The sequence below is a fragment of the Vibrio agarilyticus genome, assembly GCF_012641465.1.
Taxonomy (GTDB): Bacteria; Pseudomonadota; Gammaproteobacteria; order Enterobacterales; family Vibrionaceae; genus Vibrio; species Vibrio agarilyticus.
Genome location: NZ_JABAIK010000005.1, coordinates 1 through 115,343 on the forward strand (window position 1 = coordinate 1; position 115,343 = coordinate 115,343).

Annotated in this window: 98 protein-coding genes and 2 riboswitches (1 of these 100 running past the window's edge); of the genes, 55 read left to right on the top strand and 43 right to left on the bottom strand. The window is 43.9% G+C overall.

What is annotated here, in order from left to right:
• Positions 1–1,139 precede the first annotated feature (1,139 nt).
• Positions 1,140–1,655, top strand: a complete 516-nt coding sequence (locus tag HGP28_RS06070; RefSeq protein WP_168835569.1) for a hypothetical protein — start codon at positions 1,140–1,142, stop codon at positions 1,653–1,655.
• A 63-nt stretch (positions 1,656–1,718) separates the two neighbouring features.
• On the opposite strand, the gene HGP28_RS06075 is transcribed toward HGP28_RS06070, so the two are convergent.
• A complete protein-coding gene (locus tag HGP28_RS06075; protein ID WP_168835570.1) occupies positions 1,719–2,639 on the bottom strand; it encodes a LysR family transcriptional regulator in 921 nt (306 codons plus the stop codon).
• A gap of 146 nt (positions 2,640–2,785) precedes the next feature.
• On the opposite strand from HGP28_RS06075, the gene HGP28_RS06080 reads away from it, so the two are divergent.
• Together HGP28_RS06080 and HGP28_RS06085 are read left to right on the top strand one after the other, a co-directional pair.
• Positions 2,786–3,028 (top strand): DUF2798 domain-containing protein, encoded by a 243-nt coding sequence (locus tag HGP28_RS06080; RefSeq protein ID WP_168835571.1) that lies wholly within the window; start codon positions 2,786–2,788, stop codon positions 3,026–3,028.
• A 39-nt stretch (positions 3,029–3,067) separates the two neighbouring features.
• On the top strand, positions 3,068–3,619 hold the full coding sequence (locus HGP28_RS06085; RefSeq protein WP_168835572.1) for a carboxymuconolactone decarboxylase family protein: 552 nt from the start codon (positions 3,068–3,070) through the stop codon (positions 3,617–3,619).
• 335 nt (positions 3,620–3,954) lie between these two features.
• Here HGP28_RS06085 and HGP28_RS06090 read toward each other — a convergent pair whose 3' ends face one another.
• Both HGP28_RS06090 and HGP28_RS06095 read right to left on the bottom strand, forming a co-directional pair.
• Positions 3,955–5,430, bottom strand: a complete 1,476-nt coding sequence (locus tag HGP28_RS06090; protein WP_168835573.1) for a carboxypeptidase M32 — start codon at positions 5,428–5,430, stop codon at positions 3,955–3,957.
• Positions 5,423–7,192: a recombinase family protein gene (locus HGP28_RS06095; RefSeq protein ID WP_168835574.1), complete on the bottom strand. Its 1,770-nt coding sequence runs from the start codon at positions 7,190–7,192 to the stop codon at positions 5,423–5,425. Before HGP28_RS06095 ends, HGP28_RS06090 begins: the two co-directional genes overlap by 8 nt.
• 363 nt (positions 7,193–7,555) lie before the next feature.
• On the opposite strand from HGP28_RS06095, the gene HGP28_RS06100 reads away from it, so the two are divergent.
• Complete coding sequence (locus HGP28_RS06100) at positions 7,556–8,185, top strand: LysE family translocator (RefSeq protein WP_168835575.1); 630 nt, start codon at positions 7,556–7,558, stop codon at positions 8,183–8,185.
• A 91-nt stretch (positions 8,186–8,276) separates the two neighbouring features.
• Here HGP28_RS06100 and HGP28_RS06105 read toward each other — a convergent pair whose 3' ends face one another.
• Positions 8,277–9,653, bottom strand: a complete 1,377-nt coding sequence (locus HGP28_RS06105; RefSeq protein ID WP_168835576.1) for an alanine/glycine:cation symporter family protein — start codon at positions 9,651–9,653, stop codon at positions 8,277–8,279.
• Positions 9,654–9,776: 123 nt separating this feature from the next.
• Positions 9,777–9,877: riboswitch (glycine riboswitch) on the bottom strand.
• A 3-nt stretch (positions 9,878–9,880) separates the two neighbouring features.
• Positions 9,881–9,963, bottom strand: a riboswitch (glycine riboswitch).
• A 390-nt stretch (positions 9,964–10,353) separates the two neighbouring features.
• On the opposite strand from HGP28_RS06105, the gene HGP28_RS06110 reads away from it, so the two are divergent.
• A complete protein-coding gene (locus HGP28_RS06110) occupies positions 10,354–11,532 on the top strand; it encodes an acyltransferase family protein (RefSeq protein WP_168835577.1) in 1,179 nt (392 codons plus the stop codon).
• Positions 11,533–11,815: 283 nt separating this feature from the next.
• On the opposite strand, the gene HGP28_RS06115 is transcribed toward HGP28_RS06110, so the two are convergent.
• From HGP28_RS06115 to HGP28_RS06190, 16 genes are all read right to left on the bottom strand, one after another.
• Positions 11,816–12,328: an arsenate reductase/protein-tyrosine-phosphatase family protein gene (locus HGP28_RS06115; RefSeq protein ID WP_168835578.1), complete on the bottom strand. Its 513-nt coding sequence runs from the start codon at positions 12,326–12,328 to the stop codon at positions 11,816–11,818.
• 219 nt (positions 12,329–12,547) lie between these two features.
• Positions 12,548–13,981 (bottom strand): O-antigen ligase family protein, encoded by a 1,434-nt coding sequence (locus HGP28_RS06120; protein WP_168835579.1) that lies wholly within the window; start codon positions 13,979–13,981, stop codon positions 12,548–12,550.
• A 24-nt stretch (positions 13,982–14,005) separates the two neighbouring features.
• The gene (locus HGP28_RS06125) at positions 14,006–14,476 is read right to left on the bottom strand and encodes a hypothetical protein (RefSeq protein WP_168835580.1); all 471 of its coding nucleotides are present in this window, start codon (positions 14,474–14,476) and stop codon (positions 14,006–14,008) included.
• Positions 14,477–14,617: 141 nt separating this feature from the next.
• Positions 14,618–15,283 (bottom strand): hypothetical protein, encoded by a 666-nt coding sequence (locus HGP28_RS06130; RefSeq protein ID WP_168835581.1) that lies wholly within the window; start codon positions 15,281–15,283, stop codon positions 14,618–14,620.
• Complete coding sequence (locus HGP28_RS06135; RefSeq protein WP_168835582.1) at positions 15,280–16,395, bottom strand: glycoside hydrolase family 5 protein; 1,116 nt, start codon at positions 16,393–16,395, stop codon at positions 15,280–15,282. The genes HGP28_RS06130 and HGP28_RS06135 overlap by 4 nt, the downstream gene beginning before the upstream one ends.
• Positions 16,396–16,418: 23 nt before the next feature.
• Positions 16,419–17,843, bottom strand: a complete 1,425-nt coding sequence (locus tag HGP28_RS06140; RefSeq protein WP_168835583.1) for a phosphomannomutase — start codon at positions 17,841–17,843, stop codon at positions 16,419–16,421.
• A gap of 12 nt (positions 17,844–17,855) precedes the next feature.
• A complete protein-coding gene (locus HGP28_RS06145; RefSeq protein ID WP_168835584.1) occupies positions 17,856–19,289 on the bottom strand; it encodes a mannose-1-phosphate guanylyltransferase/mannose-6-phosphate isomerase in 1,434 nt (477 codons plus the stop codon).
• Between the two features lie 46 nt (positions 19,290–19,335).
• Positions 19,336–20,367 (bottom strand): acyltransferase family protein, encoded by a 1,032-nt coding sequence (locus HGP28_RS06150; protein WP_168835585.1) that lies wholly within the window; start codon positions 20,365–20,367, stop codon positions 19,336–19,338.
• Positions 20,368–20,376: 9 nt separating this feature from the next.
• A complete protein-coding gene (locus tag HGP28_RS06155; RefSeq protein ID WP_168835586.1) occupies positions 20,377–21,576 on the bottom strand; it encodes a hypothetical protein in 1,200 nt (399 codons plus the stop codon).
• A 59-nt stretch (positions 21,577–21,635) separates the two neighbouring features.
• Entirely contained in the window at positions 21,636–22,352 is a 717-nt protein-coding gene (locus HGP28_RS06160; RefSeq protein ID WP_168835587.1) for a WecB/TagA/CpsF family glycosyltransferase, read from the bottom strand.
• Positions 22,353–22,425: 73 nt separating this feature from the next.
• Positions 22,426–23,526: a glycosyltransferase family 4 protein gene (locus HGP28_RS06165; RefSeq protein ID WP_168835588.1), complete on the bottom strand. Its 1,101-nt coding sequence runs from the start codon at positions 23,524–23,526 to the stop codon at positions 22,426–22,428.
• A complete protein-coding gene (locus HGP28_RS06170) occupies positions 23,523–24,725 on the bottom strand; it encodes a glycosyltransferase family protein (RefSeq protein ID WP_168835589.1) in 1,203 nt (400 codons plus the stop codon). Before HGP28_RS06170 ends, HGP28_RS06165 begins: the two co-directional genes overlap by 4 nt.
• Positions 24,722–26,143 carry an oligosaccharide flippase family protein gene (locus HGP28_RS06175; RefSeq protein ID WP_168835590.1) on the bottom strand — a complete coding sequence of 474 codons (1,422 nt, stop codon included), beginning with the start codon at positions 26,141–26,143 and terminating at the stop codon, positions 24,722–24,724. Before HGP28_RS06175 ends, HGP28_RS06170 begins: the two co-directional genes overlap by 4 nt.
• Positions 26,121–28,346 (bottom strand): GumC family protein, encoded by a 2,226-nt coding sequence (locus HGP28_RS06180; protein WP_168835591.1) that lies wholly within the window; start codon positions 28,344–28,346, stop codon positions 26,121–26,123. Before HGP28_RS06180 ends, HGP28_RS06175 begins: the two co-directional genes overlap by 23 nt.
• 36 nt (positions 28,347–28,382) lie before the next feature.
• Positions 28,383–28,928, bottom strand: coding sequence for a polysaccharide biosynthesis/export family protein (locus HGP28_RS06185; protein WP_168835592.1), 546 nt, complete (start codon positions 28,926–28,928; stop codon positions 28,383–28,385).
• A 15-nt stretch (positions 28,929–28,943) separates the two neighbouring features.
• Positions 28,944–30,344: an undecaprenyl-phosphate glucose phosphotransferase gene (locus tag HGP28_RS06190; protein WP_168835593.1), complete on the bottom strand. Its 1,401-nt coding sequence runs from the start codon at positions 30,342–30,344 to the stop codon at positions 28,944–28,946.
• Between the two features lie 774 nt (positions 30,345–31,118).
• Here HGP28_RS06190 and HGP28_RS06195 point away from each other — a divergent pair.
• The 4 genes from HGP28_RS06195 to HGP28_RS06210 all read left to right on the top strand — a co-directional run bounded on the left by HGP28_RS06195 (position 31,119) and on the right by HGP28_RS06210 (position 34,104).
• Positions 31,119–32,660, top strand: coding sequence for a hypothetical protein (locus HGP28_RS06195; protein ID WP_168835594.1), 1,542 nt, complete (start codon positions 31,119–31,121; stop codon positions 32,658–32,660).
• A gap of 96 nt (positions 32,661–32,756) precedes the next feature.
• Entirely contained in the window at positions 32,757–32,915 is a 159-nt protein-coding gene (locus HGP28_RS06200; RefSeq protein WP_168835595.1) for a hypothetical protein, read from the top strand.
• Positions 32,916–32,952: 37 nt separating this feature from the next.
• Entirely contained in the window at positions 32,953–33,687 is a 735-nt protein-coding gene (locus HGP28_RS06205) for a chromosome partitioning protein ParA (RefSeq protein ID WP_168835596.1), read from the top strand.
• Positions 33,688–33,693: 6 nt separating this feature from the next.
• Complete coding sequence (locus HGP28_RS06210; RefSeq protein WP_246225598.1) at positions 33,694–34,104, top strand: NUDIX hydrolase; 411 nt, start codon at positions 33,694–33,696, stop codon at positions 34,102–34,104.
• A 53-nt stretch (positions 34,105–34,157) separates the two neighbouring features.
• On the opposite strand, the gene HGP28_RS06215 is transcribed toward HGP28_RS06210, so the two are convergent.
• Positions 34,158–35,705 carry a bifunctional GNAT family N-acetyltransferase/carbon-nitrogen hydrolase family protein gene (locus HGP28_RS06215; RefSeq protein ID WP_168835597.1) on the bottom strand — a complete coding sequence of 516 codons (1,548 nt, stop codon included), beginning with the start codon at positions 35,703–35,705 and terminating at the stop codon, positions 34,158–34,160.
• 200 nt (positions 35,706–35,905) lie between these two features.
• Positions 35,906–36,796: a LysR family transcriptional regulator gene (locus HGP28_RS06220; RefSeq protein WP_168835598.1), complete on the bottom strand. Its 891-nt coding sequence runs from the start codon at positions 36,794–36,796 to the stop codon at positions 35,906–35,908.
• A gap of 201 nt (positions 36,797–36,997) precedes the next feature.
• On the opposite strand from HGP28_RS06220, the gene HGP28_RS06225 reads away from it, so the two are divergent.
• From HGP28_RS06225 to HGP28_RS06275, 11 genes are all read left to right on the top strand, one after another.
• Positions 36,998–37,486: a copper chaperone PCu(A)C gene (locus HGP28_RS06225; protein WP_168835599.1), complete on the top strand. Its 489-nt coding sequence runs from the start codon at positions 36,998–37,000 to the stop codon at positions 37,484–37,486.
• Entirely contained in the window at positions 37,483–38,097 is a 615-nt protein-coding gene (locus HGP28_RS06230; RefSeq protein WP_168835600.1) for a cytochrome c3 family protein, read from the top strand. Before HGP28_RS06225 ends, HGP28_RS06230 begins: the two co-directional genes overlap by 4 nt.
• Positions 38,094–39,779: an Lcl domain-containing protein gene (locus HGP28_RS06235; RefSeq protein WP_168835601.1), complete on the top strand. Its 1,686-nt coding sequence runs from the start codon at positions 38,094–38,096 to the stop codon at positions 39,777–39,779. The genes HGP28_RS06230 and HGP28_RS06235 overlap by 4 nt, the downstream gene beginning before the upstream one ends.
• A 99-nt stretch (positions 39,780–39,878) precedes the next feature.
• Positions 39,879–41,045 carry a YncE family protein gene (locus tag HGP28_RS06240; RefSeq protein WP_246225600.1) on the top strand — a complete coding sequence of 389 codons (1,167 nt, stop codon included), beginning with the start codon at positions 39,879–39,881 and terminating at the stop codon, positions 41,043–41,045.
• Between the two features lie 146 nt (positions 41,046–41,191).
• Positions 41,192–41,842, top strand: a complete 651-nt coding sequence (locus tag HGP28_RS06245; protein ID WP_246225602.1) for an SCO family protein — start codon at positions 41,192–41,194, stop codon at positions 41,840–41,842.
• Positions 41,839–42,498, top strand: a complete 660-nt coding sequence (locus HGP28_RS06250; RefSeq protein ID WP_168835602.1) for a TlpA family protein disulfide reductase — start codon at positions 41,839–41,841, stop codon at positions 42,496–42,498. The genes HGP28_RS06245 and HGP28_RS06250 overlap by 4 nt, the downstream gene beginning before the upstream one ends.
• Positions 42,488–42,865, top strand: coding sequence for a c-type cytochrome (locus tag HGP28_RS06255; RefSeq protein WP_168835603.1), 378 nt, complete (start codon positions 42,488–42,490; stop codon positions 42,863–42,865). The genes HGP28_RS06250 and HGP28_RS06255 overlap by 11 nt, the downstream gene beginning before the upstream one ends.
• A gap of 22 nt (positions 42,866–42,887) precedes the next feature.
• The gene (locus HGP28_RS06260) at positions 42,888–44,024 is read left to right on the top strand and encodes an OprD family porin (protein WP_168835604.1); all 1,137 of its coding nucleotides are present in this window, start codon (positions 42,888–42,890) and stop codon (positions 44,022–44,024) included.
• Positions 44,025–44,375: 351 nt separating this feature from the next.
• On the top strand, positions 44,376–45,368 hold the full coding sequence (locus HGP28_RS06265; protein ID WP_168835605.1) for a permease: 993 nt from the start codon (positions 44,376–44,378) through the stop codon (positions 45,366–45,368).
• Positions 45,369–45,391: 23 nt separating this feature from the next.
• Positions 45,392–45,643: a thioredoxin family protein gene (locus HGP28_RS06270; protein WP_168835606.1), complete on the top strand. Its 252-nt coding sequence runs from the start codon at positions 45,392–45,394 to the stop codon at positions 45,641–45,643.
• A gap of 253 nt (positions 45,644–45,896) precedes the next feature.
• Positions 45,897–46,412 carry an RNA polymerase sigma factor gene (locus tag HGP28_RS06275; RefSeq protein WP_211091907.1) on the top strand — a complete coding sequence of 172 codons (516 nt, stop codon included), beginning with the start codon at positions 45,897–45,899 and terminating at the stop codon, positions 46,410–46,412.
• Between the two features lie 120 nt (positions 46,413–46,532).
• Here HGP28_RS06275 and HGP28_RS06280 read toward each other — a convergent pair whose 3' ends face one another.
• The 3 genes from HGP28_RS06280 to HGP28_RS06290 form a co-directional block, all read right to left on the bottom strand.
• On the bottom strand, positions 46,533–46,763 hold the full coding sequence (locus tag HGP28_RS06280; RefSeq protein ID WP_168835608.1) for a PAS factor family protein: 231 nt from the start codon (positions 46,761–46,763) through the stop codon (positions 46,533–46,535).
• Positions 46,764–47,368: 605 nt separating this feature from the next.
• A complete protein-coding gene (gene manA / locus HGP28_RS06285) occupies positions 47,369–48,559 on the bottom strand; it encodes a mannose-6-phosphate isomerase, class I (protein ID WP_168835609.1) in 1,191 nt (396 codons plus the stop codon).
• Positions 48,560–48,822: 263 nt separating this feature from the next.
• Positions 48,823–49,527, bottom strand: coding sequence for a GntR family transcriptional regulator (locus tag HGP28_RS06290; protein WP_343033822.1), 705 nt, complete (start codon positions 49,525–49,527; stop codon positions 48,823–48,825).
• A gap of 358 nt (positions 49,528–49,885) precedes the next feature.
• Here HGP28_RS06290 and HGP28_RS06295 point away from each other — a divergent pair, with 358 nt between their 5' ends.
• The 15 genes from HGP28_RS06295 to HGP28_RS06365 all read left to right on the top strand — a co-directional run bounded on the left by HGP28_RS06295 (position 49,886) and on the right by HGP28_RS06365 (position 68,138).
• The gene (locus HGP28_RS06295) at positions 49,886–50,188 is read left to right on the top strand and encodes a PTS sugar transporter subunit IIB (RefSeq protein WP_168835611.1); all 303 of its coding nucleotides are present in this window, start codon (positions 49,886–49,888) and stop codon (positions 50,186–50,188) included.
• A 102-nt stretch (positions 50,189–50,290) separates the two neighbouring features.
• A complete protein-coding gene (locus tag HGP28_RS06300) occupies positions 50,291–51,625 on the top strand; it encodes a PTS sugar transporter subunit IIC (RefSeq protein WP_168835612.1) in 1,335 nt (444 codons plus the stop codon).
• Between the two features lie 122 nt (positions 51,626–51,747).
• The gene (locus HGP28_RS06305) at positions 51,748–52,110 is read left to right on the top strand and encodes a PTS lactose/cellobiose transporter subunit IIA (RefSeq protein ID WP_246225604.1); all 363 of its coding nucleotides are present in this window, start codon (positions 51,748–51,750) and stop codon (positions 52,108–52,110) included.
• Between the two features lie 43 nt (positions 52,111–52,153).
• On the top strand, positions 52,154–52,774 hold the full coding sequence (locus HGP28_RS06310; RefSeq protein ID WP_168835613.1) for a polysaccharide deacetylase family protein: 621 nt from the start codon (positions 52,154–52,156) through the stop codon (positions 52,772–52,774).
• Positions 52,775–52,793: 19 nt separating this feature from the next.
• Positions 52,794–53,702 carry an ROK family protein gene (locus tag HGP28_RS06315; RefSeq protein ID WP_168835614.1) on the top strand — a complete coding sequence of 303 codons (909 nt, stop codon included), beginning with the start codon at positions 52,794–52,796 and terminating at the stop codon, positions 53,700–53,702.
• Between the two features lie 140 nt (positions 53,703–53,842).
• On the top strand, positions 53,843–54,742 hold the full coding sequence (locus tag HGP28_RS06320) for an ROK family protein (RefSeq protein ID WP_168835615.1): 900 nt from the start codon (positions 53,843–53,845) through the stop codon (positions 54,740–54,742).
• Between the two features lies 1 nt (position 54,743).
• Entirely contained in the window at positions 54,744–56,141 is a 1,398-nt protein-coding gene (locus HGP28_RS06325; protein WP_168835616.1) for a glycoside hydrolase family 1 protein, read from the top strand.
• A gap of 383 nt (positions 56,142–56,524) precedes the next feature.
• A complete protein-coding gene (locus HGP28_RS06330) occupies positions 56,525–57,805 on the top strand; it encodes a carbohydrate porin (protein ID WP_168835617.1) in 1,281 nt (426 codons plus the stop codon).
• 98 nt (positions 57,806–57,903) lie between these two features.
• Entirely contained in the window at positions 57,904–59,070 is a 1,167-nt protein-coding gene (locus tag HGP28_RS06335) for a glycoside hydrolase family 26 protein (RefSeq protein WP_168835618.1), read from the top strand.
• A 235-nt stretch (positions 59,071–59,305) separates the two neighbouring features.
• Positions 59,306–60,928 (top strand): cellulase family glycosylhydrolase, encoded by a 1,623-nt coding sequence (locus HGP28_RS06340; protein WP_168835619.1) that lies wholly within the window; start codon positions 59,306–59,308, stop codon positions 60,926–60,928.
• A gap of 11 nt (positions 60,929–60,939) precedes the next feature.
• On the top strand, positions 60,940–62,691 hold the full coding sequence (locus HGP28_RS06345) for a cellulase family glycosylhydrolase (protein WP_168835620.1): 1,752 nt from the start codon (positions 60,940–60,942) through the stop codon (positions 62,689–62,691).
• Positions 62,692–63,000: 309 nt separating this feature from the next.
• Complete coding sequence (locus tag HGP28_RS06350) at positions 63,001–64,974, top strand: methyl-accepting chemotaxis protein (protein WP_168835621.1); 1,974 nt, start codon at positions 63,001–63,003, stop codon at positions 64,972–64,974.
• 14 nt (positions 64,975–64,988) lie between these two features.
• On the top strand, positions 64,989–66,254 hold the full coding sequence (locus HGP28_RS06355; protein ID WP_168835622.1) for an ABC transporter substrate-binding protein: 1,266 nt from the start codon (positions 64,989–64,991) through the stop codon (positions 66,252–66,254).
• Positions 66,255–66,656: 402 nt separating this feature from the next.
• A complete protein-coding gene (locus HGP28_RS06360) occupies positions 66,657–67,826 on the top strand; it encodes a cellulase family glycosylhydrolase (protein ID WP_246225606.1) in 1,170 nt (389 codons plus the stop codon).
• 90 nt (positions 67,827–67,916) lie between these two features.
• Positions 67,917–68,138 carry a VF530 family protein gene (locus HGP28_RS06365; protein WP_168835623.1) on the top strand — a complete coding sequence of 74 codons (222 nt, stop codon included), beginning with the start codon at positions 67,917–67,919 and terminating at the stop codon, positions 68,136–68,138.
• 46 nt (positions 68,139–68,184) lie between these two features.
• On the opposite strand, the gene HGP28_RS06370 is transcribed toward HGP28_RS06365, so the two are convergent.
• Positions 68,185–69,000 carry a Cof-type HAD-IIB family hydrolase gene (locus HGP28_RS06370; protein WP_168835624.1) on the bottom strand — a complete coding sequence of 272 codons (816 nt, stop codon included), beginning with the start codon at positions 68,998–69,000 and terminating at the stop codon, positions 68,185–68,187.
• A 291-nt stretch (positions 69,001–69,291) separates the two neighbouring features.
• On the opposite strand from HGP28_RS06370, the gene queE reads away from it, so the two are divergent.
• Both queE and queC read left to right on the top strand, forming a co-directional pair.
• Entirely contained in the window at positions 69,292–69,945 is a 654-nt protein-coding gene (gene queE / locus HGP28_RS06375; protein WP_246225622.1) for a 7-carboxy-7-deazaguanine synthase QueE, read from the top strand.
• Positions 69,946–69,971: 26 nt separating this feature from the next.
• The gene (queC, locus tag HGP28_RS06380; RefSeq protein WP_168835772.1) at positions 69,972–70,676 is read left to right on the top strand and encodes a 7-cyano-7-deazaguanine synthase QueC; all 705 of its coding nucleotides are present in this window, start codon (positions 69,972–69,974) and stop codon (positions 70,674–70,676) included.
• 78 nt (positions 70,677–70,754) lie between these two features.
• Here queC and HGP28_RS06385 read toward each other — a convergent pair whose 3' ends face one another.
• Positions 70,755–71,105 carry a DUF2750 domain-containing protein gene (locus HGP28_RS06385; RefSeq protein ID WP_168835626.1) on the bottom strand — a complete coding sequence of 117 codons (351 nt, stop codon included), beginning with the start codon at positions 71,103–71,105 and terminating at the stop codon, positions 70,755–70,757.
• Between the two features lie 106 nt (positions 71,106–71,211).
• Positions 71,212–72,405, bottom strand: a complete 1,194-nt coding sequence (locus HGP28_RS06390) for a class I SAM-dependent methyltransferase (RefSeq protein WP_168835627.1) — start codon at positions 72,403–72,405, stop codon at positions 71,212–71,214.
• Between the two features lie 117 nt (positions 72,406–72,522).
• On the opposite strand from HGP28_RS06390, the gene yccX reads away from it, so the two are divergent.
• Entirely contained in the window at positions 72,523–72,798 is a 276-nt protein-coding gene (yccX, locus tag HGP28_RS06395; RefSeq protein WP_168835773.1) for an acylphosphatase, read from the top strand.
• 5 nt (positions 72,799–72,803) lie between these two features.
• Here yccX and HGP28_RS06400 read toward each other — a convergent pair whose 3' ends face one another.
• The 6 genes from HGP28_RS06400 to HGP28_RS06425 all read right to left on the bottom strand — a co-directional run bounded on the left by HGP28_RS06400 (position 72,804) and on the right by HGP28_RS06425 (position 78,477).
• Positions 72,804–73,133, bottom strand: coding sequence for a TusE/DsrC/DsvC family sulfur relay protein (locus tag HGP28_RS06400; protein WP_168835628.1), 330 nt, complete (start codon positions 73,131–73,133; stop codon positions 72,804–72,806).
• Between the two features lie 187 nt (positions 73,134–73,320).
• Positions 73,321–73,989 carry a Bax inhibitor-1/YccA family protein gene (locus HGP28_RS06405; RefSeq protein ID WP_168835629.1) on the bottom strand — a complete coding sequence of 223 codons (669 nt, stop codon included), beginning with the start codon at positions 73,987–73,989 and terminating at the stop codon, positions 73,321–73,323.
• A gap of 312 nt (positions 73,990–74,301) precedes the next feature.
• Positions 74,302–75,051: an amino acid ABC transporter ATP-binding protein gene (locus HGP28_RS06410; RefSeq protein WP_168835630.1), complete on the bottom strand. Its 750-nt coding sequence runs from the start codon at positions 75,049–75,051 to the stop codon at positions 74,302–74,304.
• A gap of 22 nt (positions 75,052–75,073) precedes the next feature.
• On the bottom strand, positions 75,074–76,171 hold the full coding sequence (locus HGP28_RS06415; RefSeq protein ID WP_168835631.1) for an amino acid ABC transporter permease: 1,098 nt from the start codon (positions 76,169–76,171) through the stop codon (positions 75,074–75,076).
• A 2-nt stretch (positions 76,172–76,173) separates the two neighbouring features.
• Positions 76,174–77,373 carry an amino acid ABC transporter permease gene (locus tag HGP28_RS06420; protein WP_439333841.1) on the bottom strand — a complete coding sequence of 400 codons (1,200 nt, stop codon included), beginning with the start codon at positions 77,371–77,373 and terminating at the stop codon, positions 76,174–76,176.
• Positions 77,374–77,448: 75 nt separating this feature from the next.
• Positions 77,449–78,477 carry an amino acid ABC transporter substrate-binding protein gene (locus HGP28_RS06425; RefSeq protein ID WP_168835632.1) on the bottom strand — a complete coding sequence of 343 codons (1,029 nt, stop codon included), beginning with the start codon at positions 78,475–78,477 and terminating at the stop codon, positions 77,449–77,451.
• Between the two features lie 582 nt (positions 78,478–79,059).
• Here HGP28_RS06425 and HGP28_RS06430 point away from each other — a divergent pair.
• Entirely contained in the window at positions 79,060–79,980 is a 921-nt protein-coding gene (locus tag HGP28_RS06430) for a precorrin-2 dehydrogenase/sirohydrochlorin ferrochelatase family protein (RefSeq protein ID WP_168835633.1), read from the top strand.
• Positions 79,981–80,090: 110 nt separating this feature from the next.
• Here the strand turns inward: HGP28_RS06430 and HGP28_RS06435 are convergent, their stop codons facing one another.
• Positions 80,091–80,573 carry a YajQ family cyclic di-GMP-binding protein gene (locus tag HGP28_RS06435; protein ID WP_168835634.1) on the bottom strand — a complete coding sequence of 161 codons (483 nt, stop codon included), beginning with the start codon at positions 80,571–80,573 and terminating at the stop codon, positions 80,091–80,093.
• A gap of 213 nt (positions 80,574–80,786) precedes the next feature.
• Positions 80,787–81,836, bottom strand: coding sequence for a 3-deoxy-7-phosphoheptulonate synthase (locus HGP28_RS06440; RefSeq protein WP_168835635.1), 1,050 nt, complete (start codon positions 81,834–81,836; stop codon positions 80,787–80,789).
• A 334-nt stretch (positions 81,837–82,170) separates the two neighbouring features.
• Here HGP28_RS06440 and HGP28_RS06445 point away from each other — a divergent pair, with 334 nt between their 5' ends.
• The gene (locus HGP28_RS06445) at positions 82,171–82,647 is read left to right on the top strand and encodes a PaaI family thioesterase (protein ID WP_168835636.1); all 477 of its coding nucleotides are present in this window, start codon (positions 82,171–82,173) and stop codon (positions 82,645–82,647) included.
• A gap of 2 nt (positions 82,648–82,649) precedes the next feature.
• Here the strand turns inward: HGP28_RS06445 and HGP28_RS06450 are convergent, their stop codons facing one another.
• Positions 82,650–84,011: a hypothetical protein gene (locus HGP28_RS06450; protein WP_168835637.1), complete on the bottom strand. Its 1,362-nt coding sequence runs from the start codon at positions 84,009–84,011 to the stop codon at positions 82,650–82,652.
• Between the two features lie 210 nt (positions 84,012–84,221).
• Between HGP28_RS06450 and HGP28_RS06455 the strand changes: the two genes are divergently transcribed.
• The gene (locus HGP28_RS06455; RefSeq protein WP_168835638.1) at positions 84,222–85,058 is read left to right on the top strand and encodes a CvfB family protein; all 837 of its coding nucleotides are present in this window, start codon (positions 84,222–84,224) and stop codon (positions 85,056–85,058) included.
• Positions 85,059–85,337: 279 nt separating this feature from the next.
• Here HGP28_RS06455 and rsmF read toward each other — a convergent pair whose 3' ends face one another.
• The 4 genes from rsmF to HGP28_RS06475 form a co-directional block, all read right to left on the bottom strand.
• Positions 85,338–86,789, bottom strand: a complete 1,452-nt coding sequence (gene rsmF, locus HGP28_RS06460; protein ID WP_168835639.1) for a 16S rRNA (cytosine(1407)-C(5))-methyltransferase RsmF — start codon at positions 86,787–86,789, stop codon at positions 85,338–85,340.
• Between the two features lie 190 nt (positions 86,790–86,979).
• Positions 86,980–89,631 carry an MlaD family protein gene (locus tag HGP28_RS06465; RefSeq protein ID WP_168835640.1) on the bottom strand — a complete coding sequence of 884 codons (2,652 nt, stop codon included), beginning with the start codon at positions 89,629–89,631 and terminating at the stop codon, positions 86,980–86,982.
• Complete coding sequence (locus HGP28_RS06470; RefSeq protein WP_211091908.1) at positions 89,621–90,877, bottom strand: PqiA/YebS family transporter subunit; 1,257 nt, start codon at positions 90,875–90,877, stop codon at positions 89,621–89,623. Before HGP28_RS06470 ends, HGP28_RS06465 begins: the two co-directional genes overlap by 11 nt.
• 44 nt (positions 90,878–90,921) lie before the next feature.
• Positions 90,922–92,718 (bottom strand): ABC transporter ATP-binding protein, encoded by a 1,797-nt coding sequence (locus HGP28_RS06475; RefSeq protein ID WP_168835642.1) that lies wholly within the window; start codon positions 92,716–92,718, stop codon positions 90,922–90,924.
• 206 nt (positions 92,719–92,924) lie between these two features.
• On the opposite strand from HGP28_RS06475, the gene HGP28_RS06480 reads away from it, so the two are divergent.
• From HGP28_RS06480 to rmf, 14 genes are all read left to right on the top strand, one after another.
• The gene (locus tag HGP28_RS06480; protein WP_168835643.1) at positions 92,925–93,413 is read left to right on the top strand and encodes a free L-methionine (R)-S-oxide reductase MsrC; all 489 of its coding nucleotides are present in this window, start codon (positions 92,925–92,927) and stop codon (positions 93,411–93,413) included.
• A 101-nt stretch (positions 93,414–93,514) separates the two neighbouring features.
• Positions 93,515–94,132 (top strand): RNA chaperone ProQ, encoded by a 618-nt coding sequence (gene proQ, locus HGP28_RS06485; protein WP_168835644.1) that lies wholly within the window; start codon positions 93,515–93,517, stop codon positions 94,130–94,132.
• A 17-nt stretch (positions 94,133–94,149) separates the two neighbouring features.
• Positions 94,150–96,153, top strand: a complete 2,004-nt coding sequence (gene prc, locus HGP28_RS06490) for a carboxy terminal-processing peptidase (RefSeq protein ID WP_168835645.1) — start codon at positions 94,150–94,152, stop codon at positions 96,151–96,153.
• Positions 96,154–96,399: 246 nt separating this feature from the next.
• Positions 96,400–97,077, top strand: a complete 678-nt coding sequence (locus HGP28_RS06495) for a hypothetical protein (protein WP_168835646.1) — start codon at positions 96,400–96,402, stop codon at positions 97,075–97,077.
• Positions 97,078–97,210: 133 nt separating this feature from the next.
• On the top strand, positions 97,211–99,823 hold the full coding sequence (gene pepN / locus HGP28_RS06500) for an aminopeptidase N (protein WP_168835647.1): 2,613 nt from the start codon (positions 97,211–97,213) through the stop codon (positions 99,821–99,823).
• A gap of 96 nt (positions 99,824–99,919) precedes the next feature.
• Complete coding sequence (locus HGP28_RS06505; RefSeq protein WP_168835648.1) at positions 99,920–100,138, top strand: DUF2835 domain-containing protein; 219 nt, start codon at positions 99,920–99,922, stop codon at positions 100,136–100,138.
• A gap of 68 nt (positions 100,139–100,206) precedes the next feature.
• Positions 100,207–105,045 carry an NAD-glutamate dehydrogenase gene (locus HGP28_RS06510; protein ID WP_168835649.1) on the top strand — a complete coding sequence of 1,613 codons (4,839 nt, stop codon included), beginning with the start codon at positions 100,207–100,209 and terminating at the stop codon, positions 105,043–105,045.
• Positions 105,046–105,090: 45 nt separating this feature from the next.
• Positions 105,091–106,101 carry a quinone-dependent dihydroorotate dehydrogenase gene (pyrD, locus tag HGP28_RS06515; protein WP_168835650.1) on the top strand — a complete coding sequence of 337 codons (1,011 nt, stop codon included), beginning with the start codon at positions 105,091–105,093 and terminating at the stop codon, positions 106,099–106,101.
• A gap of 230 nt (positions 106,102–106,331) precedes the next feature.
• Complete coding sequence (locus tag HGP28_RS06520; protein WP_168835651.1) at positions 106,332–106,880, top strand: cell division protein ZapC; 549 nt, start codon at positions 106,332–106,334, stop codon at positions 106,878–106,880.
• Between the two features lie 571 nt (positions 106,881–107,451).
• Positions 107,452–109,575, top strand: coding sequence for a bifunctional 23S rRNA (guanine(2069)-N(7))-methyltransferase RlmK/23S rRNA (guanine(2445)-N(2))-methyltransferase RlmL (rlmKL, locus tag HGP28_RS06525; protein ID WP_168835652.1), 2,124 nt, complete (start codon positions 107,452–107,454; stop codon positions 109,573–109,575).
• A 120-nt stretch (positions 109,576–109,695) separates the two neighbouring features.
• Positions 109,696–109,944: a glutaredoxin family protein gene (locus HGP28_RS06530; protein WP_343033825.1), complete on the top strand. Its 249-nt coding sequence runs from the start codon at positions 109,696–109,698 to the stop codon at positions 109,942–109,944.
• Entirely contained in the window at positions 109,922–111,844 is a 1,923-nt protein-coding gene (locus tag HGP28_RS06535; protein ID WP_168835653.1) for an ABC transporter ATP-binding protein, read from the top strand. Before HGP28_RS06530 ends, HGP28_RS06535 begins: the two co-directional genes overlap by 23 nt.
• 3 nt (positions 111,845–111,847) lie before the next feature.
• Positions 111,848–113,638 carry a DUF3466 family protein gene (locus tag HGP28_RS06540; RefSeq protein ID WP_168835654.1) on the top strand — a complete coding sequence of 597 codons (1,791 nt, stop codon included), beginning with the start codon at positions 111,848–111,850 and terminating at the stop codon, positions 113,636–113,638.
• A 174-nt stretch (positions 113,639–113,812) separates the two neighbouring features.
• The gene (gene rmf / locus HGP28_RS06545; protein ID WP_168835655.1) at positions 113,813–113,998 is read left to right on the top strand and encodes a ribosome modulation factor; all 186 of its coding nucleotides are present in this window, start codon (positions 113,813–113,815) and stop codon (positions 113,996–113,998) included.
• Between the two features lie 107 nt (positions 113,999–114,105).
• Here rmf and fabA read toward each other — a convergent pair whose 3' ends face one another.
• Together fabA and HGP28_RS06555 are read right to left on the bottom strand one after the other, a co-directional pair.
• Complete coding sequence (gene fabA, locus HGP28_RS06550) at positions 114,106–114,624, bottom strand: bifunctional 3-hydroxydecanoyl-ACP dehydratase/trans-2-decenoyl-ACP isomerase (RefSeq protein WP_168835656.1); 519 nt, start codon at positions 114,622–114,624, stop codon at positions 114,106–114,108.
• 72 nt (positions 114,625–114,696) lie between these two features.
• Positions 114,697–115,343, bottom strand: partial view of a S16 family serine protease gene (locus HGP28_RS06555; RefSeq protein WP_168835657.1) — the end only. The gene runs 997 nt beyond the window's last position; only the last 647 of its 1,644 coding nucleotides appear in the window; its start codon lies beyond the right edge, outside the window — the gene reads right to left on this strand; it ends in the stop codon at positions 114,697–114,699.

Here is a 115,343-nt window from a genome sequence, read left to right on the forward strand (position 1 = left end):
TGGCTTTGAGTACGTATTTTTTCACTATTTAGGTGCGCCTGAAATAAACTCGTAATGCGTAGCATGTAGATGTTTTTTTGGTGCTTCTAAATACGGGCCTGCTTAAATGTTAAAGTTTAGAAATAAGAATCTTCGATTTATTAATTATAATTGTTATTCTTTATTTATATTTTGAGTGTTACAAAGTGTCTTTGCAATGAGTTTTTTTGCGAAGTTAAACTCTAGAAAAATGGATGTTAAATATATTTCATCTTGTCATTTGAATATTTTCTCAAAAAAATGAATAAAATAGAATGAGTAAATTTATTTGATTTATTTTGGTGTTCCTAGAAATGCCAATTCTTCTCCCACGAATGCAAGTTTCTCTCACACGAACGCAAGTTTCCCTCCCAATAGTGCAAGTTGTCGCAATTGGTTAATACTTTTAACCCAAATTACCTACTCTCTCCAGTATTCATAATTAGTGAATAGAAATGCACTTTCTTGATGATTGGTCGCAATAGGTGAGTGCGAATATATAATGTGAAATTAATTTTTGTCAGGTATGAATTCTGGGGGAAAATCAATGAAACTATCGCAAGCGGTGAGAGTGAATTTGGAAATGGTCGCAAAGTGGTAGTGCGATCATTCTCGATTGATACAGACCTATCTTGCGAGGTTTTAAAAATAATTTAGATGGCCGTCATTGGTTTTTTGATTTTGGCACGGCTCCGCCGTAAGGGGAGGCGAGTTTGTCTTTTCGGGTTTGCGCTTGTTCCTTTTATGCAATCACTCATTAGAGATGCAGGGCTCTGAGGGAACCCGTCATAAATCCGCCAGTATATAGACATTTTTAAGAGCTGCTATGCTAAATCCATGGTCGGTGTTAACGCAAGGTTTGGATGGTGTTTCGATTAAATCTTTATCTGAACAGATAGTTACTTCACTGAGCGACTATCCGAAAACTAACATGATTTACATTTTTCTAGTTTCATTGATTGCTCTAACAAGGTTTTGCCCCAAAGCGTTCTAGGAAGTAAATCTATACAACCCAATCTTTCATATTTGCATGAATAAAAATTAAACTTGTCTATTTTTGAACTTTAGAGTGTTTCGTAGGATTGCACCATCAACTTGCTAATACATAATGAAGGTTTGAAATGACCACATCACAACTAATTCTTGAGTTATCTCTTATAGGTACGATGCTACTCATTACGAGTGTTTTTTTGGTTCGTAGTTATGACAAAACTGATAGCGTAGGCACAAAAATTCAAAAGATACTAACGGGTCTTCTTGGTGCCTTTATGGTAATGGCGGGAACAGTAAAATTCTTTGACCCGTTCACGACGATGTTTGCAAAACAAATTACACTGAGCGAACTACCTTTCCCAACTTTGTCTCGCTGGGTGGGGCAATTAGGTGAGATTTTTGCAGGTCTACTGCTGCTTGTAGTGATGATTGGTAATAAAGTTCTACCTGCTCCGATTAAATATAAAGCGATGCAGTTATCAACGCTATTAACGACAGCAATTATGATTGTGGCTGTGCATGTTCACCTGCTGCCGAGTGTGCCAGCGGAGGTATTGCCACTTCAGTCTAAACCGCCTGTAATGACACTGATTATTCTTGGTTTAGCGTGGTTGAATACATTCCTATATTTTCGTAAAAAGTAATCGCTAACAATACAAGCGCCAGATTAGTTCGTCTAGTCTGGCGTTTTTTCTTTCTGGTGACGATTAATCTCGTTCTGAGTTTATCGAAGCTAAAAACTCTGCCGATTGACCAAACCGTTCAAAAATCATGTCTCTAAATGCAACCACTCTGGTCGCTATCAGCTTTCTGTCTGCCCATACCAAGAATGCTTTACCGGTTGGGTATTCAACGTCTGGCAATATCTCTACTAACTCTTTTCTTGCGGCATGCTTTTTAAAGGCTGCTCTTGGCATCATGCAGATCCCAGCACCTGCCAATGTTGCATCAATATTTAAACGCAGACTGCTGATTGAGTAACGAGGCTGATAGGGAATGCGGATCGCCTTGCCATCTTCTTTTAGCTCCCAATATGGCAAGTTATTACCTGAGAGGAGCTGATGGTTAATCAACTCTTCTGCATGTTTTGGTTGACCATGCTTTTCAATATAGCTGGGTGATGCCGCTAGCATTAATGGTGATTCAAACAACTGACGCTGTATTAAATGATTGGCATGAGGTGGAGTCGTCACAATCGCAAGGTCAATCTGCTCATCAAAGAAACGGTCTGTGCCTGCGCTAAATTGAATGGTTACGGAGACCTCTAGGTGAAGTTGCATAAACTCAATTGCCATTTTTTGCAGGAAATGATCCGCAAATGGCTCAGGACAAGAGACTCGGATTTCACCCGTTAAAACTGGCTGGCTATTTGAAAGCTGAGTCCATTCATCATTCAGCCGCATAAATAGGGCAGCGAAGCGCTGGTAATATTCGTCACCTGCTGTCGTGAGCAGGAACTTTTTTGCATTCCGGTGTACCAGTTTTTCACCCAGTTTATCCTCAAGACTTGCCACCGCCCTTGATAATGTTGGGGCTGAAACGTGCGTTTTAAGGCTCGCTGCGGCAAAGCCACCGCACTCGACAGATTGGCAAAACAGATAGAGATTGGAGATGTCTTTTGCTTTCATAATAGAACGCTCTTGAGGATTCAATTTTGAGTTAATCATTCAAATATGAAAGATTCAAGTTCAATGTTGTCTGTTTTTGATTGCGATGGTCGAAGCTAATATAGCCTCATCAGTTAGCAAATCGCTGTTAAGCATAAGAGAGCACCATGAAAAAATTGCCACGTAAGTTCCAATACCCATTAATGGTTTCTATGGTTTTACCCACCATGCTTCTTAGCATGCCAGCCATTATGGTTGCTAAAACTCTGCCAGAGAACGGCGCATTCTTTGATGCATGGTTAAACGCAGTTTCACAAATGGTGCCATCGGCACTGTTAGTTTTAGCCATTGTAGCGCCAACTGTTCGTCTGTTCGTAACCAAAGTGCTGCTAGAGCCAGAAGTAAAATAACTCAGTAAAGTTAACAAGTTAAAGAATAGGAAAGAGAAAATGAATGAATTTAAACTACACACTGTTGAGTCTGTACCTGAGAAAAGCAAAGCAATTCTTGACGGCGCACAAAAGCAAATGGGTATGATTCCTGGTCTTTACGCGGTAATGGCTGAGTCTCCTCAACTCCTAACGGCGTACACGCAACTGCATCAGCAATTCACCAATACATCATTTGATGCTGAAGAGCTAACTGTGGTTTGGCAAACCATCAACGTTGAACACGAGTGTCACTACTGCGTTCCAGCACATACTGGTATTGCGCACTCAATGAAGGTTGACCCTGCATTGACAGAAGCACTGCGTAACGATGAAGCGATGCCAACACCTAAGCTACAAGCACTAAAAGATTTTACTCTTGCTGTTGTTCGTAAGCGTGGCAATGTATCAGAATCAGACTTAGCGGCATTTTTTGCGGCGGGTTACGCTCAGCAACAGGTTCTAGAAGTGATCCTTGGCCTTTCGCAAAAAGTGATCAGCAACTACGTAAACCACGTTGCTCACACGCCAGTAGACAAAGTATTTGAGAAGTTTGCTTGGTCGAAGGACTAGTTGTTTTACCTCCAAAAGCTTATCGGCATAAGCTGTACTAATACTGCAAGCACCAAGCGATTTTATCGCGCCTTAATGGGCAAGCGACTTTGTCACTGCCGCACTGTGGGTGAGTAAAATCGCTTATGGGCCGCTACATATTAACATTGATACTGGCCCGCTTCGCGGTAGTGTGACCAGTTGCTTTCACTATTGTCGAGAGAATCAAAGAACTCGTTAGCTTCGATAGTATCGACTTCGTCGATGCGTTCACAACGATGCTTAACGAGCTCAAGTTGTTATTTTTCAGTCATATTTTTATCTAAGCAGCCAAGCGGGCTGCTGTTTGGTCACAATCATAAGTAGCGATTGCGAAGATGATCTTTAAAATGTGCGGGATTTAGAGTTTCGCCTGTCGCTTGTTTGACTAATTCATCAGTCGTTAGCAAACTGCCTTTGCTCCAAATATTGTCTGACAACCAACTGAAGATCGGCGTCAAGTCACCGCTAACAATAACGCTATCAACATCGATGTTTTTCCTCATCGCCGCCATAAATTGCGCAGCATACATTGCTCCAAGTGTGTAGGAAGGGAAGTAACCAAATGCACCATCAGTCCAATGTATGTCTTGCATACAGCCATTCTTGAAATTACCTTCGGTAGAAAGCCCCATGTACTGCTGCATTTTTTGGTTCCAAAGTTCCGGTACATCGGTGTATTTAATTTTTCCGTTGATAAGGTCACGTTCGATTTCATAACGCAAGATAACGTGAGCAGGGTAGGTTAGCTCGTCTGCATCAACACGGATAAAGTCTTTTTTCACACGAGTGTAAAGCTTTTGGAAGTTGTCTTGAGAGAATTGCTGTGAATTGGAACTGCCAAAGTGCTGTTCTGCAAGGCGAGCTAAATGCGCGATAAATGGATTGCTTCGGCCAATCTGCATCTCGAAAAATAGCGATTGAGATTCATGAATCCCCATTGAGCGGGCTTCGCCAGCGGGTAGTCCAGCTAAAGACTTAGGTAGTCCTTGCTCATAGCGAGCGTGGCCCGTTTCATGAACAATTCCCATCAGACTTTGTATAAATTCAGATTCATCGTAGCGGGTAGTGATTCGTACATCTGAAGGGACACCACCACAAAATGGGTGAACACTTTCGTCCAATCGACCATGTTCAAAGTCGAACTGTAGGAGTTTCATTACGTCTAGGCCAAGTGCCTTTTGTTTTTCTCTTGGGTAATGACCTTGAGGTAGGGTGACTAATTCAAAAGCTTGCTTCTCTATCACTTGGTCAATGAGTAAAGGTAGCCAAGATTTTACATCATTGAATACTAGCTCAAGTGATTCTGATGTGGTGCCTGGTTCATATAGATCAAGCATTGCGTCATAGGGGCTCGTATTTTTAGCTTGGGCTCGTATCTGAGCCTCCTCTTGAGACAATTTAACGACTTCAGCCCAGTTTTTTTCAAACCCAGCCCAGTCATTATCGCCACGCTGTGTACGCCACGCGTGCTCGCACTTAGTTCCAGCTATCGATTTTGCTCTCACTAAGTCTTCAGGTAATACAGTAGCTTGACTCCATTGACGTTTCATTTCTCTAACAGAAGCAGAGTTTATTGTATCGTTGGCTTCTACTTCTGAAAACAACTCCTCAAGAGCGGGAGAAGTCATTTTTTGATGGATGAGCGTAGAGAGCTCTGCGATAGCGTTTGAACGAGCTTCGGCACCACCTGACGGCATTACTGAAGCATTGTCCCATGAAAGCATGGAGTAGGCATGTTGCAGATTTGAAATGCTTTGAAAGTGGTGGGTTAGTTTATCAAAACTACTCATTATTCTTGTCCTTATTCGTTGCTTTTTCTTTTAGGAAGTTCTCTATGAACCTGTTGTTATCAGCTCTCTGTTTTTGTTGTTGTGCTTCTTCTGCAAGTATATTGAAGTCTGCAAACTCTGATGTTTCGTTAGTGGTTGAATCAAGCTGATGTCCATTTTCTTCTCGTGTATCACCACGATTTTTTGAAGATAATTGTAAGGAAATGGTATGTATGGTTTTGTCTTTTCTGCTTAGTCGTAAAGTAATAACTTTTTCTGAACTCAGATGCGTTAAGCAAATATCGATCATCGAAGCGTCGGCTTTTGAATTGAAATATATTTCTATCGATTTATATGTTTTTGAAATAAGGTCTCTAAAGTATGATATTTCTTCTTGAGCAAGTTCTTCGACTTTTATCTCTTTTGGTAGTGAGGTAGTTTCTATTGAGCTAGAAATTAAAAACTTTTCATTTAATAATTCAGAGCTTGATTTCCATTCTTTAGATATAGGGTTGTTAGCTTCGAGTGCTCTTTTCTTTGTTTCTAGTTTCTTTAGATTAATCTTTATTTCTTTTTGTTTTTTGCTTGCGTTATTGGCTCTTTCTCTAGCAATGGGCATTAGTTCATCATTTCCTTCCGCTAAAAGAAATGCACTATTGATCACATTGTCTAGTCTTGAAATTTCAACCTTGCAAAACTCAATTTGGTCATCTTCATCAAACTTATCCTCTTCAATATTCGTGTTTAGACTATAATTTAGCACCGCATTTTCAATTGGAGATAATAGTGCTGAACCAAACGTGTTCTTCCCATCTGCTTCAGTGATGCATTTTTTACATCTAATCGAAAATGTATTATACCGAGTCCGCGTTTTGACTAAGGCACCTTTGCAGTTACCACACTTGGTAATACCTCCGAGGGCTGTAATCAAAGTCAGATTAAAAGGTATTCCGCCACGACCAAATGCTTTTCTGCGAGAAAGAGCTAATTTTAGTTGTGCATAAGTATCAAGATCTAGCGTGGCAGGGAAATAACCTTCAATTACTTGATTTTTAATATGATAATCACCCATCAAGCTTTTGTGGGAAAGTAGAGCAGATACGTGAGAACTTTGCCAAAAAATATTTTCCTTTGACCCTTTTCGTTTTTCTGCATTGAGAGTTTTGGCAATTATTCGGTAACCTTGACCTTGTAGATATAACTCGACACACCTAAGAATTGTTTTGTGATACTCCGGATCAATTATGTAACATTCACCATTCCACGTGTAAAAATTTGGAACTTGATTAAACTGCTTTTTTATCCCACTTTTTACTTCGCTGATGCGTGTGTCATATGATTCTGTGATTTTTTCACTTTTTGCATCAGATTCTTCTTGTGAGCGTACTGGGGAAATGGTCGTGATAAGCTTACTAGATAGAGTGTCAAAGGCTCCGTCTCGTGTGATTACTGTAATATCATGATCTTTAAGTTTGAGTACAGCGGTCATACCAGCGGTAAAGTCACGAGATAGACGATCTATATTCTCGACTAAAAATATACTACCTTCGTGCTTCCCTTGATCTACTTCAGCCAAAAATTTACCAAGGTTCCCGGTTTTAATGTTGGTTTTATCTTTCTTACCAAAACCGCTAATGCCAGAGTCGTCAATTAGAACAATGTCGGACTCGTTATACCCGAGAGATTCTGCTTTTTCTGTGATGAACTTTTTTTGTCTGTTGATGCCAGAGCGACCTTTCTTAGCTTGCTCTTCTGTACTAACTCGTATGTACCCAAAAATCATTTTTCATCCATGCTCAATTGTTAACCTTCATAAGGTTAAAGTAGATGTACCTATGATGGCAACTGTTCCCAACCACAGATCGCCGCGAGATGAGAAAAGTGACTGATTTGATGAGTGTGTTCGAGTAATTTTTGGTAGGCATTCATTCCATTGTTCTCACAAACGTATTATTTGCTGAGTATATACCGTCGTGGTTTTAGGTGTATGGGTTTCATTCTAAGATGCGGTGCTTTTTATGAGGAATCTCGCCGAGTTAACGTCTTAAAGTGACTGACAGAATGCCAAAGAGTTGCTGCGTAGCGATTGTTTATTTTTGCGTTTCGAGGTATTCAATAGTTTTGGTTCTCATTTTTAAGTAAGTCAATGGAATTGGTTAATTTTGAAGCGTTTATTGTTGCCATCACGATTTTAACGCTGACGCCAGGGCTGGATACCGCGCTTGTGCTCCGCAATACCAGCCGAGGTGGGTTTCAAGACGGCTGTATTACGAGCTTGGGTATTTGTTGTGGGCTATTTGTGCACGCGACGCTTTCCGCAATTGGTGTCTCTGCGGTTTTGGCGCAATCGCCATCGTTATTTCAAGCGGTGAAAAGTGTCGGTGCGCTCTATTTGATTTGGCTTGGTATTACCAGCGTGCGTTCAATACTACGCGGTGCACAGGGCATAGAAGTGGGCAGGCAAGAGGCGAGAACGTTAAATCGAATTTGTTCTTTGCGTGAAGGCTTTTTGTCTAACGTGCTCAACCCCAAAACGGCGGTGTTTTATTTTGCCTTTTTGCCCCAATTTATTCATCCGCAAGGCTCGCCAATTATTCAATCCCTTGTGCTAGCGCTTGTACATTTTATTATCGCAATGATATGGCAGTGTGGGCTTGCTGGAATGCTTAATGGTGCGAAAAAATTACTCAACAGCCGCGGTTTTATTACCGGAATGGAAGGAACAACGGCGGTGATACTGATCCTTCTCGGCGGCAAATTGCTGTTGGCGCCTTAAGTGCGGGTCGTAAATATTTTTCTGATAATTTTTGCGTTATCAACAAAAACGCCCGCATCGTATAGCGGGCGTTTGCATTTCACTTGAGTGATTAAGCGTTAACGGCGTTGTGTTCTTCGTCTTTTTTCATTGAGGCGAAGTAGATGCGCGTTTCGTCAATCACCACCTGACGTAGGGCAACAAGACCAATTAGGTTTGGTACTGCCATTAGACCATTTACAATGTCAGCTAAAATCCAAATCATATCGAGCTTTAAGAACGCGCCAGATGCGACAAGGCAAACAAAGATAATCTTATAAGGCAAGACAGCTTTGGTGCCCATCAGATAGACAACGCAGCGTTCACCATAGTAATTCCAACCAAGAATAGTGGTAAAAGCAAAGAAGATAAGTCCGATAGAGACAAGCATTGGGCCGAAGGTATCTGCGTTTAGGCCAAGTGCAAACGCATGAGTCGTCATAGCTGCACCAGCTAAATCACCTTGCCATACGCCGGTAAGAATCAGCGCAAGTCCAGTCATGGTACAAATGATGATGGTATCAATAAATGTACCCGTCATTGAAATCAAACCTTGGCGTACGCACGAGTCTGTTTTTGCTGCCGCCGCCGCCATTGGCGCGCTACCAAGACCTGACTCATTAGAGAATACGCCGCGAGCAATACCAGATTGGATCGCAAGCATAATGCTCGCACCAAGGAAGCCACCCGTTGCCGCGGTTGAACTGAACGCAGACACAAGTACTAATTCGACAGCGCCAAGCAGCTTGTCTCCGTTCATGATGATAACGCTTAGGCAAGCTAGCACATAAAATAGCGCCATTGTTGGTACGATTTTGCCGGCGACATTGGCAATGGATTTGATGCCGCCAAGGGTCACACCTGCTACCAGCAAAGTGAGCACAACCGCAGACAGCTCGCGGTCAAAGCCAAATGAAATTTCAGTCGCATCTAGGATGGCGTTGACTTGCGGAAAAGTACCGATACCAAAACACGCTACACCTAACGCAAAAACCGCAAACAAGATGGCTAAAAATTTTGAGCCAACGCCATGTTCGAGATAGAACATTGGGCCGCCGATCATCTGGCCTTTATCGTCCACTTTACGATATTTAACCGCAAGCAAACACTCGGCGTATTTGGTTGCCATGCCGAAAAGGGCAGCTAGCCACATCCAAAACAGCGCACCTGGGCCGCCAAGTTTAATTGCGGTTGCCACACCAACGATATTACCCGTACCTATAGTGGCAGAAAGAGCGGTGCAAAGGGCGGCAAAGCTTGAAACGTCACCGTGCAAATTGTCTGATTTCTCTTTGGAGAAGATCATCTTGAAAGCGGTTGGTAAATAACGGAACTGAAGTAAGCCGAGGCGAAATGTGAAATAGATACCCGTACCCACTAAAAGAATGAGTAGTGGTGGTCCCCAAACAAAACTGTTGGCTGCGGTAAGAAAGTTGTGAAGGTCTTGCATGAAATTCCCCTTAATGAATACATAAGTACTAAGGAGAAGAGGGAAAGGGCTGAAACTGTGCAAAAAAGAGCAAACATTGAGACGTAAAAAGAAACGGCCCAATACAACATGTCGCTTTCCACTCCTCTGTCCTTTTGCCTGAGAGATTCGACCAATAAATTCTTATAAAAGAATTAGATAGATCTTGCTCCTTCGGCGGCCAATTGCTTGGCTCTCTCCAGAGGCTCCTCCAGCGTCAGTCCACTTTGCCTGAAATTATTAAATCTTCGGCGGGCATGCTCTTGGCATGCCTCTCTCCTGTGCGCTTTCATCGGAACAAGCTTTAAAACAAGGTGTTGCATTTGTTCTAAACGCTTGGTTATCAGTAACTGGATTACTAATGACGGGAAATTTACCAGAAATTTGGGGCAAATCAATAGGAATTTAAGTAAATCATTATTTGCAATAATCGATGATGAATAGAGCCTTCAACAGACAATTGATATGCAACTCAGCTTGAATTTGAACAAACGATGGTCTTTTATGGTTAGGGCGCAGGCTATGTATTGATAATCAAGTTATCTTGGTAATGTTGCACACTTTAACGTCACGTGGGTATATGCCTTCGATTATGAAAACTAGCCACTAAAGCATTCAGTTAAAACGCGGTAAATATATTCATTACCGCGAATCACGTTATTGGGACCGAAGGATAGATTAAATGGAAAAGGAAGTGGATGAATCTAAATCAATTTCTGTGACAAATAAGGATGATATTTCAGGTGGGAAGAATGATTTTTATGATGGTCTCAATGCTGATAAAGCATCATTATTTTTGAGAAAAGGCGAACAATTCAGTTTTAGACTTAATAATTTTGACTTATTACGGCTATTTGCCGCTTTTCAAGTGCTAATGGGGCATTCGTTAGATTACTTTGGTTTTTCTCGAATTCCATTATCGGTTTATTTACCCGGCGTGCCGATATTTTTTGTTATTAGTGGGTTTCTTATATCGGCCTCTTGGGAACGGAGTCCTTCTTTAAGTCAGTATATTAAAAATCGAGTGTTGAGAATCTATCCAGCTCTTTGGTTTTGCTTGTTTCTGTCTCTGTTTGTCGCGTCTCTAACATACACTTTTGAGGTGTTTAACGTTGAGTTTTTTACGTGGCTAGTTGCGCAATTGACGATCGGGCAGTTTTACAATCCAGAATTTTTCAAAGGTTACGGCGCTGGTGGGTTAAACGGGAGCTTGTGGACAATCCCTATTGAATTGCAGTTTTACCTACTGATACCCATTATTTATGTCATTATGAGGAAGTGTAATTGGAGTAACATTATTTTATTTTCGTTTGTTATTTTGTTTTCAGTGATAAATTACCTTAGATATTACTTCCAACCAGTGCTTGGCGATATCCTCATCTTCAAACTTTTTTCAGTGACAATCATACCTTATCTTAATATGTTTCTATTTGGCGTGGTTTTGCAGAAAAATATGTGGTTTGTAGAGCGGTTTTTAGCAAATAAAGTGTTGCACTGGTTAATGGTATATTTGGTAATTGTTTTTGCTACGGGGTACTTTGGCATCACTAACCAAGGCAACGCGATAAATCCAATTTCGGCCTTCTTCTTATCACTGCTAGTGATTTCCGCCGCTTATAGCTATGTGAATAAATTTGGTAATGTGTTAAAAGGAAATGACATTTCTTACGGAATTTATATCTATCATATGATTGCAATAAATTTTCTATTAAGCATCAATATGTTCACTCCCGCAACCAACGTCGTTATTACTATTTTAAGCGTGACAGTTGTAGCGATTCTATCGTGGAAATATTTGGAACAGCCAATGTTGTCACTGAAATCTGACAAGATGAAATGGTTTAAGTCCAGTAGAGTGTAGATTTTTAGCTGCACGCTGCGTTGTTTGCCTTAGCCTCGGTCCAGAACCTAGGCTCTGGCGCTTGCATCTTGACCTTGTTTGGGTATCAGCGCGGTTGAGAACACTAAAACGCGCCTTCAATACCTGTCCTACTTAAAGTTGCAGCGGTGTTGGCTGGCTCTTGCAAACCTCATCACATAGTTCGTTTATGTTCACGAAGTGCTCAGAGGCTTTGTTCGTTTGCCGCCTAGCTGCATCTCCACGTTGTTTGGGGTAACGGAAGGCGCACTCTTTTGAACAGGATTTATCTATGTTCAGAAGCTTTGATTGGATGCCGTTGACCTGAATCTTTAGGTTGTTTGGATAAAGCGCGTAATTTTATTTCCCAGCTCTCTATCGCTTTTTCTAACTGTAAAAAACAGGCGTTAAAGCTGGCCAAATTACTGTGTAGTGGGTCTTGTATGGTGCTCACTCCAATCCATTGGCCAATCAGAAACGCTTTGCCAGCACAGCCTGGAAAGCGCACTGCAATTTGGTCAAGTTGAGATTGTGTCATAACAAGAATGAGATCGTGCTCTTCAGCCATCGAAGACGTCAACTGTTTTGCACGGTGTAAAGAGAGGTCATACCCGAATTTTTTGCTAATTTGCTGCGCATTATCGGCTGCATCTTGCCCATCTAAATCATTATTTAGCACGTCAAGGCCTGCAGACGAAATTGAGTTGAATGGTAATTTCGCTTTAAGAAGCGCTTCGGCCATTGGAGAGCGGCAAATATTTCCCGTACAGACTACAACGATTTTATTGAATTTTATCATTTTAATTGACCCCATGTTAAACGCAGAATGCGTTCAAATGTTTGATGAGCAGATGCAAACGCTTCGGCTTTTATACCCTTTTCAGTTGAAGTTATAGGGTTGTTAGCTGGCTGTCACAAACCTCAAACCTCATCACATAGTGCAGCTATGCTTTGAGGCTTTATTAATTTGCCGGCTACCTGCACCTCCGATTTGTTTGGGTAGAGGCACGCAAGCGACTTAGAGTGACTTTGCAGGTGTTGCTGGCTCGTGTGGCAAGATCAACTCTGGCTCGACGGTTTTGGCGGGAACAACCGCAGTCGCATTGGCTAAGAAAAGGACAAATATAAAGGTGATCGCATTGGCCATGGGCTGAAGCCCAAAATCGGTCCCGATGTGGATTAACATACCGATAATCGCCATAAGGGCGCCAAGCGCAATTCCTTTCATTGTTCGGCTATGGCGCCTGTGTAGAGTTACTGCACATTTTGCTAGGCTATAGAGTACTACTGAGCCAAGTAACACAGTGGCAGGCAGGCCAGCTTCTGCAGCAAACTGTATATATTCACTGTGGGCGAAATCATAGAATCCGAGGTAACTTTGCTCATAGCCGGGAAAGACAGTATAAAAGCTTGCCATGCCAGTTCCGGTAAATGGAAAATTTTGAATAATGCCAAGTGACCATGAGTAAACCTGATCGCGCGATTCTGCAAGCCAAGAGGTTTCGGCAATCCGTTGCTGCACTTCACCTAAGCCAAATAGTGCGCCAATGATGACCAAATCAATGGCGATGATACTGACAATAAGCGCGGTCAATGCTCTGGGCCGTCTTTGATACAGACATAAAGCTAAAACACCACCAATTGTGGTCGCGCAAAAAAAGGCAGCGTTGCCCATTCGAGAATGGCTCATTACTAGCGCAATGGTCATGAATATTAAACACAATCGAATGAACATCTTCGGGCTTAGTATACTGGTGAGCAACCTGTCAATGCGCACCGCCCAAGTACCAGATTCTGAGGTATGCAGCTGCGTGATCACAAGTCCGATACCAATACATATGGTCATTAGAAGGTAATTGGCGTAGTGGTTTTGATAAATAAAAGAGCCAGTAGCAACATCACCAACTGGCACATTAAAGACTGTGCTGGTTTCCAATTTTAGCAAAATAGTGAACGCGCCATAGAGCGCTTGAAATGTCCCACTGATCACTAGAGCGACGCAGGCGTATTTCAACCTTCTAGAGGTTGATACCACGACAATGGTATTAAATAGAAATAAACAGTACGCGATACCTTTGGCGAGTGCAGCCAGTGTCATCTGTCTATCTAGTGAAATATACCCATATTGCGAATCGACTAATGTATAGATCTCCGCACTGTCAGGAGATATCCATTCAAGCCATTGAAGAGGTATTGGTACAATTTGTAATGCGACCCATACCTGAAAAAAAACCAAGCCCCAGATGAGCGCTTTGTATTGGGAAAAACGCTTGGTTGGCAAGTGGTTTCGGTAGAGGATGATGGTGATAACTGCTTGTAAAGATATCCATATTTGGGCTATACCCCATGCGAACTCTCGATTGCTTCCTAACGGTATTGGTAACCAGATGAGTAATGCAATCAAAGAGTAAAACAACCAATTATCGTATTTCTTAAGATAAGCGCTTTGCATAGGGCACCTGAGTGTTTGAACGAATCAATTTGGTGAGATGGAACTCAAGCCTGTTCCACCATTTCCGCCAACGGCCAACCGCGTTGGTGCTGGCGTTTGCCTGTTACTGCTTGTCTCGGAGAGTTTTGTCAACTGTGTGGGATCAATGCCAGCTAGCATCGCGGCTTTAGCAATCAGACTTTGGTCGAGGTAGTTTTGCTGACCCAATGCAGAGAGATCAACGGCGCGATGCGGACAAGCGCGAAAGGCAGATTGAAATGCCATTGCGGTATTAGGCGTTTGATTCGTGAACATTTTGTTAGTGAGCATAGCCTCGAGCAGCTCAAGTGTATTGTCACAGTTGTTGCGAAAAATAGAATAATAAGACTGGGGGTCGGCGTTATTATTCAACTGCTGCAGTAAACTGTTTTTCTCTTCATCGGTCATTGCGTAGCTGAAGGAAGAGATCATTGTTGACGTGATCAGTATCAGTTGAGTGATGAAATGTTTGCTCATAAAAACATCCTTTTCAATTATCGAAGAACCATCATGGTTGTCTGCGTGGGAAACTGTCTTTGTTAGCTCTTGGCCGAAATAGCCATGCAGGCTCAGTCATGCTGAAAGTGTAGCAGTTGATAAGATGAAACAGGGTGCTTATTAATAGCATTCGGGAATCCAAATGTTATAAAACTGGGTTGTCGAACAAATGCGATGAATTTGTGTGCTTTTTGCAATCAAACCGCGAAGTTCATCGTGAGTGTAATACGCTTTAAGCAAGCCACCCAGCTGTTCGAGCGTTGTGGCTCTTTCATCAAATGAGAGCGTTTTCCATCGTTCAAGTTGCCTTTCAACATAGGTAAAATTGACAGAGGGCTCAAATGGCCCAAATCGCGCTCCAAGTGATAGGACTTGTTCCGAAGTTCCTAACTCGCTCGGGCTCCCTTGGAGTGTTTGATGCAACTCAAAATAAGTGCTAGGCCAAGTCGGCCGTAAACGGATGCTCTCTTCTAAAAGTAGCGTACGATAATTTTTTGTATTCAGATTTGGGTTAAAAAACTCCGCCCATTCGAGATTTTTAACCGATAAATTAATATTATGCGGGGATGTCAGCCAATGAGGCTCAAGCTCATTAATATTAACACTAGGTGGTGTTGTTTGTGTGTTGGACAGTGAAGCACGATAAAACGCTTCGTATTCGTAAAGGTTTTTTTCTAACGCGTGATTGATGAGTGAACGTTCCATTTGGATCACAGAAAAGCTGGTGAGCAGAAGTGCCGTGCCTGCCACTAATATCGCCAGGGTGATCGCTGAGTTGATTTTCATTGTTGATCTCCTTGGATAGAACTCGGTGATTTTGCTTGTTGCATGTAGTGTTCTAATAATCGCATTTGCGGTCTGTCTTTTCCGTTAGATGGCTGTAGCGAAAAGGGGTATGACCCCCACCATGGGCCTGCAGACCACCAAGTCCAACCTAACCAAACGGCCTGATTCGCATTAATATGATCCAACATTTTTGCTAAGGCTTGACGGCATTCAGGAGTATCAGCCGCACCAAACTCTCCCAAAAACGCTTTTTTATTGTGGGTCTTTAGCCAATCGGTAAATCGTTGCAATCGTTCGGCTTCGACGCACGTTGTGGATGTGCCGGATGAATTTGCGTCGAGGTACTGATGAACTTCAATAATGTAATGATCGAGAGGATCTTCAATTGACAATAATACCTCTGCATTTGGTGTGCCGTACCAGCTACCAAACCACGAAGATGCGCCCGAGAATCCATTGCCTGGAACGAGGATAAGATTGTTTGCACCCGTAGCTCGTATTGCCGCTATGGCAGCGTTAGCGTCTTCGAGCCAAAGTTCTGAGGACATTCCAGAGGGCTCATTCATTAGGCCAAAGAGCACGTTTGGGTTGTTTTTATAGTGGCGTGCAAGCTTCGTCCAAAGATCCGCAAAGGCTGAAATTGGCAGGTCTTTCTCACCAATTACGTTGCCGTAATATCTCGCGAAATTGTGGGGGTCGAGGATAACGAGCGCGCCCTTAGCGGTGATGTGCCGTACAAGTCGGTCGATGTGCTGCAATTGTTGCTGGTTTAACTCATCAAAAGTCTCGTGTTGAATGCGCTCCCAGCGGAACGGGAGACGAAAAATCGTCATCCCTTTTCCCATGAAGTAATCAACGTCTTGAACATCAGGGTAGGTATAGTCGAAGTCATATCGACCGGGTAGTGCTTGAGTATTGAATTCTGCACCAGACAGATTGACGCCAAAATAAGGAGGCTCAAATGCGCCTTTTTGAGGCAGTTGAGTTTCACTGTGAGTCGCACACCCAAATAGCGCCATGACCAATAAAAATAATAAGGACCAAAGGCTGCGATGCCATCTCGCCAATAATCTCGTGAGGGTGATCTTAGCTGGAAACCGTGACGGGACCATAGTGTTTGCCTTTCTATAATTATCTACTGGTGTTCGGCAGCGAGCATTGCTATCGCCTTATTGACTAGGGCTTGTGCTTTGTTAGAGGTGTTGGCCTCAGCGTAGCAGCGTAGCTCAGGTGCATTTCCTGACGGGCGCAGATGAATAATGGCGCCATCTGAAAGTGACAACCGTAAACCATCGGTCATGTCTTTTGCTTTAACGGATACCCCCTCAATACCTAAACGTTCAATGAGACTTTCGGGCTGATTCTCACCGTTAGCAATAAGCTGACGACTTTTTTCAACCGCGTAATTTGTCAGCCTATCACTGTGGGTAAATCGTTTTGGCAGTGTATTGACAAGGTTGGAGATCGAGGTGTTACGAGCTGCATACAACAGCATTAACGCAGGTAATACGGCATCGCGGGTTGGTAGCGCTTTGAGACTGTTGCCATTCACTAATGTATCGCTAGCAAGCAGAAAACCACCATTGGCTTCAAAGCCGGCAACGACGAGATTGGATGATTTGAGTTGCTCAAACTCGGCAATAACATAAGGCGAGCCAATTTTGGTTAAAATGACACGATGAATGGATGGCGACTGATAGATTATTGAGTTGCAATTGACCGGGACTGAAAGAGCATCGACGTTAAGTGCTTGCGCGCAAAGTAAACCGAGAATATCACCGCGTAACCACTCGCCATTTTCGTCAGCGACGAGTGGTCTGTCGCCATCTCCGTCAGTCGAGAAAATCATATCAAGCTGGTGTTTCTGTGACCATGTTTTGGCTTTGATGCGGTCGGTATCTGCCACCGCTTCGGTATCAATAGGAACAAAGGTATCAGAACGCTCTAGCGAGATGGTTTCTGCTCCAAAAGCTCGAAATAAAAGGTGATATATTTCCCTCCCAGCGCTTGAGTGCTCATAAATACCAATGCGTTTTCCTGCTAGAAAATCACTTTCAAACAAAGGGACATAGCGTTCGAGGTAATGGTTGAGCGCATAGGAGTCAATCGTTAAATCGGGTAATTCATGTAACGGCGGATAGCGATGTTGCGCTGCCAAAATACGAGCTTCATCCTCTTTTGTGATTTCACCATCGGCGCGGTAAAACTTGAGACCATTGCGATCAAAAGGGATATGACTGCCTGTTACCATAATGGCCGGAATATGGCGCGTCATTGCTGCGCGTGCGAGGGCAGGGGTGGGAACAACGCCGTAATAATGAACGTCGATACCTTGCTGGCATAGGGCTGCGGCGCACGCCTGAGCCATTGAATAGCTGCTGGGACGGTTATCTATTGCAAGCGCAACTTGAGTAACGCTACGTTCTTGCTGCAAAGCGTCTATGAAGGCGTGAGTAAAGGCCGCACATACATTTGGCGTAAAGGCCGTTACTAAGCCTCGTGCACCGCTGGTTCCAAATGAGACACTAGATTGTTCAATCACTGTTCCTGAAACTAACATAATGTGCTCCTTTTAATCCAATGCAGGGGGATTGTCGATACGGCCGTATCTGTCTTCATAGCGGACAATATCGTCCTCACTGAGGTAGCTACCGGTTTGGACTTCAATCATTTCAAGTGGGATTTTTCCAGGGTTTTCAAGTGCGTGAATCGTACCAAGCGGAATGTAGGTCGATTCATCTTCGGTAATTAAGCTGGTTTCATCGCCTTTGGTGACGAGCGCGGTTCCTGACACGACGATCCAGTGCTCAGAGCGATGATGATGCATTTGAATTGATAGCTTTTCACCGGGTTTGACGGTGATACGCTTGACGTTGTCACGAGAACCGCTATCTATCGTGTCGTATTTACCCCAAGGGCGATAAACTTCGCGGTGATGCACGTGCTCAGAGCGTCCCATTTTTTTAAGGTCATTAACCACCATTTTCACGTCTTGAATTTGGTCTTTGTCAGCGACCAAAATGGCGTCTTTGGTCTCAACCACCACTAAGTTATTGACGCCGACAGTTGCAACCAATTTATTTTCGGCATGCAGGTAATTTTCAGTTGAATTGATAGCGAGCACATCGCCGGTTGTGACGTTCTCTTGTGCATCTTTGTGTGAAACCTCCCAGAGCGCAGACCAAGAGCCAATGTCATTCCAATCTGCATCTAATGGAACGACGGTGGCTAATGAGGTTTTTTCCATGATGGCATAATCGATGGAGTTGGAAGGGCAGCGTGAGAAAGCCTCTTTATCGAGTCGAATAAACTCCATGTCAGAAGTCGATGTATTGAGGGATTGTTGACATGCAGAAAGCATCTCTGGCGCAAGACGTTCGAGTTCTGCGATGAAAGCGGATGCCCGAAAGAGAAACATACCGCTATTCCAATAGTAATCGCCGGAATCAACGTAACACTGCGCTAAATCGGAGTTTGGCTTTTCGACAAATTTATTTACTGCATAATTGTCACTGAATTCTTCAGCAGGCTCACCGCGTTGAATGTACCCATATCCTGTTTCTGCTTTGGTGGGAACAATGCCAAAGGTGACTAATTTTCCTTGCATTGCACTGGATTCTCCCAGCGATACCGCACGGTGAAATGCGAGGTGATTATCGATAAGCTGATCTGCGGGCATGACCAGAAGCAGCGGATCGTGTTCTTGTTGAATAGCTTCTAGTGCTGCTAGCGTAATTGCAGGTGCGGTATTTTTGGGCATGGGCTCAAGTATGATTCCTGCGTGTTGAAAACCACCTGCACGCATCTGTTCAGCAACAATAAATCGATGTTCTTCGTTACAAATCAGTAGGGGCGCGCCGTGCTCTAGTCCCTGTAAACGCGCTAGCGTATTTTGCAGCATGCTGTGAGTGCCGTTCACATTGAGGAACTGCTTGGGATAAAGCTCGCGTGATAGCGGCCACAAACGACTGCCCGTACCGCCGGCTAATATTACTGGAATGAGCATAATGGACCTCCATTACTGTACTTTGTTGTTAAACGAAGATGGCGTATTAGGGCTGCGCCTGTTTGGTTTCGATTTGTCGTGAGAACAGACGACTTATCGGAGCACTATACAAATACTTCACGCCAAAAAATTGGCAGACAGATTTAAACGCCATGGGAATTAAGATTCCCATCGCTGTACCGATCAAAATGTGAACATAGACTTGTTCTACTCCCAGCTTAAATAAAGCGACTCTAGCGCCACTGCCAGTGAGAATGTGGATTAAATAGATCTCCATTGAGGCAATGCCAATGAGATATATTGCAGTAAAGCGCAAGGCATCGAATAATTGTGCCAATTTAATAACAAAGGCGATTGAAATAATACCTACGGTCAGTTTGAACCAGAGAGCGCTTGTATATGACCATTCACTTAAAAGGACATATTGAACAAGTAGAAAGAGTGACAGCGCGAAAGTGAAAGGTAATTTCAACGGAGTCATAACTTTATTATTAGTCACTTGGACGTATAAAATGCCAAGAGTGAAGTAGATGAAGTGGTTTGAAAACTGGTGATAAAGGTATTCAAAATTAGGAGAGACGCTAGGAATATTCTGTAAAAAAAACAATCCAAATGAGAATGCGGAGAGAACCAATGCGCCGCGTTTTCCTGAAAGATAAAATATCAATGATGATAGGGCGAAAATGATAAACAGGACATGTAAAAACCAGAATTGAGCCCGAGGAGACCAAAGAGATAGAACTCGCAGCATTGAAACGTCACCATTGGTGTAGGCTGAGAGCAGCACTTCAATGCTGCCTTGAAGTAACGACCAAACCACATAAGGGTAGACGAGGATGTCAATTTTGGTAAATGTTAACCCTTTAGCACCTCGTTTATTAAAGGATTGGGTGAAAAACATGCCAGAAATAAAGAAAAATAATGGCATGTGAAAGCTATAAATGACGGTGTCGACTTCTTTAAAATAGGGAATATCGAGGCCTGCAGAGTCTAAACCTCGAATGACATGACCAAGCACAACCAAAATGATGCCAATACCTTTAACATAATCAACCCATACGGTTTTATCAGTAGTCATGCAAACCTCCTATAAGTCACTCTCAACAGGGTGCGTCACTTTTTCTTCTGATTTAACAAGACCAAAAGCCATCCATAATATGGGCGCTGTTTTCATAGAGTATATTGCATTACCGCCTATCACCCAGTTCAACGAGATATAAATGACCACCAATGATGAAAGGAGTAAGGCTTTTCTTGACGTTGGTTTCAGATAGGCGTGAAAGAATACAATGAAGCCCAAAGCGGAAAAAATCGTACTTGAAGCAATCAAATACCCAAAACCACTATCCCAGAGAAAATTCAGTTTGTTCCAGCCAAAACCGAGATAATCTAATAACGTCAGTTCAAAAAAGTGACTCATCCCTAAACTGGTTCTGCCCACAAAATTATCACCTGAATAGACGAAGTCATTCATAAACGCGACGAAAGATGCGGTTGAAAAGACCATGATGAGCGTGGTCTTTTTGATGAAACTGAGGATCATCGGCGAGACAGCTGATAATTGATAAAAAATCAAACAAATAACCGCGATTGTGCTTGATGTTCTACTGTTTGTAGTAGTGACGCCAAGTACGATAAGCGCGATATAGAGTACCTTTCGATTGGTTTTTAGCTCCTGCCAAAATACAGTGGTATAGATAGATATAACGGCAAGATAATTGGCAAATGAGACCTGTTCTAGAAAGATGGAAGAAGTCCGGTGTGAGTTGAAAAAACCAAAATTAAATCGACCTTCTATAGCCAGCGCATTGCCAAAAAGCCCTTTATCATTAAACTCTTGAACTTCTAGTCCTCGCGTTGCCTCATAGTATTTCGCTGGAGAAAAGAGCCCCACATACGTTTCGACTGAGCTCATTTCAATCACTAATACAGCAAGTACAATTGCCGAAATAACATATATAAGTTGATGGAATACCTGCTTATTTATTCTGAAACCGACCATGGTAAACACAATCACGATGAGAAAGTTTCTGATCATGTTCATTGCTACTAGGCTAGACGCAATATAGATAAGCACCGCTGAAATAAGGACGGTAGCACCAAAGGCGATGATTAACTCATCGTCTTTTTTTATACCATTAACCACAATAATGCAGATGCAAGCAAACGACAGTGCAAGTTCAGCAAGAACAACGTGGCCCTCGTTGATAATGCCAATATGGGAGTATATAAAGGCAAAAATTGCGTTGTAAGTGACGCCCAAGAACGCAATAGCAGCGATAATCAAATGCTGATATTGGTGAAACAGTGATGGCTTTACATTGACGACGTGCTGCAAAATATCACCTATTCGCTTATGAAAATCATACGTTTAAAAAACAGCGGAATTCCAATAACGTACCGTCGAAACAGCCTTTTGGGCTCTTTAATCAAACGGTACGCCCACTCTAAGCCAAATTGTCTTATGATATTTGGCGCGCGCTGAAACCGGCCCGCTTGGAAATCTAAAATTGCGCCACCACAAATAATCAGCACGGGTGCATTACTCAGTGTTTTGAGTTGTGCCGCTAGATGTTCCTGCTTGGGCATTCCCATTGCTAATAGAACAACATTAAGGGACTTGGGTTGGAGTGAGTTTTTGTATTTCTCAAGGTAATACGAACTTTGATGAAAACCATTCTCAACACAGGATATGTAGGGATCTAAACCCAGTGCATTTAACCCTTTTGATAGCCAAGGCTCCTGCGTGCCAAAGGCGATCACGTTTAAAGGTTTGGTTTTGCATTTTTTGAGTAATGTTGGAATAAAGTCAGTGCCGTTGAGGTTATCTCCCGGTTCCATTTTTAGATGAGACATGGCTATTTTGATACCAATGCCATCTCTAAGAAGCACATCTAACTCATTGAAATTATTTTTGATATCGTCGTTATCGTGACACAAATTTGCCCCATGATGGTTAAGAAAGCCAATGGTGATAGGACGCTGCGTTTCAACTAAGGAGTCGATCAGTGCATTGCCAGCGTCTTGATGAACCGAGACTTTTTGAAAGAGTTGTCTATCCATAATGTGCTCTCTTACTCATTGGTTTTCTTACGGACTTGCAACAAAGCAAGTTTGTGGGCTTGATCTCATCCAATTACGCCAATACATCCTCGTACACCTGAGTGAATTGCTGCGAAACGAACGGCCAACTGTATCTTTGTGCCTCAGCAATAGACGTGCGTTTTAGTTCGAGAATATCGTCGCGTTGATTAAATTGTTCTAACCAGTGCAGTGCTGAGCCGGACTTTTCAAAATCGACGATCCAACCACAACCAGTCGATTGGTGGATTTTCTGAAAACTTTCAATATTCGACATGATAGGAATAAGACCGCCAGCCATACCCTCAATAATGGTCATCCCAAAGCCCTCATATTCAGAGGCGCTTACGATAAATGAGCTATTGGCAACCAGTTCACTGAGCTCGTTTTCGGTCGCTTCGAGTTTAAAATGGATATTGCTGGTGAGCAGGTGTTGATTGACTAAGCTCGCAAGCATTTTCAGGTTGTTATCCCAATCTTTGCCAGCAATGACAAGATGGAACTGAGGGTCGTGTTGAACGATTTCAACAAACCATTTGATTAACGTATCGATTCGTTTGTTATCAGAAAAACGTCCAATAAAAAGCATTTGCTTAGTGAAATGTTGTGGTACGCCAGAATAGAATTTGGCGGTATTAACACCATTTTCAATCAGTTGAGTTTTTCTTGGGTTTAAGGTAGCGAACAGGTTTTGATCATTTTCACTGCAGGCCACGATACGACGACTGCGAGTCAAAGATGCACGAGTAATCGTATTGAAATAGGCTTTTTTTAGATTTTTAGCAAACTTGGTATGGAAAAAACCGCCATGGGTTGATACCACCATCGGTTTTTTATGAATAAAATGTGTCAGAGCTAAGTAATCAACAAAAAAATCAATCGCATGCACGTGAACGATATCAGCTTCACGAATGGTTGACAGTACCTTGGGAGCGATGGGGTATTTATAGCTGCCGAAGAACGGTATCCGCTCGACTCGAATGCCTTGAATCCGCTCACTTGGCGCCAATGCTTCGCCAGAGTCATAACGTCTGTCGAGTGTGACGACAGATGCATCTATGCCTTGTGCTAGTTGGGCCTTAATGAGATCAAAAACAAAGTTTTCAAGGCCACCAATTGCAGGTGAGAATTGCCTGACTACATGAATCACTTTCATGATACGTCTCCTTCCACAAACTCAAGTAATAGCTCGGCTTTGCGTGTCCAGCTGTGGGGTTTTAATATGTCCATATCACGATTTAGTTGCGGATTAATGCGCGCCTTTTTAAGTGCCGCAATAAACTCGTCTAAATTGGCGTAAAGAGTCACGTCTTCAATACCAAAAGTGTTCATATAACTTGGTGCTAGGATCGGAACGTTGGATGCCGCGTATTCGAATAATTTCATCGGGCTGCGACCTCGATTACTCAAATCAAAAGTAAAAGGCATGATTAACAAATCGTATTGGGTTAATACTGATGGCAGTGTTTGGTAGTCAACTGCGCCCAAACAATGGATGTTAGGTAATTCGTGGTTGAGCGGGCCCGCATCACTGGGAGAATAGATGTCAAATTTCACCTCTTTACAGGCCGCCGCCGCGGCATTGAGAAGCTTATAGTCAAAGCGTTTATCTAGCGCACCGACATAACAGACTGAAAGCATTTTATTTGTGCTATCAGAATCTGAGGTCATTGAGGGACTTTCGGTAGAAGGGCGATGCCCGCTCGAAAAATGCACGGGGTCAAATCCATTGTTCAAAACAAAGGTATTTGATGCGTCCTCCATGCCATGATATTTAAGAATTTGCTCATTGGTTGCGACGACACGGCTAGAATTCTCCATTAATAGCCTATCAGCCTTTTTATACGCTTTTCCTTGTGGCATTTCAGGGTAAATATCGGTAGGGCGATAAACCATTTTATTGATCGGAAGGTATTTGCACGTTTGACAAAACACTGGATCGTCGACGAAGCAGTAATCAAATGTGCTGATATTGATCTCATCGCAGTAGGACAAAATTTCATTGGCTAAATTTTTTGAATGATTGTCAAAATTCAGCGCGAGCATATGCCATTTACTGGGAAGAAATCCGCCGATTTGAAATTGCCAACGGTTTGGCGATAGTTCACCCGTCACTAAATTGCGACGACTACCGCGAACAATTTGATGAACCGATGACCACGGGTGAGGAATGTGCACAACTCGATGGCCCATTTCAGCAAGGGCTTTTGATAAATGATGGCTGCCCACAACATAGTGACAGCCGATATAAGTGTGACTTAGAAACAGAATATTCATCTTTTGGCCCGTAGTCGTGGTGGACATGATGGCATTTGGCGCATTTTCATCTTTGGCTCGCAGTGCGTTTCCCGTCATAGTGAATAGCTCCTTGTGAGTGTTGCGTAGCCGCGTTTCACGCCATTTCTGATCAAAGTCCAGTTTTGTTGCATCACATAAATTAGGGGTAATAACCAGATAGTTGTGGCAAGCCAGTTTGGTGCGACTTCAAGTGCAACAACAGCACCTGCTAGTAACAGGATGAAAGTGGCGCAATAAGCATGAGTTAGGTTTAAATTTGCGCCTTCGGACTTGGCTGCTTGAGAAACGGCAATGAAGTAGACGACAACAGCGCCACCAGAACCTATGGTGGCACCGACTGCGCCATATTGTGGAATGAGCCACTGGTTTAGGAGAATGTTGATGATGAGGCTAATACCTGCGCAAAAAGCAATTTTTGACGTTTTTTTGGTCACCTGAATTGCGACAGTTGAAATGCCTGCAAGGGCTGTAATCAGTGGTACAAGAGAGCAACCGACCAGGATGTACTGTACCGCTGCGTACTCATTTGGCAGTATCAATACGACAATCCAACTGAATAAGCCATAAAGAGACGCCAAGGCAATTACGATATGAAGTATGTGCCTTAAAACACGTTGATACTCTTCAATATTATGATTGTCGCCTTCGATCATTTTGAAGATATGTGGTGCCCAAGCTGCAGAAAATACAGCATAAACGATAGTGGCAGCGGTGGCGAAATTAAACGCGACGCTGTATAAAGCCAATTCAAATTGTGTCGATAAACTATTGAGCATAAATCGGTCAATACTGCTCATTGCCCACATTGCTACGCCGTTAACCATCAGAGGCAGGCTAAATAACAGTGCAGTTTTTGCTTTATTCAGAGGAAAACAGACAGTGAGTTTCTGCTCAGTATGTTTAGTTACAATCCAGAACAGATAACTGACCATAACGATCTGCGTAATTAGCGTACAAACGATGAGCCACTGCTTTTGTGTTAATCCCGCTAAAATAGCCACGCCAATGAGTATCACAAGCATGCCTTTGTTAAGACCTTGACTGAGTGAGTACTCGAATGATTTGTCATTCATGCGCAATACACAGAGTAAAAACTTGATTGAAGTAACGGCATAGCAGGTCACGATGACGAGCCATTCAATCGCAAGACTGTGAGAGCCTAAAAACCATTCCGATACAGTTACTGGGCTGATGAGATAGAATAGAACCAAACTGAATGTGAGAAAAAACAGTGAAATAGCCCCGCAAAAGAACAGCAGTTCGTCATGATCTTCTTGCTCGTAATGACGCAGGTAATAGGTTTCCAAAGCGAGCGTCATTAGAAAGCCAAGCAGCGCGACAGACGTCACCATGAGCGCGTTGGTTGCGATAGCCTCAGGTGAGAAATGCCATGTAATCAGAGGAATACTGACAAATCCCAACAGCATTGAGGCTACAGGCCCTATGGCGTAATTAATTAGCGTTTGTTTGTTCATGATAATATGAATAATGATATTTATGGTGAAAACTACTTAGCGAGGCAGATACGTTATTGAGGACAACGCCGTCTAATGTAATATTGTGACGATGCAATTGGTCGATAGTATCTCGCACGATATTGAGTTTTGTGCTGTGCGCTTTTACGACCATGACCATGTGTCCTAGGAGTTTCCCGACGATCAGACTGTCACTGACAAGCTGAGAGGGCGGTGTATCAATAATCACGCGATCATATTTTTCTAAAGCGAGTTCAATAAACTGCTTAAATTTTTCATGGCTTAACGTCTCTTGCGGCGACGCTGTCGCGATGCCAGAAAGTGCGACATCGAAATCTGTATCGGCTGCACTAGCAATACACTCTTCAAAGCTCATATCGTTGTGAACAAAGTTCGTAATGCCAGCTTGTGAACGCGGCAGATTGAGCGCTAAATAAATTGAAGGTTTGCGTAGGTCTGTATCGATTAATAACACCTTTTCTAATTTAGAAAATGAGCGAGCCAACTGAAGTGCTGTGGACGTTTTTCCCTCGTCCGGTAGTGATGAGGTAACGCCGATAACGTTTGAATATTGATCGCTACGTTGGTTTAGCAACAACGTGGTTCTGAGGGAGTCGACCTTTTCAAGATAAAGCCGAGTCAGCTTAATGTTACCTTTCTCCATATTAAACAGTGGATTAGAGCCAAAGCGTCCTTTTACTTTGGGCAGAGTCGCCAGTGGGACTAATCCTAATTTTTCTTCAAAATCATTGTTGTCATTGAATGTGCTTCGCAAAGAGTCCAACACAAGTGCCACCACAATTGCGGTAAAAAGGCTCGCAATAAACGCGATCATTATGATGCGTTTTTTCTGCGGTTTTGCCGGTTCAATGGGAACGAGTGCACCATCAGTAAAGCGCGCGTTCGCTGCGGTAAAATCGCTGGTGGCAGAAGTCTCTTTTTGTCGTGTCAGGAACAGGTCGTATAGCTTAGCGTTGCTATCGACTTCGCGTTTTAAGCTATCGTATTCTCTTTTGACGATTCCCAGCTTTTGGAATTCACTCTTCTTAGCGCTCAGTTCTTTACGAAGCAGCGCTTCTTGGCGCTGCGCGCTGTAGAGCTCCTGCTTGATCCCATTGATGAGTTTTGTAATGACGATTTCAGCGCGTTCTTGAACGGAGGCAAGCTGGGCCTTAGCTTGAATCATTCTGTCATGCTTATCACCATACCGTTTTGATAGCTCACTAACGCGCTTTTCTGCCTCGATTTCTGCAAGACGAATTGCTGTTATCTGTGGGTGATTAGAGATTTGAGACAAACTTGCGATGCTCGCAAGTTCAGGGTTTTTGACTTTCAGAGCAGAATAAAGTGACTGTGACGCGATACGTCGCTCTGTCGCAACAGATAAACGCTCGGTTAAGCTTGCTAATTCGTTACTCGTCAGTGCGTCAATGCCGCTGTCATCAATCAATTTTTGTTCTTGCAAAAAGGCAAGTAAGGCTTTCTCAGACTGTTGGTGTTTGAGCTTTAGTTCTTGTAAGCGAGTGTTGATCCAGCTGGTCGCTTGTTCGGTTGCCACCACTTTGGAATCAAGACTGTTTTCAATAAATGCGTTGCCAATTTCGTTAGCAATTTTCGCCGCTAGAACGGGATCACTTGATTCAAATGAAATTTTCACCAATTGCGTTTTGGGAACCGCGACAATTGACATAGCAGACTTAAACGCATTGAGTAATTTGTACTCATCGGCCGCTTTGTTCAGTTCAGTAGAGGGAGCGATATCTTCGCTAGTACTTTCTGCCACATAAGAGGCATTACTCAGCAAGGACTTTATTTGACCAATTAATTGACCAATAAATACAGACGTTTGACTGGGCTCGGGGTTAAATTCAGGCAATTCTGCGAGGTTTAACTTATCAATGACGCGCTGCGCTACACGATTTGATTTAATAATTTCAAGTTGAGTCTGAAAGTACTCTTTGGCCGTCGTATCAATGCCAACGACTTCTTCAATTGAGACCGCGTTTTTTTGATTGGAATCAATGAGGATGGTAGCGGTTGCTCGATAAACCGGCTTTGCGGACAACATAATCAGTAGCGTCAGCAAAGTGCACAAAATGGTAAAAATTGAGATAGGCAGTAGGCGCGCACGAATCACGGAAAGGTAATGTCCGATAGCTAAACGCTCATTCTGACTTTGTGGCGAGTGTGTATTCAACGTCATTTCTATTCCTTGTCAAAACGTCATTCGGTGAAGTGACTAAAAAAAGCTTTCTTCAATGACTAGGATGTCCCCAGGTGAGATTTTGGCACTCAATCGCACTTTTATTTTGGTATCGTCGCTGTCAGCGCTGTCTGCTTTTGTAATAAAAACTTTGTTCCTAGAAGCTCGGTCTGTGAAACCACCAGCGAGAGCGATTGCTTTGTCTACAGTAAGACCAGGTTGATATTCGTAACCACCGGGCTTTTTGACCTCGCCATTGACGTAAACGCTACGAAATCCTGTGACCGAAACTCGAACTTTTGGGGAAATGAGATAACCTTGCTTTAAGCCGTTGGAGATTTCTTTGCGCAATTGTTCTGGTGTTTTATCAACGGCAACTATTTGACCTAAATAAGGATAATCAAACTTACCACTGCTGCTGATATACAGTTCATCGATCGAGAGTTCTTGCTCGCCATACACAGAAATTTGTACTCGATCGCCAGCACCTAAACGATAGGTATTATCTAGAGAATTGGCGGAAACGACCGCTGGTATGCAAAGAGCCAAGAGGCTTGAAATCCCAAAGTATTGCCTAAACATATTGCCTCCTTAGTATTAATACGCAGCCTTGTCATTTAATACTTTAAATATAGTCATAAAAATGATTTTCATATCAAGCCATGTTGACCATGACTCAATATATTCAAGATCACACTCAATACGTTTTTGCATTTTATCTATTGTGTCGGTTTCACCACGGTATCCGCTAACTTGAGCCAATCCAGTAATCCCGGGCTTTACTTTGTGTCTTAGCATGTAGCACTCGACAATCGCACGGTATTCTTCGTTGTGAACCACGGCGTGAGGTCTCGGCCCCACAATAGACATACTGCCCTGTAATACATTGATAAATTGAGGCAATTCATCAAGTGAGGTGCGGCGGATAAACGCTCCAAATGGCGTAATACGTGCATCACCTTTTGTTGCTTGTTTGACATCTGAACCATTTTCTTGCGTGCGCATGGAACGAAACTTCCACACATTGATGCTTCGTCCATCCAGACCATAGCGCTTTTGCTTAAAGATGATTGGCCCTGGAGACGATAATTTAACGCCTAGAGATACTGCGATCATTAGTGGGCTAATGAGCGTTAGAATGGCAAGTGACAGAATAATGTCTTGGAGCCGCTTTGTTACAACAGAAATACCGTAGAATGGCGTGTCATAAATACTTAATGTTGGTATGTCACCGACAGAGTCAAGTCGCGATTGTATTAAATTGAAGATAAAAAAATCAGGTATGACATAAGTATTTGCTGTCGTATCTGAAAATTGTTTCAGATATTCGACAATGCGGTGGTCCGCTTTTAACGGCATTGCGATATAAACGTGGTTCACCTTACCCTGACGGGCTAACTGTAAGCCTTGTTCAACCTTACCTAAAAAGGGTACGTTCGCACTATGTAACCCAAGGCGGTCAGGATCCCTATCATCATAAAAGCCAATTAAATCAATGCCAAGATGTCTGAATTTCTCAATTTCATCCGCAAGTTTAATACCTGATTGAGTCAGACCAACAATGATTGCAGGCTGCCGATTGTAGCCAAGATCGATGCATTTCTTCTTTGCAAAAAGGACAAGCACACGCCAGATACAGAGAAGCATTGGGGTTGCTAAAAACCAAGAACCCGTAACAATTCTCGAAAATTGATCGCCAGTTTTAGAAAAATAGGCGGTCGCTAGTAGAATAAGCGCAACGGCGGTCCAGCTGGTTAAGCATATTTTTAACTGCTCAATAAATGGCGAGGTTCTCCATGAGCGGTATATCTCCATCGCTTCGCCGATTAAGATAAATAAAATACTGGCATAGAATGCAACAACCAAATAGAGATTGGTTATCTCACCAAGATAGACTTGAGCACTGATGCAGAGCGCTAATGTGATAATTAACGCATCTGCAATTCGGTACAAAATAGCAAATTCAGTGGTGCCTGTTTTTATCTTTTTGATCTTCATTTAAACGCCCAATCCAATCGATAAATAAATTCTTTTATTACAGCCTGTTAGTTGACTTATTCTCTGTAGCAAGATTTTCTACAAATCTGACATTATTAGAAAATCGATTCTGTTAATGCTGTTGTGAAAATCTATGCTCGGTTTATCTATTTAAATCTTGATCATATCTGCCATCCATCCATTTCCACTATTTTTGCATTGTTATTATTTTTTCTGTAAATCAATAGGTTGACTTTATATTTACCTCAATAATGGCGGCGATTGTTAAAAATGAATTTTGTTGCATTTGAGTGGTTAATAAAAATGGATAAAAATCATTTTCTTCTGATTTAAACTCAATGATTTTTATCTTGTTTTGCTCAAATACATCAGCGTTATCGTATGCAATAGAGTGTAGTGAATGCTATTGGATAAAGCCAAATCGTGTCTTAAAAAAATGACGACTCTCTTGTGTCTGATACTCGCTAGAGGTGGCGTATTAATTAGTGAAATTTGTCTAAACTTAAGGTAACCAATTGTTTTTAATTTATTTATGTGAGTTTGATATTCAATGATTCTGTTGTGCGAAGCTGAGACTGCATTTATTCGTATCATGCATAAGTGTGACGGTTTACCTGTTGAATTAGTGGATTAACCGCACTTTAGGTCTAATCTTTTAGTTATCTAGCTCTGACAGCGTAGGAAGAGTATCAGAGTGTCAATATTCTTCGATGCTATGACTGATAACGAGACATCGACGCCAGTTCGTGGGTTAACGAGAAGGGAAATGAGTATATGGAAGGCGTAAAAACGACCGATGAATGCGTACATACCGATGTTGTCGGTGAGACTCAAGAGACGACTCATTGTACATCGGACTTCGAGTTGTATTCAAAAATCAATGAATTGTCTGACGATGAACCAATTATCGTCGATTTTGATGAAACACTTTGGCTCAGAAACTCCACTGAATCATTTTTGGCGATGGTGACACCATCGGTTTGGGTCGGTTTTTGGTTACAACTTCTTGGAATGCTGTCACCGTGGCGCTGGTTATCCCCAAATGATCCAGAGCATACTCGAGACTGGATTCGAGTACTTGTGGTAACCATCGTAGCGCCGTGGTCAATTGGGCAGTGGAGAAGGGCGGCTTCTCAACAAGCGACCCAGTACATTAACCGTCCTCTTTATGATGCTCTTATTCAATCCAAACAACCGATTTTTGTGGCGAGCTATGGCTTCCGTTTTGTGATTCAGCCTCTTTTAGATGCTCTTAGCTGCAATTGGCAGCTTGCGGTCGCTAGTGACTTAAAAAATGCGCCCAAACTTCGTCAGGAGGGTAAAGGTGCTGCGGTCGTGAGGATACTCGGTGAGGCGTCAGTGAATTCGGGCCTTTCAATTAGTGATAGCCAGCTGGATAAAGATTTGTTCGCTATGACTCGTTATTCAGCCTTGATTCGTTGGCCTAACGCGAAATATGAACAAGCGGGCTTAAAGCCAATGTTGCCGTTTGCTTATCTGAAGAAGGTCAAACGCCCCAATGAAAGTTACTTTACTCGGGCCATATTAGGCCATGACTATTTAGTACTATTGCTAACGTTTACTTTAGTTAGCAGTACGCCATGGTTAAGCGCAATCAGTCTTTTTTTGTTTGTATTAAGTTATTTCACGGCTTATGAGATTGGCTATAACGAGAATGATCGACTTGGGCTTAGGTATGAAGCTCATCCTAAAGTCTCCGATGCTTACCAGAAGCTTGCTAAAAATTATGTGCCCACTTTTGCATGGGTGTGTTCTGCGTTACTTGCGGTACCTGCCGCGATAACCGCTAGTTATGTTGACGGGGGGGTGTCAAGTGTGTTTGAGGGTGGCGTTGGTGGGGCCGCCGTTAATATTTGGCTCGTTTTTATGGGATTAATCATTGCGGTACGCATTGTGTTTGCCTGGTTTAATCGTTTAACCGAAGTTGGGCGAATGGTACCCATGCTTATTTTGCAGCTGGCGCGTAGCGTCGGTTATTTGCTGATTTTTACCACAACGAGCGTCGGTGTGTTTTTTTTGGTCAGCCAAGCATTGAGTAAGTGGATACCCTATCTTGTCTATCGGTGCGGCGGCTCGCGTGAGCGATGTCCAAATCATATGATCAATGCGATGCTTCTTTGTTGCTTTCTATTTGCACTCTCTATGGCTGGTGATAACGCTTCAATTTGGGATGATTGGTCGACGTGGGTCATCTTAGGTTACAGCGCAGCAAGGGCTGTTATTGAGTTGAGAAAGTTTTTGCCTCACTTTAAGTTACTTCAACCTGTCGTACAGCCGCAAACGGAGCAACAGTAATCGGTCTCTAATGAGAAAATTCCGCTTCTTGCAGTCACTTAGGTTTGGAGTACAATCGAACCTAAGTGACGAATCTGCCTGTCAAAGGAGAAGGGAATGACCAAATTAGTTGCCATGATTGTGCTCGCTGTTGTTGCCTTTTTGTTCGTTCGTTATCGTACGAGCGAGAACTTGCAAAAAGCAGTGGTATTGGGCTTATCGTTCGCCTTTTTTATCTATATTATCGGAGTCGTCGTAATGGAGTTGGTTCGTTGATGAATTAACTCTAGTGGTAAGTAGCGGGAAGGCTGACGTGACCATAGAGCAAGAAGAACATAATGCAGATGACATTGTTGTCATCGAGCAACGTGATAAACGCACCCTAGGGTACATAGCTGTGGCGGCAAGCCTTGGGTTGGCGTTTGGCGGCCTCATAGGATCGACTTATCAAAGTGGCCAATGGCAGAAAAGTTATCAAATCCTTGAGCAACAGCACACTACACTGTTAACGCAAAAACAGGCGTTAGAGTCGGCGAGTGCCAAGCGTGAACTTGAAATTGACGCGGAAGTCATCGAGCAGAGCGAGTTGGCGGTTGCCCAATACCATCAAGAAGTTGAAGCGAAATTGAAGCGCCAGCAACACCAAATCAGTGAACTGGAGAAGGTTAATTTAGCGCTTGAATCTCGCCTGAAAGATCAGCAATCACAAATTGATGAAGGTGTTCAGCACAACGCAAATTTGAATCGCCAAAATGAAATGCAAGCGACGGTCTTTGCTCGGTCGAGAGAGTTATTTCAGCACGAGCTAAAGGTTAAGCAGGCATTAACAGCGTTGGAAAAAGAACGCGAAATGCTTGAACCTGCGATCCCGGCACTCCAATCGCAATGTGATGTTTATTTGGAAGGCAAGTCTTGGGATGCGAAATCTGACTCGTGTGATCGTCTGGATAGTGCCCAATCGAGGCTAACGCAGATCGACCAAATGATGGAGGTTCATCGCATGGATTTGCGGGAAATTGAAGTGATCTCTGCTGAAATGGGGCTGTAACTTTTCATGAAAAACGTTGATATGAAAAATATAGATAAGTTAGCTTGGCTACGAATTGAAAACAAGAGAGTACTATGTGTTCGCTCGCACGGTAAATCGCTGTTTTACATGCCAGGTGGAAAGCGTGAAGGCGCGGAAACCGATGAACAGGCGTTACGCCGAGAGATCTCTGAAGAGTTGAGTGTCACCTTGAATGACTCATCAATGGTTTACTACGACCAAATTGCGGCGCAAGCCGATGGTAAACCTGAAGGTGTCATGGTTGTCATGCGCTGTTACTACGCTGACTACACAGGTGAATTAGCAGAGAACGCTGAAATAGCAGAAGCGGTTTGGCTCTCTTATGAAGAGATAGATAAATGCTCCAAAGCACTTAGAATATTGTTTGAACAGCTTCATCACCAAGGTTTGATTTAACATAAGAAAACCTCAGCACATGCTGAGGTTTTCTTATGCCATTTAATCGACGACTATTTCGTGATATCGGTTTGCTTTGGGTGCGTGAAGCCACCGTATAGGTCGAGGCGACGATGGCGCAAATTGGTGACAGAGCCTTCCGTGTTAAGTTGTTTGAGCTTGGTTAAATCCACATCAGCGAAAATGATCATCTCGGTATTGGCTTCCGCTTCAGTGAGCGTCGCATCGTGAGGGAAATAGATGTCGGACGGAGAAAAGACGGCCGATTGCGCGTATTGAATATCGACATTGTCAACGCGGGGAAGATTTCCGACACTGCCGCCAATGGCAACATAGCATTCGTTTTCAATGGCACGCGCTTGGGCACACAGTCTAACTCGTTGATAACCATTTTTAGTGTCTGTCCAAAATGGCACAAAGATGATTTGCACCCCTTGTTCTGCTAGCATTCGGCCCAACTCGGGAAATTCGCTGTCATAGCAAATCAATATGCCAACTTTGCCTGCGTCGGTTTCAAACACGTTAACTTTATCGCCACCGTCAATCACCCAATCACGCAGCTCATGAGGGGTGATATGCACTTTACGTTGGGCATTGATCTCGCCATCTCGCTGGAGTAGGTAAGCGACGTTATAAAGCTTGTCGTTCTCAATTACAGGCATACTACCTGCAATAATATTGATGTTATAGGTAACGGCGAGTTGAGATAATCGCTGTTTGATTTCTTCACTAAAGCTCGCTAAATAACGCACCGCTTCAACAGATGAGGCGTCATTGCGCAGCCCCATGAGTGGCGCGTTAAAAAATTCTGGGAAAAGTGCAAAATCGGATTTGTAGTTGGACAGTGATGAGATGAAAAATTCAGCTTGATCAAGCAGATCATCAAGACTGTGCATTGCGCGCATTTGCCATTGCACCACACCAATACGCACTAATGTTTTCTCGATGTCGTGAACTGACTGAATGTCATCTTCATAGAAAAAGTTGTTCCATTCCAATAAAGTAGCGTAGCCTTTAGAGGCGTCATCTTCAGGAAGGTAATTGCGCATAATCCGTTTTACATCAAACCCGTTCGCCAATTGAAACGACAAAATCGGGTCGTGTAGCTCACGTCGTTTTACTTTATCTATGTATTCAGCCACAGTGAGATTACTGGCGTACTGGTGATAGTTGGGAACTCGGCCACCAGCTAGAATTGCTTTAAAATTTTGACTTCGGCACAGCTCTTTTCTCGCGTCATACAAACGTCGACCAAGCCGCAATCCACGATAGTCAGGGTGGACGAAAACATCCAGCCCATACATTGCATCACCTGTGACCTGATTTTGAATCACATTCTGTTCAGTAATAATGTCGGTGTATAAGTGGGGCAAAGAAAATCGATTGTAGTTGACCTTGATGGTGAGGGCGGCACCGACAATCTTGCCGCTGTCTTCAATACAAATCTGACCGTCAGGAAATTGGTGAATCAAATCCATGATGGTGATGCGCGGCCACGCGCCGCCGACGTCATGAAACACTAAGTCCATTAATGCGGCAAGCTCTGGATAATCGCTAGGTTCAATCGTACGTAGGGTGAGCTTTGGTGACGTGCTGTTCATGCTATCGTGTCCTGATAATTGTGGCATCCGTGCCGTGTTCAATAAATGTCTTTTTTCCTACGCTAAGTGTATCGGGTTTGCGTATGGTTATAGTATTTCAAGTGTGAGGTCGCGCTATCGAGAATGTTTTATCTGAAATATAAGATAAGCAAAGTTGCCATAAAATCACACAAAAAGAGAGCCAGAATGTCACAAAACCCTCACCAGCTACGATTAAATCTTTCGAACTCCTCAATAAATATTCGGTATCGTTCCGGTGTTAGCGCATTGGGTTTATAGATAACGTGGATCATGCCGTCAACATACCATTCACCATTAAAAAGCAGCACCAGTTCGCCATTCGCGACTTCTTGAAATACTTGATCATCGGGTAAAAGACCAATACCAAATCCCGCTTTGGTCATATCAATCGCAATATCCATAGAGTTGGTCATTAAAGGGCCTTGCACGTTAACTTGCACAGATGGTTGTTTAGTATGGTGCAATTTCCACGTTCGTTCGTTAGTCAGAGCGTTGGTTTGAGTAATGCAGTGATGCAATTCAAGATCACGTACAAATTGTGGCGTGCCTTTTTTGGCTAAATAGCTTGGCGCCGCATAACAATTGCGCCGGTAGTGATCGATAGGACGTGAAACCACATTTTCTATCTGCATATCAAAGGGGGTGATCATCAGGTCGACATCTTCAAAAGAGCCGAGATCCGATGGTGCCAGGGTGTGCAGATAGATGGCGATATCAGGGTATTTCGCATGAAAGTTAGGTAAAAAATGACGCACCATAAATCTTGCCATAGGGTGCAGACAGCCGATTTTTAACTGCCCCGAGACCCCTTTTTTGGCAATGTGTAACTGTTCAAGAGAGTGAGCTATAAGCGCATTGATTTCTTCTGCTGAGCGTAAAAACGCTTCGCCCTGTGGCGTGAGACGAACACTACGACCTAAACGATGAAACAAACGTACACCCAAAGAGTCCTCAAGCGCTTGAATGCGACGGCTGAGTGTCGGTTGGCTTATATCGAATATTTTTGCGGTCTCAGTATAACTAAGCTTCGTCGCCAAAACGGAGAACATTTTGACAGCTTCGGTATCCATAAAATTTACTCAACTAAATAAAATCGTCAACATTTTGTCATACGGCGCACAAATTTAAATATATATTGATGAATTCGTTGATATCAATTGCGCTATGCAAAAGCTGTATGGGTTAAATGCGTATAGCGAGTATTTTATGAAATTAGCCTCTCTATAATCGACCTCACTTCTAAGAATTTCCTCTTTTTATAGGTCGTATCAATGCGTACACCCCCTTATATTTTGTCGTCGTTATTGGCTGCGACGGCGTTGATGTCGGTCGGCGCCCACGCGCAGCTTGATGTTTCTCAATGCGTCATTCGAGAGCCTGCTCCTGGTGCAACCGCTACTGCACTGTATCTGAACCTTGATTATACCGTGACGGAAGCGGTGAAGGGTTTGCGTCTGCCAAGCCCAGAAGGCATTGTCGGTGCAAAGCTTGCAGCATTGTCCGATCGCGTCGAACTTCACACTGTGATAGAGAAAGATGGTGTGATGACGATGCAACAGATCACGCGCTTACGTGTTGATGAAGGGCGTACAACTCTCAAACCTGGCGGCTATCACTTGATGCTAACAAAACTAAAGCGCTCGATTAAGGCAGGTGAAACCTACCCGGTAACGTTAATGATGACCTACCAAGCGGATCCCGTTTGTGAGGCGATAGTGATGACCAGCGCGCAAATCGCGGCACTTCAGGAGGCAAAATGAAGGCCATTTTTGCGCAAATTAAGCGCCTAAATCGTAACGTTCTGGCAGTTATCACGCTCGGAGGAATTGGACTTGGACTGCTGGCATCGCTTCCTGCCGCTGAAGTGATGCATGCGCTCAGTTCTAATGAGTTCTGTTCATCTTGTCATACCATGGAGCCTATGGCTGAAACATTTGCTCGCAGTGTGCACGGTGGCAATAACTCACAAGGCTTTGTCGCAGAATGCGTGGATTGTCATTTGCCAGACAGTAATGTCGTTGAAGAGCTGTATGTTAAAGGCACATCGGGACTGCGTCATCTCTGGGGGGAATATATCCTCGGCATGGAAGCTCTCGACTATCAAGCTCTACACCCAAAGCGCACCGAGTATGTATTTGATTCTGGATGCGAAAGTTGCCATCAAGCGCTTGAAGCACGAGCGGATGTTGCGACCGACACATCACCTATTTCTGATCAAACGCATAAAATGGCGTTTGCTCAACGTGAAACAAACTCTGATTTCCAATGTGCTTCATGTCATTACGACATTGCCCACCCAGATTTAAAACGCCAAATGCGTATCAATGAAGAATTGAAAAAAGTGGCAGAGCTTGCAGGAGTAACTCAATGAAAACACCAATCAATGCGATCCTGGCTGCGATGATGGTTGCGCTTGCAAGTTCCTCGTTTGCCAATGAAGCGGTGGGTAACAATAACTCATCAGCGGTTAAAGATATTAATAACGGTTATGAAGATTATACGATTCGCCGCCCCATTCATGATCTTAGTGACAAAGAAAAGAAACTGGCGAATTACTATATTTTCGATTGCTATTTAGGCTGCCATCGCCCTGCAATGGAAGAAGTGCCAGAAACATTGAGCCCGAAACTGGAAGGGTTGGATCCGCAGTACATTTTCGACCAGTGGGTGGATATGGATAACGAGCGTCATTCAGGTATTTCTTCACAAATGAAATTGATGGCTTATTACTACACTCCAGAAGAGATGGCGAATGTCGCGATTGTTCTGGGAAGTAAAACAATGAGTTACAACCCTCATCAATCTGTGCTTGAGAGCGAGGCATTTCAGCGTGGCAAGGAAAAATACGACGCTTCGTGCAAAATGTGTCATGGCGAGCAAGGGGCCAGTACTGACTCACGTTTTCCTCCGTTAAAAGGGCAGATGCCAACCTACTTGTTTGAACAGCTCGTGGGCTATCGTGACGGTAAGCGAACCAACCGTGATGCACCTATGATGATTCCTTTTGCCAAAATTCATAATGAAACGGACTACAAAGAGATCATTGCTTATGTGACTGGTCAAAGTGTTGTGCCTGTAAATCGTAAGGAATACATCACTGGTGAAGGCATGCCTGCGCCTAAAGACTTTGTCTTGCCTGCAACCGGGCAAATTCAAAATTTTACCGATGTGTTTGGCGAGGATTCAGACTATATCGAAAACCCAATGAGCTTCACCATTAGTGATTCTGGCAAAGTAACGCTCGATAATAACACTAAGCTGATGTGGGAGCGGGAAGCATCGCGGATGTGGATGACCGCAGAAGAGGGTGAGCAATATTGTGCCAATTTAGAGCTAGATGGCTATACCGATTGGCGCTACCCACTGATTAAAGAGCTGCAAAGTATCGGTGATATGGGCGACTACATGCCTGCGTTGGATGTGGATGCCTTCGTCAACATGCCGCGTATGGCATCGGGGATTTGGACTTTCCCAGTCAGCGACCATCCCGACCATGCTTGGCACATTGGTTTTCCAGATGCACATGTCATGGGACAACATACCGCATCGACTAAATTGGTTCGATGTGTTCGTGCCGATAATGGCGCGGCATACCACAACATGAGCTACGTGGACAATAAAGATGGTACCGTCACTGAAAAAGTGACGAACCGGATGTGGCAACAGAAAATCGACTATCAACGTCGTGACTGGTATGACTCAATTCAATACTGTGAAGATCTCGACTACGCAGGCTATAGCGACTGGCGTTTGCCTAACATGCGTGAAGCCTTGTCGATTGTGAATTTCAATAAAACATCGCCAGCGATTGATGAAGAGTTCTTCCCAGATACGCCGATTAAATACTACTTCTGGACCAGCAGCTCCGATGTCGGCGGAATTGAAATGTGGAGTGAACCATTAGGGCCACGCAAAAAAGACAAGACTGCCGCAGAATTGGATTTGCGCCATATGACGCACCATGGTGGTTGGGCTCAGGGGTATCAAATTGGCTCGGGTTATGCGATGAAAAAAGATGTTGAGTTTTATACCCGTTGTATTCGCAACCCATAGCAAATACTGAGCATTAACATCGCTGTATTGGCGCTAATTCCATGGTGTTCTAGCGCCAAAATTACCCTTTTTGATACGTCAGTTGTATAAGAGGACGTTATGTCTTTTCCATCGGTTTTTATTGCTTCGCTGTTTATCGGTGTAAGTTTCGTGTCGGCGTCAAGTGTCATGGCCTCGGTGAACAATACGCACGAGGTGACGGCGTCACAATTTCATCAAGACACCCGCTTCGTTGATGGTGCGCGCTGGGCTTTTGTCACGGATGCAAAGAGCAAGCAATTATCGGTTATAGACACCTTTGACCATAAACAGGTTCAAACGATTGAATTACAAGCGATACCGAGCCTTATCGCGGTATCGGATATTCAAGACTTGATTGTGTACAGTGATGAGCGTCATTCGGTATTGTACATCTACGATCTTCGAAAGAGCACTCACCACCAAATGCCACTGGCGGCAATCCCTCAGCAATTGGTTTTTCATAGCGATGGAGCGCAACTGGCGGTGGGCAGCCAAGATCGGATTGACCTCATTATGCCTCTTACCCAAACGTATATTGATACCATTACCGAGTTAAAGAGCCCGCTGAGCATCAATTTTGATAACGGTGGGTACAATTTATATCTCAATGAAATGGCGACAGGGAAAGCAATAATTTATCGCTTGCACGACAAGTTTAAGCGTACGCTCCAGCTGGGCACTGGTCCTGTCTCAGAGATCACCTTATCGCCTGATGCACGATTGGCAATGGTGGCGCAGTACCGTAACAATCAGGTTATTGTGCATGACCTCTACGCGAAACAGACACTGCCAGCGGTTCAGCTCTCTAGTGCGCCCCTGCGTCCTTATGTTAGCTCTGATAGTCAACGGATCATCGTGTCATCGCATGATGGCGAAAGTGTGGTGCTTGATGCATGGGACGGTAAAACGATTAAATCTCTTTCAATTGGTGCAACACCAGCGTCAATACGATCAGGTTGGATTGAGACACTCGGGATTATAGACGGTACTCGCAATCAGAACCATGGCCAGTTAAGTGTGTTCAGTTTGGATGAACAACCCAAGTTAAATGAGGTTTCGATTGAGCGTCCTCTTATTGAAACTGTGGTGGTCTCAGACTCTAAAACCCTTTTCGCAACGCAGCAAGGAAGCACGTCTTTGTATCTCTATGATATTCGAAATCAGCAAGTGTTAGCACCAATCGATACCAAGCTTATCGAACCGCGCTTTCTCGTCATGGGGATCACCAACACAGTGTGTCATTGAAATTCATCACTTACTCCCACGGCGATATCGTTAAACACATCACGTGCGATGCGTTGGGGAGAGCAGAATCACTCTGTGCTTCAAATTTAACTTATTGATAGTCAATAACCCATACCCCATACCCAATGGCGAAGGTTCGAATCACTATGAAATTGTTACAGCTTATGAAGGCGTTAAATGACGCAGTGCGACGTTTTATCACGCTTGGTTGCACTATTGGTTTGGTTATTGTGAGTGCGCCAGTGTTTGCGGCACCACTGCAATTTGAATTGAATCACCATAAATTAGGGACAGTGACGGCTCAGCATTGGCCGGGCCAATATTTGCTTATCGGTGTGGGTTACACCAGTTGTCCCGATATTTGTCCAACCACAGTGATGGATATGTCTCTGGCGATGAATGCGTTAGGTGAGGATAAATCCAAAGTTAAAGGGCTATTTATTTCGGTCGACCCACATCGCGATAGCGCCCAATATATTGATCAATATGTGAAATACTTTGACCAAAGCATGCTTGGTCTTGTCGGCACTCATGCTCAAACCAAAGCCGCAGCTCAAAGCCTGAAGGCAACCTATGGCTATACCTTGCAAGGCGCGCCAGTCTATCCACCATTACCAGATCAATATGAAGTCTTTCATTCGGCTTACCTCTACCTCTATGGGCCAGATCGCAACTTGATTGATGTTTTTGGCTATGGCGAAGGCGGAAGCAATATCGGAGAGGCGATAGCGCGTTATTTGAAACAGGTGACGATCTCAACCCAAAGCCGCGTTACTGCTGAGCCGATGACACCATGAACAAAATATCTCGATATAAGACCATCATCGCAGTGGTGTCGGTCATATTGCTCAATGCAGCAACGCTAAATAGCGCGCTGGCAAGCTCGGCACTGCTCCATTGTGCGCTTCCAACGGGTTTTTCACCTGTTGAAACGCCATTTGTATGGCAGACCCAATTGTCGCAGGTGACTCGTCAGCAATTGGAGTCACAACTTGACACAACTGGACAGATAAAAACGGGCTCAGCAGATGATGCGACACGAAAGTCGGTCGTGTTTGTCAACTTATGGGCGCAGTGGTGTCCGCCATGCTTAAAAGAGTTGCCAATGTTAGATCAACTTGCGCGAACGCTTGAACAGTCGGCGGTCGAGGTGAATTCACTAAAACCACAGGTGATTGCACTTCACTTAGGCGGTAACCCGCGCGCCATTGCCGCTGATTTGCAACAACGGGGACTCACTGCGTTATATCCCTTTGTCGAGCCTAATGTTGCCACACTTAATGCCTTAAAACTCATCGGCCTGCCGGCGACACTCGTGGCAATAGATGGGCAAGTGCACTTTCACCATATGGGCTATTTGCCGCATACCTCGCAGGCGCTAGCGCAGTGGCTGAACTGTTTGAGTGACTCTAGCTTGTTAAACCCTACGCAGGAGAACCGCCATGAAAGCTAATCTATTACGGCTGAAACCATGGGCGAAATTTGCCGTACCGCTTTTGCTGTTAAATACCACCTGGTGCGCCTTTGCCGCCGGGGGAAGTGACTCTGACATGGGCGTCGATTTATCGCTAGGAAAAGCGCTTTATTTAGCGCCGGGAAAAGGTGGCTGCGCGACATGCCATGGCACAACGGGTGGCGAGCCGATAATTGACTTTTACCCAAAAATCGCTGGGCAGAGCGAAAAGTATCTCTTTAACCAAATGATGGATTATCAACAAAAACGCAGAAAGAACGGACTTTTTGTGCCGATGGAAGTGGCGATGCAACCGTATACCGAGCAAGAAATTGCGCTGATCGCACAGTTTCTTGCCTCGCAATAAAAATAGCAGTGGAAAATTTATTATGAAACGCACAACTCTTTCATCTCTTTTACTTTTAGCGCTTGCGCCTGCTTCAGCATCTTTTGCCGCTGACGCGCAGCCAACGTTTGCTGAGGCGGTCGCTGGTAGCTCACTTTTTGGTAGTGCCAAGGCCTTTTACTGGGATCGCAGTTCGCCACGTGGTGAGGCAAGTTTGTTGACAACTGGTTTGAGTTTGGGTTTAAAAACCCAAGCCTTCTATGGCGTTCAGCTTGAAGCGGGTTTTCAAACATCTTCTTCACCGTTTGCCAGCGATAAAGCGAAATTTGTCTTTGCAAATGATCAATACGGCTCAGGCAGCGTGCTATCGCTGATGAACTTGAGTTATCGTCATGGCGATAGTGAACTTAAACTTGGTCGTATGCATATGGATATGACACTGGTCGCGACCAGTTATTCACGCGCGGTTCAAGAAGCGTTTGAAGCTGCCACTGTATCAAGTCAATGGGGCGATAATCTGCAATGGAAGCTGGCCTACATCAATAAATATCAAGATCGCGTGGACTATCAAGGTAATATTGGCCAGTTTGAAAAATTCAATAAAGACGGTGCTATCAGTTTAGATGTGACCTTGCAGCCGATTAGCGATATGACAATTAAGGCGGCTTATTTGGATCAGTTAGACATTGCAACCACCGCCTTGTTACAAGCGACATACCAATATCAAGATTGGGACTTCGGCGCCCAATATTATGGTAGTGAGCGTGAAGGTAAAGAGTGGATTGCGGCGCAAGCGCTAAAAATGGGCGTTCAAACCGGTAAAGCACATTGGCATGTGGCGTATTCAACCACAGGTGATGGCGATAGTGACATTGTATTTGGTTTAGGTGCCGGTTCAGATCGAATCTACGCAGGCTCTTTGGCATGGTCACCGAACTATGTTGCCAACACAGATGTGTACCAAATTGGTGCCGATTATGCCTTTAGCCCACAGTGGTATGCTTTGGCATCATACACTTATGCTGAAGATCCGACCCATACTTATGATTACTGGTGCGCGCTAGTGCAATACCGCTTTGAGGGCGCGCTGCAAGGATTATCGGCTACCGCACTGACCGACATTGAAGGTCAAGATGGCGATAAAAATGAACTGCGTTTTAATATTGCTTATCGCTTCTAAGCGGTTTTATATACCAAAACCACACATGTGAGTATCAAGCGCTGAATGTGCCATTAATGCCATTCAGCGTTTTTTTTATTTATTTTGCATCCTTTTGTCATCTTATCCGTGTTTCAGATATACCCAAACGACTTTGAGCTGCTAGCAGGTGGTCAACAAGTAAAGCCTCTGAGCATTTCGCTAACATAGACGAACTGCGAAATGAGATTTGTGAGAGCCAGCCCCTAGTTAGCTAACAAAAAATCTTGCAGCGGCAAGGAGAAAGGGTATCGATGACTATTTTGCGGATTTGAGTTTGTTGCAGTGCGGGCTGGCATTGACAAACTTTGCCGCCTTATTAAGGAATGCAGTGTGTTTGAGATTTTTACTCAGCTTGCCAATTGGGTCAGCTACTCGCTTTTGTCACTTTCACCAGAGACACCTCTTGGAATTGGCGTCCATTTTTTTATCGAAGACACCAGTAAAATATTGGTGCTACTGCTGGTGCTGATTTATATCATTTCATTTTTGCGCGCTAGCCTGAGCGTGGAAAGAGTGCGTGACTATTTGCAAAACAAACACCGTCTGCTCGGTTATTTTTTAGGCTCACTTTTTGGCGCGATTACACCATTTTGTTCGTGTAGCTCGATTCCGCTTTTTATGGGATTTGTGTCTGCGCGCATTCCGATAGGCGTCACTATGGCGTTTTTGATCACTTCGCCGTTGATCAATGAAGTCGTGGTGATCATGCTAGGAAGCGTTTTGGGGTGGAAATTCACCGTCACTTATGTGGTGTTAGGCATGCTGCTGGGCGTGTTCGCAGGCATGGTATTGGATATGTTTAAGGCGCACCGCTGGTTACAGCCATTTTTGGCTAAAGCCTATGAAACAAACGCCTCATCAAACGCTGTAAACTCAGCTGTCACGGGCACGCTTACGTGGCGTGAGCGTCATTTTTTTGCCAAAGATGAAACCCTAACCATAGTAAAGCGGATTTGGAAATGGGTGTTTATTGGCGTTGGTTTGGGCGCATTTATTCACGGTTTTGTTCCTGCGCAGTGGTTTGAACAAAATTTAGCGCATGGACAGTGGTGGACGGTGCCGTTAGCCACGTTAAGTGCGATTCCTATTTATACCAACGCGACTGGCATTGTGCCGATCATGGCATCTTTGATTGAAAAAGGCATGCCTCTTGGCACCACACTTGCGTTTTGTATGGGGGCGGTCGCGGTAAGTTTACCTGAGTTTATGATGCTCAAACAGGTGATGCGCTATCGTTTACTGCTTGCTATGGCAGGGTACTTATTTGTCGCAATTACGCTGGTGGGTTGGGTATTTAATCATTACTCACTGGCACTACTCTAAATCCCATATTGAAGGAAAAAATCATGAAAACAATCGAAGTCTACGGCACGGGCTGTAAAAATTGTGTCGTCACGGCAGAGCGGATCAGCGAAGTGGCTAATGAGTTGGGCCTAAGCATTGAAGTGCGCAAAGTCACGGCACTTGAGCACATTATGGCTGCAGGGATTATGAGCACCCCGGGAGTGGGTGTGAATGGTCAAGTTAAACACACCGGCTCCGTACCAAGTATGGAACAAATCCGCGCGATATTGACAGCCGATAGCCAAACGGCTTGATGCTACCGCGGAACGCTCAATGAGCAAACCTCGTCAATAGGGTGTGCCTATTGGGCGAGGTTTGTGACTGCCACTTCCGATTCCATTAACAAAAGCGCTGCAGCCTCAAGTGGGAAGAAGATCTTCGATTTCAGACACCTTGCTCAAGATCAAGCAGCGCTCAGTTCCCACCAAATTGCCCTCACATTTGAACCTAAAACGTGTTACATAATACGCTGCTAATAATCGGTGAGATCATGGGATGAAATGCTTAATGCTGGCATGGCATGAAACTGAGCCAATGCTATATGGTTGGTTACTTAAACAGACGCAAAGTCATCATGAAACGGAAGACATTATGCAAGATGTTTTTATTAAAGCGATGCAAAACAGCGAGCGATTTTGCACCCTTGATGACAGTAAAGCGTGGCTGTTTAAAATGACCAAAAATCGTTTTATTGATTTGGTTCGGCGTAAAGTTGCTTCTGACGAGCTGGCTGATATTGATGCGCCGCGCGAAGTAGCTCCGGTGATGACGCAGTTGCAATCGTGTTTGCCGCGTTTGTTGCCCAAACTAAAAGACGAAGAGCGCCATATTATTGAGCAGTGCGATTTGAATGGCATGACACAAAAACAGTTTTCTGAGCAAAACCTGCTTTCATTGCCTGCAACAAAGGCACGCCTGCGACGCGCAAGACTTGTGCTTAAACAGCATTTAGAGCAAGAGTGTCAGGTAGAGCGGGATCGCTCTGGGGTGTGTTGTTTCAAGCGTATGGAAAGCGATAGCTAATCGACTAATCAAAAACGACAAAGCAGCTCGCGACTCATGCGGCGCGAGCTGAACATTCGGCGATGAACTCAAATCCACTCCAACTTGTGGTCACCGCCGAACACACGACACCGAAGCGAATTATCGTTCCGGCGTCTCCAAGAGACGTAGTGCGCGACTGACCGCGTTATCAATGTCTTGGTGACTTTCTAGCTTGCCCGAGCTTGCTGGGCCTAATGCGCAGTTATATAGCGCAAACTGTTTCCCAGAGGAAAGTTCTAAGCGGTCATACAGATCTTGGCGAATTTTCGCATGGTGGGCAGGCTCTTGGTTTGCAAGACTCACAAGTGTGTCATGAATAAGTGTTCTCATAATTATTCCTTTATATACCTTTTTACGTGTCAGCAAATTAACGCTCAGCAGTGAGGTATTTGTATTATAAATAAGCCAGCTTAAACCTCAGGTTCCCCTAATCGAACGCTTAGATAGAAAATGGCAATAACCGTAATCCCATTTTCGTTCTTCTACATCAATAAGCCTGGGGTCTGAACGGGCACACTCACGGTTGACTGCATTTCGAAACCAAGTTTGGCCCATTCAGTAAATTAAGTGACAAATGTCGCGATACAGTTGTGCATCACCACATCACATTGTAGGCGTAATCTTATACAAAAAGTCATGCATTTGTCACACAAATGAAATTGTTGTTAGGCGATATATCGAACAGTGATAAAAGCATCACCCTGATAAATGAGGTGAATGGGGGATACCCAGGGATATCCCCAAGTCCAGCATGCAAAATCTTATACTGAGCTTAGGGATAAAGTGATATACCCTTTCTACTTGAAGTTGCAGCGTTGTTGGCTGGCTCTCACAAACCTCATCACATAGTGTGTCTATGCTCAGAGGCTTTGTTCGTTTGCCGCCTACCTGCATCTCAAAGTTGTTTGGGTATAGAGGTATTTGAGTTGCGGAAATTAGTAGGCGCGAGCCACGACACCATCACTGGTGACAGTAAATGTTTTCGTTGAATACGGAATGAAAACAGACTCACCTTTTGCCAAGGTAATTTGGTTACCATTGATGTCACTAAATTGAACATCGGTCTCCACTGCAAACCAAATTTCAGCACGTTGCTGCTCTATGGTCTCTGTTTTTGGCTTTTGATAAATCGCAAAAGCGAAATCATCAACCGGTACTGGGAAGCGTAACTCACAGCCATTGATCTCTGGAGCAGTCAGAATTTTGTCGTTTGCTAAAGGGGCAAAACGACAGCAGCTGATGAGCTCATCGATATCCATATATTTTGGCGTAAGCCCGGCTCGAAGCACATTGTCTGAATTTGCCATAAGCTCAAGACCTGTGCCGTGAATATAAGCGTGAGGCGTACCGGCGTCGAGGAACATCGCTTGGCCCGGTTGCAGTGTAACCACGTTCAATAGCAGTGGGGCAAATAGACCAACATCGTTTGGATAAATCGTGTTGAGGTCGATAATTAGCGCCGCCAATGGCTCATTGTTATGATGACGATCGCACCAGCTAAGCAGCTCAGCAATTGCTGCGATTTTTTGCTCGTTCTCAAGACTCAATACCGCACGAAACAAGGTTTGTAGCCCTTGTGGGGAGAGGTCACTTGCGAAATCAGCAACGGTTTCAGCCAGTGAAGGGGCGTCCAGTTTTTCAAAATTGAGCAGAATATCTGCAAATGGACGAAAGCCATTCATCGCTTGATAGGGGGTCAGCGCAAACACCAATTCGGGCTTGTGATTGGCGTCTTTATAATTGCGATTAAACGCATCGAGTGCGATCCCACGTGAATTTTCAAGTGCGTAGCCTTGCTCTGCTTCTTGTTTGTTGGGATGCACTTGAATCGAAAGTGCTTCACCGGCGGCCAGTACCTTGAAGAGATAAGGCAGTTCGCCATAGTGATTCAAAGTCGTGAGGCCCAAAGCTTGTTCGCCATTCGCCGTAAGATACTCGGAAAGGGCAATAGATTCACCGTCAACAATAATAGTGGAGCTGGCTTTCGGGTGAGCTCCCATCCAAATTTCAGCTTGCGGCTCGTTTTTAGGGTTAGGGATACCAAACAGTTCGTTGATCGACGTCTTACTACCCCAAGGGTAGTCTTGAATGGTATTTGAGAGTTTATAGAAGCTTCCGTTTTGCATCGTGTTCCCAATAAAATTAGCGAAAAAGTGAAAAATTAGGTCGTATTTTTATGATTACATGCCAGTTAACTATAGCGGAATATATAAAAACGCTATGGTTTTATAATTGGAGGTTTTGCCTTAATTGTTGTGTCGCGGCAAGTTGAGTGTATTTTGGGTATAAGTTAGTAAAATGGCAAAACCCCAACCGCGAATAAGGCTGAATGGGGCGTATTTTGCTGATTTGCTTCAATCTAAAGTGTGAGATAACTCAGAGTTTAAGATTAAGAGCGAACGAAATTAGTCGAGAACTTGAAGTTTTTACATAGTGAACGTGAATTTGAGTATTCAAAAATGTCGCCATTATCGAGGTAGACGATTTGTTCTACGTTTACAATGTTTTCACCAATTCCAAGATGAAGCTCTTTTGATTCCAATTCCGTGGCGGCACCGATGGTAATTTCCATAGTTGAACTATGGATCTTAAGACCAAGATCGTCAGTAATGTATTGGTAGATCGAGTTCTCAACGTGTTTGTATGACAAACCTGTCACTATGTTGATAGGCATGTAGGTGTATTCCAAAATATGAGGCACACCATCGACGATACGAACACGAATCACATAGTAGAGCATATCGCCTTCTTCGCAGTTTAATCGATCTGCGAGATGTGAACCTGCTGGCTCCACAGAATAGTTAAGCACCTTTGTTTCAATTTTTTGATTTGAGTGTTGTGCGTTGGCAGTTGTGCCATACAGATGTTTTGGCGCTAAGCTGCTTAATGGACGTTTGATAAACGAACCAGAGCCACGTTTACGAACAACTAAACCATCTTTAACCAAAATATCGAGCGCTTTTTTGATGGTAAGCTCGCTGCAGCCAAACTCTTTAGCAAGCGCAGTGCCATCGGGCATTTTGTCTTTTTGGCTATAGTAGCCGTCGACAATGCGTTGCTTAATCGTTTCATAGATATCTAAATATTTGATCACGTCTGCTCCTAATCTCATAAACCGCGCAAGTTAAATCAGTTGAATACCTCATCATATGACAATTGCTTCAGCATATGAATAGATCGACCAGCGGATATTTTTGAATATGAGCCAGATACAACAAATTTACCTTTGTAAAATATAACCATATGGTTTTATCGTCAAGACATTATGGTTTTAGTTTTAAAAGTATATTTTTTCTTGTGATCTAGCTAAAACATTTCGCTTACCGTGCTTTTCGTTATTAAAAACTTCTGATTTAGTAAATGCGAGTTTAGTGAAAGCTTGTTCGCAGACCCCAAAATCAACAAGCTGCTGCAATGTAATAAAAATTCAAAAAAATATAGAGGTAATCACCATGACTAAGAAAATCTTCCTTGTCTGTTCCGCTGGCATGTCAACTTCAATGGTTGTGACCAAGATGCGCGAAGCTGCGCAAAGCAAAGGTATTGATACCGAAATCAAAGCGTATTCCGTTTCTGAGTTTTCTGACGTTGTTGACCAATACCAAGTGTGCCTTGTGGCGCCACAGATCAAATACGAGTTCGATCGCCTCAGCGGCATTTGTAACGAAAAAGGCGTGAAGTGCGGCCAAATTGGCATGATGGAATACGGAATGATGAATGGTGCGGCGATTCTTGATGCGGCACTAGCATTGTAATGCCCATCATCGCTTTTCGTTGAAATAAGCGCAAAGGCGAACAGTGTGGAGCCATGGCCGTCGGGTCGACGGCCTTAGGGAAACCAAAGAGAGACACAGATTATGTCTGGACAAAATAAATTTTTTACCTTTTTAGAAAATGTCGTTGCACCAATTGCTGGTAAAGTCGGTGCTCAGCGACATATCGGCGCGATTCGTGATGCCTTCGTCACCGCTATTCCTTTTATTATTGTTGGTTCATTTTTGCTGGTGATTGCGTTTCCTCCGTTTGGCGAAGGGGCGACGAACTTGTGGGCCACGTTTGCGCGTGAATATCGCGATCAAATTTTGCACCCATTTAACTTTACCATGGGCATTATGACCCTCTGGATTGTCACAGGTCTTGGCTATAACTTGGCAAAAACCTATGACAAAACCATTAAAAGTCCATTGCTTTCAGGTGTGCTGTCATTGTCGACGTTTTTGATGATTTCAGCGCCAGTAACCGATGGAAAATTGGAAATGTCGTATATGGGTGGAGCGGGTATTTTTACCGCGCTACTTGTGGGTATTTTTATTCCTGAATTAATGCACTTTTTGAAAAAGCACAATATTGGCTTCAAACTGCCAGCGCAAGTGCCGGAAAAAGTGAGAGAGTCATTTGATCTGTTCATCCCGATCTTGATTGTCATTGTCACCATCTACCCATTGAATCTATTTATCGTTAATGAAACGGGATTCATTATTCCTCAAGCGATAATGGAACTGTTCAAACCATTGGTGTCTGCGTCGGATACACTACCTGCATTGCTCCTAATTTCATTTATTGCGCAAGTGCTTTGGTGGGCCGGTGTTCATGGTTCGCTTATCACTGGTGGCATTATTGCACCGTTTGTATTGGCAAACTTAACTGCAAACCAAGAAGCGCTAGCTTCTGGCGTTGAAGGGACACAACTTCCTACGATTTTTGCTCAGCCTTTGCTTGATTTCTTCATGATGGCAGGTGGATCGGGTGCAACGTTTGCGTTGGTGCTGCTATTTCTTCGTTCGCGTGCGGCGCATTTAAGAGCCATTGGCAAAATGTCGTTAATTCCAGGGATCTTCAACATTAACGAACCTGTTTCATTTGGTACGCCAATTGTGATGAACCCAGTCTACTTTATTCCTTGGATTTTAGTTCCTCAAATTTGTGGTGTCTTCACTTGGTGTATGTTCAAGCTTGAATTGATGCACCGCATCATTGCCATTCCACCATGGACAGCGCCATCACCGCTCGGCGCTGCATGGGCAACTAACTGGTCTGTTATGGCAATTGTGACGGTTGCGGTTAACTATGTCATTGCCATTGTGATTTGGTACCCGTTCATGAAAGTTCATGAAAAACAACTTCTTGAAGAGGAAGCTAAACTTGCAGCTCCTACAGAAGAAGCTGCATCAGGTAAGCCTGCTATCGCGTAAGGTTTGTAAGCCCTAGACAAGAGAGGTGGGTTAGCTCCCCCTGGCTCACCTCTCTTTTCTTATTTAAGAGTTTAACCCGCATTGAATTCTTAAATAAGATTGATTAATTGAGAGAAAATACCATGTCAGAACATTTTGAAATTAATTGCGTAGACGACATCAGTGAAGAGTTCTTGATGATGCTTTTGACACAAGCTGCTATGGGCGAATCGGCATCCAAAGAGGCGATGATCAAAGCGCGTCAAGGTGAGTTTGAAACCGCGAAGTTATTGATCCAACAAGCGGATGAAGCGTTTGTTGAAGTGCATAAGACCCAAACAAGCTTGATAGGTTTTGATGAAGGTGAGGGCAAGGTGCCGATGACATTGATTCTAACTCATATTCAAGATCACATTATGACAGGTATGTTGGCAAAAGAAGTGGCGATTGAAATCATTGCGCTTCGTGAAGAGATGGCGGAGCTGAAGGCGGCCTTAACTCGCTAAGCGAAAGGCTGCCCAGTAACAAGCACGCATGAAAGGTGACTCGATGAAGATTGCATTAACGTTTGACAATAGTATTACGCCAATGACGCTTGAATTATTGCAACTGCTTAAACAGCATGACGCAAAGGCCACCTTTTTTTGCCCTGCACGCCGAGCAGAGAATGCGCGTAATGTGATTCAGAAAATTGTCTCAGGTGGTCATGTGGTAGCAGGAAACCACTATGATTATTTAGATTCGATGGAGATGGAATTTGGAGATTTTATTCACCAAGTGATTAAATCCAACCGAATTTTATCCGAATTGACGGGGCAGGCGCTCAATTATTATCGGCCACCTTTTGGGCAATTAACCACAGAGCAGCGTGCTTTCGTTAATGACAGTGGCCTTATCCCAGTGTATTGCAACTTAACTGCCCAGGATGATGCTTGCTATGGACATAAAGTTGAACAGATTGTTGGCAATATTATGACCAATGTCCGTAACCACAGCATTGTGTTGTGTCATGAAGTGCTCGGTGGCGAACAGAGTAACATATTGCGAGCGCTTCGCATTGTCATCCCCATGCTGAAACAGTGTGGTTATCAGTTTGTCACCATCGACAAAATAAGACTTGAGGCGGCGAATCAATCACAGAGCGGGTTTGGTGAGTTTGCTCGAGTCTGAAGTAAAGAGGAATAGCGAAATGATCGTTGGTTTAGATATTGGTGGCACCAAAATTGAAGGTGTGGGATTAGTAAAAGTAGGCGAAACAGGTGAGTACAATACTGCGATTGTTCACCGTGAGCCTACCGAAAAAGGGTGTTACCATGATTTTCTCGATTCGGTATTGAAAGTGATTGATGCTGTTGCCAGTCATGGCGAAATCGAATCTATTGGGATTGGCTGTTGTGGCTCGGTTAGTACTGACGGTTTGATGCAGGGGGCGAATGTCACGGTACTTAATGGACGTGATTTTATCGGTGATTTGCGCCAACGAATCGATGTGCCAATTGCTATCGCAAACGACGCAGATTGCCTTGCGTTATCTGAGTTTCAAGATGGCGCAGCAATGCACGCAGAGCGTTCGTGTGTCGCGGTGATTATTGGTACTGGATGTGGCTCGGGCGTTATCATTAATAAAGGGATTGTCACCGGATTGAATAAATTAGGTGGCGAGATGGGTCATAATCCATTGCCAAATTACTCTCCTGAACAAGATGGGGCCCCTGTAAAATGTTATTGCGGCTCGATGAATTGTGCCGAGAGTTTCGTTTCTGGAACTGGGTTTGGTCGCACATTCAGTGAAAAATATTTTTCTGCAGACTCTAAAGCCATTATGGCGTTAGTGGCGCAAGGGGACTCGCGTGCCATTGCTCATTTTGATCTCTACTGCGATCAACTTGCTCGCACGTTAGCGAATATCGTTAATTTTGTTGACCCTGAAATTATCGTGCTTGGTGGTGGAATGTCGAACGTGGACGCAATTTACCCTAATGTTCAGGCAAAGTTGAATCAATATACTTTTAATAAGGCGGCGAAGACAAAAATCGTCAAAAACGTGCATGGTGACTCTTCAGGGGTTCGCGGGGCTGCATTTTTGCACTTGCTTTGAGCCTCAATTGTGGCAAAGCGTTAATGTGCTTTGTGGGCGATCTTAGGTGGTATATTTAATAGACTACCTTAAGGATAAAATTTTTTTGCCCACATAAAATATAAACATATAGTTATCTTTAATTAATATTATGGTTTTTTATGAAGCACTATTTGGCCCTTGATTTCGGCGGCACGGCGGTGAAATGCGCCGTAATGAATACGCTAGGCAAAATAGAGAAGCAATTTTCTGTATCAAGTCAAGCGCGTTATTACGAACAGTGGATCAGCGCATTTGCCCCTCATTTTGCACAACTTAATAGCCAATATGATTTGCAAGGTATCGCGATTAGTAGCTGTGGCGCGGTAGATGTTGACTCTAGCGTCATTCATGGTTCGAGTGCGCTGCCCTATATTCATGGCCCTAACGTTCGTGCACTTTTCCAAAGTGCTTTTGGCCTGCCGACCGAAATAGAGAATGATGCGTGTTGCGCGGCGCTGGCAGAAAGTTGGTTTGGTGAGGGCAGTGACTCAAATCACTTTTGTTTATTGGTCATCGGCTCTGGGTTGGGTGGCGCAATTGTGACGAATGGTCAGGTTCAAAAAGGCCACCAGCTTCACGGCGGAGAATTTGGTTATGCTGTGGTGGATTTTAAAAATTATGAACCAATAACTCTGGGTAATGTTGCTTCCACACGAGCGCTTGTCAATTATGCTGCGGATGCTCTGCAGTGCTCTCCAGCATCGTTAAATGGTTTGAAGGTGTTCGAGCTTTTCGATGCGGGGGAGCCAAAAATTATTAATGTGGTTGAGCAGTGGGCGCGTTATCTCGCCACAGGTATTTACAATATTCAATATCACATCGACCCAGAGTGCATCATTTTAGGTGGTGCGATAAGTCAAAGGCCAGGCTTATTGGGATTACTTCATCGCCAACTTGAACATATTTATCAAGCAATCCCCATTGCTCAAGTTCGCCCCCAACTTACAATTTCCCGATTTGGTAACGACGCCAACCTTATCGGTGCTTTAAGACATTTTTTCATTAGACAAGGTTGCTAAGATGACAAAATACACTTTTCCCGACAATTTTAAATGGGGCGCTGCGGCCTCTGGCATTCAAACAGAAGGTAACACCAATAAAGCCAATGACAACATTTGGGATCTTTGGCACAAACAAGCACCTGAACGTTTCTACCGTGGTATTGGTTCTGACTTAGTGACAGACACTTATAACCGTTATCAAGAAGATGTCGCCTTGATGAAGCAGGTGGGTTTTAACTCATTTCGTACTTCAATTCAGTGGTCACGCTTAATTAAAGATTTTGAAACCGGTGAAGTGTGCCAAGATGCGGTGGCGTTTTACCACGCTTATCTTGATGAAATGATTGCCAATGGCGTTGAGCCAATGATGAATTTATATCACTTTGATATGCCGGCAGAACTGCAACAAAAATATGGTGGTTTTGAATCGAAAAAAGTGGTGGATTTGTACGTTGACTATGCGGTTACTGCGTTTAAGCTTTTTGGTAATAAAGTCAAATATTGGATCACGTTTAACGAGCCTATCGTACCGGTTGAAGGTGGCTATTTGTATGATTTTCATTATCCATGCAAAAAAGATGGCAAGTTAGCAGTACAAGTTGGTTACAACATCATTTTGGCACACGCAAAAGCGGTACACGCTTTTCATCAACTGGCATTAGCGGACACGCAAATTGGTGTGGTGCTTAATTTAACACCGTCTTATACACGTGACGACCGAGCCGCCGATCAACAAGCGGCTTGGTATGCCGATCTGCTGTTTAACCGCAGCTTTTTAGACCCTATGGTTAAAAATGAGATCCCTCAGGAGTTGTGTGAACTATTCGCTGAACAAAATATTACACCAGAGACTACAAGTGAGGAACTGGAGTGCATTACTTCAGCTAAAATTCAGTTTCTCGGTGTAAACTATTATGTACCGCGACGCGTTAAAGCGCGTGAAGCAGAATATGAGCTGGATCACTTTACTCCGGAAGTGTATTTCGAAAATTATATTAATCCGAACGGTCGTTTTAACCCATATCGTGATAATAACGAAATACTTCCCACCGCAATTTATGATATTGCAATGAATGTACGTGATAACTATGGCAATATTCCATGGTTCTTAGCTGAGATTGGTATTGCTATGGATGAGGAGTCTGAGGGCAAGCCAGATGAAAATGGTATTATTGACGACAGCTTCAGAACGGAATTAATGAAAGAGCATTTGATTCAATTACACCGCGCCATCGAAGATGGGGCCAACTGTTTTGGTGTGCATCAATGGACTTTCATTGATAACTGGTCATGGACAAACTCTTTTAAACGCCGCTACGGTTTCTACCGACTTGACCTAGCGACGGGCGATCGTATTGCCAAGAAACATGGTGTTTGGTTTAAAGAATTAGCCTTGTCGAATTGTTTCGAAGATTAATGCTATAGAAAATTTGTATAAAAACCATCGCGGAATCATTACCGTGGTGGTTTTTTTATATCTTTAAACAAAATTTTATTGGTTTTATCTGGAATGGATCACATAAACAAAATTTGAATTGAACTCTTTTATGAAATCACGATTTCTTCACACTTTAAAAAAACATTTAAAACCATATACTTTTAAATGAAATGTATATGTGTATACTGGGCTTATCGTAGTTAATATTAGTATCACTTGATAATAAATTAGCAAATTTAGTTAGATTTTTAAGTCTAATTAATTAGGGAAGAAAACCTTATCTTTTGACATTTGTTTAACGTTGCGTTTACCGATAGATGTATTAAAAGATAAATTTTTAACTATAAAAATAAGAGATAATTATGAAAGCAAAACTCTCGCTCTTAGCTTTATCAGTAATGGCGCTGCCAGCAATGGCAAACGTCGAAGTATCTGATATGGCGTTTAATGGCTTGATTAAATCAGGCACGTTATGGACTAAAGATGGAAAAGGTGCGGAAAGCATTCGCTTAACCGATATGGGCCGCTTCCGCCTTGGTAACGAAAATGAAACCAAATTGGATTTAAACCCAAGTTTAACGTTCGAACACGATGAAGGTGCATGGGCTCACGCCGCGGCGCGTTTTCAAAGTGAAACACGCAATACCTCGGATTGGGCGGATAAGTCGTCTGGTTTTGTTGTTCGAGAAGCTTACGTTGAAATGGGCGGTTTTCCAGGTTTACCCGAGTCTGTGACTTTTTGGGCTGGTAAGCGCTACATGAAAAACCGTGGCACCAATATTCTGGATTGGGATTACGCACAAGCTAACGGTACTGGTGGCGGCGTTTGGGGCATTCCAGTATTTGATGGCGTGACGTTTGATTTCGACGTCGCGTCTTGGGGACGTGATGACTTAGAGCCTGAAGCGGGAGAAGGCGTTAACGACACCTTTATTATCAAACCACGCTTTGATGTCAGCCTTGGCGAAGGTAATGGTGATGCGTACGCCGAATTTATGTCAATGAAACGCGATAACTCTGACCGCAGCCCAACGACAGCAGACGATGGCCACTCTGTATCGGTTGGCTGGGTTCGCTGGGGTGACTTCTTTGGCTTTGCTAATAACGGTTATGGCGAAGTGATCGCGCAATACGGCAAGGGCCTAAGTGCGGGTTCTTCGCTATCGAAATTCAGCTGGGGCGATTGGAACTATAAAGATCACGAGTCTTACCGTTTCTTAGCGACAGGTTTGGTTGAAACCGATTCTTGGTCAGCGATGCCAGTCTTTGTCTACCACCGAGATAACGATATCGCGGATAAAGATGGCGAGCGGACTTGGATTGCTGCAGGTATTCGCCCTGTGTTTGTGGTGAACCAATATGTTTCAATTCAAACCGAATACGGTTATGAGCACATCGACGAAAATTCATCGAATAATGCGGTAAAAGGTGGTCTACACAAATTTACTATCGCACCAACACTCCAGTTGGAAACCGGTTTTTGGGTTCGTCCACAACTGCGTTTATTCATGACTTACGCAACGTGGGACAAAGAGCTGCAGAATCTTAAAGGCAAATATGGCGAAAATGGCCCTGGCGGTAATACCTTCATGAACGACACTGAAGGCTTTATGTACGGTCTTCAAGCCGAAGTTTGGTTCTAATTTCTTGATAAGCCGTTTGTTGTATTAACGCTAGCTAGAGCGGCAACACAATGAGCGGCTTAGAAAACAAAACATAACGAATAAATTGGGGAAGAAACATGAAATTGAATACTTTGATCATTGCAATGTGTGGCGCATTGTCATGGTCTTCGCTCGCTGCAGACGAACTGATCAACCCAAATGCGACCGCAGAAACCAAAGCACTGTATGAAAACTTGGCAGATCTTGGCGATAAGGTTCTGTTTGGACACGAGGATTCACTTGCCTATGGTGCGAAGTGGTGGGGATATAACGCCGATGGTTCACTGAACTCTGATATTGAAGATGTGACCGGGCGCTTTGCGGCAGTTTTTGGCGCAGATGTTGGTGGCATTGGCCTTGGCAACGAAAAAAACCTCGATGGTGTTAAGTTCTCTGATTACGCGCACTACATCAAAGAGACGTTCAAGATGGGCGGTGTTAATACCATTTCTTGGCATATGTACAGCCCGATTGATGAGCATCACTCTTGGGCAAAAACCTCTTATGTTCGCGAATTGATCCCAGGCGCTGCGCATCATGACAAGCTAAAGAAATATCTCGACTCTTACATCGCGTTTAATGAAACGTTAAAAGTGTCTATTGATGGCAAAGAGGTTTGGGTTCCTATCATTTTCCGCCCTTGGCATGAGCACAATGGTGATTGGTTCTGGTGGGGTAAAGGCCACACAACAGAAGCCGATTACATCGCGCTGTGGAAATTCACGGTCGATTATTTGAAAGAGAAAGGGCAAAACAACTTGATTTTCGCTTTCTCTCCAGACCGCTCACGTCTTGATATGAATGATTTCGAAGACTCTTACCAGTATGGCTACGCTGGCGATGACTATGTCGACATCATTGGATATGACAACTACTGGGATCTTGGTCACCCATCCAATACCCAAACGGCGGCAGAGCAACAAGCGCTGTTTGTACAAGGTTTGGAAGAACTTACCGACTTGGCTGAGAAAAAAGGCAAAGTTTCTGCGTTGACGGAAGGTGGTCAGGAAGGGGTTCGCGAAACCAACTTCTGGACCGAGCGCTTTGCCGCAGGCATTTGGGAAAACGCGAAAACCTCTCGCATTGCCTATGCACTGGTATGGCGTAACAACAACGAAGAAAACGGTAAGAAGGGCCACTATTACGGCGCTTATCCTCAAGATAAAAACGCCGGTAATTTCGTTACGTTCTCGAAAAACCCAAGCGCGGTATTCGTAGACAACATTCCAGCGATGTACAAATAGGCTGCCATGCCCAAACAATTTCGAGGTGCAGATAGGCGCTAAGCCAACAACGCTACTCCTTTAAATTGTTCGGGTATAAAGCGCTGTGCCAGTGTAATGCACAGAAAATAACGATAACTCGTGGCCATATTGACCTATGGCCGCTCAGTAAAAATAACGGCGCACGGTGATTCGAGAGTCGTCAACTTTTGAAAGTGCGCCGCCATTTAACTGTTTCACTTCGACTAGGTGAATTATGAAACGATTGACTTCTGCAATTTTAACCTCACTTGCGGTGATCTCTGCCTCTGCCTCTATCTCTGCGGTGGCGAGTATTGAACCGATCCCTTATCAGCCATTTGAAGCGCCTAAAGGCGAGGGGACTTCCAAACCATATCTTACATATCAAGGCAAAAATGTTTATCTCAATGCGGTAAATATTGCGTGGATTGATTATGGCCGTGATTTTGGTAATGGACTTAATGAATCTCGCGTGACAGAAATATTTGATGATATCGCCAAAAATGGCGGTAACGCGGTGCGCTGGTGGATCCATGTTAATGGTACGCAAACGCCTGCTTGGGATGGCAAACTGATTGCGCCAGCCTCACAACAAAAACAAACCTTTGATGATATTGAACGCGCGCTTGATCTTGCTGCAGAGCGCGGGTTGTACATCATGCCGACGCTGTGGTCATTTGACATGTTGTCAATTAATCAGTACGGCGTGAAAGAAGTGGCTGGCAATAACTTTGCGTTTTTAACCAATGATGAAGTGCGCCAGAGCTACATTGATAACTTCCTAAACCCGCTGCTTGACCGTATTGCTGGACACCCAGCGCTCATCGCTATCGATTTGTTCAATGAACCAGAAAATATGACCGAAGGCTGGTTTATTGAGCGTGAAAATCTTAAGGGTCAATATCCTGTGACCTATGAGGATATTCATAAAACCACGGCCATTCTAAGCGCTGCGGTTCACAAGAAAGCCAAAGCACTCAACAAGCAAATTATGACAACCACAGGGTCAAAATCGCTGGTGATGTTTATGGTCGATGGTCATGGTGGCACTAACTACTACTCTGATGAACGCATGATTGCTTACGCAGGTGACGATGCGCCACTTGATTTCTACGCGCCCCATTATTACGACGACATGGATAAAAAGGGCACATGGTCGCCATTTTATCACCACGCCAGTTTTTGGAATCTCGATAAGCCGATCGTGATGGGGGAATACTATGTTGACCCACATGGATTTAAACCAGCTGATTTTGCTTACTTTGATAATGAAGTGGGTCAGCAAAACCTCTGTCCACGCCTGGTTCATAACGGTTACGCTGGTGGTATGGCGTGGCAAATTTTCGATTATCAAGACAAGGCGCTAGATTGCATTAACAAGGGTGCGCAAGCGCTTGGGGTTAAAGTTGAAGATTTCGTTTATCCGGGTATGACATACCTCAATGGTATGAAATTAAGCTCGGACTTTGGTAAGTCCAAATACCTTAATCAATCAGAAGCGACAGATAACCTAGTGGCACTTTCGATTAATGAGCCAGCAGGGGAGAAAAAAGTCTATTTCAAATTGCCAGTCGATAAGGCTGAAGGAGCGAAAAAGGTCTCATTTAAAGTGAAATTCCCACAAGCGGCCCGTGATGCAAAAATCACTGGCGGTAAGTTTTACATGAAAGACGCGAAGTGGCAGTGGAACGACGCAAAATGGACCAACATCAAGCCAAACGAGTGGAAAACCGTAACGTGGAAAATGAAAAAACCACTTAAAGGTGCAAATGAACTCGGTTTCCAATTTTACGGTAAGGCCGAAGGTGGCGCTTTCCAAGGTGAATTCCTCATCGACGACATCAAATTTAGCAAATAAGGAATGACTTCATGAAAAAATTCAAACTTTCGCTATTGGCAGCGGCGACCACATTAGTATTGGGATGTGATGCGGGTTATTACAACGAAACACCGACTCCAGAAAAAGGGCCAGGTGAAAATAACCCCAACCCTGATTTGGAGTTAGGTACAGGTAAGGCTCTTAACTTTATCATCGGCGCTGATGGCGCGATTCATTTTGCTGAAGCGCCAAACGATGGCGAAGAACGTTTTTACATCAATGGTACGAATGTAGCGTGGCTTAATTTTGCGAATGACTTTGGTAAGGGTTTTGACTACACCAAGGCGGAAGCCATGATGAACGGCGTTGCTGCTGCTGGCGGTAACACGTTGCGCTGGTGGATTCATACTAACGGCACCACAACGCCAATGTGGGATGGTTCAACAGTTGCGGCGGCGGATAAACAGGAAAAAGCAATTGACGAAATTGCGACCGCGCTGGACTTAGCCGAGAAGAAAAACCTCAAAGTCATTTTCTCACTATGGTCATTCGACATGCTGGCAAAGACAACGGAAACTGGCGTAGCAGATGTGATTGACAACAACTTTGCGCTTTTGACCGATAATGCTGTGCGCCAAACGTACATTGATAACTTTTTGACCCCTTTAGTTAATAAGATCAAAGACAAGCCTGCGTTATTGGCCTTAGAAGTGTTCAACGAACCTGAAAATATGACAGAGCCATGGTTCCGCGAACGTGAAGCGCTGGCCAGCTCTGAATATCCGGTAACCGTTGCAGATATTTACGCAACAACGGCAGAGTTAACAGCAGCAATTCATATGGCGGCAAGCGATATGCTGGTCACCACAGGGCCTAAATCACTGGGTCAATTTGTCAACGAAAGTGGCTCAGGAAACAATGCTTATTCTGACAGTAATATGGAAGCGGCATTACCAAGCGACTACACAGATAAAGCGTTAGCTCATCTTGATTTTTATGCACCACATTACTACGACGATATGGGTAAAGAGGGGGCTTGGTCTCCATTTTATCACGATGTTAGCTATTGGGAGCTCGACAAACCGGTTGTTCTGGGCGAGTTCTACGCCGATGCGACGGCAGATAAGCCGGCTGACTATGACTATTTCGATGATCCACTAAAAGGGTCGCAAGTCTGTTATCGTTTAGTCAAAGCCAATTACGCTGGCGGGATGAGCTGGCAATTCGCAGGGAACAGTGGCAAATACCAGCAATCTGCTATTGATTGTATGAAAGCGGCCAATGAAGCGCTTGGTAATAGTGATGTAGAAGATCCTACCGATCCTGAAGGAGAAGGTATCGGGTTTGAAGATGGCAACATTGAAGGCTTTAAGGCATTTTTAGATTCAACTGAAGGAACAATATTGCCATTAGAAGTGAGTAATGATGATGCTAGGTCAGGAGAGAAGTCAGCAATCATAAAAGCTACATCTGTTGAGGGTGAGAAGAAAATCCTATTGCAATTACCATTTGATGAGGAAACCGTACTCAACGAAGTAAAAATGTACGTTAAATTTTCACCAGAAGCTAAAGCGGCTGGAGTCACAGGGGGGAAAATTTATGCTAAAGATTCGGATTGGAAATTCATACCTGGAGATTGGGAGAGTATTGATACAGAAGATGAGAATGGATGGGTAGAATTCACTTGGATTTCCGACTCTCCATTAATCGGTTTAAAGGATTTAGCATTCGAAGCCTACGGTGCAAATAATGGACTTTCATTTAGTGGTAATATCTTATTTGATGATATAATCATCAAATAATTTTTCGTAACTCCATACGATTTGCCCCACCCAGATGCAGCACTCGGTGGGGCTTTTTTGTTAAATATAGAATATGTTGACGGGGGCTTAGAAGTCTGACTAGTAACATTTTTATTATTAACAAATCATATTGATTGTTTTTAATGATAAATAATCAATATGAGTGCCTTTTTAATGAAAATAAAGATCACAAAAAAAGTACGTTTTAATAGGTGAGAATTGGCATTGGAGTATAATTGAATTGAAAATAAAACATGAATAATATTGTTTTTATAAAATAAAGTTCTTGCTATAGGCATTGGGGGTTCTATGACGCTTGTTCAGCGGATTGTGGCAGGTTTTGTGAGCATATTTTTATTGCTACTCATTATCGCTGCAACCAATTACAGCAATATAAATAACATGATAGGTCGAATCGCAGCGGTTGCTGACGACTCTACGCCATTTCTTATTACTGCATTTGATGTTCAGAAACAGTTTCTATACGCAGATGGTTTATTATCTGAGCATGCACTAGTCAATGAGTATCATTTACTTACTGATATAAAGAGTGAATTTTTATCTCAAAATGAGAAGTTGAGATCATTTATCTCTGAATTTGCTCAATATAACGTCACATCACAACAGCAGAGCTATATCAATAGTGTTGATCTCATGGTGGCCGACTATTTTAAAAGCGCCAGCGAGTTGATTACACTTCATGAAGCCAATGTCATACTACAAGGAAAAGTCGTTGAGCTGAATAATCATTTTTTGCACCTTGAAGATACATACTCGTCTGCTGCATCATTGCTGTTACAAAAATCATTAAAAAGCCGTTCGTTGCAAAATCGTTCTGAGTTGGTCACGAGTGGTATTAACCGGGATATTAAATCGATTCGTCGCATCAATAATGACACGGATATTGATGAGCTAGGAACGGTACTCGCCGATGATATTCGCGAAGCCACCGCTCGAGTGAAGTTGCTGAATATTGAAGACGACGTAAAAGCCCGTTTTTTGCGCAATCTTAATAAATTAAATGAATTAGCCCTAAGTGATGATGGTTTGCTACCAACGCTACGACAAAAGCAGCAAACATTGAATCAATTTAATCAGCAAAAGGCTGTCGTTCAATCTCAACTTAACCAAGTGACTCAGTTGATGGATAGCATGGTAGAAAGTGCGCAGCAAAGTGCCCAAGTTAATGCAGACTCTGCACGAGCGGAGGCGCTTAATGCCAAAGTGATCACCTCAATCATTGCCCTCATTTCAGCCATTGTTACGCCACTTGTCGGGTTTATTGTGGCGGTGAGTATCAAGCGTCCATTAGCCAAGATCAGCCCAGTGATTGTTGGGATGTCTCAGGGTAACATGACGGTGCGTACTCATTACCAAAGTAACACCGAGCTTGGCGTACTCGCAAAAGCAATCGATTTGTTAGCAGACAATACGTCGTCGACGCTGCGTGAAATTCATGATGATGCAGAGAAGTTAGTTCAAGAGTCCATGACAACGTCACAAATTAGTGAAAAAACGATGAAGCAGGTGGAGGCTCAGAAAACCCAGACTGACATGGTGGCCACCGCAATGTCTGAAATGGAAGTCAGTGCGGTCGAAATTTCATCGGCAGCTGAAAGTACCTTGTCGGAGGTTCAGTCAACCCACGATGCTACTAGCCAAGGCCGTGAAGTTGTTTACCGTAACCGTGAATTGGTTGAAAACCTGTCACTCGAAATGGAAAAAGCGGTTCAGATTTCAAATGAACTGGGAGAGTATTCATCCACTATTGCTGGTGTTTTGTATGTCATACGTGATATTGCAGAACAAACCAACTTATTGGCGCTAAATGCGGCGATTGAAGCGGCTCGCGCCGGAGAGCATGGTCGAGGTTTTGCAGTGGTGGCTGATGAAGTTCGCGCGTTAGCGAACCGCACGCAAAAATCAACCGCTGAAATTCAGGGCATGATTGAAAATCTTCAAACCAGTTCGAAAGACATCATTGGTGTCATGATGGAGAGTCAAGAACGCACCAATGACTGTGTCGAGCAAACCAAGCTTGCTGAGCAATCATTGCAAACCATTGCTGAAAAAATGTCTTTGATTTCGGATATGTCGATTCAGATTGCACACGCGACACAAGAGCAAATTTCTGTCAGCAAAGAGGTCGCTGAAAATATTAACCTTATTGCCGAGTCTGCACGCCAAACCGAAGTGGAAGCGAAAAGCTCGGCGCAAAGTAGCGATGTGCTGTTCAAATTGGCGCAGTCACAACAAACATCAATCAATCGCTTTGAGGTTTAAAGATCAATATGAAAATGAAAACGTTACTTTGTGGCGCACTCGCTTTAGGCAGCTTTACGGCAGGTGCTCAAACTTTAGTGATTGATGTTTGGGGTGATGAAGAAGTTCGTTGGGCTAAAACGTTACTACCGGCATTTAATCAGCACTATCCAGAAATTAATATTAAGTTTAATACAATTGGTAACAATCAATTTATACCTAAAATGGTTGAAAATTTTGCAAGTGGCCAAGTAGGTGATCTTATCATGTGCAGACCATTTGATGAATCTCAGCACTGGTTTACCAAAGGTTACTTTGAAGAGCTTACTGAGATGGAAGGGATGGAAAACTTTCCAAGTTTTGCTCAGTTGGCGTGGCAAACTGATTCTGGCGCTCAAACGTATTGCTTACCGATCGGTTCGGTGATGCATGGTTTTTTCTATAACAAGAAAATTTTTGATGAGTTAAAGTTAGTTGAACCTAAAACGCAATCCGAATTCATCGCAACATTGCAGCGCATCAAAGAGCATGGGAAATACTTGCCCATTGCGTTTGGTACCAAGAGCGGTTGGGATGTGTTGGAAGTTGGCTTACAAAATATCGGGCCGAATTATTGGCGAGGTGAAGATGGGCGAGTTGCATTGATTCAAGGTGATGAAACGTTTGATTCTTCCAGCTACGTGGCGGCGTTTAAAGCGCTTGAAAGTTGGCGGCCTTATTTGGCGTCTAACTTTAATGAACTTACGTACGATAATTATTGGGATCAGTTTAAACAAGGCCAAGCGGCGATTATTCCTGCTGGATCGTGGGAGACATCAAAAGCTAGTGACTCTGTTGAGCTTGGCGTGTTTCCGCCACCGGTGCCAGATGGCCAGAAGCAGTGCTTCTTTAATGAGCATACAGATAAAGGCATTGCGATAAATAAAAATAGTCCCAATAAAGATGCGGCGATGAAGTTACTAAAATGGATGACAACCAAAGAGTTTGCCTCTCTTTACGTTGAAGCAGAGCCGGGCTTTTTCTCGTTATCGAATCATTTTTATGACATTAACAACGATATTGCTAACGAGATGGCAAGTTGGCGTTTACAATGCGATTCCACCATACGTAATTTCGCGCAATATCTGGATCGTGGCGAGGTGAGCTTTAAGAAAATGTCTCAAGACGCCAGTGTTGGTGTGATTGAAGGGACGATAACGCCAGAGCAAGCGGCCTTCAATGTGCAGCAAGGACTCGAACGTTGGTATGAGCCTCAGCAAATATTGCGTCAAAAAATGGATCAGAGCCAATTTTGTCAATAAGTCGCGTTGAACGCATTATCATTCAGTCATGATCCCTAAGTGAGTTTCAGGAACCAGCAGCAACGCGGTAAATTCGACGAGGGGAATATAGAAAGCAGCCATTTTATCGGCTGCTTTTTTAATACCATACATACATACATACATACATACATACATACTCACATCATCATTAGAGCTTTCATGGTTGTTTGTTGTTCGATTTGAGGCGAGCCGAAGTTGATATCGATCAATAATTAACCCACTTGATACTTTTGTAATTATCAACCATTGGTCACATAAATGATTTGTTCTTCGCTTAGAAACAAGTCAACGATCAAGTTTAGTCAAAAACGAAATGGCATTACCTTATGGTTTTAACTATAAAATACATCAAAAGTATATATAAAAAAAAGGATAGTTATAATGTTATTTCGTGGAATGAAAATTTTATCTCTTTCTGTACTCATCGCGATGACGGGGGCTGCAGAAGCGGGCTTTCATGTTAACGCAGGTCAATTGCTTGATGGTAATGGGCAACCGTTTGTAATGCGAGGCGTGAATCATGGTCACGCGTGGTTTGCTGATAAAATGGCAAGCACAATCGCGGATATCGCGCACTATAAAGCGAATACGGTGCGCATGGTGATAAGTAACGGGGTGCGATGGCAAAAAACACCGGCACATCAAATCCGCAGCATGATAGCGACAGCGAAACAGAATCATCTTATCACGGTACTCGATGTACACGACACGACGGGATTTGGTGAACAGCAGGGCGCAAGTTCCCTCTCTACCGCTGTCGATTATTGGATTGAAATGAAAGACGAGCTTATTGGCCAGGAAGATTATGTGATTATCAACATTGGTAATGAGCCGTTTGGTAATCATGTGACGGCTCAACAATGGACTGAAGCCCATAAACAAGCCATTTCTCGCTTACGTGCGGCGGGTTTTAACCACACCTTGATGGTTGATGCGCCAAATTGGGGACAAGACTGGCAAAACATCATGCGTAATTATGCTGCGGATGTGTTTACGGCCGATCCACAACAAAATCTTGTTTTCAGTGTCCATATGTACGAGGTATACAATAATTATAGTGTGATTAATCAATACATCAGTGCGTTTGGAAATAAAGCGTTACCTCTGGTGGTTGGTGAATTTTCTCAAACCCACAAAGGCCACTATGTTGATGCTGACACCATCATGGAACGTAGTGTTGCTTTGGGTGTGGGTTACCTTGGCTGGTCTTGGTCTGGTAACGATAATTCAACCGCAGATCTCGACATTGCCCTAGATTGGAATCGAAATACGTTATCAACGTGGGGCAATAAAATTATTCATGGTACTAATGGCATCATGCAAACCTCAATTAAAGCGAGTGTGTTCAGTACCACAGAGCCATTTCCTATATGTAAGAAGAGCTCAAGCGATCCTGATGGTGATGGATGGGGCTGGGAAAACAATCAATCTTGTCAAATGAACCCTCATGGTTATGCGCCTAATGGTTATCTGTATTGCGGTAACGCAAATTCTGATCCGGATGGTGATGGTTGGGGCTGGGAAAATAATTATTCCTGTGTCATGCCTTGATATTGAACTTTGAGTTGCCACGATTGAGGTTTCACCATTGGCAAAAAAGGGTACACTGCTCACCGAACATCATTTTCAAAAGGTAGGCACATGAGCCAAGCGCAACCGAATAATCCACTGCATGGATTAACATTGGAAAAAATATTAGTTCGTTTGCAGGAGCACTATGGCTGGGATGGGTTGGATGAGCGTATTCGAGTGAACTGTTTTTATGACAATCCGTCGATTAAGTCTTCACTGAAATTTTTGCGTCGAACTCAATGGGCAAGAGACAAAGTGGAAGCACTGTATATTGACACGTTTTGCCAGTAATACGGTAGCCGGTCTGACTTGACTCAAGTCAGACCGCGATTAAGAGTTACGCGTTATTGAGGATGAATTGCTCTATCACCTCAGCCACACCATCTTCATCATTACTGCTAGTAATGTGATTCGCAAGCGCTTGCGTTTCTGCCATGGCATTGGCCATCGCGACGCCTAATCCCGCATATTCAATCATGTGGTGATCATTTTCAGCATCACCAACACAAATGACTTCATCGGGCTGAATGCCAAGGTAATTGGCAATCGCCGCCACACCAACCCCTTTGTTACTGTTTGGGTTTAAGAACTCTAGAAAGAATGGAGCGCTTTGTACCACTGTGTGTGACTCACGCCACTGAGGGGGAAGTTTGGCAATGGCTTTCGTTAACACGGTAGGCTCTGCGACAAACATGGCTTTAATAATAGGGTGATCGTCTTCTAAGGTATTAAAATCCATTACCGTGATATCTAATCCATTGATGTTGGCTTCGATATCGGTATAAGGATTCAATTCTGGAGTGATCAAGCCATGAACTTGGCTAAACGCATGAATGTATACGCCAAGATCTGCGGCAAGCGCAGTTAATTGTTTTGTCGTCGCACCATCAATTATCTGCTGATGAATGATTTTATTATCATTTCCAAGGTGTTTTACCATAGAACCGTTGTAATAAAGCACAAATTCATTTTCACCGCAGATTTCGAGTTCATCGAGTTTTGCTTGCATCCCGTCAATTGGACGACCAGAAGCGAGTACGACGGTGACCCCTTTGGTGCGTGCGCGCTCGATAGCGGTCTTGGTTCGCGGAGAGATACGCTTATCACTGGTTAATAAAGTGCCATCCATATCGAGGGCAATCAGTTTGTACATGGGTATTTTCCTTTAATATCACTGGCTGTATGAAACACTAAATCGCCAACCTTTTGCAATCCCTCAGAGGGAACTTTTGGTGAAATGAGACCATTTTTAGAATCTCGCCTTTTGAGGGCCACTCAATCTTCAAATCCTCGCATCACAGACAAACCAAGCCACGCTTGCTGAACCATGCATCTTAATGTTACTTGGGTATATAACATTGATTTGAGAGCGGGTCTCCTTTATCGTGTGCGGCACGCAATTAATGCATTAGGATGTAAAGTGACGATCTACAAAGTCAATGAGATGTTTCAAACGATTCAGGGAGAAGGGGTCTTTACTGGTGTGCCTGCGGTGTTTATTCGCTTGCAAGAGTGCCCTGTGGGCTGCGCGTGGTGTGATACGAAACAAACTTGGACCGCTGAACCGACGGATGAGCGTGATTTTGGTGAAATCATCAAAAAAGTAGGGGATAGCGCGACATGGTGCCAAAGTGATGCAACGCAGATTGTTGCTCAATATCGCACTCAGGGTTATACCGCAAAGCATATCGTGATAACGGGAGGGGAGCCGTGCATCTACGATCTCACTTCATTAACGCTCGCTTTTGAGGCGTTAGGTTGCCAATGTCAAATTGAAACCAGTGGCACTTTTGATGTAATTGCGTCTGAAAATACCTGGGTGACAGTGTCACCTAAGGTGAGCATGAAAGGCGGTTTGCAGGTACAGCCCTCTGCATTAAAACGCGCAAATGAAATTAAGTATCCTGTTGGCACTGACAATGACATTGATCAGCTTGACCAATTATTATTTGACGCCGGTCTTTTGCAAAGCGACGTAGTGATTGCACTGCAACCGATTAGCCAAAAACCACGAGCGACGCAACTTTGTATTGATACTTGTTTGGCACGTAACTGGCGCTTATCAATTCAAACCCATAAATACTTAAATATCGCCTAAGAGAGAGTTGAATGGACAAAATGAACATCAAAAAAGCGGTTGTGGTGTATAGCGGCGGGCAAGATTCAACGACATGCTTAGTTCAAGCATTGAAACACTATGACGAAGTACATGCGATCACCTTTGACTATGGTCAGCGTCATCGACTCGAGATTGAGGTCGCACAGTCACTGGCACAATCACTCGGCGTGACAGCGCATAAGGTTATGGACGTTTCGTTGCTGAATGAACTTGCGATCAGCTCACTCACCCGCGATGACATTCCAGTTTCACATGAATTACAAGAAAATGGTTTACCCAATTCATTTGTGCCGGGTCGTAATATTCTATTTTTAACCTTAGCGGGCATCTACGCTTATCAAATTGGCGCGAACTCGGTGATTACCGGAGTGTGTGAGACGGACTTCTCGGGTTATCCGGATTGTCGCGATGAGTTTGTTAAGGCGATGAACCAAGCATTGGTAAAAGGGATGGACCGCGCTTTAGTGATTGAAACGCCATTGATGTGGTTGAACAAAGCGCAAACTTGGGCGCTAGCCGACCAATATGGTGCGTTAGAGCTGGTGCGTAATCAGACCTTAACCTGCTATAACGGTATCATTGGTGATGGCTGTGGTGATTGCCCGGCGTGCGATCTGCGCCGCGCTGGCTTGAATGAATATCTGAATCATCAAGATCAGGTGATGGCAGAGCTGGTGGCAAAGCAAACGCAGAGTCATCCTAACAATTAGTACTGCAATCGAAAAAGCCGCCTGTTGGCGGCTTCAATTTATGATCTATTGAAAAACGTACGGCTGAATGACTGACGTCTACAGATACATTTTTGCCAGTTCAACGGGCTCAACTTCTTTGCCGTCCAACTGCGCATTCCAGTTAGTACCAACCAAAACGCCATCTTCATCTAAGGTCAATAACCAATCTTCAACGAAGATATCAAGAGGAATTTCAAGCACTTCAAAATCCGCCCACTCTTCAACGTTATGGGTTTGTGCATCTTCTTTAGATGACCAAAATGGCATCACTTCGCTGTTTTCATACTCGGTAGAGTCACAGGCAAGCCATCCATCTTCGTTTTTTAAACCCCAAACCAATTGGTTTTGTTTGGTTTCTTCTACAAACAATTCGAGATTGGCTTGAATGTCGTCAGTTAACTTTGTCATAGTGAAATTCTCTTGAATTAATTCGTCGCTAGACTAACACCATAATGTGTTTTTGAATACGTTTGAATATCAACATCAGTAGGATGAGTATAATCCTGAACTCTGGTTACATCACCTTACAAGCGAACCCTTTGAGGTAGAAACCTTCAGGGTAGGCTGTATCAGTTGGATGATCTGCCGCTTGCTCAAATCGTTCGACAAATTTAACTTGGCGATTGGCGTCCAGTGCGGCATCGGCGATGATTTTTTGGAACAGCACTTGGTCCATCAAACCCGAACAGGAATAGGTCAGCAACGTGCCACCGGGGCGCAAGATCTGCATGGCCAGCATATTAATGTCTTTGTATCCTCGGCAAGCACCGTTAAGTTGTGCCTTGCTTTCAGCGAACTTAGGTGGGTCCATAATGACCACATCAAATTGGGTACCTTGATCGCGATATTCACGCAACAGTTTAAAGACATCAGCGTTTAGAAAGACGGCGCGTTTTTTACTGATGTCAAACTCATTCAATTGTGCATTGAATTTTGCCATATCAAGCGCCGGCTGTGATACATCAGCGTTAATAACGCGTTTTGCACCGCCTTTTAACGCATACAATCCAAATCCACCAGTATACGAAAAGCAGTTTAAGACCTCTTTATCTTGAACATATTTCATCGCTTGTTGACGGCTATCGCGTTGGTCTAAATAAAAGCCGGTTTTGTGACCCCCAATGATATCGACGCTAATTTTAACGCCGTTCTCTTCTATTACCACCGAGCTCGGTGGCAATTCACCATGAAGTAAGCCGGTGCGTTCTTCAAGACCTTCTTTTTTACGCACAGCAACATCTGAGCGCTCATAGATACTACACTCAGGAAAGCAATGGATCAGAGCATCAATGATGTTTTGTTTGTGGAATTCAGCGCCAGCGCTCAGCAGTTGGCACACGAAAAAGTTTTGATAGCGATCTATGGTGATACCAGGTAACCCGTCAGATTCTGCGGCGACGAGACGATAACCAGTGAGTCCGTCACGCACGATGATATCATCACGAAGCATTTGTGCCGACTGGAAGCGCTGAATGAAAAAAGCGCGGTCAATGGCGACATTGTCAAAACTCCAAACGCGAGCGCGGATCTGAGAGGCTGGCGAGTAGGCGGCTTTGGCAAGCCATTTACCATCGTGGGTGAATACATCAACGGTCTCACCAAGCTGCGGATCGCCTTCGGTGCGTTCAATACCGCGGGAAAAGATCCAAGGGTGCTTACGTTTTAGTGATTTTTCACGGCCTTTCGCCAAATAGATCGCTGCAGACATGACGGTCTCTTGATATAAAAATGGGCGGGTATTGTCGAGCAACTGCAGGGTAAAATCAAATTTTATGCGCAACCGATAGCCCGCTGTTGGTCAGGAAAAGCGTTGATAGGAAGAATGATGGAAAGAATGAGTGAAAAATTTTTGGTATCGGGGCGAGTTCAAGGGGTAGGTTTTCGCTACCATACGTGCCATCACGCACTGAAACTAGGTCTAACTGGTTACGCTAAAAATCTAGAGAGTGGACAGGTAGAAGTCTTGGCGTGCGGAAGCGAAGAGCAGCTTGAACATTTGGCGCAATGGCTTTCTATGGGACCTAAAACGGCCAGTGTGACCAATGTCAGCCGCGAACGAGTCCAACTTTGCTCGGAGTTTCGCGGCTTTGAGATACGTTAGTAAGCTTATAAGCACTTAGCCGGTTTAGGCAATCCTGCCAACTTAGTCGCTTGCTTAGCGGGGCCTTCTTTAAAAAGCTTGAAGAGATATTTGCTGTTACCTTTATCTGGGCCATGAGCCTTTTCCATGGCCTTAACGAGCATTCTTACTGCTGGTGAGGTATTAAATTCCTCATAAAAATCGCGTACAAAGAGAATCACTTCTCTATGCGCGTCAGTCAGCTCAATGCCTTCTGCTTGGGCGAGTATTTCCATCATTCCTTCGTCCCACTCAGAGTGGTTCAATAAATACCCTTGGGCGTCGGTCGCAATCTCTTTGCCATTGTAAATCAACATTATCATATATCCGTAAAAGGGCGTTTATATCGGTTTTATATACCCGTCCCCAATGAAAAGCTGCCACTAGCTTAGCCTGTTTCTTCAAAAACCGAAATTAAAAAAGCCTGCACAGAGTGCAGGCTTGTGTTGTATGACGCTAAATTGAACACGGAGCTTTAGCGTGAAAACACCATGGTCGATAGCATTAATCGTCGTTCATAATGCCTAGAATGCTCAACAAGCTGGTGAACAAGTTCAGGATGTTTAGGTACATTGAAATGGTAGCGCTGACATAGTTGGTCTCTTCGCCACGTACAATGCGGCTGGTGTCAAACAAGATGAAACCAGAGAAAACCAGTGCAGAAACGCTACTGATCACCAACTGACCCAGAGTTGAGCCAACGAAAATATTGATAAGAGCAGCCACAATAACAATGATCAGACCTGCGAACAGGAAGTTACGCATGAATGAGAAATCTTTTTTGCTGGTAATGGTGTAAGCCGATAGACCTAAGAAAACCATACCGGTTAGACCAAGAGCTTGCGCGATGATGCTTGGACCGTTACTTAGTGATGCGTACATCGCAAGTGTTGGACCAAGAGACGCACCCATTAACGTTGTAAAAACGAATGTCCACACGATACCCATTGGTGAGTTGATCGTGCGTGGTAAAGCAAAGAACAAAATACCGATGGCAGCAACCATCAATACTAGTGAGAAGATCGGTGACATACCAATGGCCATTGTCACCATTGAAGCAATTGCACTGGTGACTAGTGTCATCGAAAGTAAGAAATAAGTATTTTTTAACGTCTTGTTAATCTCAAGCGTGCTTGGGGCACTCGATGAGCGGGTAAACATAGGGCTGTTCATAGTCTTCCTCGTAAAAACAGTAATCGCCTGTACACTAGGTTGGGGCGACAAGCGTCAATTTCAACAGTATCCAAGCTAACGCTTGCTGGGGTAAAGAACAATACTGCTGGGTACAAATCGTGATCTCTTCATTTGTAATGACACGCCACCGCTAGCGAAATCATAGTTTAAATGGAGAGCAATGTATTCGACAAGTTGTAACACATTATTACTGCCTGTACGAATGATGGTGCTTGAACGTAATGAGGGTTTAGTTGAAACCCTCATTACGTTCAAGCGGTTCAGCATCAGGTACTGTGATGAAGAAATGCCTTAATGGTGCAAAATCTGTGCAAGGAAGTTTTGGGTACGATCGGACTGGGGGTTTTCAAAGAAATCAATCGGATTATTTTCTTCGATAATTTCTCCCGCATCCATGAAAATAACCCGGTCAGCAACCTCTTTAGCAAACCCCATTTCATGGGTAACACAGAGCATTGTCATGCCTTCGTCCGCTAACTCGACCATAACATCAAGCACTTCGCGTACCATTTCCGGATCCAGTGCTGAGGTGGGCTCATCAAATAGCATCACTTGTGGGTTCATACACAATGAGCGTGCAATTGCCACCCGTTGCTGTTGCCCACCGGATAATTGCCCTGGGTACTTGTCCGCTTGATCAGGGATTTTTACCCGCTCGAGGTACTTCATAGCAATCTCTTCGGCTTCCTTTTGTGGCATTTTCTTCACCCATATCGGCGCCAACGTACAATTTTCGAGCACGGTTAGGTGAGGAAACAAATTAAAGTGCTGAAAACACATGCCAACTTCTCGACGTACCGCTTCAATGTTTTTAAGATCTTCAGTGAGTTCAGTGCCCGAGACAAAAATATGTCCTGCTTGATGTTCCTCTAATCGATTGATGCAGCGAATCATGGTTGACTTTCCGGAGCCTGAAGGGCCGCAGATGACAATTTTTTCGCCTTGTTTTACGTTTAAATTGATGTTTTTTAGTACGTGAAATTGACCGTACCACTTGTTCATGCCTTTTAGCTGAATCATATAATCGTTTTGAATTGTCATAACTTCTCCTTTACCGACAAATTTAACGCTGGTGGCCAGTGTTTAGGCGACCTTCTAGCCAAATGGAATAGCGGGACATGCCAAAACAGAACAACCAAAAGACCAAAGCAACAAAAACATAACTCTCGGTAGCGAAACCGAGCCATTCAGGGTCGGAGTTGGCCGCTTGACCAATGCCAAGCACATCAAACATACCGATAATCAACACCAGACTGGTGTCTTTAAAAAGGCCAATAAATGTATTTACTATGGAAGGAATGGTGATCTTCAAAGCTTGAGGGAGCACAATCAGCCCCATTTTTTTCCAATAACTCAATCCAAGCGCGTCCGCCGCTTCATATTGACCTTTTGGAATCGCTTGCAACCCACCACGGACTACTTCAGCCATGTAGGCTGAGCTAAAGAGTACCACCCCAATAAGAGCTCGTATCAGCTTGTCTGTCTCAGAGCCATGAGCAAGAAAGAGCGGTAACATGACCGATGCCATAAAGAGGACGGTGATCAGTGGCACGCCGCGCCAAATCTCAATGTAAACGGTGCACATACTGCGAATAATGGGCATCTCTGAACGTCGACCTAGAGCCAAAACCACACCGATAGGAAGGGAAACAATGATGCCAACCAGTGCAATAATCAAGGTAACGAGAAGCCCGCCCCATTTATGAGTGTCAACGACCTCCAATCCAAATACGCCACCGTAGAGAAGCCCAGCGACAAAAAATGGGTAAATGTTGACAAAAAACAGCCATATCCACATCCGCTTAGGTGTTTTTTCATAAGCGAGTAAAACCGTAAATATCGCAAGTGTGATATAGAATAGACGAGGTCGCCACAACTCAGCTTCGGGGTAAAATCCATACATGAATTGATCCCAACGAACTTGAATGAAGACCCAACACGCGCCTTCACGTGTGCAATCTCCTCGAGTTTGACCACTCCAATCCGCGCTAAGGATGGCCCAATCAATGACACTCGCCAAACCAATAAACGCAAAGTATCCCAAGATGAGCGTTAATATGGTGTTTAGCGGGCCATTAAATAAATTTTTCTTTGCCCAGCCTAACGGCCCCACCGTGTTCGAAGGGGGTGGAAGATCGGGCAAAAATTGATGCTGATTCATGATTACCTCTCTACCAGTGCCATTTTACGATTGTATAAATTCATTAATGCCGATGTTATTAGGCTTAAGGTGAGATAAACGGCCATTGTCATTGCTATTATTTCAATGGCTTGACCTGTCTGATTTAAGGTCGTTCCGGCAAAAACGGAAACGAGATCGGGGTAACCAATTGCCATCGCCAAAGATGAGTTTTTGGTTAAGTTAAGATATTGGCTCGTAAGAGGTGGAATGATAATTCGCATCGCTTGAGGGATCACGACAAGCTTTAACGTTCTAGAACGATTTAGCCCAAGTGACATTGCCGCTTCAGTTTGGCCATGGCTGACTGCATTGATACCAGAGCGCACAATCTCGGCGATAAATGCTGCGGTATAGATGCTTAATGCAAGCAATAATGCCGCAAGTTCTGGCAAAATACTGATCCCACCACGAAAGTTGAACCCCTTGAGTTCAGGATAGATAAGTGAAATCGGAGAGCCTGAAAGAAAATACACCAAACTTGGTAACCCAACGATGAGCCCTAAAGCAATGCGCCCCATTGGGGTTTGCTCACCGGTGTTTTTCTGATGTTTTTTGGCCCACTGTCTAATGAATAATGTGGCAATAACACCAAGGCCTAGAGTTAGGAGTACCCATTGGCTGCCTGATCCAAAACTGGGTTCAGGTAGATAAAGCCCCCGCACGTTAAGAAAAACAGCATCACCAAAATTAAGACTACGCCTTGGCGAAGGTAGTGTCTGTAATACCGCAAAATACCAGAAGAATATTTGCAGTAACAAAGGGATGTTGCGAAAGATTTCGATATATACCGCAGCAAATCGGCTCACTAACCAGTTTGATGAAAGCCGAGCAATACCCATCATAAAGCCGAGTACGGTTGCGAGAATAATGCCCAGTATTGATACCAAGGCGGTATTGAGCAGCCCGACGATAAACGTACGCCCATAGCTATAGGTTTCATCGTACGGGATCAGGGTCAGCCCGATACCGAACCCTGCTTCTTGCTCCAGAAAATCAAATCCGGTCGCAATACCACGAGCATCAAGATTATTTAGAGTATTACTGATGACGGTATAAAAGAAATAACCCAGTGCGCAGACGGCGATGATCTGAAATGCAATGGAACGGAAGGTTGGATTGTAAAAGAGTGAGCCAGAAGACTTGGGCTCGAGTTTTGACGTGGAATGGTGCTGTTGTGTCATTTTCATCATAAATTAACCTCATACAACAGGTAAATTTTAGGGCGGAATGGTTCCGCCCTCATACGATATGATCAATCAGCGAATTGGTGGCGCATACATGATGCCGCCTTTGTTCCACAATGCATTGATACCACGAGAAATTTGTAATGGAGAATCTTCACCCACAGTGCGCTCAAAGCTTTCACCGTAGTTACCCACTTGTTTGATAATTTGATAACCCCAATCGTCAGCCAAGCCAAGTGCCTTTCCTTTAGGCCCATCTACACCAAGAATGCGTTTGATATTGGGATCGCTCGACTTGAGCATGTCATCAACGTTCCCTGACGCCAAACCAAACTCCTCGGCGTTGATCATGGTAAAGAGGGTCCATTTAGCAATGTTAAACCATTGGTCATCACCTTGACGAACAACAGGTCCAAGAGGTTCTTTTGAGATGATTTCAGGTAAAACAACCGCAGAGCTTGGATCTTTTAGATTTAAGCGAAGCGCGTATAAACCGGATTGATCTGTGGTTAATACGTCACAACGACCCGCATCAAAACCGGCAGCAGTTTGTGGTGATGTATCAAATACGACGGGTTTGTAGGTCATCCCGTTTACACGGAAGTAATCGGCAAGGTTTAGCTCAGTAGTTGTACCCGATTGAACGCAAACAGATGCGCCGTCGAGCTCAAGAGCGCTTGATACATCTAAGTCACGCTTCACCATGAAACCTTGACCATCGTAGTAGTTTACGCCCGCAAAATTAAGGCCAAGCGCAGTATCACGGTGGAGAGTCCAAGTAGTGTTACGTGAAAGAACATCAATCTCACCGGATTGAAGTGCGGTAAAGCGCTCTTTTGCGGTTAATGGTACATACTTAACTTTTGATTTATCACCCAAAGTAGCAGCGGCAAGCGCTTGGCAATATTCAACGTCGATACCTTCCCATTCACCTTTTGAATTTGGGTTAGAGAAACCGGGGAGGCCAGTACTCACGCCGCACGTGAGGTAGCCCTGTTTTTTTACCTTATCGAGTGTGGATTCAACTGCAAGCGTTGAGGTTGAAAAAAGCGCTGTAGAGGCTGCTACAACTGAAGCAATAAGTGCTAGTTTCTTCGCCATGAGATTCCTTCCTATTGGGTCATTGCCTAGGGGATTAATCCTCATCTAGACGTCCTTTGTTTTTACCCTTATTGCCTGAGATTACGAACTTGTTGTCAATTGGTTAGAGTTCAGCCGAGTAACATGCTTATACTTAGCGACATCCTTCGCTTGACGTTTCTTACCCGTATCTCCAAGCCGTTTGGGTATGATTCCTTACGCGTTGATTCATCGAAGTCCTTATGCCTTACAGGGATAAGTGCGCAGACAAATCAATCAGTTATAAGCCTACAAAAGGATTTTTGATTTCTCAAATGGTAGCCGCTAAGAGATCGGACCAATATTTATCGAGTAATCGATTGCATATAAGGTTTTCTAGTTGATGTTTTATAGTTAAAACATGTGCTTATGTGTAAATTTTTAGTGATAAAAAAGTTGCGATATAATTTTGACAAAAATCGCATTCGTGTGACTTGCGTCATAAAATTTTGAGTGATTTTTTTGATACTCCACCGCTAAGAAGCGTAAAAGTGTGTTCTTAACGTGACCGAAAAGCTAAGGTTCTGATACGATAAAGGCTGAATACGTTGACGAAGGATCGAGATGCAGTATTTTCCTATCTTCCTTAATTTAGTAGATAAGCCTGTGATGGTTGTCGGTGGCGGTGAGGTTGCGTCGCGAAAGATTGATGCTTTAGTAAAAGCAGGAGCAGATGTTACGATTATCTCGCCTTCATTAAACCCAGAACTGGAACAAAGGGTAGGGCGAGAAGAGTGTCATTGGATAAAGGCGTTTTATTCGAGTGAACTTATGAGCCAAGACTACTGGCAAGTTTGGGCGACAACGGATAATCCGGCTCTAAATCACAGAGTTTATGCTGATGCTAAGCGGCGAGGAATTTTAGTTAATGTGGTTGACGACAAGCCCTATTGTGACTTCATTACACCATCAATGATTAATCGTGGTCGAATTCAGTTAGCCATATCCAGTGGTGGTGCCGCACCAGTATTGATTCGCAACATGAGAGAGACCCTTGAGTCTATTTTGCCGCAAAACTTGGGTATACTGGCCGAGTTTGCCGATTCAAAACGTAATGCAATCAAAGTGGTTTTTGGTAGCGTTGATGAGCGTCGTAAATTTTGGGAGCGTTTTTTTGCTCATCCTCAGGTTTCCTTACTCACCAACAATCACGATTTAGAACATCTATATCAAGCCACTCTTGCACAAGATTATGAAGATTGCGGTAATCGCACTTGGATTCGCTGTGGTGACGACGTCGAAATGCTGCCTATCAAGGCCCTGCGATTTATGCAACAAGCGGAATCTGTGTTTTATCATGAAGGAGCAAATCCCGGCTATCTTGAGCTTGTGCGCCGCGATGCGGAGCGATTTGAATTTAAAGCCGCAGTTGAGTTGGCCCAGTGGTTAAAAACCGCGAGTGATAATAAGCAAAGAGTATGCGTTCTAATACCAGAATCGAGTACCGAATATCGGCTTCTAATGCAGGAAGATTTGGTTTTTTAGCTGAAGAACATTCATCAATAGAACCAATCAAAGCGCCATGGGCGCTTTGATTGATGATTACAGACTTTCTTGACTCGATGAGCCTGTTTAACTCTACACTAGAAGATGACTTAATCTCGCATATTTTCAATTTGTAGAGGCAAACCAAGCTCGGCGCCGCGCACTGTCGCGATAGCGGTTTGTAAATCATCACGCTTTTTGCCCGTAACGCGCACTTTATCGCCTTGGATAGAAGCTTGAACCTTTAGTTTGTTGTCTTTAATCACCTTAACAATTTTCTTTGCGGTTGGTGTGTCAATGCCTTGTTTAAAGGTAATGTTTTGATGCCAAGCACGACCTGTCGCTTCGGGATCTTGTGAGTCCATTGCATTGGCGTCAACGCCACGTTTTGCTAATTGTCCACGTAGCATGTCACGCATTTGCTGCAGTTGAAATTCACCTTCTGCCGAGAGCTTTACATTCTCTTTTACCAACTCAAAACTGGCTTGGACGTTGCGAAAGTCGAAACGAGTGGCAAGTTCGCGATTTGCATTATCAACCGCATTGCGCAGTTCTACGGTATCTACTTCGGAAACAAAATCAAAAGAAGGCATGTTTTTTCCTTATCGAACTGTTCTTGTATTTGCGGCGAGATCAAACAAAGCACTATACGATGCTATTCGTTTCAAGTACGGATTCAACCAATGAAAATACTCGCCGCTCATTTTCAATTAGCCGATTATACGCAACTCATTTGAATAAGCTAGATTATACCCAAGTAACCTCAAGGCCACCTAACTGCATTTTCAAGTGCTTTGTGTACAGACTTAGCGTGCTTTAACCGCGTCTGCAAGCATATCGAGCATTTTTGCCGTGTCGTCCCAACTTAAGCAGGGGTCGGTAATTGACTGACCATACGTAAGGTTTTCAATATCGCACATAGATTGGTTGCCTTCGACCAAAAAGCTTTCGGCCATCACGCCGGCAATATAATGGCTACCTTCACGAATTTGCTGGCAAATATCTTGAGCGACTTCGAGCTGTTTACGATGCTGTTTTTGACAATTCGCGTGGCTAAAATCAACGACTAGACGCTGTGGAAGATCAAATTCAGCTAATGATCGGCATGCTGATGCGATTGATTCTGAGTCAAAGTTGGGGCCTTGATCACCGCCACGCAAAATAACATGCCCGTACGGATTCCCGCTCGTTCGATAAACTGTCATTCGCCCATTTTTGTCTGGCGAATAAAAATAGTGGGAAGCTTTAGCGGCTCGAATGGCATCGATAGCAATTTTCACATTGCCATTAGTCCCGTTTTTAAAACCCACAGGACAAGAAAGTGCCGACGCCATCTCACGATGAATTTGCGACTCTGTCGTTCGTGCGCCGATAGCTCCCCAAGAAATTAGGTCGGCAATATATTGACCTGTGATCATGTCGAGAAATTCGGTAGCAGTAGCAAGGCCAAGTTTGTTGATATCGAGCAGCAATTTACGTGCTTTTTGCAAACCTGTCTCTAAAGCGTATGTGCCATCAAGGTTAGGATCGGTAATAAGGCCTTTCCAACCAACAACGGTACGCGGTTTCTCAAAGTAGGTCCGCATGACTAAAAAGAGTTCGTTTTTGTATTGCTGCTGTAGTTGAGTTAAGCGTTTTGCGTACTCAACGGCCGCATCTGTATCATGTACTGAGCATGGTCCGACAATAACCAGTAAACGAGGGTCATTTCCGGATAAAATATCTTCGATTTGACGACGAGAATGAGCAATGCGTTCTGCAACATCATCCGTGATGGGGTAGGTAGAGCCAAGCTCTGCCGGGGTAGGCATTGGGCCAAGTGCTTGGGTTCTCAATTCATCGGTTTTTAAAGGCATATGTAGCTAAGATCTCTATTGCGAAGCGGTAAAGATAACGGAATTGTGCTTTAGAATAAACAATTTCGTATTCGTCCAGAGGTAAAATAACTCTCTATTTTTCCTCCAAATGATAAGGCAACTCGCAAAACTAAACGCTAAATTTAGACAGATTGTAAAATTAACGTTGAGGTAACTTTGCGAACCACGTTTGCAAAGTAACAAAAAATCGCTCTAAAAAATACAGTTAAGTAATCTCTCGATACAGTCTGTGTTAATGGGGTTGTAACATTTTTTTGACAATTAATGTTTTGGCTGGTTAACTGGTCAGATGACTCATTGTTAGGACACAGGGATGTTGAACTCATTGCAAAAAGCAAATTGGTACTTGCGCTACTTCGGTTGGCGTAAAGTGCCACTGATTGGCCTTTGTCGTCCAAAGCTCGTTAGTCTCACAGATGAGAGCGTCACTGTAATGATCCCTCTGCGCAGCCGGACCAAAAATCATTTAGGCAGCCTTTATTTCGGGGCGCTCGCGATTGGAGCCGATGTCGCAGGTGGCTTTCTGGCAATGAATAAAGCCCAACAATGTGGTAAAAAAATTTCGCTGGCGTTTAAAGGTATGACGGCAGATTTTTTGAAACGCCCTGAAGCGAATGTTTATTTTCATTGTGGCGATGGTTTGTTGATTGATGAAATGCTGGCCGAAGCGATCGCAACTGGCCAGCGCATCAATCAAGCGGTGACGATAACTGCAAAATGTCCATCACTTCATGGTGATGAGGTAATGGCACATTTTTCTCTTGTTCTATCCATTAAGGTTGTGAATTAGCCTCATTGAATGTTGCTAATGTCAATCGCTTCGATTGCCACAAGCTTCGAGCGATTCATGACGACTTTGAAGCGATAATAGTTGGGCTCGTCGGTATGATTATTCTCTTTGATGATCAAGTTAAGTAGGTGGCGCTTTTCGACAGAGTCACGAGTGACTTGCCCATCACTCAGACGATAAATTTTATTTGAGCCTTTATCCATCAGTCGCGTTAATGCGCGCAAGTTTAAGCTCAGCGTTTCACGGGTTTGCTCATAACCACTTAGAAAATGCGACGTTGTCATCTCGGTTTTTGAATGGTAGTGGAGTACCTGTTCTTCTCTTTGAACCACACGCTTTTTACGAATTTTTTGAATTCGATCTGGTAACTTAGAGTAGGTGGTGTAGTCGAGCCACTCCAGTTTTGCTCCGACGGTTTTACTGGTTGATGGGTCAATATAGCGGCGACGCCATTTCGGTTTACCTTTACGAATCCAGCGCCACATAATATCGCGTAAATCGTCTTTAAAGATTTCGCGTAGGGCATAAATAAACGAGAGCGCAATAATGAAAGAGGCTGAAATTTCACCCAAGTAGTCACGAGCCATGATCACCGTGGTAGTCACGACCACCATAACCAATCCAGTAGCAAGGCCTTTGATGAGGCGTCGCACGTTGTTACCCATGGAGATAATTTTCTCTCTCAGTACGATCGGATGTTCAATAAGTCTGCGCAATAGTCGCATTTTATTGGTCATTCGCGTGGGATCATCAACCGTACCTGCAGAGTTGTAATGATTTAATTTTCGGTGCGCTTGCTCCTTCTCACATAGCGTAATTAACCGTTCTTTGATGGTGGCGTAGTCACCTTCGCGAGGAAGGTGGGCAATAAGTGCGAGAAATTTTTGTTCGGTGTACCAAGACAAGTAGTTATCAATATTCACGTAATAACGCTTTTGTGCTTCTTCATAAGGCACAGCGCGTCTCAACCGTTTTAGAATATCCAGTGCGAGTTCAATGACTTGGTCTACCTCTTCCGCTGTGACGCTGTCACCTTTGTCTGGGCGCACAGCTTGTATGGCTTTATCGAGTGCGACCACATATTGATAAGCGTATAAACTCAAACTGACGCGATACTGTTGGTTTGATAAACGGCCACGTTGCGCAAGACGACTGTGAACCAGCGGGAGTAAGATTTTGTTACTGTAATAAACGCGCTTTTGCGTTATTGAACTGTAATAAAAATCACTTTCAGAAATCACCTCAGGGGTAAGGCCAAGCTCGCCAGGTACAAAGAGATAAATGTCCAAATCGAGAGCTTTGCTATTTGCTAAAGAGTGGCTAATTTTTAGCGTAATGGAATCTTGTTTGTCCACCGTAACCAAAGGGATGGCTCCTATCGGTAGCGCTTGTCAATGCGTTGGGCATTGATAGCGAAGGTCACTTATGAAGTAAAAAGTATAGGGTGCCAAAGAATGTAATGGTCCTATAACAAAGTCTATTCTTTTCCAGCGGTTAAGCGAGTTTTGATAAACTTGCGCAAGCATATCAGAGTTTGGGTATAATCTCTGTAAATTTACAGTGAGATAGAATGAATGATTAACGTTGGCCAGATTAACCGACTTACCGTCACCAGTTTAACCGACTTTGGGCTGTTTCTTGATGCTAAAGAGTATGGAACGGTGCTATTGCCTAAAAAATACTTGCAGGAAAATGTTGATGTTGGCAGCCAACTCAATGTTTTTTTGTACATTGATTCAGAAAAGCAGGTAGCGGCAACGACAGAGCAGCCTATTGCTCAAGTCGGTGAGTGGGGCTTGATGAAGGTTGAAAGTGTCAATAGCACTGGTGCGTTTGTCAGCTGGGGTATCAAGGAAAAAGATTTATTGATCCCTTATAGTGAGCAACGTGGCCGTTTAAGTGTGGGGCAAACGGTTTTAGTATATGTATACCGTGATAAAGCGTCTGAACGCATCGTTGGTACAACAAAATTCAATAAGTGGCTAGATAAAACACCGGCAAATTATACGATTAATCAGGAAGTCGATTTGCTTATCGCTGAGCGCTCTGAATTGGGCTTTAAAGCGATAATCAATGGCGCTCATTGGGGAATGATTTTTCCTTCGGACGTATTAGGTAAACTCTTCATTGGTAAGCGCTTAAAAGGTTACATTAAGTCTATTCGTGATGATGGGAAAATTGATTTGTCATTACAAAAAGTCGGCGTTGCAAAAATGGACGATCTTGCAAGTAAGATCCTTGAACTTTTAGCGAAAAAGGGTGGTTTTTTACCACTAAATGATAAGTCATCTCCAGATGCGATCTTTGCCGCTTTCAGAACCAGTAAAGGGACATTTAAGAAAACCATCGGCGGCTTATACAAGCAAGGAAAAATCGTTATTGAAGCAGATGGAATCCGTCTAGCTGAGTAGTTTTTTCTAAGAACGTCGTAGTCAAAAGCGCATTTAGCTAAGGCTGTTTGTGCTAAGAACAGCCCAATTTAGCGGGTTTTCATTTAACAGACAAAAAAATGGCCCAAAATCGTTCCTTTTCTGGGCCTAGGGGAAACGGCTCGTTAAGAGCCTGCGCTAAACTCTGCTGTTGTTCGAAAAGCGTGATGTTTTTCGAACACTTTTAGAGCTTAGTACATGCTTAAGCGGGTGTGACTAGAATTGTTGGCAATCTTGAGTTAACCGCAACTTATCTCAAAACTAAAACAAGTTTTTATCTCGGACCAGCTCTCGCGGTAAGCCATTTTTGATCCGCGAGCCGACCCATTTACCGAGACCAATCACAACGCCCTGATAAGCGACAAGAACTTCGCCTTGGCTGCCTGCCTGTGTTGGTCTGACGTCGCGCCCCATATACCATTCTCTAGCTTCATCAGTTGATAAAGCAACGATGCGATCTTCATAGCCAGTCGCAAGAGTTGTCGCGATTTGATGTTGCCATCGGTACCCATTTCGATGAGTTTCGGCAATTTTAATGCCCATTCGGGAAAATCTTAATTCGCCAAGCATTGGTTCGAGTGCGTCTGGAAATAGCCAGATCTCTTTATCTTGCGATTTCTCTTTTGAACGCAACCATAATGAACTCCTCTCAGGAATTTCGACGTCCAGACTCTCTTTTAGCGTTGCGGTGATCTGATCTCGTTCTTTAGCACTCGCTTTCGAAAACGGAAATTTACCGAGTCGTTTTTTAACATCAGGTGTTGTAACGGCGCTATTTTTTCGAATCCGAGCAATGAAAAAGCCTTCACTGTCATAGACTTGTGGGAAAACATGCAGAAAGCCTTCTTCGGTGGTGCTCAATTCAGCACTTGGAAAGAGTTCGCTTAGTGATTCGAATGTGACAGCGTCACCAAATGTATCTTTGAGATGTTGGCAAACCTCTTGGTTCTCCTCTCGGCTCAATGTGCACGTTGAGTAGACTAAAACACCGCCCACTTTTAACGCTTGAAATGCGCTAATAATTAGCGCCTTTTGCGTATGTGCAATGTCGATAACGGAATCTTGAGACCAATTTTTCATTGCATCTTCGTCTTTACGAACCGTGCCTTCACCTGAACAAGGGGCATCTAATAAGACGGCATCGAAATGCTCAGGTAGCCAGCTGCCAAATACACGGCCATCAAAATTGCTCAATGCGGTATTACGAACACCACAACGCTCTACGTTGGCGTGAAGTACTTTAACTCGGCTAGCAGAATATTCATTAGCAACCAGCACGCCTTGGTTATTCATAAGCGCGGCCATTTGGGTGGTTTTAGAACCTGGCGCCGAGGCGACATCAAGAACGCTTGTATAGCGAGCCTCGCTATCCGTTTTTTTATCAAATAATGCCGACGGGGGAAGCATAGAGCTGGCTTCTTGAATATAAAATAACCCAGACATATGCTCAGCTGTGTTACCCAGTGGGGTTATTGTCTCGTCTGCATCAATCCAAAAACCTTCCTCACACCAAGGAATTGGTGAAAGTACCCAACCTTTATCATTGGCCCGTGATGCAAAGTCTTCGACACTGATTTTTAAGGTATTCACACGGATACTTTTGCGCAATGGGCGCTGACACGCCGCAATAAAATCCGTCATCGATAGGGTAGAAGGCAGGATAGAAGCGATTTTGGTTAAGAATGCTTCTGGTAGGTAAACGTTAGCGTGCACAGCAAAGTCTCGCGCAAAAAATCAGGGCTCGAATGATAGCGTATTCTTGAACGGCAATCAGCCTCTTTGCACTCATCTTATGTCAACTTCGAAGTTTGACGACACATTTAAGGGCGTCACTGGCGAAAGCCTAACATGAATAAAAATCAAACCGCATTACGCGGCTTGATTTGGAGTGATTAGAAATGGTTTAAGGCTTGGGAATCGCGGTTCGCCACTGAACCCATTGTTCCTCAACATCTGGGTAGAGGAAGAAAAATTGTCCCGCTTTGGCTTTGGGTGCCAATTCTTTATCATCTGGTGTCGCGAAAGCGATGCCTCCTTTTAGTAAGGTCTCAAGGGTGCCCGTGCGTATATTGGCACCAGATAATCCAATGGAAACATCAAAGCCCGACACATTCCAAAAGAGGCTATTTTGGCGCACTAGGTAGGCATACTCTGGCCAAATTTCAATTTTTGCATTGATGCGATCGGCAAACTCTCCGAGATCAACCGAGAGCACTTCACCCACGGTAATTTGGCGATAAAGAATGGGGGTTCCAACCGCAATGGAGCCGCGCTGCTCGGCTTGTAAAGTAAATTCGACGCCACGCTGGCGCTGCCGATGATTTCCTAATGAGAACGCAAAATTGGGATTACCATTGAGATTGGGCTCGACTTGAATATAGGTACTAATCAAGGCATTGAGATTTTTTACCCCATTAAGGCCAATTTCTGGCTGAGTTAGCCAAAAATCGCTGCCACTTCGAGCAATAGCGTTGACATATTCAGGAAAGACGCGTGCTTGTGCTTTAACGTATTGTTGCTGAAAATTGGGGCGTACTGAAACCACTTCGCCAACTTTGACCCCTTGATACTGAATCGCCATTCCTTTTGCAAGCGACTGCTGGCCGTTAGTCGTCAATGAAATGAGCCGACCAAACTGTTGAGCGGTACGTTGGTCCGGGTAGAGTTTCCAGCGTTTACCGACGCGGTTTTCGACCCCTTCAATGGTGTCAAATGCGATTCCACCTTGCAGCAGCGTCTTAAGAGGAGAGGCTTTGATTTCAATACCGGCAAGCGAAGCGTCAATTTCAACCCCTGAGCGATTCCAAAAGACAGTCTGATTGTTAACGAGATGCGCGTACTGATTGTCGATACTGACAGTAACGCGAACTCCACTATCTTCCAGCTGGTAATCTTTCACATTACCGACAGGCAAGTTTCGATATAGCAGGGGGCTGCCTTTTGATATAGGCGGTAGGGTATTAGCAAACAGGGATAATGTTTTGGATCCCGTTTGACTGTACTGCGCAAGCTCAGCAAGTTCGCGGTTTTGGAATAATGGATAATGTTGACTGACCTTTTTAGAGCCGCTTGAGGTAAAGCTAATTGCGCCGCTGAGGAGCTGCTTTACTGGGGGAATTGAGACGTTTAATCCTGTTTCGGTCAAATCTGCGGTTGCGGCGCCCACAACATAAAAGCGATTGCTTGAACGGATAAGATCAGCGTATTGGTGATCTATGAGTGCATCAAGATAGACCGCTCCCTTTGATGTCGACGGCTGATGGCTAACTAAACCCACCTTAACCACAGAGCCAACCTCAACACCGTGATAGAGAATGTTTGCGCCCGCATCGAGACCAAAGGTGTTTTCTGCGAGCAGTCGAATCGCAACCGAGCGTGAGGTCTCTTCGTCAAAAGTATCTTGTAATATCGCTTTAAATCGACGAGTTTTATCGCCTTCACCGGGAACGATTGTGAGAAAGTTGCCAGTAACCAAGTTAGTGAGATTGGCAACCCCGTTGAGAGACAATTCGGCTTCTTGCAGTATTAGATGACTGCCCGTCGTTAACATGTCAGCAAATGCTGGCTGAACGGCTGCAGAGGCTAAAATTGATTTGTGATCATGGGATAATGAGACATTAGTGATACGACCGATCACAATGCCGCGGTACATGATAGGTGCATTTTGATGAACATCGTTGTTATCAGGTAGCTCTACTTTGATTGAGATCCCGCGACCTGCGGTTTCTAAATTAGGGTAGAGACGAAATTGAGTATCTGCTTCGATTGGCGCACCATCATCTGGTGAGTCAACCGCAATACCGCCTCCAATCAATGAGCTAAGACTTTCCAAATGGACATCGATGCCGTTAAATCCCAAACTGGCGCCGATGCCACTCACATTCCAAAAACGACTTTGATCATTGATGATATGACGATATTTATCATCAATACTGGCGTAAACTAGCACGTCAGTCGCGCTGGGGTTGAGCTTATATTGGTAGACCTCACCGATCGGGATCTTGCGGTAGAAGATTTGCGAGCCTACTGAAATACCACCCAAATCTTTTGCTTTGAGTGTGATTGACAGTCCGTCCTTAGCAGCAAGGTCGGCAGGGGCGCTCTTAAGCGCCGTAAACACTTTTGCAGGCTCCTTGCTTGTGCCTGGCTCTATGGCAATGTAGTTACCAGAGACCAGTGTTTCAAGGCCTGAAATACCCGACAAGCTTGCGACCGGTTTCACCATCCAAAAGCGAGTGCCTTTATTAACCAGCTTTTGCGCTTCTGGATAAATATCAGCCTCAACATAAATGCTGGAAAGATCTTTGGCGAGTTTGATATCTCGCACCATACCCACTTCAAGCCCCTCAAAACGAATAGTGGTACGGCCTGCAATAAGTCCTTGTGCATTATTAAAATAGATGTGGACACGATCGCCCGAATCCTCTAATGCTTTCAGTACAAGCCATCCGGCGAGCAGTAGAGTGAGAAGTGGAAAAGCCCAAAGTGGCGAAATACCACGTCGTTTTTTCACATTAGGCAGGTAAGTTTGTGGAGTAGGGTTATTATCGCTCATGCAATGACTTATCCTCAGTCGAACGCGGCTCATCCCATATCAAACGGGGATCTAAGCTTTCTGCGGCTAAAATAGTGAACACCACCACGACACCAAATGCAATTGCGCCATGTCCTGCAGTGAAATCTAAGATCTGACCTCGGTCCACTAAGGTCATCATGATCGTAATAACAAAGAGATCCATCATTGACCATTTCCCTATGGCGCGAACGATCCCAAACATCTTCATTCTATGTTGCTGATTAACATGCTGCTTAAGGTGGATACAAGCTAAAATGTAAACAAGCCCTAATATCTTACCGATAGGAACCAGTATACTGGCAAAGAAGATGATCATGGCAATGCCGTGCATACCATTTTTGATTAATGCCGCCACTCCAGAAAAAATCGTATCTTCCAAGCGCTGGCCATTAGTGATAATTACAGATATTGGCAGTAAATTAGCTGGGAAAATTGCAATCGTTGCCGTTAGTAGGTAAGCCCATGTCTTTTGTATTGAGTTTGGCATGCGATAGTGAAGTGGACTTTTACATCGGACACAGACATCATTTTCGGGCTGAGAGAGATGACAATGTTCACAATGACGTATTGGTGCAATAAAACCGTAGTCGACCTCGCGGTGCCATTGTGCCCAGTAGCGCCTAACTCGAAAGCGCGATAGCAACATAATCGACCCTAGCTGCAAAAGAATAAACCCAATGAGAGCCTTACCAATAAAAATATCTGCGTAGTCTTGCAGTTTAAAACTCGACACCGCGATACTGACTAAGAAGACGTCTAACATGACCCAATGCTTTAACACATTAATACTGTTAAGTGCGTATTTAAATGGTGAGAACAGGCGAAAATAAAGAGCGATGTGCACGGTAACAATCGCGAGACAGACAACGATTGGGGCAATAATACTGCAAAATGCAACTAACCCTGCCAGTTCAGGGAAGCCACCTTCTGTTAATGCGATAACGCCATCGGGTAGCGTGGCAGATATCGAAACCCCAAATAACAAAATACGAATATAGTCAAAAAATAGCGATGGCACGTAGAGCATGAGTAAGGTGAGTGCCAACGCTAAATTGCCTGATAGGCTGGCTTGTCCGCCGCGAAATAATTCGGTGCCACAACGCGGACAGCTGGCTTTAAGCCCAGGTTGTAACCTGTGAACGTCTACATGGAGATCGCACCCCTGACATAAGATAGTGTAGCGTCGAGATGGTGCGTTCTGATTTTTCATCTTAGTTGAGATCATAAAAGAGCCACGAAGGGAAGGCACTCCCTTGAGAATAGCGTCCCTTATGCGCTGGTTTGGATGGTGCCATACAGTGTTTGATACAGTCCATGTTGCTCAACCAATTCATTGTGTGTCCCTGTTTGAGTCACTTGTCCATCTTCAAGTACATAAATGAGGTCCGCTTGTTTTACCGCAGAAAGTCGATGGGCAATAATTAACGTCGTTCGACCTTGCAAAAATTGTGTTAACGCACGATGCAGAGCCGCTTCTGTTGCAGTATCTAGCGCAGAGGTGGCCTCGTCAAGAATCACAAATTTGGGATCACTTAACACCATTCGTGCTATTGCTAATCGCTGTCGTTGGCCACCAGAAAGGCGTATACCATTACGACCGACCTGAGTATCAAGCCCATCCGTTAATTGTCCAATAATATCATCTAACTGAGCAACCTCTAAAGCGTGCCACAGTTTCGACTCATCATAGTGTACGCCAAGCGTTAAATTGTGCCTTAGTGTATCGTTGAACAAAATAGGCTGCTGCAGTACAACGGCGATTTCATCTCTTATCACATCAAAGGAAATATCTTCCGTCAGCTCTCCATTAAAACGAATTGTGCCGCCATTAGGTTGGTAGACACCGATAAGTAGTTGAACAAGAGTTGATTTTCCGCCACCACTGGCACCAACGAGAGCTACTTTTTGGCCTGCTGGGATCGTCAGTGATAAATGATTAAGAACCTGATTGTCTTTATTATAGGCAAAAGTGACATCGTCAATCTCAATATCGATTTCACGTTCTTGAGAAAATGGATTAACTCGACTCTTAGGTCTTGATTCTTCCTCTAGCCCTAACAACGCGTTAATACGACCTAAAGCGGCTTTGGCACTATACCAAGAGAACTGAATCCCAAGTAACTCTTGAACAGGTGAAAGCATAAACCAAAGATAGCCAAAAACGGCAAAAATTTGGCCAATCGATAAATCACTAAACAAAACCATGAGCATCGCAACGGCACGGAATAGCTCAAAACCGATTAGAAACAGCAAGAAAGACAAACGACTTGCCGCTTCCGATTGCCATGCGTAACGGTCTGCATTAATACGAATCTGATCGGCATGGCCTTTAAGCTGGTCAAGAAACTCGCGCTCTCGATTGGCCGCGCGAAGCTGATAGATGCCGTCTAATGTTTCGACCAGCCGATTTTGAAAGCGTTCAAAGGCGATATTTTCATGTTTCTTAAGATGTTTTACTCGGCTACCAAGCATGCGTGAAAAATAAATCACCACAGGGTTTACTAAGAGAATAAATAGCCCTAGACGCCAGTCCAGCCAAAGCAAAATCGCCGCAGTTCCCATGACGGTTAAGAATGAAATGATAAATTTGGCCAGTGTCGAACCTATAAAGGTGTCAATGGTCTCAATATCGGTAATGAGGTGGGCATTGATACCACCGCTACCTTGGGTCTCGTATTGACGCATGCTAATTCTGCCCAATTTGTCGATCATTTTTACCCGCATTTGGTAGGTGATGGTTTTTGATACCAGGGTAAATTGTCGGCTCTGTAGAATGTTAAACGCTTGACTTGCAATGCGCATAACAATAACAAGGAGCAGTGTCATTGCAATGTAACCCGTCGCATTGTGCATCGACTGTGGCAGGAGATAGTTTAAAAATTCAACCCCTTGATCGGGTTTATTAAGAAGCACCTCATCGACCATTACCGGCATAAGGAGTGGAATGGGGACCGCGATTGCTGTGGCTAAAAGTGCGATCACATTCGCGAGCCAAAGTTTGCTGCGATGATTTTTTGCTTGTGTTAAAAGCCAAGTGCGGCTTATTGTGTCTTGGAATTGAGTCATATTGATGAGAATGGTTTCTATTTTTATTAACGTTTCTCATTTTATCGACTTCTTTAGCAACTCACCAGCATTAACGAAAAGTAAGCTGTTGTTGTGAAGCCAATTTGTTGTGAATTGTTGCGTTTTCTATCAAAGCGAACAGGACAACACCATTAGCCTAGTCCAATGAGCGGGAGTAGGTAAACGTAATCACTATGGATGCTCGTATGATTTTAGAAGACTACAAGACCTTAACTCGACAAGCTGTTGCATTGATTGAAAGTGAAACCAACCTTATTGCTAACTTAGCCAATCTTAGTGCGTTGCTTTATCTTGAGCTTGAAGAGATAAATTGGGTTGGCTTTTATCTTACCGACCCTCAAGAGCAAACTCACCCAGAACTCGTATTGGGCCCATTTCAAGGTAAACCCGCTTGCGTTCGTATTCCTTTTGGCAAAGGGGTCTGTGGTACGGCTGCCGCTTTAGACAAGGTTGTTCGCGTTGAAGATGTCCATCAATTTGAAGGTCATATCGCGTGCGACGCCGCAAGTAACTCAGAAATTGTGCTGCCGTTGCACATCAATGGAAAGGTTATTGGGGTACTGGATATTGACAGTCCCAATATCGCGCGTTTTACGCAGACAGATGAAAAAGGACTGCTTGAATTGATGACCCAAGTAGAAACCTTGCTTAATTCCCACGCGAACAGTGCATAAATTCGGTTCTTAGTGTGGTTTTTCATTCGCATGTCACTATAATACGAGATTATTTTTTACCTTAATGCTCCGCGGCCAAACCGCAACAATCAGGAACCCTCATGACTGAAAAGTTAAAAAACAGCAAAGAAGTTATTGCATACATTGCTGAATGTTTCCCTAAGTGCTTTACTTTAGAAGGTGAAGCAAAGCCTCTGAAAATTGGTATTTTTCAAGACCTTGCTGAGCGTCTTGCTGACGATGAAAAAGTGAGCAAAACTCAGCTTCGCGCAGCGTTAAGGCAGTATACTTCTTCATGGCGTTACCTCCATGGTGTTAAACCAGGAGCAACACGCGTCGATCTTGATGGCAACCCAGCTGGTGTGCTAGAAGAAGAGCACGTTGAACATGCGAAGACAACGCTTGCTGAAAGCAAAGCGAAAGTGCAGGCTCGTCGTAAAGAGCAAGCTCAGAAAGCTCGTGAAGAGAGCAAGCCAAAAACAAAGAAAGCACCACAAGCGCGTCGTGCTAAAAGCGCAAAAGCGCCAAAAGCTGCCGAAAAACCTGTAGAAACACGCGCTCTTACTGCCGATGAGTTTGTGACTGGCAAAGCGGTAAATGTGAATATGGGCAAAGGCAATATGGCCGCGACGATCGTTGAAATCAATAAGGATGATGTGCGTGTTCAGCTTGCAAACGGCCTACAAATGGTTGTGAAAGCGGAGCACTTGCGCGCATAAAGGAGACCCTCCTACGCATGAAACGCCGTGTACATTTAACACTGCTAGCTGCCAGCGTTTGCCTGGCAGCATCAGCACAGGCTATTGAAGCCAAACTCACTAAAGACGATCTCCCAAAACTGGTTGCAGAAGAGCAACATGAAACAGCCAGTAAACGCGTGACCTCTCGTCTTACTCGTTCTCATTACAAACATTTCGATTTGAATGACGCATTTTCTCAAGCGTTGTTAGCTCGTTATATCGATATGCTGGATTACAACCGCAATTTGTTTACCCAATCAGACATTGATTCATTTGATGCTTTCAGCACTCAAATTGACGATGAACTTAAAGCGGGCAAAAATAAGATTGCGTTCGATATTTACAATGCCTCTATGCTTAAGCGTTTTGAACAATTTCAATACGCTTTAGATCTGTTGGACAATGAAATTACGTTCGATAGCGACGAGTCAATCAATCTTGATCGTACAGATGCCGAGTGGCCTAAAGACCAAAAAGAAGTCAACGAGTTGTGGCGAAAGCGAGTCAAGTATGATGCGCTTAACCTTAAACTGACGGGAAAATCTTGGCCTGAAATTAAAGATGTGCTCGAAAAGCGTTATAACAATGCAATGAAGCGCATTACACAGACTCGAAATGAGGATGTGTTTCAGCTTTATATGAATGCATTTGCGCGCGAAGTGGATCCCCACACCAGCTATCTTTCTCCTCGTAGTGCAGAACAATTTCAATCAGAAATGAATCTGTCGCTTGAAGGCATCGGTGCGGTGCTGCAGATGACCGACGATTATACTGTGATTCGTTCTCTTGTTGCTGGTGGACCTGCGTCTAAAAGCAAACAAATTGGCGAAGGTGACCGAATCGTTGGCGTAGGTCAAGATGGCGAAGAGATTGTCGATGTTATTGGCTGGCGTTTAGATGATGTAGTGCAATTAATTAAAGGGCCGAAAGGCACCAAAGTTAATTTGCAAATTTTACCCGAAACGAATGGGGCCAAGAGTTACGTTGTCACAATAGTTCGAGATAAAATTCGTTTAGAAGACCGCGCTGTTAAGTCGAAAGTCATTGAGGAACACGGTAAAAAAATTGGTGTTCTTGAAGTGCCCAGTTTTTACGTAGGCCTTGCAGCCGACACAGACAAGTTGATTACCGATCTAAAGCAACAAGACATCGATGGCATTATTGTCGATTTGCGTAATAACGGCGGTGGTGCATTAACAGAAGCAACGGCTTTGACTGGGCTCTTTATTGAAAAAGGCCCAGTTGTGCAAGTTCGTGATAGCTATGGTCGAGTTAAAGTCAATTCAGATACTGACGGTGCTATTAGTTATGCAGGTCCGGTTGGGGTTTTGGTGAATCGCTATAGCGCATCTGCGTCTGAGATTTTCGCGGCAGCATTGCAAGATTATGGTCGTGCGGTGGTCCTTGGTGAAAACTCGTTTGGTAAGGGTACGGTGCAACAACATCGTGGACTTGCGGAGATATACGATATTTTTCCGCAAGAACTGGGTTTTGTGCAGTATACAATTCAAAAATTCTATCGAATTGATGGTGGGAGCACACAGAATAAAGGGGTTGTACCTGATATCGCGTTTCCTACCCCGATAGATCCAGCAGAAACAGGTGAAAGTGTTGAAGACAACGCACTTCCTTGGGATCAAATCGAGAAGGCGAAATACAATAGACTATCCAACAATGGTGTGATGATTGAAGCCTTGAGTAAACAGCACAATCGTCGCATTGCTAAAGAGTTGGAGTTCTCCTTTATCAATGAAGATATTGCACTTTATCAAGAAGAAAAAGATGACTTTACCGTCTCATTAAACGAAAAAATGCGCAAAGCAGAAATGGACGATGCGGATGCACGTCAGCTGAAGCGTATTAACGAGCGTCAACGTTTACTGGGGCAAAAGCCATTTGCGACACTTGATGATGTACCGAAAGATTATGAAGCCCCTGATGCATATTTGGATGAATCGGTTGCTATCATGATTGATATGATACGACTGCAAAAATCTTAGAAATGAGAGCGGACCGAAAGGTCCGCTTTTTTTATGCAACTGATTTTATTTCGCGTCACTCTTTTAAAGCTATGTTAATCAGCATTAAATCAATTTGTTATACAGTGAAACTCGTTATCAACCAGTGCAATTCTCAGCATTGATAAAAAATTGCTGTTATTTCGTATCGTGATCAAGATCAAATTTTGTCGCGCAACATCGTCGTTCTACCTACGCTTAAAGTGAACTTGAAGCGGAGGGAAGACAATGAGATGGCTAATCCTATTTTGTGCAACAATATCGATGAACGTGTTTTCAGCAGAGATTGATACGGCAACTAAAAAACAAGATCTAACCACATTTGATACGCCGCTTCTTTTGGGGGACTGGTATCTTGTAAACCCAAATCCAGACTCTGGAGAGGAAGATTTTCGTGCAATAAAACTCACGCTCAAGTCGAACTATGAATTTAAAATTGATATTCAAAAATTAGATTACAGTGTTGATCAGTGGGAAGGGATGTATAACGCTAATGAAGATACGATTATTTTAGGTGTTAACACCAGCGAACCGCAGGTCTACGGCTACCAAAATAACCAACACATGCTTTCTTTGAATGGTGTTACTTTCACTAAGGGGCTGTCAGACCGTTTAGCAGGCGCTTGGTCAAGTGCGCATCTTGCCGGAGAAGATCTGGCCGCGAGTAACATTAGCCAAATGGATTTAATACTCCAGCCAGATTTTATTTTCATGTTCCGAGTTGTTGATACGGCGGGCGTCGAAAAAATTGAGCAGGGCGTTTATTACACAGAAGGTAATAACCTCGTGTTGTTATATGAAAATGGTGAGCATGACACCACCTATCGTTTGGAGTCTGGTCAGCTAATGCTTGGTGATGAAAATTCTGGAGGTATGTTCGCAGTGCTTGATCGAGTGCCACAATAGCAAAACCAGCCATTCCTTCTAGGTATAAAAACAGGTTCCAGCATAGGTACCTGTTTTTTTGTTGAGACCCTTGTTTTTTGCCTATCTAACCAACATATCAAAGAAATCTATTGCGCTAATAAGGATGTCTTACATGACTCACGCACCTCAAGCTAAGTACCGAAAGGATTACCAAGCGCCAACACATACTATTACTGATATTGATTTGGTCTTTGACCTACACGATACCGCGACCCTTGTGACCGCAATTTCAGCCGTTCAGCAACAAACAGATCTCAATCAGCTTGTATTAGACGGTGATAACTTAACTCTAAAAAGCGTTCGAGTTGATGGCGCGGATTGGTCAGATTATCAACAAACAGAGGGCCAACTGCAGCTTAATAACTTGCCTGAAACATTTGAGCTAGAAATTGTGACCGAAATTAACCCTGAGGCGAATAGCGCTTTGGAAGGGTTATATAAATCGGGTGGTGCATTTTGCACTCAATGTGAAGCAGAAGGTTTTCGTCGAATCACATACTATTTGGATCGTCCAGACGTATTAGCTAAGTTCACGACAAAGGTGATGGCAGAGAAGTCGCTTTACCCATTTTTGCTAAGTAATGGTAATCGAGTTGACGAAGGTGAGCTTGAAAACGGACGTCACTGGGTAAAATGGCAAGATCCGCATCCAAAACCAGCTTACTTGTTTGCCTTGGTCGCTGGGGATTTCGATGTCCTGCGCGATAAGTTTATTACGCGCTCAGGGCGCGATGTCGCATTAGAAATCTTTGTTGATAAAGGCAATCTCGACCGCGCTACTCATGCAATGACTTCATTGATTAACTCAATGAAGTGGGATGAACAGCGATTCGATCTAGAGTATGACTTAGATATCTATATGATTGTCGCGGTTGATTTTTTCAACATGGGCGCTATGGAAAATAAAGGTTTGAACATCTTTAACTCAAAATTTGTTCTTGCCAACGATCAGACGGCAACAGATAGCGAGTATCTGGGTATCGAAGCGGTGATCGGTCATGAGTATTTTCATAACTGGACAGGCAATCGAGTGACGTGTCAGGATTGGTTTCAGTTAAGCCTTAAAGAAGGATTAACCGTATTCCGTGACCAAGAATTTTCTTCTGATCTTGGTTCTCGCACCGTAAATCGTATTAACAATGTCAAAATTATTCGTGGGCCGCAATTTGCGGAAGATGCCAGTCCGATGTCTCATCCCATCCGTCCTGAGAAAGTGATTGAGATGAACAACTTCTATACATTGACTGTGTATGAAAAGGGCAGCGAAGTGATCCGCATGTATCATACTTTGCTTGGCGAGGCGGGTTTTCAAAAGGGTATGAAGCTCTATTTTGAACATCATGATGGTACCGCGGCGACTTGTGAAGATTTTGTCAGAGCAATGGAAGACGCGAATGGTGTCGATTTAACTCAGTTCCGCCGTTGGTATAGCCAGTCTGGAACACCTGTGGTTAGCGTCACAAGTGACTATGACGCCATTAAGCAAACTTATTCACTCACAATTAACCAGATGACGCCTGCCACACAGGATCAGAAAGAAAAACTGCCGCTTCATATTCCATTTGATATCGAGCTTTATGCCAAAGACGGCTCAGTGTTTGAGTTGATAAGTGGTGGTAAATCATTGCATCATGTTTTGAATGTCACCGAAGCAAGCCAGACTTTTGTTTTTGATAATATTAGCGAAGAGCCGATTCCTTCTTTGCTTCGAGAGTTCTCGGCACCGGTTAAATTGGAATATAACTACAGTGATGCAGAACTTGCCTTTTTGATGATTCACGCAAGTAATGGTTTTTCACGCTGGGATGCAAGTCAGATGCTGCTTGCTAAACACATTAAAGCTAATGTGGCACTGAGTGAAAAAGGTGAGTTGTCAGCTATCAGTTGGCCCACTCATATGGTAGACGCCTTCCGTGGTGTTTTACTGAGTGAAAATTTAGAGCCAGCTTTGATTGCACAATTTATGACATTGCCAAGTCATAATGAGGTTAGTGGATGGTATCAACGTGTCGATGTTGATGCTATTGCACAGGTTTTACAGAGTCTAACAGTATGTTTTGCTAGCGAACTAGCGGATGAACTGAGTGCGGTATATCACAACCTGAAACAAACCGAATATTCAATTGATCATGCCGCGATAGGCGAGCGGGACTTGAGAAATACCTGTTTGCAGTATCTTGCCTACACACCAGATGGTAACCAACTGGTTGAACTTCAATACACAAACTCTACTAATATGACAGATACGATTGCTGCAATGAAAGCGGCAAACGACGCTCAACTTGAGTGTCGTGCGTCACTCATGGCTGATTATAGTGAGAAATGGCAGCACGATGGTCTAGTAATGGATAAATGGTTTGTGCTTCAAGGGAGTAATCCTGCTAAGAATGCGTTGGAAAATTTGAAGGTGACAATGTCACATCCTGCGTTTAGCCTCAAGAATCCTAACCGCACCCGTAGCCTCATCGGTTCGTTTCTTAATATGAATCCGGTTAATTTTCATGACCGCTCTGGTGCGGGTTACCGCTTTGCCGGCCAGATTCTACGTGAGTTGAACAGCAGGAATCCTCAAGTTGCTTCTCGTTTAATTGACCCGCTATTGAAAATGGCGAAATACGATGATGAACGCCAGAACCTGATTCGAAGAGAGCTCGAAGGGCTAAAGGCTTTAGATAATCTTGCCAATGACTTATTTGAGAAAGTCACAAAGGCGCTCGAGGGCTAATTTTAAGTTGAATTCGGTCTGCTGCATTATGTTGGTTATATACCCAAACAACTTGGTATACTTAGGCGCTAGGGTATATGAAGGTGCAGCAGACCGATGAACCGTTATTATTTTTCGCTTAATATCAGTTATCACACATTTTTACAGCACTATTCTGGGGCGGCCAGTCAAGTTCAAGTGATTACCGATAACGGACTGCGTTTGCAAATGCCAGCCACGAGGCTGCGTCCTTTTTTAACTCAGCTTGGCCTAAAAGGTCGTTTTCGTTTAATGACCACGACCACCAACAAATTCCACTCTTTAGAACAACTTTAATCGCTCAACCCCGTTTTCCTTACCTATCCTTATGATGTATTCATTAGAAAGTCATAGGTAGGCTGGTTATGTCCCAACCGCGCACTGTTGTCCCTGTTTTACTCGATAAAGTATATCAACGTATCCAGGCGAAATTTGAATCGTCGCAGTGTGCACTGCTGTTAAGCTTAGCAAAACGCCTTTTCAGTAACGTGAGTGAAGAGGACCTACTTGCTCGAGATCCGGCGGATTTGTACGGAGCAGTCGTCAGCTTGTGGCAGCGCTTAGCTATGCATAAAGCAGACGATATTTCGGTGAGCGTATTTAATCCTGATGTCACTCATCAAGGGTGGCAATCTAATCACACAGTCATCGAGATTGTGATTAAAGACAGTCCATTTCTGGTTGATTCTATCAAAATGGCTCTATCTCGGTTGGGATTAACAACTCACCTCATGTTAAGTAATCCAGTGCGAATCAAACGGAACAAGCAAGATAGCATCATTGAAATTGGTCGCGATAAAGGTGAAACCTTGTCGCTCTTTCATCTTGAAGTCGACTGTTTGAGTGATGCTCAAGAGATGAATAACCTAAAAAATGAACTGCTTTGTGTATTAAACGATACTCGCTTGGTGGTGAGCGACTGGCAGCCAATGGTGGACAAGCTTAAAAGTATCACTACCAACCTTTCTGCGTTACCGTGTAACAATGAAGGCATCGAAGAGCGACGTAAAGAAACCATCGCGTTTCTAAACTGGATGACTAAGCACAATTTTACTTTTATGGGGTACAAGGAATTCGATCTTGTAGGCAAGGGCGATGCAAAGGAACTTGTACCGACAAAAACAGCAGGTCTAGGTCTGTTTGCGCAAACAAGCCATGTCCATAAAGTAAAATTAAGTGAGCTATCAACAGCGGCAAGACTTGAAATTCAAAAAGATGAAATCTTAGTACTGACAAAGGGAAATCAGGCTTCAAGAATTCATAGGCCTGCTTACTATGATTATGTTGGTATAAAAAAATACGATGAGAAAGGCCGTGTCTGTGGTGAGCACCGCTTCACGGGGCTTTACACATCTGCGGTTTATAACCAAACCGTGGCGAACATTCCTTTAGTCCGTGACAAAGTAAATCGCATTCTTGACACCAGTGGTTATTTGAAAGGGTCTTATGCATTCAAAGCATTACACAATATATTAGAAAACTACCCTCGAGATGAACTACTGCAAGCAAGTGAAGAGGCGTTATTAGACGTCGGCAAAGGTGTGGTGCAGATGCAAGATAGAGATATGCTGCGTTTGTTCGTTCGCCGTGATCCCTTTGGCCGATTCTTTAGTGCAATGGTTTACGTTACCAAAGAGCGTTACAACACTCAATTACGTCGACAAACCCAAAAAATATTTCAAACGCACTTTGGTAGTGATAAAGCAGTCGAGTTTACGACATTTTTTTCTGAAAGCTCCTTGGCCAGAACCCACTACATTGTTCGTGTCGAGAACAATGAGCAGACTATCGATGTAAAAGCCATTGAAAGCGACTTAATTGAAGCTGCTTCAACGTGGTCAGATAGATTAAAGCACTCTTTGATGGCGCATCAAGGAGAAAGTCTTGGTATTAAGCTCTTTAAGCAATATCAAAACTCATTTTCTCATTCATATCAACATGATGTGATGCCAAGTTCCGCTGTGGCAGATATTGATCAACTGCAACACCTTGACGACGTTAATCGATTAGGAATGCTATTTTATCGCCCACAAGAGCTTACCAGTCATTCACAATCGGTACACTTAAAGCTTTATCATCGAGATGATCCATTGCATTTGTCTGATGTGATGCCCATCTTAGAAAATCTTGGCCTTAGGATCATTGGTGAGTCACCTTATGAAATCAGACGAACCGATGGCCAGGTCTTTTGGATCCTGGATTTTTCTATGCTGCGCAATCGAGATCATTCATTTGATCTTGATGAAGCAAGAGAGCGGCTACAGGATGCTTTCGCTGCAATTTGGTACCGTAAACTCGAAAACGATGGCTTTAATCGATTAATATTAGCGACGAAACTCACTGGGCGGGAAGTTGTCATTCTTCGTTCGTACGCAAGATATATGCGTCAAGTTGGTTTCCCTTTTAGTCAGCAATATATCGAGAATACTCTGGCGAATCATGCCAATTTAGCCGAAAGCTTGGTTGAATTATTCAAAGTTCGTTTCAACCCACGCTCAAGCAATCGTGATGATCGGCAGCAAAGTTTGATTTCTCTTCTTGATGATCAGCTCAAGAAGGTCGAGAGCTTGGATGATGACCGCATTGTTCGTCGCTATATGGATATGATTTTGGCGACTCAGCGTACCAATTATTTTCAAACCAATGAGTCGAACGAACCCAAAGCTTGGTTGTCACTAAAACTTGCGCCAACAAAAATTCCTGAAATGCCGTTGCCAATCCTTAACCACGAAATTTTTGTCTACGCAACGGATGTTGAAGGGGTTCACCTGCGCGGCGGAAAAATCGCACGAGGAGGACTGCGCTGGTCGGATAGGCAAGAAGATTTTCGAACCGAAATTCTTGGATTAGTAAAAGCGCAGCAAGTGAAAAATACCGTCATTGTGCCCGTTGGTGCTAAAGGTGGTTTTGTCTGTAAGCATCAAGCCAAATTTGAAGAGCGAAACGCCTTACTGGCAGAGGGCCAGCGCTGTTATCAAATATTCATTCGTGGCCTCCTTGATGTGTCCGATAACATTGTCGAAGAGAAAGTGGTTTCACCACCAAATTGCATTTGTCACGATGATGATGATCCTTATCTTGTTGTTGCTGCGGACAAAGGGACAGCGACGTTTTCTGATCTTGCCAACCTTGTGGCCGCGGATTACCAGTTTTGGCTCGATGATGGATTTGCGTCTGGTGGCTCCAACGGCTATGACCATAAAGCGATGGGCATTACGGCTAAGGGCGCCTGGGAGTCAGTAAAACGGCATTTTCGTGAAATGGGAGTCAACTGCCAAGAAGATGCTATTACCGTGGTCGGTATTGGTGATATGGCTGGGGATGTATTTGGCAATGGTATGCTGTTGTCCAAGACGATCCATTTACAAGCGGCGTTTAATCATCAACATATCTTCATTGATCCCACACCGAATGCAAAAACGAGCTGGAAGGAAAGGGAGCGCCTTTTTTATCAAACGGGCTCAAACTGGGAGGATTATGATCGGTTGTTGATCTCTAAAGGCGGTGGGATCTTTTCGCGGCGCGCCAAATCGATTGACTTGTCGCCTGAGATCCAACGCTTGATTGGCACCGATGCGCAGCGACTCACACCCAATGATCTTATTAAGGCGATACTCAAACTACCTGTTGATTTACTTTGGAATGGAGGGATTGGAACCTACGTTAAAGCCTGCACGGAAGATCATTTGCAGGTAGGGGACAGAGCCAATGACGCCTTAAGAATTAACGGTAATGAGCTCAATGCAAAAGTGGTCGGTGAAGGTGGTAATCTCGGGATGACGCAGTTGGCACGAATTGAATTCGCTTTGCGCGGTGGTAGAGTCAACACAGATTTTGTCGATAATGTCGGTGGCGTTGATTGCTCAGATAATGAAGTTAACATCAAGATTTTGCTTAATCAGCGTGTATCGGCAAGTGATTTAACCTTAAAGCAGCGTAATCAGTTACTTGAACGAATGCAAGATGAGGTAAGTACATTGGTTCTTTCTCATGCATATCAGCAAGCCGAATCGATTTCTGTCACTGAGTCATTGGGCGTGAAACCCACGAAAGAACATATTCGTTTCATTCACGGACTCGAAAAAACCGGATTACTTGATAGGGCATTAGAAGGCTTGCCGAATGATGAATCCTTGTATGAGCGAGAGAAAAAAGGACTAGGTCTTACGCGGCCTGAACTCGCTGTATTAACGGCTTACGCCAAAATGGCGTTGAAACAGACAGTGATGGAACCACTCATTGTTGATGACCCATTCCACCAGCGTCAATTAGAGCACTATTTCCCCTCAGAGTTACGTGGTAACTTTGAACGGTATATGTTAGAGCATCCTTTATGCTCAGAAATCATTGCAACCTCGGTAGCCAACCAAATTGTCAACGAAATGGGTGCCAATTTCGTCTCACGCTTGCAAGAAGAGACAGGCTCGAGTTCTGCTGAAGTGGCAAATGCATATTGTGCTGCGCGAGAAATTTTTTCGGTCGGCGTCTTATACCAAGAGATTCGGGGCCTAGATAATCACGCCCAGTGTGACGCCCAGTATCACTTGTTTTTACTATTGCGACAAACGCTTCGGCGCTTAACACGCTGGCTGATTCGTAACAGATTCGCAAAGCAGTCAGTTGATACTCTGGTTGCCAAGTTCAAACCGTCAGTCGAGGCACTTCAGCAATGTCTTGAAAACGTGATCAGCAAAGAAGAACAGGCTGAATGTGAAGATTTGATGCTTAAGTGGGTTGAGTTGGGTATTACCGATTCACTGGCTAAGCAAGTGTCATTGCTGCCTGCGCTTCAAAGTGCGTTTGATATATCGACAGTGGCAACGGAGCTGAAGCAAACCATTGTGACGACCGCTCGAGCCTATTTTTATTTAGGGCAGCGGCTGGATCTGTATTGGTTTATGCAACAAATTAACACCCAAGCGGTAGAGAATTATTGGCAAGCCTCGGCCAGAGCCGCATTTCGAGAAGATTTAGAATGGCAACAAAGGCAGCTTACACAACAAGCGCTGAAATGTACTGAATGTGGCCACGACAACGTGATTAATTCGCTTAATCAATGGTTAAGCCGTAATCAATCCTCCACTGAACGTTGGACGAATATTCTTAACGAATTTAAAGTTGGCACTGCTCATGAATTCGCCAAGTTCTCAGTTGCTCTGCGAGAATTATTACTTTTAAATTTGAATTGTTCTTCAAATGAGTAATAATACAGCCCCGTTTACACGGGGCTTTTTTCTTTCGGAGGCAGCATGCTTTACCGTCTAGCCAGGACTGGCTTTTTTCAACTCGATGCCGAAAAGGCACACGATCTCGCAATTGAAAATTTTAAACGTTTTAATGGCACACCTTTTGATCGTTTTTACCGTCAAAACTTACCACACCGCCCAGTAGAGTGCATGGGTATCACGTTTCGAAATCCAGTTGGTCTTGCGGCGGGTTTGGACAAAAATGGTGAGTGCATTGAAGCATTTGATGCGATGGGATTTGGTTACATTGAAGTTGGTACAGTAACTCCACGGCCACAATCAGGAAATGACAAGCCACGCCTGTTCCGCCTTCTTGAGGCTGATGGCATTATTAACCGAATGGGTTTTAACAACCTTGGCGTTGATAACTTAGTTGAAAATGTGAAACGCGCAAAGTTTGACTGTGTGCTTGGTATCAATATTGGTAAAAACAAAGACACACCGATTGAGAAGGGCGTTGATGACTACTTGATCTGTATGGAGAAAGTCTACCAATACGCAGGTTACATTGCAGTCAATATTTCCTCACCAAATACACCAGGGTTACGCTCGCTTCAATATGGCGAAGCATTAGATGAGCTACTTGCTGCACTAAAAACTAAGCAAGCAGAGTTGGCAGAAAAGCATAGCAAATATGTACCATTAGCGCTAAAGATCGCGCCAGATCTTAGCGATCAAGAAATCAGTCAAATTTGTCAATCATTGATCAAAAATCATATTGATGGCGTTATCGCAACAAACACCACACTTGATCGATCAATGGTAGAAGGTATGAAGTTTGCTAATGAAGCCGGTGGATTGAGTGGCCGCCCAGTTCAACTTCGCAGTACAGAAGTGGTTAAGCAACTTTACCAAGAACTTGGCGATCAAATTCCAATCATGGGTGTTGGTGGTATCGACTCCTACTCAGCGGCTAAAGAAAAGTTGCTTGCTGGCGCCAAATTGGTGCAAGTTTATTCTGGATTTATTTATCATGGTCCAGGTCTCATTAAGAAGATTGTCAAAAATCTTTAGCTCGACAAACTTGACATGAAAATTTGACTTTTTATCGTCAATTTCAAGCAATTACTATCAAGAGGAAAGTCCACTTTCCTCTTTTTTTTCCGTTTTACATTTGTAGAATTTCGCTTAAGCCAAATCGTTATTGCCGAGTAATGTGTGAATAGCTTAGGTCGATAACGAAGCGTAGCCAATGATGTTAGATGGTCTACCTATGTGATTAAACAAAAGCGAGAACGGACATCATGCTTAAGCCTAGCGACAAATGGACATGGTTTTACGACAACACATCATCATGCTTAATGCTTGACCTCGGGGATGAGCTCCTGTTTCGTGCAAACTTAGCATCACGCTGGTTGGTTGACTACGCCTTTCAAAACAATCAATTTACTGTTGATGATGCAAGTGCATTTCAATCCTATCGTGAAAGATTAAGTGAACTGCCGATTACCCCTTATCGCCAAGAAGAGCTGGCACTCTATTGTGTGGCCGCTAAACGTTTTCATAAACCCGTACAACCCAAAAGTTGGTTCTTTGAAGCGCAAGGCTATGATGCGCCTCACCAAGATGGTGATGTCGTGATTCTTAAATCAGCCTACCAAGCAGGGCATTTTATCGTTGTTGAAGCAGGAGAGAGCGCCTCTCTTCTATGCTACGTCGATATTGAGCCAATGACACTAACCGATTCAAAATCGATGAAATTTGGCGATTTTATCAAAGTGATGCACGATAGAATTGCGCCCGCTAATTTTGGTTCTTTGGATTTGTGCCTCCCCATGGCGATGGTCGGTTAGCTGACCATTCCTATCATTAGAGAAGTGCGTTTACCGCACTTTATCGCGCAGTTGCTGCTTTGCAAGCCCCTCCTAAAGACACTCCTTTACGCATAAATCAGCGTGTATTTTTGTTTACGATGAATTTCTCATTATAAGTCCGTGTATCTACGTACCATCTTTTTAATTAATTCCACGTTATCGAGGCGATTTAAGGTAAAACGCGTTTGATTTAGATCATATAAATCAGCATTAAAACTGAGATTTTCCCTCCAAATTAGAAATGTTTTTTGTGCTATTGGCCCGCAATTCCTACCTAGTTTATTCATATATTAGCGAGTAACTTCCTCTTTATGGGGTAAATGTAGCAAAGTTACACACGTCAATTCCATTTGGTATAGTCCAATTTTTATGTGAATATTCATTCACTCCGCAGTTGGCAAGTGCTCACTGTAGTCTCGACCCATAGCAGAGCACTCTATGACGGGCTGACTTACTTTCCTATCTTGTGCTTTGGCGGTGATTGAAAACCTAAGCAATCGTACTCAGAGTCGGGTATACTTAGTGCCATTTTTATTAGCTGCAGAACACTATGAATCAATATCTCGCGGTAACCTCAAACGGACTTGAGAACCTTTTAGTTGAAGAACTCACCAAGCTTGGGATCACCAATGCCAAACCCGTTCAAGCAGGCGTGAAGTTCAGCGCTAGCAACGAGCAAATTTACCGTTGCTGTCTTTGGAGCCGTTTAGCGTCCAGGTTTGTGCGTGTTTTGAGTGAATTTAGCTGCGAAGACGATATGGATTTGTACCTTGCGACATCCGCTATCAATTGGGTCAATCAATTTCATAGCAGCAAAAAATTTGTCGTTGATTTTAATGGTACGAACCGCGAGATACGCAACAGCCAATATGGCGCGATGAAAGTGAAAGATGGGATTGTTGACTGCTTTGAAAAGAAAGGGTTACCAAGACCGAATATTAGTAAAGAGCGTCCGGACATTCGTATTCACGTGCGTCTTCATAAAGATAAAGCCCTTTTGGGTGTCGACATGGTGGGTGCCGGTCTTCACCAAAGGGGTTATCGACCTGAATCTGGACGCGCGCCGCTTCGTGAGACATTGGCTGCAGCGATTATCCTGCGAAGTGGTTGGGATGGCAGCCAAGCCCTTTTAGATCCAATGTGTGGTTCAGGCACTTTGCTGATTGAAGCGGCATTGATGGCCGCGAATATCGCGCCGGGTGTGAAGCGCAAGCAGTGGTGCTTCGAATCTCTAGAAGATTTCGAGCCAGAACTGTGGGCTGAAATTAAATCTGAAGCGAGTGTACAAGCGCGGCGAGGTGTCAAAAATGTTGACACTAAATTCTATGGCTTTGATAACGATGAAAAAGTACTCAACATTGCGCGTGATAATGCTCGAAGAGCGGGCGTCGATTCACTGATTGAGTTTGGTCTTGGTGATGCGGCTACCTTAGTGCGTCCAGAAGGATTTAGTCACGGCGTTGTGGTGTGTAACCCACCATATGGCGAGCGATTGGGAACAGAACCTGGACTAATCGCGCTATATACTGCCTTTGGAGCTCAACTGAAAGCTCAGTTTGGTGGCTGTAAAGCGTCAATTTTTTCTAGCTCGGATGAGCTGTTAAGCTGCTTACGCATGCGCGCAGATAAGCAGTTCAAATTAAATAACGGCGCGTTACCGTGTCACCAAAAAAATTACAGCATTGCTGAACGTAGCGGTAGTGAATTGAATAGTGACGGCACTGCCGCGCTTATCGCGCCGGATTTTGCGAATCGACTCAAGAAGAATATTGCTAAAGTTGCGAAATGGGCAAAGAAAGAGCAACTTGATTGCTATCGTATTTACGATGCAGATTTACCCGAGTACAACGTCGCGATAGATATGTACCTCGATAATATTGTAATTCAAGAGTATGCGGCGCCTAAAACCATTGCTGAAGAGAAAGCAAAACGTCGTTTAACTGACATTATTCGAGCCACTATTCAAGTAACAGGCATTGAAGCGAATAAAGTGGTTTTAAAAACTCGTGAGAAACAGAAAGGTCGCAGCCAATATCAAAAATTGGCTCAAGTTTCTGAGCGCCTCGAGGTGAAAGAATATGGCGTTAAACTGATAGTAAATCTGCACGATTATCTCGATACAGGTCTGTTTCTTGATCATAAAATTACTCGCCGCCGTTTGGGCGAAATGGCAAGTGGTAAAGATTTCCTAAATTTGTTTGCGTACACTGGCAGTGCAACAGTTCATGCCGCGAAGGGTGGCGCGCGGTCAACAACGACTGTTGATATGTCAAATACCTATCTGCAATGGGCAAAAGATAACATGGCCCTCAATGGTCTTGTGGGGCGCCAGCACCAATTCATTCAAGCGGATTGTCTTCAATGGCTTGAGAAGGCAACAGAGCAATATGACTTGATCTTTATTGATCCGCCAACGTTTTCAAATTCGAAACGTATGGAAGAGAGTTTTGATGTGCAGCGCGATCATATTAAGTTAATGCGCAATTTGAAGCGTTTGCTGAGTTCTAACGGTACGATTGTTTTTTCAAATAATAAACGCCATTTTAAAATGGATATGGAAGTGCTTAGTGATCTAGGTTTACGTGCTGAGAATATTTCTAGTCAAACATTACCGCTGGATTTTTCGCGCAATAAACAGATTCATAACTGCTGGCTCATTAGTCATAAAGCCTAGTCGCTAGATTAGGCAGCACTCAAATAATGTGAAGTGGCAGTTAGCTACACTGTCACTTCAAATGGAAAGGGCCAAATCATATCGGGTGGATACCGAGGAAAAGCGGATAAGGAGACAGCCGTGTTAATGCTCTACAGTACCCAAGGTTGCCATTTGTGTGAAATGGCACTTGAATTGATTCAGCAGGCGCGTATCGACGTGAATCTTTCTGTTATTGACATAGCACTCGACGATGCTCTGTTTTCTCGTTACGGCGTCACAATTCCTGTGCTTAGTCTTTCAAATAGCACTGCGGAGCTGTGCTGGCCTTTTGATTTACAACAATTACAACACTGGTTAGAAAGCAATGGCATTACTTACTATCCATAACGGACAGTTGGCATTTGGCGATCATCCGTTACTAGATCACGCAGATTTTGCACTTCAAGAGAATGAACGAGTTTGTTTGGTTGGACGCAATGGCGCTGGCAAATCAACACTAATGAAAGTACTGGCAGGCGACATCTTGATGGATGACGGCAAATTGCAGTTGACGCAAGATGTGGTGGTGTCGCGCCTTGAGCAAGATCCTCCTCGTGCCCAAGCTGGTACGGTTTACGATTACGTCTCAGGTGGGCTGGCGGATGTGGGTGCTCAGCTTAAGATCTATCACGATCTTCTGGATCTTGTCGCTCAAGATCCCAGTGACAAGCACATTAAACAGTTAGCAAAAGTTCAGGAACAGTTGGATCATGCTAATGCATGGCGACTTGAAGATCGGGTCAATAATGTATTAACAGCACTGCAACTGGATGCGAATACGTTGTTAGCTGATCTTTCCGGTGGTTGGCAACGTAAAGCGGCGTTAGCTCGTGCATTGGTCTGCGATCCGGATGTATTGCTGCTGGATGAACCGACTAACCATCTCGACGTAACAACCATTGAATGGTTAGAGAGCTTCCTTAAAGATTTCCGCGGCTCCATCATTTTTATTTCTCATGATCGTGCGTTTATTAAGTCAATGGCGACGCGCATCGTGGATCTTGACCGTGGGCAATTAAGCTCGTTTCCCGGTGACTACGATAATTATCTGATTGAAAAAGAAGAGCAATTGCGTGTCGAAGAGATGCAAAATGCAGAATTTGATAAAAAGCTAGCGCAAGAGGAAGTCTGGATCCGTCAAGGGATCAAAGCAAGACGAACACGCAACGAAGGTCGCGTTCGCGCGTTAAAAAAATTGCGTGAAGAGCGCCAAAATCGTCGAGAAGTGCAGGGTAAAGTTAATTTGCAAATTGATGATGCGGCACGTTCTGGAAAAATTGTGTTTGAAGCTGAAGATCTCCATTTTGCTTTTGAAGGCAAAAAGATTGTCGATGGGTTCAGCTTTAACATCATGCGTGGCGACCGTATCGCATTAATTGGACCTAATGGTTGTGGCAAAAGTACGTTACTGAAACTGCTATTGGGTGATTTAAAGCCAGATAGTGGCCGTCTGCACTGTGGTACTAAACTTGAAGTGGCGTATTTTGACCAATACCGAGAAGCTTTGGATCCAGAGAAGACCGTAATTGATAATTTAGCCGACGGCAAACAAGAAGTTATGGTGGGTGGCCGCGAGCGTCATGCGCTAAGCTATCTTCAAGACTTTCTATTTTCTCCCAAACGCGCTCGCACTCCTGTAAAGGCTTTGTCTGGCGGTGAGAAAAATCGACTGCTTTTAGCGCGAATTTTCCTCAAATCAAACAATTTATTAATTCTCGATGAACCAACCAATGATCTCGACATCGAAACATTGGAACTTTTGGAAGAAATGCTTGCCAATTACCAAGGTACACTATTATTGGTGAGCCATGACCGTCAATTTGTCGATAACACAGTGACAACGAGTTGGATTTTCGAAGGTGACGGCAAAATTGAGGAGTTTGTTGGAGGCTATCATGACGCACAACAGCAGCGTGCGCAGGTGAAAGCCAGTCGCGAAGTGGTGGAAAAACCAACGAAGAAAGCGGTCGCGGTTGAGGAAAGTCCCAAAACTGCGCCAGCAAAGAATACCTCGAAGAAGTTATCGTATAAGCTCCAACGAGAATTAGAGACATTACCTGCCACCCTTGAACAGCTTGAGCAAGACATTGAGCAGCTGCAACAGCAGGTTAACGATGCCACTTTCTTTAGCCAGCCTGTCGATATCACACAACCTGTGTTAGAGCAGTTGACAAAGTTGGAGCAGGATTTAGAAATTGCCTTTGAGCGTTGGGAAGAGCTTGAAGCAATGCAACAGGATAGTCAGTAATCAATGAATCGCAGTATTAAACTCACTACACTCGCATTGGCAATTGCTAGTGCGACCGCAAACGCCGCACTTTATCGTGTGGTTGAAGTCGAAGTTGCTTCAGATGTCGCGGCAACAATTTCTGGTCAGTATGGCGAAAATACGCCATTTGAAGCACGGGGTGTTGCCATTCAACCTAGTGCGTTAGGGGAAAACTGTTTTCAAACAAGTTGCGCCGATGATAGTTACGCAGCCGCAGTAGAAACCCGCATTGCCATTCCAGGTTTTAACTATCGTGAGGAAGTTGCGTTCAATAATGACGTGACATTTTATGACTTCCTTGATGAGGACCATGTTGAGCAGTATTGCTTAAATGAACTAGGTTATGCAACGTGTGATGTTTGGGCTGACATCCGTTGGAATACATGGGTTTCTGAGCTACGGGGTAGCTCTTACCTTAATCCTTCAGAGGATGTGGGTTCGTTTCATTCAAACTCGCTTGCCTTTGTTGAGGGTTTTCCAAGCGCTTATGTGAACGAGTACAACAATGTGATTAACTCGTTAACCATAGATGGTAAAGCGGTGGGCAACCAAAGTGTTGCTGACCTTAACACGCGTGAATTAACCACACGAAATACCGTTGTTGCACCTGTTTTGCCAACCCCTGGTGCGGATGCTGAAGCGTTCTTTCAAACTCGAGCGTGGAAAGCAGATGGCACCTATACCGTCGGCAGTATCTCCCGCGAGCAGAAAAACGATAATACGGATGAAACCACCACTTATATTAGCCGAGGCGCTATCTGGGGCGAGGATGGTGTGGTTGCCGAATTGCCGTGGGGCGCGAGCGTTGGCGCAGAAGATGATGATCGTCTTTCACAAGGCAGTCTGCGTGATTTTATAGTCTCTGAAGATGGTTCAACCATTTATAGCGTCGGCTACAATACATTTCGTTTAGATGGTAATAACTATTTGAACGCGGCGGTGATGAAAGGCTCGTTACCAGCCGCAAACAGCCTTACAGATGTGGCTTGGGTGTTTGAAATTATTAACAATACCAAATCCCTCGATAACGATGATGATTTTGTCTATAGCAACTCTCGCTTAGATAGCGTCAATCAAAATTTAGTCGCAGTAGGTAGCGCGAAACGCGCAGGACGCGTCACCCAAGATGGTGCATCACCAAATCGTTTATTCGTCGTCGACAATATTGCATTTGATGCTCCCGAAGATGTGACTTTGAACGCTCGTTTCTTTAGTGAATTTGGTGGCATTTTCTTCCCGAGTAGTGGTGGTGAAATCGGCGGCATTAACAATTACAACGAAATTGTAGGCACCGCCGATACTGATGACGTTCGTGAAGTGGATGGTAAACCACGTCCTCAGGGGGGCTTTATTTTCCCGTATCAAAGTAATGCATGCTCAGAAGATCCAACAAACGAAGCTTGTGATCGCAATGAGATTTTCGATGGTAAGGCGTGGTTACTTGATGATTTGACTAACGGTGGTGAGTTTTCCGCTGATAACAACCAATTTCGTATTATTGAAGCGTCAGACATCAATGATGCAGGGGTAATTTCGGCAACGGCTGTTATGTGTGAAGGTGGCTATGACTCCACTGCAAGTAATGCATTGTGCCAAGAAGGTCGAAGTAATGCTGAAAAAGTGGTTGCGGTTAAGCTGATCCCGATCCAAGGGGCAACATCAGAAAACATTGTTGTACGCAGTGTTGATAATACGCGTTCGGAGCGTAAAGGCGCAGGGTTAGGTTGGCTCGCGTTTGGATTGCTTGCGTTGCTTGGATTACGTCGTCGTTAAGTTTCATTCACTTTATTGTCAACATAGGCACGGTTTCACAATTTTGAAGCCGTGCCTTTTTTGTCGCTTGAGAAATTTCCCGTGGTGATCGAAACTTATCAACGGAGTCATAAAAACTCCATCAAAGTTTAACACTGAAACAAAGCTCACATTGAGTTTGATGAGGGAAGAACTATGAAGAGACAAAAGCGTGATCGTCTCGCACGTGCACAATCTCAAGGTTATAAAGCAGGATTAAATGGCCGCTCTCAGGACATGTGTCCACATCAGCAGGGTGATGCGCGATCCTATTGGCTCGGGGGATGGCGTGATGCCATTGGCGATAGGGAGTCCGGACTCGGCTTGTACAGCTACAAGTAGCCATTACTAAGCACCACTGAAAATAATTCCCTCATCAGGGAAAATTGAATATTCAATTCGAATGAAAGAAAACGGCTCTCAAGGGAGCCGTTTATGATTGTCGTAGACTAAAAATTTGAGGTGTCTTGAAACAGACCTACTTTCAAATCCTTAGCCACATATATCTCTTTACCGTCAACTAAAACGCGTCCATCCGCCAGGCCCATAACCAATTTACGGTTTACCACGCGTTTCATATTTATCTCATAAGTAACGGTTTTAGCAGTAGGAAGAATTTGGCCGGTAAACTTAACCTCACCAACGCCCAGCGCTCGGCCTTTACCTTTGCCACCAACCCAGCCTAAGAAGAAACCAACCAGTTGCCACATCGCATCTAGGCCTAAGCAACCCGGCATAACAGGGTCGCCGGGAAAATGGCAGTCGAAAAACCATAAATCAGGCGTGATGTCGAGCTCAGCAAGAATAAGGCCTTTACCAAATTCTCCTTCAGTTTCAGACATTTTGGTGATGCGATCCATCATCAGCATGTTTGGGGCGGGCAATTGAGGGTAACCTTCGCCAAACAGCTCTCCTTGGCTTGACGCAATTAAGTCATCACGATTGTAAGATTCACGTTTATTCTGCATTACCATTATACTCCGATGTAAGACCCAAGCATATTAAGTGAACACGTGTAAGCCAAACAACTCCTACCAGTACTAGACAAACCAGTTTTTTACACGTTCAAACAGGGAAATAGGGTGTTCATGACGTTCAAAATTTTCAATCCGTTCAGCAATCGCACCAATCACACTCTCTTCCTCTTCATCACGGAATGGCTTACCCATAATCAGAGGAATGGCATCATCAACGGTTGACACTGGCCAAATGTGAAATTCACCTAGGCGAATACTCTCGACGACTTCCGGATGTAAGGTCAAGTGCTTCAGGTTAGTTGTCGGCAAGATCACACCTTGATGTCCGGTGAAGCCTTGGTGGCGACAAACCTGATAAAAGCCCTCAATCTTTTCGTTCAAGCCACCCACAGCTTGCACACGGCCAAATTGATCAACAGCGCCTGTCACCGCGATTTGCTGATTAACGGGAATTTCCGATAATGCACTCACGAAACTGCACAGTTCAGCGAGTGATGCGCTATCACCATCAACTTCACTGTATGATTGCTCAAACACAATTGAGGCAGAATATGGTAGTGGTGCATCCAAATTAAGTTCACTACTTACAAAGGCTTGCATAATCATCATGCCTTTTGCATGAAGGTTACCGCCAAGTTCTGCTTTGCGTTCAACGTCAGAAATATCACCATCGCCGAAATGGATTACACAGGAAATTCGAGCCGGTTCGC

Coding starts and splice junctions, on each gene's coding strand:
- HGP28_RS06070 (WP_168835569.1), top strand. CDS start 1,140: ATGACCACATCACAACTAATTCTTGAGTTATCTCTTATAGGTACGATG.
- HGP28_RS06075 (WP_168835570.1), bottom strand. CDS start 2,639: ATGAAAGCAAAAGACATCTCCAATCTCTATCTGTTTTGCCAATCTGTC.
- HGP28_RS06080 (WP_168835571.1), top strand. CDS start 2,786: ATGAAAAAATTGCCACGTAAGTTCCAATACCCATTAATGGTTTCTATG.
- HGP28_RS06085 (WP_168835572.1), top strand. CDS start 3,068: ATGAATGAATTTAAACTACACACTGTTGAGTCTGTACCTGAGAAAAGC.
- HGP28_RS06090 (WP_168835573.1), bottom strand. CDS start 5,430: ATGAGTAGTTTTGATAAACTAACCCACCACTTTCAAAGCATTTCAAAT.
- HGP28_RS06095 (WP_168835574.1), bottom strand. CDS start 7,192: ATGATTTTTGGGTACATACGAGTTAGTACAGAAGAGCAAGCTAAGAAA.
- HGP28_RS06100 (WP_168835575.1), top strand. CDS start 7,556: ATGGAATTGGTTAATTTTGAAGCGTTTATTGTTGCCATCACGATTTTA.
- HGP28_RS06105 (WP_168835576.1), bottom strand. CDS start 9,653: ATGCAAGACCTTCACAACTTTCTTACCGCAGCCAACAGTTTTGTTTGG.
- HGP28_RS06110 (WP_168835577.1), top strand. CDS start 10,354: ATGGAAAAGGAAGTGGATGAATCTAAATCAATTTCTGTGACAAATAAG.
- HGP28_RS06115 (WP_168835578.1), bottom strand. CDS start 12,328: ATGATAAAATTCAATAAAATCGTTGTAGTCTGTACGGGAAATATTTGC.
- HGP28_RS06120 (WP_168835579.1), bottom strand. CDS start 13,981: ATGCAAAGCGCTTATCTTAAGAAATACGATAATTGGTTGTTTTACTCT.
- HGP28_RS06125 (WP_168835580.1), bottom strand. CDS start 14,476: ATGAGCAAACATTTCATCACTCAACTGATACTGATCACGTCAACAATG.
- HGP28_RS06130 (WP_168835581.1), bottom strand. CDS start 15,283: ATGAAAATCAACTCAGCGATCACCCTGGCGATATTAGTGGCAGGCACG.
- HGP28_RS06135 (WP_168835582.1), bottom strand. CDS start 16,395: ATGGTCCCGTCACGGTTTCCAGCTAAGATCACCCTCACGAGATTATTG.
- HGP28_RS06140 (WP_168835583.1), bottom strand. CDS start 17,843: ATGTTAGTTTCAGGAACAGTGATTGAACAATCTAGTGTCTCATTTGGA.
- HGP28_RS06145 (WP_168835584.1), bottom strand. CDS start 19,289: ATGCTCATTCCAGTAATATTAGCCGGCGGTACGGGCAGTCGTTTGTGG.
- HGP28_RS06150 (WP_168835585.1), bottom strand. CDS start 20,367: ATGACTACTGATAAAACCGTATGGGTTGATTATGTTAAAGGTATTGGC.
- HGP28_RS06160 (WP_168835587.1), bottom strand. CDS start 22,352: ATGGATAGACAACTCTTTCAAAAAGTCTCGGTTCATCAAGACGCTGGC.
- HGP28_RS06165 (WP_168835588.1), bottom strand. CDS start 23,526: ATGAAAGTGATTCATGTAGTCAGGCAATTCTCACCTGCAATTGGTGGC.
- HGP28_RS06170 (WP_168835589.1), bottom strand. CDS start 24,725: ATGACGGGAAACGCACTGCGAGCCAAAGATGAAAATGCGCCAAATGCC.
- HGP28_RS06175 (WP_168835590.1), bottom strand. CDS start 26,143: ATGAACAAACAAACGCTAATTAATTACGCCATAGGGCCTGTAGCCTCA.
- HGP28_RS06180 (WP_168835591.1), bottom strand. CDS start 28,346: ATGACGTTGAATACACACTCGCCACAAAGTCAGAATGAGCGTTTAGCT.
- HGP28_RS06185 (WP_168835592.1), bottom strand. CDS start 28,928: ATGTTTAGGCAATACTTTGGGATTTCAAGCCTCTTGGCTCTTTGCATA.
- HGP28_RS06190 (WP_168835593.1), bottom strand. CDS start 30,344: ATGAAGATCAAAAAGATAAAAACAGGCACCACTGAATTTGCTATTTTG.
- HGP28_RS06195 (WP_168835594.1), top strand. CDS start 31,119: ATGGAAGGCGTAAAAACGACCGATGAATGCGTACATACCGATGTTGTC.
- HGP28_RS06200 (WP_168835595.1), top strand. CDS start 32,757: ATGACCAAATTAGTTGCCATGATTGTGCTCGCTGTTGTTGCCTTTTTG.
- HGP28_RS06210 (WP_246225598.1), top strand. CDS start 33,694: ATGAAAAACGTTGATATGAAAAATATAGATAAGTTAGCTTGGCTACGA.
- HGP28_RS06215 (WP_168835597.1), bottom strand. CDS start 35,705: ATGAACAGCACGTCACCAAAGCTCACCCTACGTACGATTGAACCTAGC.
- HGP28_RS06220 (WP_168835598.1), bottom strand. CDS start 36,796: ATGGATACCGAAGCTGTCAAAATGTTCTCCGTTTTGGCGACGAAGCTT.
- HGP28_RS06225 (WP_168835599.1), top strand. CDS start 36,998: ATGCGTACACCCCCTTATATTTTGTCGTCGTTATTGGCTGCGACGGCG.
- HGP28_RS06230 (WP_168835600.1), top strand. CDS start 37,483: ATGAAGGCCATTTTTGCGCAAATTAAGCGCCTAAATCGTAACGTTCTG.
- HGP28_RS06235 (WP_168835601.1), top strand. CDS start 38,094: ATGAAAACACCAATCAATGCGATCCTGGCTGCGATGATGGTTGCGCTT.
- HGP28_RS06240 (WP_246225600.1), top strand. CDS start 39,879: ATGTCTTTTCCATCGGTTTTTATTGCTTCGCTGTTTATCGGTGTAAGT.
- HGP28_RS06245 (WP_246225602.1), top strand. CDS start 41,192: ATGAAATTGTTACAGCTTATGAAGGCGTTAAATGACGCAGTGCGACGT.
- HGP28_RS06250 (WP_168835602.1), top strand. CDS start 41,839: ATGAACAAAATATCTCGATATAAGACCATCATCGCAGTGGTGTCGGTC.
- HGP28_RS06255 (WP_168835603.1), top strand. CDS start 42,488: ATGAAAGCTAATCTATTACGGCTGAAACCATGGGCGAAATTTGCCGTA.
- HGP28_RS06260 (WP_168835604.1), top strand. CDS start 42,888: ATGAAACGCACAACTCTTTCATCTCTTTTACTTTTAGCGCTTGCGCCT.
- HGP28_RS06270 (WP_168835606.1), top strand. CDS start 45,392: ATGAAAACAATCGAAGTCTACGGCACGGGCTGTAAAAATTGTGTCGTC.
- HGP28_RS06275 (WP_211091907.1), top strand. CDS start 45,897: ATGCTGGCATGGCATGAAACTGAGCCAATGCTATATGGTTGGTTACTT.
- HGP28_RS06280 (WP_168835608.1), bottom strand. CDS start 46,763: ATGAGAACACTTATTCATGACACACTTGTGAGTCTTGCAAACCAAGAG.
- manA (WP_168835609.1), bottom strand. CDS start 48,559: ATGCAAAACGGAAGCTTCTATAAACTCTCAAATACCATTCAAGACTAC.
- HGP28_RS06295 (WP_168835611.1), top strand. CDS start 49,886: ATGACTAAGAAAATCTTCCTTGTCTGTTCCGCTGGCATGTCAACTTCA.
- HGP28_RS06300 (WP_168835612.1), top strand. CDS start 50,291: ATGTCTGGACAAAATAAATTTTTTACCTTTTTAGAAAATGTCGTTGCA.
- HGP28_RS06305 (WP_246225604.1), top strand. CDS start 51,748: ATGTCAGAACATTTTGAAATTAATTGCGTAGACGACATCAGTGAAGAG.
- HGP28_RS06310 (WP_168835613.1), top strand. CDS start 52,154: ATGAAGATTGCATTAACGTTTGACAATAGTATTACGCCAATGACGCTT.
- HGP28_RS06315 (WP_168835614.1), top strand. CDS start 52,794: ATGATCGTTGGTTTAGATATTGGTGGCACCAAAATTGAAGGTGTGGGA.
- HGP28_RS06320 (WP_168835615.1), top strand. CDS start 53,843: ATGAAGCACTATTTGGCCCTTGATTTCGGCGGCACGGCGGTGAAATGC.
- HGP28_RS06325 (WP_168835616.1), top strand. CDS start 54,744: ATGACAAAATACACTTTTCCCGACAATTTTAAATGGGGCGCTGCGGCC.
- HGP28_RS06330 (WP_168835617.1), top strand. CDS start 56,525: ATGAAAGCAAAACTCTCGCTCTTAGCTTTATCAGTAATGGCGCTGCCA.
- HGP28_RS06335 (WP_168835618.1), top strand. CDS start 57,904: ATGAAATTGAATACTTTGATCATTGCAATGTGTGGCGCATTGTCATGG.
- HGP28_RS06340 (WP_168835619.1), top strand. CDS start 59,306: ATGAAACGATTGACTTCTGCAATTTTAACCTCACTTGCGGTGATCTCT.
- HGP28_RS06345 (WP_168835620.1), top strand. CDS start 60,940: ATGAAAAAATTCAAACTTTCGCTATTGGCAGCGGCGACCACATTAGTA.
- HGP28_RS06350 (WP_168835621.1), top strand. CDS start 63,001: ATGACGCTTGTTCAGCGGATTGTGGCAGGTTTTGTGAGCATATTTTTA.
- HGP28_RS06355 (WP_168835622.1), top strand. CDS start 64,989: ATGAAAACGTTACTTTGTGGCGCACTCGCTTTAGGCAGCTTTACGGCA.
- HGP28_RS06360 (WP_246225606.1), top strand. CDS start 66,657: ATGTTATTTCGTGGAATGAAAATTTTATCTCTTTCTGTACTCATCGCG.
- HGP28_RS06365 (WP_168835623.1), top strand. CDS start 67,917: ATGAGCCAAGCGCAACCGAATAATCCACTGCATGGATTAACATTGGAA.
- HGP28_RS06370 (WP_168835624.1), bottom strand. CDS start 69,000: ATGTACAAACTGATTGCCCTCGATATGGATGGCACTTTATTAACCAGT.
- queE (WP_246225622.1), top strand. CDS start 69,292: ATGTTTCAAACGATTCAGGGAGAAGGGGTCTTTACTGGTGTGCCTGCG.
- HGP28_RS06385 (WP_168835626.1), bottom strand. CDS start 71,105: ATGACAAAGTTAACTGACGACATTCAAGCCAATCTCGAATTGTTTGTA.
- HGP28_RS06390 (WP_168835627.1), bottom strand. CDS start 72,405: ATGTCTGCAGCGATCTATTTGGCGAAAGGCCGTGAAAAATCACTAAAA.
- yccX (WP_168835773.1), top strand. CDS start 72,523: ATGGAAAGAATGAGTGAAAAATTTTTGGTATCGGGGCGAGTTCAAGGG.
- HGP28_RS06400 (WP_168835628.1), bottom strand. CDS start 73,133: ATGTTGATTTACAATGGCAAAGAGATTGCGACCGACGCCCAAGGGTAT.
- HGP28_RS06405 (WP_168835629.1), bottom strand. CDS start 73,989: ATGAACAGCCCTATGTTTACCCGCTCATCGAGTGCCCCAAGCACGCTT.
- HGP28_RS06410 (WP_168835630.1), bottom strand. CDS start 75,051: ATGACAATTCAAAACGATTATATGATTCAGCTAAAAGGCATGAACAAG.
- HGP28_RS06415 (WP_168835631.1), bottom strand. CDS start 76,171: ATGAATCAGCATCAATTTTTGCCCGATCTTCCACCCCCTTCGAACACG.
- HGP28_RS06420 (WP_439333841.1), bottom strand. CDS start 77,373: ATGACACAACAGCACCATTCCACGTCAAAACTCGAGCCCAAGTCTTCT.
- HGP28_RS06425 (WP_168835632.1), bottom strand. CDS start 78,477: ATGGCGAAGAAACTAGCACTTATTGCTTCAGTTGTAGCAGCCTCTACA.
- HGP28_RS06430 (WP_168835633.1), top strand. CDS start 79,060: ATGCAGTATTTTCCTATCTTCCTTAATTTAGTAGATAAGCCTGTGATG.
- HGP28_RS06435 (WP_168835634.1), bottom strand. CDS start 80,573: ATGCCTTCTTTTGATTTTGTTTCCGAAGTAGATACCGTAGAACTGCGC.
- HGP28_RS06440 (WP_168835635.1), bottom strand. CDS start 81,836: ATGCCTTTAAAAACCGATGAATTGAGAACCCAAGCACTTGGCCCAATG.
- HGP28_RS06445 (WP_168835636.1), top strand. CDS start 82,171: ATGTTGAACTCATTGCAAAAAGCAAATTGGTACTTGCGCTACTTCGGT.
- HGP28_RS06455 (WP_168835638.1), top strand. CDS start 84,222: ATGATTAACGTTGGCCAGATTAACCGACTTACCGTCACCAGTTTAACC.
- HGP28_RS06465 (WP_168835640.1), bottom strand. CDS start 89,631: ATGAGCGATAATAACCCTACTCCACAAACTTACCTGCCTAATGTGAAA.
- HGP28_RS06470 (WP_211091908.1), bottom strand. CDS start 90,877: ATGATCTCAACTAAGATGAAAAATCAGAACGCACCATCTCGACGCTAC.
- HGP28_RS06475 (WP_168835642.1), bottom strand. CDS start 92,718: ATGACTCAATTCCAAGACACAATAAGCCGCACTTGGCTTTTAACACAA.
- HGP28_RS06480 (WP_168835643.1), top strand. CDS start 92,925: ATGATTTTAGAAGACTACAAGACCTTAACTCGACAAGCTGTTGCATTG.
- proQ (WP_168835644.1), top strand. CDS start 93,515: ATGACTGAAAAGTTAAAAAACAGCAAAGAAGTTATTGCATACATTGCT.
- prc (WP_168835645.1), top strand. CDS start 94,150: ATGAAACGCCGTGTACATTTAACACTGCTAGCTGCCAGCGTTTGCCTG.
- HGP28_RS06495 (WP_168835646.1), top strand. CDS start 96,400: ATGAGATGGCTAATCCTATTTTGTGCAACAATATCGATGAACGTGTTT.
- pepN (WP_168835647.1), top strand. CDS start 97,211: ATGACTCACGCACCTCAAGCTAAGTACCGAAAGGATTACCAAGCGCCA.
- HGP28_RS06505 (WP_168835648.1), top strand. CDS start 99,920: ATGAACCGTTATTATTTTTCGCTTAATATCAGTTATCACACATTTTTA.
- HGP28_RS06510 (WP_168835649.1), top strand. CDS start 100,207: ATGTCCCAACCGCGCACTGTTGTCCCTGTTTTACTCGATAAAGTATAT.
- pyrD (WP_168835650.1), top strand. CDS start 105,091: ATGCTTTACCGTCTAGCCAGGACTGGCTTTTTTCAACTCGATGCCGAA.
- HGP28_RS06520 (WP_168835651.1), top strand. CDS start 106,332: ATGCTTAAGCCTAGCGACAAATGGACATGGTTTTACGACAACACATCA.
- rlmKL (WP_168835652.1), top strand. CDS start 107,452: ATGAATCAATATCTCGCGGTAACCTCAAACGGACTTGAGAACCTTTTA.
- HGP28_RS06535 (WP_168835653.1), top strand. CDS start 109,922: ATGGCATTACTTACTATCCATAACGGACAGTTGGCATTTGGCGATCAT.
- HGP28_RS06540 (WP_168835654.1), top strand. CDS start 111,848: ATGAATCGCAGTATTAAACTCACTACACTCGCATTGGCAATTGCTAGT.
- rmf (WP_168835655.1), top strand. CDS start 113,813: ATGAAGAGACAAAAGCGTGATCGTCTCGCACGTGCACAATCTCAAGGT.
- fabA (WP_168835656.1), bottom strand. CDS start 114,624: ATGCAGAATAAACGTGAATCTTACAATCGTGATGACTTAATTGCGTCA.